The following is a 115,343-nucleotide window of genomic DNA, read 5'->3' as shown; positions in this document are numbered from 1 at the left end:
GTAGGCAATTAAATCTTCGATGGAAATTACTTTCAAATCGAACTTTTTTGCAATTTCGAAAAGCTCGGGAAGTCTTGCCATTGTTCCGTCTTCGTTCATTATTTCAACCAATGCGCCAGCGGGTTCAAATCCGGCTAACATGGCCAAATCAACAGTAGCTTCGGTGTGGCCAGCTCTGCGCAGTACCCCGCCGTTTTTGGCTTTCAAAGGGAAAATATGCCCGGGGCGCCCAAATTCAACCGGTTTGATATTGGGATTAATAAGTGCTTTAATGGTTTTAGAGCGATCGCTTGCGCTGATACCGGTGGTGCATCCGTACCCCAACAAATCGATAGAAACCGTAAAAGGAGTTTCGTGGCTAGATGTATTTCGACTTACCATCATTTCGAGTTCGAGTTCTTCGCAGCGCTTTTCAGTAAGCGGGGCGCAAATGAGTCCACGACCGTGGGTAGCCATAAAATTAACGACTTCGGGAGTTGCTTTTTCGGCGGCTACAACAAAATCGCCTTCATTTTCACGATCTTCATCATCCACCACGATTATAACTTTACCTGCTTTGAGGTCTGCCAGTGCTTCTTCGATGGTATTTAGGGTATTTGCCATGCTTTTTTGTTTGTGCAAAGTTAGTTCATTTAAAGAATAAATAAAAAGCTGTTTTTATTTGAATACTTAATTCTATATTTGCACCCGCAAAATTGGAAACAACTAAATCTCGATTTAGTTTGTTTTTAATTTAAAAAGATGGTTCTGTAGCTTAATTGGATAGAGCACCTGACTACGGATCAGGAGGTTGGGGGTTCGACTCCCTTCAGGACCACTCTAAGGGAAAGGTTGTTAGAAAACAAACCTTTCCCTTTTTTATTGTCTTTAAAATCCTTGATATTGCTGCAAAGCATGGCGACAACCCAATTCACTTTTGTTGTTCGATACTTTTGATTTTCAAAAATCAGCTTTTCAGGAAATATCGAACCAATTATACTCTGTTTTTTGGAAGTATCTCCTGAAACGTAGTATTGATGGAGGTTTACAAGTATCTCTAAGCATTGTTGAATCTTTGCTGTCTGATTTTCGCTTCCTACCCTGAGATTTGCTTCTTCTCTTGTTAAAGAATCAATCTTTTCTTCAATCTCCAATTTCATGTTCTTGTAATCAGTGGCAGAAAATTCACCATCTAACATCAACTCCTTCGCATTTTGTATTCTTACTTTCTGTTTCGCAATTTCTTTTCCTACTCTTTCCAATTCAGCCTTGCCATCGTTATTCTTTTTCTGCAATCTATCTTTTAAAACAGCTCCTTGTAATTTAATAGCAAGCTCATTCGATTTAAATTTAGAAAGTATGTTTTCAAATTCGTGATTAGCAATTTCAGCTACCTGCCTTTCTTTGCAGCCTTTGGAGCAATGGTAGTAGAAAAATTTATCTCCTTTGCGCCCGGTAGATGCTGAGCCAGTTAGCCTCTTTCCGCATTGTGGACATAAAAGAAAACCTCTTAATGGCAACTCATCTCTTTGTGTTCTAAACTTATTGGGGATATTCTTTTTCGCCTAGCGAGGATATCCTGAACTATATAAAATGTTTGTTCATCAATTAAGGGCTTATGTTTTCCTTGCACCCATTCTTCCTTTTCATTTTCATAGGCAGGAACTAAAACCTTCCCAATATATCCCTTATTGCGAAGCATCATCCAAAAGGAATTTCGATTTGCTTTAAAACCTTCTTTATTTAGCTTTCCACGCAACTGTTCAATGTTATATAAACCTGTAGCAAATTCGGCAAAGGCTTTCTTTACCAATTCTTCTTTTTGACCACCTTCAGGAATAATTATAGGTTTATTATTTTCATCCCTTGCGTTCTTATAGCCCTTGATACATGTACCTAGCCAACGCCCTTCTTTTTTACCTCTTCTAATGCCATGAAACACATTTAGAGCTCGGCGATCGTTATCCACTTCGGGAGCAGCAAGATAAATTGAGAGCATAATTTTACTTTCAGGGATTTTAAAATCAAGTGGCTGTTCAATAGCCCTAGGCTCAACACCAAGTTTTCTTAATTCCTTAATTTCAATAAAAGCTTCAGCAACATTGCGGGAGAACCTGTCCCATTTCAAAAAATAAATATAATCCACAAAACCCTTATTCATTTTAATGAACTTCATAATCTTAATCCACTCGGGGCGGTTGAATGTTTTAGCACTTTCATCGTCATGATAAAAGCCGACAACATCTAGGTCATTGTTTTCGCAATACCGATAGAGTTTATCTTTCTGGTCCGCTGGGCTGTAGCCATTGTTTTGCTCATCTGTCGATACCCTTGTATAGATTATTGCTCTTTTTTTCATGAGTAATTGTTTTTGAGGTTTTGTTTAGTGCTAGCTTCTCTTTGCTCCACAATCTCAATGGCATTATCAGCTGTATGGTAAAGCCAATCTCGAACAGCTGTTAACTCTTCATCGGTGATTGATATATTGTATTCTTCAATTATTTTTCTGCATTCATTTAATGAGAGCATGTTATCCAATAAACATGCTTGTCCTTTTGATTAAATCAATAAGTTAGCTTTACTATTATTTGTCCGGCACTGGCGGAACTTTTAACCCTTCTTTTTTTAAGTGCATTAGCAGGGATTGTTTTCACAGTTTTGTTTTTACAGTTTTAGTAGCGTAAGTAATGGTTCCTTCCTGTGTAACCAATTCAATTTTTCATAAGATCTCTTAGCAAGAATTTCAGATATTCTAGCTGTGTTAGGAATTTTAATCTTTCGTGTACCATCAATTCTTATAGGCTCGTTGTTCCTTAAATGAATAGTAATAGACTCAAAATCTCCCTTTCTAATATGCTTTAGAATTTCCATCTCTTTTGGACTTAATAGCATATATTTTTCTACATATTCCAATTTACTTGTATCCTCAATAAATTGAATTATTAAATTCAAGAGTGGAATTCGCAAGTGAGAATTGTTTTTTAGATAAGTAATTACTTGCTCCGAATTTTTGGCGGCATCCTCATGAACATACACTGCACCTCCCTCATTAAAAAAGACCCAATCAATATTTTCTTTTTTTGCTAGAAGAATCAATATTGTATTATCAAGGAGAGAACGCTTAACCGTTTTGTATTTTTGCCAAGAGCTAGGACTATTAAGAAATGCACTAACCGGAATATCCTTATTCGATGTTGCTTTTATCATCCCCCCTTAAAAACTCAATTAGGGCTTCGTCTGTATGTAACTTTAAAGATTCAGCAAGCGATTCTTTTTTAGTAAAATCTCTTTAGCCTTTTTAATACATTCTATTGGATAGCCAAATGCTCTTAATTCAACAATGATTTTTAGCCAGATGTATTCTGTGAAATTGAGTTTGTGATTCTCATCCACCGCTCTGTTTTCTTCGCAGAATCCCCATTAAAGACCAATACTTGAGAACTCTTGAGCTAATACCCAAGTCTTTTAATGTAAAGGCTTTTGTGAAAATCTCCTTGTTCAAATCGTAAAGATTGTTGGAGAGTTTTATATCATTGACATTGAATTTTGATTCATTCATTTCTAACTGTATTAGAGTAATAAAATATAGGCAAATATATGACATAATTGTAATATGTTTATATTTGTTTGAAATTAATTAATAAAATTTAAAATGGACATTAAAGAATTATGCTTCAAACTACGCATGGAAGGTAAAAGTTTTAAGCAAATAGCAACCCAACTTGGCATTGGAAAACCACAGTTTATAACCATGTTAAGGAGATGATGCTGAAAAAGGGTATGAGTTTTTCTGACCCCGTTCCGAACGGTTCCGAACTGGGTTTCACAGGGCGTTCGGAACGAAATCCGAACGCGCCAATTGAAGGCCAAAGCATGAGTGAACCCCAGCAAAAGAAGCAGGAAATAGAACAGGTGATTAAGCCCAAAGCAAGTAAAGTATTTACCGGTGATGAATTGGTAAAAAAGAAATTTCAATGCCTTGAATTTGAGGGTAAATTCCTTGAGCTTATCGGCAAGCCTGAAAAGTTCTTTTCTGCGGTAATTTGGGGATTACCCAAAGGAGGAAAAAGCAATTTAGCAATTCGTTTGGCTGATTACTTAGAAGAATATTTTGGCAGAGTCTTATACATTGCTGCGGAAGAAGGGGAGAGTGTAACCCTTCAACAAAAAATAAAAGATATCGGTGGAAGTAAAATGAAAATACTAGAAACAAGAGATAAGGATGAAATTAAAAGCTTTCTCTCGAAGAGTACATTTGATTTTGTATTTATTGATAGCATTAATGTTGCCGGAATTGAGAGCGAGTTTTTAGAACTATTAAAAAATGAAAACCCTAGTAAATCTTTTGTGGCCATTACACAGGCAACAAAATCAGGTAATTTTAAGGGTGACCAGTCTTTAACGCACAACTGCGATTTCATAATAAAGGTGGTGGATGGCATTGCGTATCAAGAAGGCCGATTTAGCCCGGCATCCGAAGTCAATATTTTTGAAAAACCGCTTTATGAGAAGAATAAGAAAATAATGGAGGAATTCAGGGACATAGATCGATTTAGAAAAAAGGAGGTTCCAAAGCAAATTAGATTGAAACCGTTTGCAGAAGCTTTTCCAGAAAAAGAACAACCAGATTTTTCAAAAATTAATAGAATCATGGAAAATAAATCCAATAAAGAATTTAATTATAAAGGCCTTTTATTGGGACAGGCGTATTTGTAGCAGGCACTTTGATTTATCAGTTTTTTAAATCAAATGAATAATTCAAAGATTCCGGAATCCAAAGTTGAACCAATCGGGATTTTTATTATTGAATTGGGCTAAAGTGGAGTGAATTGCAAACCAAGAGAAAATGCAATTCTCTACCCAGAACTAATAAAAGCCATATTAGCCTGCATTAATTAGATATTTTGGAAGATTTTTTTCATGGGGCCTACCATAACTGCTGTAGCATTTTCAGAAACTTGTGCAATTTAATATTGTAAATTAAAAATAAATGACTTAATTCGTGCTACGAACATTAAAATAGTAGCGACAAAAACTTTTTTGCTTCATCTTTTTTATTTTGTCCTTATTTAGCTTATTAATTCGTTTTTGAAAATTTATCTTTTCAATTTTAATCTTTAGTACAATGGTTAATTTCATCTTTTTTAATAAACCATCCTTGGTATACAATTGCTGTTAAATCCTTTTTGTTACGATGTATACAAAACGCCTTTTTGTTGTTTTCTTTCTTCTGTTTATTGGTTTAAAATGTTATTCCCAATACAATCCATTTTTTCAGTCCTATGGGGCTATCAATGATTTTACAATTTTATCATTAGATACCGTTCATGATGGTGGTTATATAACTTGTGGAATTGACCAAACATCAAATGGCGGTGATTTTTTAATAATCAAAACGGATATTGATGGTATTGAGGAGTGGCGCTATCATAACAATAAGTTTGATGGCTTAGACAGCACCAATACACTTTATTCAATTAAAGAAACGTTGGATAAAGGATTCATTGGCATTGGAAATATACAAAAGGATCCTATATCGAACTACTATGACAATTTAATAGTGAAACTAGACAGCTTAGGGAGTTTAGAATGGGAAAAGGAATACGATTTCGCTTTCTCTGACTGGCTTACTACTATATATGAAAAAGAGGATACTTCCTACATTATTTCCGGCACCGCTAATGATGATAATGTATTTTTAAAACTTAATTCGCAGGGAGATACTATTTGGACAAAAGTAATTCCTAAACTAAACAGTCAAACTGTTTTTAAAGTCAGTAAGATTTTCAAAATAGATACTTGCTATTACTATTTAGGTTACACTGATTCAATAATGCCCTCGCTATATTCTTTTGGGTTTACTACCATTATTAAAACGAATATTTCGGGCAATCTCATTTGGTCAAAAAATTTTCGGGACACTTCTAGCGTCTATGGAACAAGCTATTTTCAATTGGCTAACGATACTACTTTTTTAATTAATTGTGCAATGAAGACTTCAAATTCTTTGTATTATGTTCAACAAAAAAAAATTGATTTACAAGGCAACTGGATTAGTACAACTCCTTTGCCTTTTGGCGGAAAATTTGAAAGTGACAGTATTTTATATTATCCTCAATCAGGTTTTGTTAATAGCGATTCACTTTACCTGAAGAAGGGAAATTTTATAACTGGTGGAAATAGAAATATCTATGGTTTTTTTTGTCATGATTGCTTTTTTTTAGATTTTATAATTGACAGAAGGAAAAACATACTCATATGTGGCTCACAAAGCTCGTTAGGAGTAAATGGGATTTTAGTTAAAGGTATTGATACGTTAGTCGGTTTGGGAAATGAAGAATTATTGAGTTTAAATCATCCAGTAAAAGTTTATCCTAATCCAGCCAGTGAGTGGCTGAATTTTGAAGTAAATACATCTACTAACTATAACCTCCAATTGTATAATAGCTTGGGGAGTATAGTCAAAGAGTATTCAAACCTACACATCAACAATTTTTCGATTAATGTAAGTTCCTTGGAAAGAGGATTCTATTACTACATTCTTAATAACAGTAGGCAAAAAATTGCCGTTGGAAAAATAGTTTTAAAATAAACTAACAATACTAAAACCCCTCCCAATGAAAACTCTAAAACTATTTTGCCTTGCGTGTATCTTTTTTTCTGTAACTGACTGCTTCAGTTCTATAGTAGGTAACAACGATAAAAAAACGTTGTTTGTGGATTATTTTGGGCTCACTATTTATAACGTAGATGAGAATGCTGACACCGTTTTTGAGCGCGAAGAGGATCTTATAACGTATGCTCTAAATCATGGCTTTAAAACCCTGATTTTAAAAAGTCTCGACAGAATAACTTACGGGAGTGGGACATATCTCTTTATTAAAAATGACTCTATTTCGTGTGGTTTGGATTCTGCAAGCAGCAGCAGGGATCGAAAATATATGCATCTCGCTAGTTTTTTAAGTACGTGCAGGAATATGGGGATTCAACATATTGCTGCAGGAGATACACCGTTTGGTGATTCAACTAATAGTGCTGGCCAACCTGTATATACTGACAATCTTTTTTTTAAAAACATTCTTAAGTTTAATGAGTTTTATTCTGTTACATCCGGTTACAAGCCATTTGGATACTTTGATGTTATATTTGGGGAATCAGATTATTGGGCCGCTGGCAATCCCTCTCCCAATGCTTTTATAAACTGGAGGGATTTTTACCTGAAAGGGTTGAGATATATGAAGTCATTAAAAAATGACTATCGGAATACACGAATACAATATACTGCAACTTACATTGGAGATTTAACAAAAGTACCTGCTGCTATAGGTGGAGGTTCTGCAATACCAGAAGTTCAAGCAGACTCGATTGACCGAAATGTAGATTGGTTATATATTGAATATTATATCAATGGCAAAGACATTGTAAAAACAAGTCCGACAGCCACGAATGCATTCTTCTTGGTAGACAGGCAAAAGGGTGCGCGGTTATATTATTTTTCTCGTAACAGTAAGTCGACTGTGATTATACCTCTATTTGGAAGCCTTTCGGGAAACGCAGTCAGCCAACAAAATTATTTTGGTGACTATCTTGATTATGAGAGTGGATATCACTATGCCACAGATCTCACTCTATGGCATGGGCCTATAGATTCTGTTACGGCAAAGTTCGAATATTATTATACACATGTTACCAATCCATATAATCCAGTAGTGACAGATCCTCTTTATCCTGTCCTTCATACTGGATTAACAATGAAACAGTTAACAGAGGATTCCATAAGTGTTGATCCAATTTCTGGCGATACAGCGCACATTACAGGAAATATTCTCTATTCTGATACGCTACTTGGTGTCGCATGGTTTAAGTATAGCACCATGCCAGATGCAACTTATTATTTAAAAACGAACCTTGACAGGGATGCCTATTGGCTTTGTAAATCACCAACCTTTTCTCTTAACTTTCAGGATGAAGTTGATGAGGTAATCAACACAGGATTGCATACTTGCACCATTTCTCCTTGCAGAAATTTGTCCGGTATCACAGGATATAAATTTGATGTAGGAATAACTACAGTAAGTGATACAACATTCAAATGGTATAAAAATGGTCAGGTAATCATGGGTCAAACATCACGTTCGTTATTAAATTATCCCGCCTTAACACCACCTGATACTACAGTACCTTTCCTTACCACGATTACTGTTGAAGCGGAAATAACTTCATATAAAGCAAATGGCGTAACAGTAGAAAAAGGGATTTTTGACCATGTGAGACTACGGAAAGAATATTCTATATTTAATTTTTGCCAATCTAATACTCCTGTTGACCATTTCGAAGTTTTAGAACTTACAGAGCCAACCTGTCCTAACTTTAACAATGGCAGCGTGAATATTCAATACTATTCTAACTGGGTTACTTGTTCTGGTCATGAATATCATTACCACAATGATAGTACAAATATTGATTACATTGGAGACTCCGCGAATAATTATACTGTCTCGAATTTAACTGCCGGAAGTTATACTGTAAAACTTTGGTGTGATAGTGCACCAACTGGAGACTCAACAGTCTTCTCGTTATATGCAGTTAACACAATCTCAACTCCGACTATCTATTCACAAAACAATGAATTTGTAAATTGTTATGATAGTTTAAGTACAGATTCCTTTGCTTCTTATACTTGGATTAAGAATGGTGTTGATATCCCATTTTACAGTGCTCCAAGTTACCAAGCAATTGCCAATGGCTCATATTCGGTTAGGGTGACTGATTCAGCAGGCTGCGTTAGCACATCAGACCCAGTGGTAATAAACCTGCAACCGGAAAATCCAACTGTTTTAGGCTCTACACTTGTTTGTATTGATAGCAGTGCTTATACCGTAGTTTTAGACACGCTCAACAACCCTGTTTCCTACACCTGGGGATTAACAAGTGGTACATTTACACAGGACAATAATTCTATTTATGCTCATTTTGATACAATAACCACTGGTTGGATAAATGTGTATTGTGCAGCAACAAATGCATGTGGCGTAAGCAATTCCAATAGTCTTTTGGTGCATGTTAAGCCATCACCCCTTTGCCCTGCCGTTACTGCAAGCAATACAAGCTGCATAACTGCAACAGTGTTAAATTGGACAACTTCTACAGGTTGCGTGGCCGGGTATAAAATTTATCTTGGAACGTCTTATGCAGGAGGATCTTTGCCCTCCAATATTATTAACGGTCAAGATGTTGGAAATATAAGCACATTCTCATTGCCAATTCTTACAGCAAGCACAAAGTATTATTTTTCGGTGGCACCTTATGACTTTTTTGGTGTAGAAACTTTGGGCTGTAATATAGATTCCTTTACCTGTGGGGCTTCGCAGGCTGTTTCTCCGACACTCTCTACTACAATTAATTTAGGTCTGGAAGGGGCAAGTGTGCCGGCTGTACCGTGTGGTATAACTATAGAGAATTATGATGGTTTAGGAACAAGTAATTGGTACACAAGCACTGCTGTCCCAAGAAGTGGTAGCAACCATATGCGTATAGATAAAAACCCTGATAATACAACTGGCTTGTATGATTGGTTTTTTTCCCCGCCAATAAATGTAACGAAGGGTCACGCATATCGTGTAAGTTGGTATGATAGAATTGCAAGTGGCACAATTACTGAAACATATAAAGTTTATATTGGTACAAGTGCCGATGCTTCTACACTTTTGGGAGATGGACCTCTTTTTAATGGAATTAGCAGCAGCACAACTTACCACAAGGATTCCGCAATTGATTATCTCGCAACTAGTTCAGGACAGATTTATTTTGGCTTTTGGGCTACCAGCCCTGCAAATCAAGGAAGCATTTATATTGATGATATACAAATAAAGGAAATACAAGTGACAATAGTTGATACTACCTATTGCAATACGACCTTGAGCTCGGCTAATTTAATTTACGCGTATAGTGTTTCGGGTGTTAGCAATTATAAGTACAAGTTCGTAGGTACCGGTGCGCAAGCGGGTTATAGTTTTGAGCATGGAACTTCTAACTCAAACACCAGCTTTTATCCAATAACACAGGCTCCCGGTGTTATTTATGGTTATACTTACAATGTTTCTGTTTCGTATAAGAAGAATAATATCTGGAGTCCTTATGGTGCTTCTTGTCCTGTAACACTTTCTGCTTTTCCGCAAAACAAATTAGTTGATAATCCCTCAACACCTGGATTGTGCGATTATATTGTAACAGACCAGCATGAGTTAATTAATGTTACTCCCATTGCAGGAGCTACAAAGTATCAGTATAAAATTGTGGAGAACGACACCACTAATTCTTATGTGTATGATACTACTAGCACTACCTTTAATTCTGTTGATGAGTTGCGTCTTGATATGGCTGCAATAACTCCTAAGGTAAGGTATGGATATTATTACAACGTAAAAGTACGCGCCCTAGTTGGCAGTACTAACTCAACATACGGCAGCAGACCGGGTGAATGGGGAACATTTGGCCCAACTTGCGTGGTGAATGTTTCAGGACTTCCAACTACTTCCTTAACATCAACTTATTGCAATACAAATCAGACAACATTAAACGATATATTTTATGTAACGCCAATTAGTTCGGCATCACAATATCGCTATCACATTACTGCAAGCGGATATAACAATACTATAGAAACCTCCAATTCAAACAGCTTTTTCAGATTTACTTCTATTAATCCGGCAGTTTCTCCGGGAGGGGTAAAGTATGGAACAATCTATTCAATTGAAGCTGCTGCTTCTGTTGGAGGTGCATGGCTGCCTTATGGTAGTGCGTGCACCCTTACCACGCCAACCGCACCCCTAACTAAATTGCAGACTTCACAATGCGATACTTCAATCAGCTCAGGATCAACTTTTTTATATTGGGATGCAATTTATGGTGCTTCAAATTATCAGTATAAAGTTTCAGGAACTTTCAGTAACGGCTATCGCACTCGCGAGATATACAGGAATAACTCTAACAACTTCTTCATTCTTTCTTGGGCAAATCAAACGGGCAGTACAATTTTGGCTAACCAAACTTATTATGTGCAGGTTAGGTATTATGCAGGGCAATGGGAAGCTTATGGTGATTCATGTAGCATCACAACTAATTCCAACTACTCAAGGTATATTGATTCACTTGAAGCTGAAAGTCCAAGCCTTGCGATGTTATCTATGAATGTTTACCCGAACCCTAATCCTTACCATAGTGAATTTTCTGTTGAACTTAACGGAATAAAAGATAAAAATCAAAAGGTAGATTTATTTATTTTTAGTTCAGAAGGATCAAGTGTATATCGTGCAGCAATTGTTTCGAAAGAAGAAAACAGGATCGTCATCAAACCTCAAATTGATTTAGCACCCGGAGTTTATATTGTTTTAAGCGATGTAAATGGTGTGCGGCTTCAGAAGAAGTTTGTGGTGGAGTGATTTTAAGCTCTTTTAATAATTTACTCATTTTTGAATAATAGAAGAAGATTTTAAACCGAATAGGTTATCAATATCACGGTGGATTGGCATTTGTTCGATTGACTACACATTCGCCCTCCGAAGCTCTTGTTTAGGGCAAAGGAGGGCTTTTTATAATTCAAATACCGGGTTCAAGATAATATAAAAGATGCAGCCTATATCTCCCTTTCTTTTTTTCTCAATAAAATTTGCTGTGTTCATTGTATCTTAATTAAGTTTATAGTACTAAAAAATAGAATAAACCGTGTTTTAGTGGATTTTTGGGCATTAATTTGTAGGTTCGCAGTAAATTCTTAAAACATTGCCTGAATTGACAACATATTTGTTGACTGACTTTACCGAAGTGTATCGGCCAATAATGCAGTTTAATAAAAATAAGACTGCATTTATTCATCAATGGTATCCATTTGTTGAAGGTTACTCCAAAGAATTTATTACAACCATAATTGAGGAAATTGATTATGAACCTCAATTTGCATTGGATCCCTTTGCAGGTAGCGGAACGACACCAGTTGAACTTCAAGGAATGGGAATCAATTGTTATTCTTTTGAAGTTAGTCCTTTCATGCACTTGTTGGCAACTGTTAAATTAGAAAGGGGATACAACCTTCAGGATTTCATTGACCACCAGATTACTGTGGGACAATTTTTGAATGGACCTATACAACCAATTAGAAAATTTTTGTCTCCACCACTTGCTCAAACTTTTCAACCACGCAAAGGAAAAACAAAATGGGTATTTGATATTGGTGTAATGAATGGAATACTTGACATAAAATATGCTGTTAGTATGCTTACTGATGCGAAATACAGAAAGTTGTTTTCAATTGCACTTGCTTCAATTTTACTTGATGTCAGTAATGTTTACAGGAATGGAAAATGTTTGTCTTACAAGGAAGATTGGAAAGAAAGAAAAACGAAACGAAGGGAAGTTCATAAAAAGTTTTTAGACAAACTTTCAAATCTCATTCAACCCGATATTGAAAGATTAGAAACGATTGAAAGTACGGTTGAAAATTTACGATACTGTATTCACGGAGATGTGAGAAATTCTATTTCTCAAATTCCTAATGGAAGTATTGACTTGGTAATTACTTCACCTCCTTATCTCAACTCAAGAGATTACACGGATATTTACTTGGCAGAACTTTGGATACTTGACTTGGTAAAAAACTATGAAGAATTAAAACAACTTCGGCACAATACTTTTATTTCTCATGTGCAAGTGAAGCATGGCGAAATTGAAGCATTGGAAATTACAGAACTGAAAAGAGTTTTAAAAAAACTTAACTCTAAGAAAGTTGAAATGTGGAATGATGATTTGCCGACAATGATAAAGGGTTACTTCAAAGATATGGACACGCTATTTGCTCAATTAAGATTGAAGATGCAGCCAAACAAAAAAGTGTTTTTCAATGTTGCAAACTCTGCTTACTATGGAGTTGAAATAAAAGTTGATGAAATTGTCTCTGCAATAGCAGAAACTCACGGCTTTACTATAAATGAAATTCGTGAAGCAAGACAACTGAAACCAAGTAGTCAGCAAAAAGAAACTATCAAGTCATTACGGGAAAGCGTAATTGTTATGACTTCTTAATAAGCCGGGTGAATATTATCAACTTCCAAATTATCAACCTTATCAAATTTGTCATTGTGATACTTCCGTAAATTATCTGGAACGGAGTTAACATCGTCATAAACAATAGCTTGCCTATCATTCCTTGCATCAAATATTACCAAGTAACCACATTTTAAATCACGATTCATTTTTTCAATTACTTCTTCAATGTATTCCAATGTTTGAATTACACCCTCATTGGCACGCTTGTTCGCATGATTACCCACATAAGGAGTAGCCATTTCTTCATCTTTTTCAGCATGCTTGCTTGTTCCAAGCCATTTCACTTCAAAAAAGTATAGCTTCCCTTTCTTCTCAGTAAAAATATCAATTGGTTTTCTGCTTGAAAGAAGTTCCATTTCACTATTGAAACTTGCCTGAACATTTTCATTAAGGAAGTCAATCAAATCATCTCTAAATAAACTTTCGGGAGAATTTCTTAATAGGTTCTTATTGGCCTTAAAATTCGCAGTTTTTGCCTCACCAAAAATTGCAACTATTGCATTTTTACTTTCAAAAAATTTGACACGAACATTGTCTCTTGAAAGATGATGATTTTTATATTTCTCAAACGCTTTTTTTATCTCCTCTATTTTAAACTTCTTTGAATATTCAAGAAGGTCTTGTGTTGTTAAAAAAATGTTATCACCTGTTTCGTGACCATTGATGAAAGTATTTATTCCTTCTTCACCAAACAGAAAATAACAGATACCCGTTTTGGAAGATTCTACTAAGTGCTGTCTAAGTTCTTGTGTTTTATCGTGAGCAATGTTTTCAGAATTAAGAACTGAAAAATCAGAACTGAGATTAAGCAAGTTGGTTGACTTTAAAGCATTTGTAATATCTCCTTTTAAAGCATCTTCAACTTTGTCAAGCTGAATATTGAGAAGGTTTTCTCTGGAGATTTTGAAAATGAAAATGTCTTTTTGATTTGCTCTACTAATCCAAAAATTCTTGAGATAAAAGTCCTTTAGGATTGGAAAATTTTTATCGTTTAAGATTTTATTTTTTGACTGCTCAATAATTTCCCACTCTTTAGATTTTATCAAATGGGAAAATTCAGAGCCACTAAAATTAAAATTGCTCATGTTAGTTTTTCCCTTTTAGATATTTACTGAAGATAAATTCAAAATACATTTCAAGATAATCTTTGGGATTTAGGTCTTTTGCTTTGTCTCCCAATGCCTCAATAAATGCTTTTTGAAATTCGTGAAGTGTTTCTATTGTTTTATTTGATTCAGAAAGATTAATTGTTTTTGTTGATTGCCTGTCAACAGTATCGCGATATTCAGGATCTCTGAAAACAAAGTCATAAATATTATCCTCGCCATATATTCCAAGAATGTGAATTATTGCATCTATCCATTCGCGCTTTGTATTGAAATTAGGTATTTGCTCTATGAATGGAATATCTTTATTAGTCAAACTATATGCTTTTTGACTTTCACTTTGCTTTATCATCTCGTTTGAAAGTAACCACACAAGTGAATTGTTTATCACCTTGTCATTGTAAGGTCCTCTTGAATCAACAGTGAATTCATAATCTTCTTCAAAAGGATTGTTGTCGTTAGGATAACGGAAACGAAAGAGAATTGAAGTGAGATATAATATTCTCAATATGGAAAGTTCTCTTGTTTCTTTCCAACCAATTTTTGATGTGAGTTGTAATATTGAAACTACATCTCCATTTATTTTTTCGGTTTTAAATTTATCTTCTGTCATAAATTAATTTTTCTATTTTTTCATTTGTCTGAATTAATATTTTACTGTCAGACTGGATATTTGAAATTCTGCCAATCTTTAAAAGGTTGATGTGGTTTTTATCAGGTGCGTTTTTTAAAATGTAAGAAAGAAAATCACTGTTGTTTAAGTTAGAAGTTATCACAAGAGCATTTTTTTGTTTCAGGTATTCTAAAAATACTTCTGCCGCATTTCTTTCGTATGAAATATCTAAACTACTGTCGGGAGTTTCGCAGATAAAGAAAGCTGGCTCTTTATAGAAGTAATTTAGTAAACTCATACGAAAAGAAAGGTCAACAAAGAATCGTTGTGATTCTGAAAATGCTTCTTCCTCTTCTCTCGGCTGAATCTCTTTTCCAACTCTTGGTAAAAAGACTTTAATTCTCCTTCCTTTCTCAACTACTACATCTTCGTTTACCAAAACACATTCTATCCCCAAGAAATTGCTTGCAAACTTTGAAAATATTTTTGATAGCTCTGATACTATTTTCACTTGCATATCATTCATCTGCTTGTTGATTTTAGCAACTTCGTCTCCATAGTTTTTACTTTCTTCTTGATACTTCTTCTTCTTTTCTTCAAGCTCTTTTATTACTAATTGTAGTTTTCGTTTGAAATCATCAGGGCTTGGTTCTTTCCCTTTATTTTTTGATTGGTCTTGATTTATTTCAAAATCAAGTTTCCTTATCTCAGTTTTCAAATTGAAAACTGAAACATCAAGTTTATTATATGCAGAATCTAAATCGTCTAACTTTTTTTCAATTTCCGTAATTTTTCTTTCTGTATTTACTTGTTCATTCTGTTTCTTCTCAAGCTCCTGTGAAAGTTTCAAAAGTTTGGGACTCTTTGCAGTATTGCTTTTAAGAGGTTTGTGACAAACGAAACAATCCTCACCTGTTTCATAAACTTTGGAAAACTCTTTATCTGACAATGCTTGATTACATGCTGGACAGGCACGATTGTTTTTTAAATGTTTTTGATATACTTCGTATTTTGGATTTTTGTTCCGCCAAATTATATCATGAACTTTACCTTCTTCAATTTTGATGTCATTCTCAAGTTCATTTAGTTGTTGAGAGATTTTAATTCTCATTGAGTTCAAATATTTTCTCTGCTCGGTGCATTCAACTCTTTCCTTCTGTAAGGACAGAATTTTTGCTTCCTCTTTGTCCAGTTTAGTTTTGAGGTCATTGAGTGAAACATAAGCATCCTTGCCTGATAAATTTTTATCTGAACCCGCTTTTTCTGCCTGATTAATAGCATCGGTGATTGCTTTGATTTCTTCCGAAGTTTGCCGTGCCTGTGTATCAAAGTTTTTTTGTTTCAACTTAAGTTTAGAACGCTTCGTATCTAAAGCAGGGTCATTGAAATATTTGCTTGATAATTCTTCCTGAATGTTCCAGTCCCAAAGAATTAGATTTCGGTCTTCTCCGAAATATAAAATCTCGTTTACAAAAAATATCAAGCCGTCAAAACTTCCAAACTGTGCAGCTTCTGTTACCAACTCCTCATATTTGAATTGAAGATGTTTTTGCTTTTCCTTTTCAGAGAGTTTCTCATACTTCTCTTGAGAAATTACTACACCTTCTAATTTTATTGTTTTGCCAGATTTCTTGACTGTTGCTTTGGTAAGAGAAATGTCGTATAGATTTCTGGTAACTGAGAACTCTGAATTGTTTATATTAAAAGTGAGAGTAACTTCTGCCAAATTATTATTTGCGAAACCGTCATCCATTCTGTTGCGATAATAATTTTTAGGATACTCAGGTCGTTTTATTCTCTCAACTCCTTTGTAAATAGAAGTGTCTGTCTGTTCTCTGTAATGCCCGATTAAAGCAAACTTGATAAGTTTCGTCAGAGTTGTTTTACCGGTTCCATTACCACCAACAAATAGGTTCAATCCATTTTTAAAGTCGTAATGAAAGTCAAGCCCTCCATTGTTTGGATACAAAGAAAAGTTACGAATGTTTAAACTTAAAAGGGATGGTAAAAATATTTGATTCATCGTGTTTATCAACATTTTAGCCAGCTAATTTAGAAGTTTATATGTAAAAATGATATAGCAAGTAGGAAAAGTTAAATTTTAATATGACAATTATATTTATTATTGGCACTCAATTAGCTTAAATTACAGATAGTAAAACAATTCTTAACTATTCTAGTCCTGAAAAAATTGAACATAGAGAGGTGTTTAGAGGATACAAGCTACAGAATTAAAAAATGTTTAGTGAATAATTAAATCTTCTTCAAACTCAAAATAGTCTCTATTTCTAGACAATACTGGTTCGACATTCGGTCGATAGAATTCACGTAAAACATAGTAAATTAAATATTTGCAATGGTTGATTATTGTTGGAGATCAGATTCCTAAGAATTTGACATTGGCAAACCTTCCATCGCTGATCGATCATTTATTAATTTTTTTACTAAGGGAAATTATTCCTTAATCAATGATGTATGTTGATGAAGGTATTTATTTTCAAGTGCTCTTGAGCTAAGTTGAGTATTTGCTGAAATAAATTATAACAGCGCACAAGTCGGCAGACTTGCTCGAGAGAGGTGCCTCTAATCCAAAGATTCCGGAAATTCAAAGTGGAACCCACCGGGATTTTAATTCAAGAAATGAGCAAAAGATGGGGAAGTTGTACCCCTAAAGGAAAGATTATTCTCAATCCCGAACTATTAAAAGCCCCAACAGCGTGCATTGAATACGTTATTTTGCATGAACTCTGTCATTTGGTATACAATGAACACACACAGAAATTTATAGACCTACAAACGAAAGAAATGCCGGACTGGGTGAAGTGGAAGAATAAATTGGAGAATATGTTGGCTTAGTTAAATTTGGTTGATTGTTAAGCTGATTTGGTCTTGTTAAAAGATTGATTATGTTTGTAATACTAGCAATTTAATTAAAACCTCATGAAAGCAACAATCTTAATCCTTGTATTATTTTTTCCTGCATCAATGGCTCAGGCTACAGTCTTAACATTGAGTGATGCCGCAAACAGTCCAGGACAATATACAGACTTAAATAACGCGATAGCGGCAGCATCCAGTGGAGATACCTTATATATGCATGGTTCTCCAATTGACTATACAACTGTTGCAGTGACTTTAAATAAGCCATTAACCATAATTGGTGCTGGAGGCTTGCCGAATAAGAACTTTTCCTTTCCAACGAAGTTAAGCGCTTTAATCTTAGGCACAAGTGGGATTGGAGGAACTACGGCATCTGGAACTAAAATAATTGGTTGTGAAATAACGGCTTTAACTCTTAATGCCGGTAATTATTCCACAATTCCAGGTATTAGTGACGTAACTATCACAAGATGCAAGATTACCAATATTTACTTTAATCAGGGAGCGACAACGTCTGCACTTGCTCATAATAACATATTGTTTTACAACAATGTAATTTATAATATAACGGGTTCGGGAGGGAATGGTAAAATTAGAAATTGTGTTTTTAAAAACAATATACTTTGGTGGGTTACCGGATTGGGCGATGAGTTTTTGGGTTCATGGATATTATCTAATAATGTTATACTTTATGGGGTTACTAATAATAGAAGCGCAGTCATTTCAAATAATATTTTTTACAATACTCTTTCAACCTCCTGTCTTGCTTCTAATAATTACTGCAGCGTATCAAATAATAGTATTGTAAGTACTGCTCATGCTTATACCGCTGCCGATATTATTTATGGTACAAATACAGGTGGTAATAACCTATTAAATCAGGACCCATTATTTGTTAGTTATACAACAACAACTACAGTACTTTATAATTACTCTCAAACGCAACCCTCGGCAGCCCCTTTTACAAATTTTAATTTGCAGCCGAGTTCGCTATGTTTATTATTTGGTACAGACGGAACCGATATTGGTATATATGGGGGAAGTTCGCCTTTTGTTGAAGGTTATCCTGACAATACTCGCTATCGTTACTTTCCAATGCCAGCCATACCCCAAATGTTAGACATGAATATTATGAATGCCACTATAGTGCCGGCAGGGACTTTAAATGTAAATTTTAAGGCTCGTAAGCAAGACTAATTTTAACAAACTAAAATATTCATTATGAAAAAAATCATAATAGTGCTTTGTCTGTTATTATATGGGCTGGGTTTGCAGGCGCAAACGCTTACTAAAGGTGAATATTTTTTTGATACAGCACCTGCAATAGGTAGTGGTACTTCATTTAGTTTTACAGCAGCAGATACTGTAACACAGACAATAAATGTTTCCATATCTTCTTTATCTTTAGGTTTCCATACTATGTATGTTCGTGTAATGAACTCTGTTGGACTATGGAGTCATTTTGAAGGAAGATTGTTTTATATTATTCCACCGTTAACCGCATCCTCCTCGCAACCAGCAATTTCATCGTGTGAGTGGTTTGTGGATACCGACCCGGGATTTGGCAATGGAACATCCATTGCATTTTCGTCAAGTGACACAGTAAATCAGGCAGTAAATTTGAGTATGGGAAGTTTATCATCTGGCTTCCATTATATGTTTATTAGAGTAAAAAATGCGATTGGTATATGGAGCACTTTTGAAGGGAGGTTATTTTATGTAATACCTCCACTAAACTCACAATCACAACCGAAGCTTTCAAGTGGTGAGTGGTTTATTGATTCTGACCCAGGTATAGGAAATGCAACTACTTTTAGTTTTACACAGGCTGATACTGTAAATACAATTGTAAATTTAAATACAGATTCTTTGCCGCTTGGTACTCATCGTTTATACATTAGAGTAAAAAATACTGCAGGGCATTGGGGAGATTATTTAGACAGAACCTTTAATGTTTGCACAATAGCTGGTGCATTGGCTGATTTTAATTATGTTCAAGATAATCGAGATTTAAACTTTTCTAGCACCTCACAAAATGTAACACGGTATCATTGGAATTTTGGTAATGGAGATACAAGCAATATTGCGAATCCGTTTCATTCTTATGTTATAGCAGGTATTTTTAATACATGCTTAACTGTGTTTAATGTTTGCACTCCTTCAGGAAATACCTTATGTGAAACAATTGATATTACGGGATTAAACTCTATTTCACCTAACATCGGAGGGAATGCAGGAGCCGTTACAGTTGAAATAAAAGGAGGTGGTTTTTTTACTGGTACTAAATTTAAATTAAAAAAAATAGGTGAAGCAGATATTGAAGGGGATACTTTATTATTATTGAGTCATACTTTAATGCGAACCACACTCAATTTAACAGGTGTTGCAACAGGATATTGGGATGTTGAAGTAATTACGCCTACAGATACATTGATACTACCACAAGGATTTGAGGTTATTTCTTCACCCAATGATTCTGCTATGGCTATATCAATTGTGGGAAATACTAGGATTTTGCGTTTCGGTTTTAGTCAAAAATATACATTGATTTGCCAAAACAAAACATATAATGATTTTGCGGCTGTTCCTATTTTTATTACAGGTTTGCCACCCGGTTCAAAAATTAAATTTGTGAATCCCGAATATTCTCTTGATAATATTCCGGCAATTGATTCACTCAATATAATTTGGGATAGCATCCCTACTACATTTTTGGATTCAACAACGATGAGAAGCTTTACGGCAATCTTAATACCCCGGATAATAGCAAGAAGTTCGGAAACAATTCAATTTACTATTTTACCTCCTACCACCACACCGCTTGGTTCGCACTATACTATTGAAGTTTTTGCTGATAAGCCGTTGCTGGCATCTACATCTTTACTACATAGAACCACTTCAGGTAACAACCTTACAGATTGTTATGATGGTATAGTGGATTTTGTTTCTAATAGAGTTATAGATTTTTTAGATTTAGATGATTGGAATCAATGTGCTACAGGACTTTCTTCTATATTTCACCAATGGGTAGGTATAAGTTCTAAAGAGGCGACAGAAACAGCAGCAGGGCTGAAAGGAATAATTAATTTAACCGAAGAGGTACATAGCGGATTAGAGTTAATTCGTAGTTGTGCCTCAGCTTCATTTGGTACAATTGTGCCTGAAACAAAGCTACTTAAAATAACTAAATCAGTATTAACTTATTGGGAAGAATTTAGCAAAGTTTCTGAAGCAGTTAATATAGGCTTGCAATCAGCATCTACAATATCGAGTTGTATTAAAGCATTTAAGCAAAGATGCAAAAGTATTCAATCGTTTACTGTTGTAAATTCATTTGACCCAAATGAAAAATATGGTCCGGGTTCTGGTAGTAACAATCACTTTTTAAATTTGAATGAACCGTATTTTTATACCATCGGTTTTCAAAATGATACCACAGCTAATGCAGCAGCGCAAACAGTAACAGTAATTGATACGCTTGATAAAACAAAATTTGATGTTTCCACATTTGGTTTTACTTCTGTTACCATTGGAGATACAAGCATTGAGTTTGGGAGTTTACCCAAATCATTTATTCGAGATTTTGATTTCATTGGTACAATGGGAGTGAAGGCTAGAGTAACAGCGCATATTGACACAACTAAAGGAATAATTACTTGGGTATTTAATACCATTGACCCCACAACGAACCAAATTACTGAAAATGTGTTGGATGGTTTTCTACCTCCAGATACAGCCTCTCCCAAAGGACAAGGTTATGTGTCATACACCGTGAAGACAAAGGAGGGACTTCAAACTGGGGATATTATTCTCAATAGAGCAACCATTATTTTTGATTTTAATCCTCCGATTTATACTGGAGTTTGGCAAAACATAGTTGACATTAAAAAACCGCACAGCGAGGTGGGTTCCTTGCTTCCCGTTTCTTCTGTTGATTCGTTTCTTGTTTCCTGGAGCGGAAGTGACACCCTTTCCGGAGTTCGTGATTATTCGGTTTATGTTTCAACAAATGGAGGAATGTACTTGCCATGGTTAGTTGATAACTCTAATACTAGCTCATATTTTCACGGTGCATATGATAGTACCTATGCATTTTATAGTATTGCAGCTGACAGTGCTGGAAATATTGAGGACAAGCCCTTAGTTTATGATGCGATTACTCAAATTGTGTTGGGGTTAGATTATAATCCAACAGCTAAATTGGCAGCATCGCTATATCCCAATCCAAATAATGGTTCATTTAACTTAAAGCTATTTTCAAACAATAATTTGAACTCGATTTTAACTGTTACCAACATTTTGGGAGAAATCTTATTATCTCAAGAGTTTGAAATTAAACAGGGAATTAATAATAGGTCACTAAAATTGAGTGATTTACCTAGTGGGATATTCAACCTAAAAATTAAGAGCAGGGAAGGAGAGTTTAATACTAAGTTCGTGAAGGAGTAAAATATTGAACTACCATTGCAGTGAGTTAGTTAGACATCATAAATTTCTTTAAGAATGCGCTTTAATTTCTTTATGGTCTTCTTTATCTTCCTATTATCTTCTGTGTCAATGTCCGATATAGAATTTATTTTAATTTCTCTTGTGAGGCGGGTTAACTCTTTCTTTAATTCTTTCTTGGTTTTCATAATTTTATGCTCTCTATATTTTAATTTGACTGCCACTAATGAAGAAATTGTATTATTACATTAAATCTTTTCAGTTTTTCCTTTCCTGAATATTTAGTGAACATTCCCTGACCTCCAAATTTTTTCTCAAATTCTAAATAGTCAAAATATTCTTCTTTATCAGTATATCCAGGATTTAGCCAATAATAAATAATTTTAACTACTATGAATTCTTATTGAGTTCATTCTTTAGTTAACAAAACATCGATATGGAAAAGTATAACATTTCAGCAAAACAAATAATTCAGCGAACAATCTCAGGTAATGATGAGGCCAATCCATTTAGCGATAGTTTTAATTTAAAGAGGCTTAACGAACTCTTGACACTAGATTTAGAATATTATTCGAAGACTTATAATATAATCGAAAAAAAAAGTTGTACCGAAATTATTGAAATAATTATTCAGCTAAATAGTTTTTATGAAGAATTAATGTTTCAAATAGAAACTTTGATAATTGAAATAAACTTAGATGAAATTACTTTAATAGAGGAAATATTAGCTATATCTAATTTTGAATATCAAAACTTAGTATCTGAACAAAAGAAAGAAATTCTAGCGAATAATAGCACTCACTTTGACTTGTTCCGTGGTTCAAAGATTAAAAATGTTTTTGGTGAAAGTATAGGTATTCAAGATGCTCTGGATATTAATACCGATGTATGTAATGAACTTATTAATTTGATTTTAAGCATCAAGATAAAACCTGATATACAAGAGGGAAAAATACCAGAAGAAGAATTAATTTCTCTAGTTAGAAAGCTGATGATTACTACTAACTTACTTGTAAATATTAAAACAGCCGTTGAGTTTTACAGAAAGGAATTCGGTGATTTAGAAAAGAGCAATAACACAATAAAATTCAAGAATAATCCAGTTGCTTATAGTGCAATAAAGTCTGTCGGCAAACAACGTGGAGATAATTTAATCTATGAATCTAGCCTATATGCTTCTACAATACCAAAGAAGACTATCAAACTTCCACACACAACAATTGAAAAAGGTAAAATATATGTAACGCTTAATGACAATGGAAAAGAGCATAAACATTCCGATTTGCACCTTTCGGTGCTTTCTGCCTTTTACTTTCACCTCCACTTAAAGCCTTTAAAATTTGCAACTACAATTACTATTACGGAAGTTTTTGACTTTATCGTTGCTCTAAGGCATTTTTTTGTAAGTATTGAAGGGGAATCCATCATAGAAAATGCGGTTAGGACTCAAAATCGTGATGCTATTCCCATAAAAGTGGAAGTAATTGGATTAATCAAGTATTTAGTTTCAGCGACTTCTTTGAATAGAAAAACTATTGAAGTTCTTCTTAATACTGTGAGTCAGACATTGCACGATGAAATTCAATTTTGGAAAAAACCCCTTATAAGGATCAACGGATCATATTATTTTCTTTTTACACCCATTGCTCAAGGACATCTAACATATCAAGTAGATAATATTATTAACAATGTTATTTCGCTTGATAAACAATCCCGTTTTTTTTCGAAGCTTCTAGAAATGGAACTTAACCATGACATTTCAGAAAACTATAAGCTTAAGAAAGTTGATGCTACAATTATTAATAAATTGGGAGTGAAAAGCAATACAGTATTAGTTTATGAAACGATCTCCACATTAATTATCATTGAATCGTGCGTGTTTAATTATTGCATTGATTCAAATGACTATGCAACTGGTTTAAATGAACTTGGTAAAGCTGCAACTGAAGTAAATGAAGTTTGTAGGCTTATTAATGGCAATATTAATAAGTTAACAGATTTGAAAATTGAAAGTATAATTGGAATTGTTGCAACTAATCATACCTCACTAAGTGGTTTAAACATTGAAGGGGTGTTTGTTCTTGATTCTTATCTAATAAAGAACTATATGAAAGTTGGTAAGTTTAAAAAGGGTATGGTCATTTCGGAAGGAGGAAAAAATTCTTCTCAAGAGGTGTCGTATCTAAAATATTACAATTCTGAAAAGGAATTTGCTTCAAATTTTCGAAGTTTTTGCCTCGATCCTCTCCCTATTGTTGAAACTAGAAAATTGATGAAAGCGAAAGAATTTTCTATTGTTCATAATGAAATGGTTCCTCAAATCATGCGCGATGGATACGAATTTATTTCACTAGAGTCTTCAATTTGGTTTTTGGTTAATGAAGCTGAATATTACTTGAAACAACTTTTTTATTTTGAAGAATCGGCTAATGAAACTTTTGTAAAGAAGAAAATGCAGGAACAATTAAATTATATTTTACCTCAGATATTTAGTTTTATTGCAATTGATTCAAGTGATCGAAGTAATAGAATAGACGTTGTAAACATATTTAAAAGGACAGGTACGGTTGGCAGGTCACAGCTAATTTTTGCTTATAATAACTTGGTAAACGAATTAGTAAAGAAAAGGGTTGAAGATGATACAAAGACTGATAACATGTACAACGTTGATCATGAAGTTGCAAGAAAACATTTTTATCAGCTTTTAGATTCTAAGAAGTTTTCTAAATTAAGTTTGGCAAATCCTGAGTTCGCACATAATCTGACAATTGAAGAAATAGAGAATCTAATCGAATACCTGCTCGAATTGCTTTCGAATCTTGAGTTAAAGTATTGTTCAGAACAAGAGTTGGTAAATAATTATCTTTTTTTGTCAGTTTTTATAAACTTATCCAAAAGCAAGAAAAAGTATGAAAAGTATATCACGGCAGGCTGTTTAAATTTTGTTGACTTATTAAACTATAACTACAATTACCAGAAGGCTCGAGATGTTTGTGAAGAGATTTTAGACTTTTCATTTAAAAATGAAAGACCACCTCTACTAGGTTGGAACTGTTTATTTAGATGCTATATTAAGCAGAACAATATTTTTGATGCTTCTTATTATGGTTGCCTTTATATATCATCTCTATCGGCCTCTTCAAATCTTAGCAAATATCAAATTATTGACAGCTTATACAGCAGTATGCTATTCTTTCGAGATTTTGGATTTGTAGAAGTAGCAGAAAATATTTATGCCGCGCTCAAGCCATTGAAGCTTGAAGACTACGATCTCCATAAATTTACTTTGAGTCATTTTAATTCTAAATTAATGAACTCTATTAATGCTATTGATGATACGATAAATGAGGCCAAAAATTTCTTAAACAAAAATATTGATTCGATTATTAAATATGGGCAAAAGGGAGCGCTTCCTTGGTGGGTTTTTATATGCAATCTTAAGGCTCTTCAGTCAAAGCAAATAATTAAAGACATTTCTCAATTTGATGTTTTTTTTCAAAGACTCTCTAAGGAAATTGATAAGAAAACAATGGAGTCATTGGAAAGTATTTTTTTTCCTGTTGATGTTACAACTAAAGCCATATTTCATGACACTTTAGCTAAGGTTTTTGAAACAAGGTATATAGATGACTTTACTTCGGAACTTAATAAACTTGAATTATTAGCCAAAAGCGTAGCAAGTTTATCAATAAATCCATTAGATATTGACAATTTACTACTTGCTGGAATTGTACTAAATGATAATACTCTTACTTTTATTAGTAAGGAACCGAATCCAGAAGGGGCAGCATTTGTATCTGTAGAATACATTGAAAACTTGAGTAAACTAAGAACCTATTCGACAGAGATTATTTCAAAATTAAATTTGAAGCATGGCCAGTTATTTTGCTGGATATTTCAAGTTTTTAACAACGTTTATGCGCTAACAATCTCTGCTGAAAAAAAAATCCAAATTAATCGGTTAACCGGATGGAAAATGCAAGAAATGGATTCATGGTTAAACAACATTTCAAAATTCTATTTTGATGATAAAGGAGATTTCTCGATAAATATCCAAGAACAAGAATATTGCAAATTACTAAGTGAATTATCATTTGCCCGTTTGGATTTTAATGAACCTTTTGAAGAATTACTGATTTCTACAAGCCTATCCATTGCGTCATTTCCTCATAACCTGTTGCAGTGCTCAAATAATATCCAAAGGAATATTGGGTTTCACGAAGAATTAATAAAGGAACTTATTCAGAAAAGCGGTTACGATTTTCTTGCCTTTCACCTACCAATAGCAAATGTTGTATCTTTAGAATGGTATATAAAAAATGGTCTAGACTGTGAAATGAAGGTAAGTGAGCTTACTTTAGAGGCTTGGATACCTATAGTAGATGAAGACATTGTTATTGCAATGAGTCACGAAAGGCTAAAACCTGTAATTGAAAAGTATAATGGTAAAATTTATGAGAATGTGTTGCCCGATAAACCTTTGTCGTCAAACATTAATGTTTTTTTAGCTCACGGGGGAAAGGGTACTGAAGGTTTTAGGACAATTTATACCAAGCATTCCGAAGGTCACGCAATAATAAAAAAATGGTATTGAAAGACTTTTCGGTAAAGGAGAAATAGCAATACTTTTTGTCTGCAATTCGGCATCTATCTCACAAGAAATATATGCTCAAAAACTTATTGCTTTCACTCATGAGATTCTCTCATTAGGCTATCGGGCAGTAATAGCACCCGCTTGGAGTTTAAATCCTGTTATATCTGGAAATTGGTTAACAAAATTTATGGAGTCAATTTTTGAAGGTAATATTGTAAGTAAAGCGACACACTTGGCAAATTATTCAGTAGCATTAAAAGGCTATAATGAGCATCATGGGTTCTATGCACCATCTGGCTGGGCTGCAATGCACTTATATGGAAATCCGAACATTGTTTTCAAATAAAGGTCAAGTCTGGATTTTTTAATGAAAGGAGCATTTTACAGAAAGTTCTTTATACCTAGAAGAGCAGACATCTCTTGGCACATTTGGTTCGACATTCGGTCGGTAGACTCCACTAAACCGGACAACTCAAATATTTCAGAGAGTTGTTCGGTTTTTCTTTTCTTGGATGGCTTGTCATTATTGAGATATAGAAGTACGGCTTGATTTAATCTTGGAGTTCGACTTTTCTTTTCGCCAAATATGATTTTTTCAGGGAAAATCGAACTCACTATTTTCTGTTTTCCTTCTAAGTCTGCCTGTTCATATAGGTTGTCGAGGTTTGTAAGTATGGAATGACATTGTTTTATGCGCTCTTTTGTTTCTCTTGAAATTATGTCCAATTCTTTGCTTTCCTTTTCGAGTTGCTCCAATTCTGAAACGTATCTGTTTTTCATTTCAATGTATTCAGCAAATCCAATTTTTTTGTCAGCAAGCATGTCTTGCGTGTTTGCTAAACGGTTTCTAAGCTCTGAAATTCTATCCTTTTTATTTGCCTTATTTTCTTCAATTGGCTTAGAATTTTTCAATTTTTTATTGCATAAGGCAGCGTAGAGATCATCGAAATCTCCTTCAAATTTCATTAACCTTAAAATGTTTTGCACATGGTCGTTTGCTTTTTCGGATGGCATTCTTATGCTGTGACAATGATTGCAATGGTAATAGAAATGCCTTTTTCCTGTTTTACTTTTTGATGCACTACCTGTAATGTGTTCGCCACAGCGAGCACAAATTAATTGACCGCGCAAAGGAAGCTCCACCCTTTTTGAATTAAAATAGGGTTTGTTCTTGCTTTTGTTTTTGGTAATCAAAAAGGATTGAACCTTGCAAAATAAATCTTCCGAAACTATGGCCTCATGCAGCCCTTCAACTAAGGTGGTTTTTTCTTCTCCTTCTTCAGGCACCTCAATTTTACCCATGTATACAGGGTTTCGCAGTAAGCTTGAAAAAGTTGATTTATTAGTTTTTAACCCATTTAACTTAAGCTTTTGAATAACTTCTACATGTGAAATTCCGTTTAAAACGTCTTCATAAGCCATTCTAATTAAAGGAGCTTTTTCAGGTGATGGCACTATTAACGGCTTATTGTTCTTGTCACGTGTGTTTAGGTAACCAATTGGAGCAATTCTTGACCATCTTCCAGCTTTTAAAGCAGCTCTAACTCCGCCTTTAATTTTAATTGACCTTCTGTCATTGTCAATCTCTGGTAAGCATAAAAAAATTGCAAGCATTGCTTTATTCTCAGGAATAGACATGTCAATGGGTTGTTCAATTGCATGAGAGGTAATACCATAGCTTTCAAGTCTTCTAAGCATGATAAGCGAATCAGTGATATTTCTTGAGAAGCGATCCCATGTAGTAAACAAAAGAGTATCAACTTTACCTTTGTTCTTATTTAGGAAAGTTAAGAATTTCTTAAATTCAGGTCTGTTGAAATCCTTTGCAGAATGGTCTTCACGGAAAGTATAAACGATTTCAATATTATGGCGTTCACAATGTTTTCGCAAGGCTTCATCTTGAAGATCCAATGAATATCCTTTAACTTGTTCATCACTGCTCACCCTGCACATTAGTGCAGCCCGTTTTAGTTTTGTTACCATCATAATAATAGGTATTAATTGCAACCTCTGCAAGCGTGTCTAGCATCTTGCATAATTCCATTATTTCATCATCCTTAAGCTTCTGGTAATCTTCACTTAGTAGTTTTCTGCATTCATTGATTGATAGCATGCTGATTTTAAGACATGCTTGGCCTCTTGTTTATTCAATAAGGAAGCCCATAAAAAATTGTGTCCGACACTAACGATACACGTATTCATTTCCTGTCATTTATAGTGCTTAACAGTAGCGTATTCTATAATTTATGTTTTGTTGCCTTAGAAGAGTATACAATATTTCCCCCTTCCGTATCAATTTCAATTTTTTCATAACCCCCTTTAAATAAAATGTCGGAAATTCTTGCTTCCCCGCTTAATTTTACCCTACTCTTTGCTTCGAGAACAAAGGGTTTATTATTCTTAAAATGGATAGTTATTTTATCGTATTTCCCTTTTCGTAAATGTTCTAAAACAGTTGTTTCTACCGAATTTAAAATCGCATATTTCTTAACAAATTCAAACTTTGTGCTATCGCCTAGAAATTTAATAATAAGTTTTAGCAATGGTAATCTGATGTGTGTATTCTCTTTTATGTAATTTAATTCTTCTGGCTTATTCCAATCTGCAAGTTCAGAGACCAACTTGGTTTCGCCATTCGCAAAAAGTACTAAATCAATACCTGACCTGTTTATTAACATTAAGTGAATAGCGAATTCTAAATAGGATATTCTTGTATCATGAATAAACTTTAAAATTTCAGGTGTTGGTTTTATTATACCAACTGGAATTTCGCTTTTAGCAGCTTTTGATAACGTTATTCTGATGAATTCTATTATTTCTTCGGTCGTGTTTACATTAAAAATTTTAGGTAACGGCATTTTTGTTAGCAGAATTTCTTTTGCTTTTTTGATTTTAGGAATAGCATAACCTAGGGTTCGTAATTCCAAAATAATTTTAATCCACACATATTCTATAAAGTTTAATTTATGGTTTTCATCTTCCTTTCTTTCTTCGTCTGTTGTAATACCTTTCACCGACCAATATTGAAGTACCCTAGCAGAAACTCCTAAATCCTTTAGTGTAAATTCTTTCGAAAATATTTTTTGGTTTAAATTGTGAAAAACTCTTTCCTTAATATCATCGAGTTTAAATTTTGATTCATCCATGTTGACTGTATGTGAGTAATAAGTTAGTGCAAATATATAACATTAAAGTAATAAAACGTATATTTGAATAATTATTTTAATGAAAATCAAAATGGAAATACAAGAACAAGCCTATGCTTTGCACCTTCAAGGACTAAGTTATGGAGAAATTGCAACTCGATTAGGAATAGGAAAAACAACTGGATATACATATGTGAAGGAGCAAAAGCTTTTAAAAGGAATAGCAGCTAATAGCACCGTTCCGAACAGTTCGGAACAGACATTCAGCAAGCGTTCGGAACGATTGGCGAACGATGAGAATGAAGCAAATAAGAGCAATCCAATTTCTAGGGCGAAACCGGAGATACCTTCTGACAATATGAAAAAAGTCAGTAAGGAATTTAGCGGGGATGACTTGGTAAAAAAAAAATTTGATAGCCTTAAATTTGAAGGTAAGTTTTTAGAATTGATAGGTAAACCCGAAAAGCATTTTTCTGCAATCATCTGGGGCTTACCCAAAGGTGGAAAAAGCAATTTTGCTATCCGTTTTGCTGATTACCTTGAAGAATATTTTGGCAGAGTTGTCTACATCGCAGCGGAGGAAGGGGAGAGCGTTACACTTCAACAAAAAATTAAAGATATAGGTGGAAGTAAAATGACTATACTAGAAACTAGAGATAAGGATGAAATAAAAATCTATTTAAAGACGAAACAAGTTGATTTTGTGTTTATTGACAGCATTAATGTAGCTGGAATTGAGAGCGAGTTTTTAGAACTATTAAAAAATGAAAACCCAAGCAAATCTTTCGTGGCCATAACACAAGCAACAAAATCAGGTAATTTTAAAGGTGACCAGTCTTTAACTCACAATTGCGATTTTATTATTAAGGTTATTGAAGGGGTAGCCTATCATGAAGGCAGATTTGGTGCAGCTTCAGAAGTCAAAATTTTTGAAGAACCTCTTTATCAAAAAAACACAAATAAGGTTGAGGAATTTAAGTTTGAATTCGCTGGATTTAAAAAAATTACAGCTGCCCCAAAGGTTATATTGAAACCACTGGAAGAAATGTTTCCGACAAAGCCCAAATCTATAAATTCTATTCCTAAAAAAGCTATAGTCAATCAACCGCAAATTAATATAAATGCGAAGGGGTTAGTTGTTGGTACTGGAATATTATTGGCTGGTGCTTTGATTTATGATTGGCTAAATGACAAAAAGTAAATCAAGGAATTCACTATTATCATTGTGCTTTATCTAAGATTAAGCATCTTTTATAATTAGTATAGGCAGGCTTTTAGATTTAATTCTAATCAACAATATTCCATATCTACATTATTAATTAAAGCAAATTGGGTATTAGAAATCTTCACGAACAGCAACCCATAAATCAAAAGTCGCAAAATCTTCAATATTTGTTGTTTCTAATATTTTTTTTAGCACATCCCTTGTCAATTCATACTTCTTGCCTGGTGAAATTCCTCTTGGAATTGTGAGTCCAAATTTTTTTATCACATCAACAAATTTATCATTGTGAACATAGTACTTTTTAGGATTATGTAAGGTTAATAGCTTTGAAATAAATCCAATTTTTATTCCTGGCATTGAGTATTTTCCAATAAGTGCTTCGTTTATTCTTTGGTCAATTGGTATGTTATCATCACAAATATACTTTAGAAGACTTGTGAATTTTAGCTTGTTTTTAAGTATTTGTCTCTTCATCACAATTGCCTGTAAACTTCCGAGAGCTCCCCTGCAAAATCCCTTCTTTGTGAAAAATGTATCAAAATCAAATCTTGTAAACCTGCTATAGTCAATGTCAACTTTTAAACCCTTAATATCATTTTTTCGATATTCTTTGTGTTCTAAATACTTTTTAGATTTACGATAAATTTTCAATTTTGAGATTAAGGATTTCGCATTTTTCATTTCAGCCTGTTGGCCTTCCTTAACCTTTTGCTTTATTTTAAGTAAATCACTTTCATCTTGCCTTTGCCTTAGCATTCGCTTATCGTATTTAGGCTTGTATACTTTAATAAATTCTAGTGTGATATTCTCTGAATTTGGAATTAGCTCTTTTTCAAACCACTTGATAAGCTCAATGCAAATCTTTCTGTCATTTGTTTGAATCGACATTTCTCTGTTTTCAACATAGCCGCCATTTGTAGCATTGGCAGATCCAACAAAAGCTGTTAACCTACCTTTTCGTTCAATAACGTACACTTTTGGATGAAAAAATTTATCAGTTGATATTTTAGCCTCACCTCTAGATTCAATGCAATGCTTTAAAAGTTTCAAGAGTGCTTTAGGATCCGAAGGCAAATTGATACCAACAATAAAGTTAATTCGGCAATTAGCAGGAATGGATTTTAAGATTAAATCAAGGCCTGCTTTATTTAACAAACCGACTGCAACCCAAATTTTTTCTGCATTTTGAAGCTCAGTTTTGAGACCTGTAATTAGCTTTTCGGTTAATTGCATCATTGGCTTTCTTGTTAATCTTTCAACATTTAATTTTCCAATTCATTAATTGAAAATCTTAATATGGTTAATAATACGCTTTAATATAACCATAAGCTCTATCAAAAAGAACCTGGTCTTTATGTAATTGATATTTCAATAGTGCTTGCCTTAGTGATTTTTGTACTTCTCTTTCGCCAGATGTTGTTTTTTGCCAACCCGGAAAACTTACTATTCTAACAATTGCATCGATGTCGGATACAATGCGTTCAACAACTGATGGTGTTTGTTCGGTTTTTAATTCTAAGAATAATTCCGTTAATGCTGCTTTTGGTGATTTTCCTTGCTGCTCAGTTTGCAAGTCTTTTTCTGCTTGAACTGTATCTTTAGCTATTTTACAAAGCTCTTTAACAAATTCAATTGATGTTATTAATCCTTTCTCCGCCTTATCACGCAATTCTTCCAACAGTTCACTTAGCTTTTTGAATGTAGGGTTATCTCCAAATTTCTTAAACCGATTAATCAGAATTTTTGTTAGTTTCTTTGCGTTTTTCGAATCTGGATTATTGAAAATATCCTCAATCACATCTGCATCTAAAATAAACTCATCAAGGTTGTGTAATTCACCTACATGAATATTATCATGAATCAATTTTGTAGTTTGTGCGCCCAGCGTCATCCACAATAATTTTCCAATATTATCTATTGGGGGTCTTACAGACTCATATACTTGCGATAACCATTTGTAATCCGTTTGGTATAAATTCAAAATGTTATCAGGTGATAAAGACTCCCATAGCTTACTTAAAAATTTGAAATCCTTAGCGAAGGCATCTTTTTGTTCATCTGTTTTGATGGCATTTTGTGCTGCTTCTAACCCTTCAAACCCTATTAAACTTCTATCTACTCCTTCAAAATGAAATAAACTATCCTTAATTGCTTGCGGCAGTTGACCACGTAGTTCAGATAAGTTTGTAATAATTTCTTTTACTGATTTTTCATCAAATTCTAATGCTTTCGCAGCGTCATCAAATACACCAAAATAATCTACAATACGACCGAATGTTTTACTTGGGAATAAACGATTGGTGCGGCAAATGGCTTGCAATAAAGTATGATCCTTTATGGATTTATCTAAATACATGGTTTGCAAAATAGGAGAATCAAAACCAGTAAGTAATTTTGCTGTGACTATAAGAAATTGCAAATCAGAAATTGGGTCATTAAACTCATCAACAATTCGTTCTTGTTGTGATTTGTCAATACCCCATTTTTGCTTGAATTCAAGCTTATCATTTGCAGTTGTAGAAATTACTACTTTACTTGCTTCAACACTAAAATATTTATCTAACTCTTCTTTGTATTGAACACAAGCATAACGATCTGGAGTTACAATCATGGCTTTAAAGCCTTGCGGACTTACCTTTTCCTTGAAATGAGTAGCAATATCACTTACTATTTTTGCAACTCTTTCAGGAGATTTTAAAAAGGCGGCCATTTTTGCAGACTTCTTATTTAAGGCATCGGCCTCCTCATCAGACAAAGCAGCATCTTCTTTAAATTCAGCGAAGAGTTTATCTATAGTATCTTTATCAACATGAACGTCCAACAAGCGTGGTTCGAAATGCAATGGCAAAGTAGCTCCATCTCGAATGGAATCTTGAAAGGTATAACGAGACAAATAACCGCCTTCATCTTCTTCAGAACCGAAAGCCCAAAAAGTATTTTTATCAGCTTTATTTACAGGAGTGCCGGTTAATCCAAATAAAAATGCATTTGGCAAGGCTGCTCGCATTTGTCTTCCCAAATCACCTTCCTGCGTTCGGTGAGCTTCATCAACCAATACAATAATATTTACACGCATATTCATGTTGGGTTTTGCATCACGAAATTTATGGATCATCGAAATGATAATTTTACGTGTATCCAGTTCCAACATTTTTTGTAAATCCTTAATGCTTTCGGTTGCTTCTACATTTGGAATATCAGAAGCATTAAAGGTGCCTGAGATTTGTGTATCTAAATCTGTGCGATCTACCAATACAATAACGGTTGGACTTTTTAATTCTGGTGCTCGCCTTAATTTTTGCGCTGCAAAAACCATAAGTAAAGATTTACCCGAACCTTGAAAATGCCAAATCAAACCTTTTTTAATACGGCCCTCTTTAACTCTTTCAACGATGCGATTTGCACCTTCATATTGCTGAAAACGAGGTATAACTTTACTGCGTTGCTTTTTATTGTTGGTTGTAAATAATGAAAAGTTTTGAAGTATATCAAGCAATCGAGCTGGGCTTAATAGATCACCCATTTCCTTGCCAATTTCACCTAAGCCTAACCTTTGTGCAAGGCTTTCATCATCATCTTCTAATCGCCAAGGAGCCCAAAAATCCAATGGGCAGCGAATACTTCCAAAATACAAAGACTTGCCTTCGGTTGCAAAGGATAAAATATTTGGAACGAATAATTGAGGAATAGTATTTTCATAAACTTCGTGAACCTCATGTGCCCCGTCTAACCAGCTAATACTTGGCCGAATTGGTGTTTTTGCTTCTCCAACCACCACGGGAATGCCATTGATGAATAAAACAATATCAGGTATTTTGGTTTCACGGTGATGAACACGAAATTGATTTGTAATGATGTATCTATTCTGTGAAAGGCTTTCAAAATCAAAAACCCTAATTGGTACATGCCGATTATTTTCACCGAATGGCATTGTTTTGTCTCCACTCAGCCACTTAAAAAATTCCTCGTTGGCTTTGACTAGCCCAATTTGATTTACCGATATTAAAATTGCACGCAGTTTATAAATTACTTCATCAGCCAATTCAGGTTTCGTAGTTATTTCCGGGTTTAAACGAATTAAAGCATCTTTTAATTCTTGCTCGATGAGCACCTCGTTCACCGAACGATTTAAATCAGGAGCTGATTTATATTGCCATTGTGTACCATATTCTACTTTAGCTTCTTTTGCCACATTACTATTCAAATTCACACCACATAGTTGGTGAATGATATAATGTTCAACGCTATTAAGTTCGTTAAATCCCATTTTATAAGCTTAATATTTGACTGATTTTTTCCTTCACAATTGGCGCCCTATCTGCAATAATTAAGGGATGAATATGGGCTGATAAAATTTCTTCGTAATTAGTGTTTTCCTCCAATTTTCGTAATTGAGATTGCAGATAACTTTTAATTTCAGGAATCGTATTTTTTACTTCTACTACAATACTGGTTCTATTGTCTATTATGTAAATAATATCTTCAAAATCATGACTTGTTCTGAAATCTGTTCCTCTGTTATTAAATGCTTCAAATTTTGTGGCTAAATAGCAGGGTGCAGATAATATTTTAATTTCTTCTTCTTTGGCTTTTACTGACCATAAATTATTAAACCCTAACTTATACCATTTGTTGGCTGGTCCTAATGGCCCATCTTCTGCAGGCATAATGTCTACCGGAATATTTTTGAACTTATAACTGCAAATGGCATGACCAAATGGATCGGGATGAAAGCCAAGTAAGGATAATTTTTCTTGTAAGACTGACCAATTACTTAAATTAACCACATTCAATGTCATATCAATATCGGCTGTAGGTCTAATTTCATCAGCTGCCGGATCATCGGTATATAAACTTACTACAGCACCGCCAACAAATACCATTTGTTCTTTTAAATCCTTTAAAGCTTGAGCCACTTCGGCCACTACACCTATATTGATGGTTCTATTTTCCATTTTTACAATTAGTATATTTCATGATTTGAATTAGTGGATTCAGGATTTCCTAAAATTCTTGATTTCAGTTCTTTGATGGCTATTTCCTTTTCTCTTGCTCTTCCAACGCGTATGGCATCTACAAGTGCCAATAGCTCATATAGTTTACCATCTTTTTTAACAGCATCTATTACCGATGGGTACAAGGGTAAAATACTTTGACCTCTTACATCACCTTTGGCCGATGGCCATACATAAGGTTCTTCACTTTTTATATTGGCGTTAAGTGGTGGCGCTGCATGTGCGGTAGCGATACCTCGAACAATGGCACCAGGTTGCTGCGGAAAAATGTAGCGGATACCATATTGTAGTAACTCCATTAAGGCTAGCCTGCTTACTTTTTTAGCTGATGCATCTAAAAGCCCGGCATATTTGGAACGCATTAATGATTTGCTGACTTCTGATTGACTGATGTGTAATGATTCAGCCACGTTACTTTGCAACCATGGGCTATCTCCTAAAGCAATTATCTTTATTAGGATAACTATATCCAGCGGGCTTAAGGTTTGTTGTTGTTCTTTCATTTGCATATTCCATATTCGAATATGCAATAATAATACTTTATTAGTTAATATACAATATTTTAATATTTAATATTCCATATCGGAATATGGAATATTAAATATTATTGCAACCTGAAAATTTGTTTTCAATTGTTACATTAGTAAGTTCGTTGAATCCAATTGTTCTATAAATTATCCAAAATTTGTTGAGCCACGTCTGATATTGACTTTCCAAAAACCTCTTCACAAGTTTTCGGTTTTTGATTCTTTATTTCGCTGTAAAAATGTATTTCGCTTTGGTATTTTGGCCAATATCCCTTTGCTTTTAACTTGAAAACAATTTCAGCCTCAATGTTTTCGAACAGATACTTCATTTCTTTGGTAACCGATGTATTAATATCTTCAAAAACACAAACATAATAATTTACTTCATCCAGAACTCTCCATTTATAACCTGCATATCCATTAATTGATTTACTATTTTTCTCTTCGTTCCACTGCCCGGGTGATAGTCCGATTCTTAATCTGTTTGTAATGGAGTCTTGAGTATATCCAACATAAATTATCGCTGACCCCGATTTAACAATATATATTTTAGGGTGATTGCTAGTGACTGGAAAAGTGAATTTTTTATATACAACATTATTTATCGATTTTTCTTTAATAGTGCGTTGGTTATTACTTGTCTCGAGTTTTAGATGATAATGGATGGACTTAGGTATTTTGCATTTTTTCTTACTAATAAATCCCATATTTAAAATATTTGGTTGATGAGGCTTTTTAGTAAGGACTGAGAAGATGAGATTTTAGATTTAACCTCCAAAATACAATTACCTAGTATTTCCAATTTTTCAACAATTTCTAATTGGGTCTTTAAAATAGGTTTTGGGACTGCTATTTCTTCTAAACTTTTTCGAGCAATCCTTTGTCTTGTAGTCCCTGATGCTAAAAGATTTGCTTTATGTAAAAACTCGAAAGAATTCAATAAATACAATAAATATTTCTTAGAAGAATCATTTGAATTGACTCTTGCAATGCAACAATCAACAGCTGTAATCATTTTTGACCCAATGTCCTCTACAATACAAGCTCTACCTATTGGATCAGGCATCCTCGCAATCAAAACATCCCCTGGTAAAACTTCAAAGCATCTTAATCGTTTAAATGTTTCATGGCTGATATACCTTCTTGATTTATTAATAAATTCGCCAATGCCAATATCTGCTAACTGTAACAATCTGATACCCTCTTCAGATTGATCCTTTGATTCTATCCAATCACCATCTACAAATTTACCAATTGATTTTTCTGCAAATGAAATTAAAGACTTCATTTCATGTTTAGAATTCCAAATGATGTCGGAAGATTTTGCAGATAGGCCTATTTGTAGCTTATCCAACACCCTCTTCTCCTTCTCAATCACTTCATCCATTGCCCAGAGTAATTCAGCCAAACGGGCTTGCTCGGCTTTGGATGGGAGTAGGAATTCGTAATTCGCAAGATCTTTAAATTTTACTCGTGGAGAAAGGCCACCAGCAGAATGTTTAACTGCGTAATCAAAAAACTTATCATTGTTCACGATAAAGGGAAGCAAGACGGATGACAATTCTTTTTTAACTCTGAGCACCGTAATATCACCTGAACAAATTCCATCAAAATCAGCTTGGGCTGCCTTTTTTAAATAAGCCCTTCTCCTTCCAAACAATACATCTCCTTTTCTAAATTTCTTTGAGAATGTAGTACTTTCTTCAATAGTTGCCGATTTTCTTAAATGCAAATCACCTGTATCAATATGCTCCAAACCTACAACATGCTCAATGCCTTCTGCAACAATATCCTTACAAATTTCTTTTGGTTCTGCAACGATATCCCCAAACTTTACAGGTTTCCAGTTAGTTTTATCTATTTTTAAAATTGTATGATTCATTACTGCTTCTATTATTTTCCTATGATTTGAAATAATTCATTCATACTATTTCTAAGTTCTTTTCCACTTGAATTCCAATTCTCATAAGCATCTTCAAATGATAAAGCAAAGTTTGCTTCTGTATTATCAGGTCGCACATAAAGGCTAATTGACATGTTTCCATTGTTAATAAATGCGTCATCCAAAGAGGCAACAGCAGCAAAATTTTCAATGGCCTTAAAGTTTTGGTAAGCATTAAAAATTTTGTCAATATGCTTATCTTCTAAAAAGCCAATTGTTTTTTCTTGTTTCACTTCATGGACAGCATTAATGAAAAGTATTTTACCTTTCCTATTATTGGCTTTATTTGTTTTAGTAATCAATAAACAAGCTTCCATAGGAGAGTTGTAAAATAAATTTGGTCCTAAGCCAATTACACATTCTACCAAATCTTGTTCAATCATTTTCATTCTGATATCCGATTCTGAATCTCTGAACAAAACACCATGAGGCCAAAGCGTAATGGAACGCCCATTTTTATCGTTCAGACTTTTTTGTATGTGTTGTTGAAAAGCATAATCGGCACAGCCTTGTGAAGGCGTTCCCCAAAGGTTTCTTCCGTAAGGATCATTTTCAAAACCTTTACGATCCCAGGCTTTAATGGAGTATGGCGGGTTAGCTAAGATGACATTAAACTTTTTAAGGGTATCATTTTCTAAAAAGGCAGGTTGTGCAAGCGTATCTCCACGCACAATGCTAAATTCCTCAATGCCGTGCATAAACATATTCATGCGCGCAATGGCCGAGGTAATGAGGTTAATTTCTTGTCCGTATAATTTGAGCGTTCGGTATTCTTTACCTTCATCACGCAAATGCAAAGCGCAGTTCAACAACAGTCCACCTGAGCCACAAGTTGGATCATACACACTCTCGCCCGGTTGCGGGTCCATAATCATGGTCATGAGTTTTACTACAGTGCGGTTGGTATAAAACTCTGCAGCAGTATGTCCGCTATCGTCTGCAAATTCTTTAATTAAGTATTCATAAGCATTGCCCAATTTATCATCAGCCACAGTGCTCAAATTGAGTTTGTGCTGAGAGAAATGTTCAATCAAATTGATTAGAGTAGCATCCGAAAGTCGGTCTTTGTTAGTCCAACTGGCATCACCAAATATACCGTATAAGGTATCAGGGTTGGCCTTTTCAATTTCACGCATGGCATTTTGAATAGCCATTCCAACATTTGTGGTAGTTTCACGAACTTTATTCCAATGTGCATTTTGAGGAACAATAAAATGATGATGTTCTGCAAAGGAGGCATATTCCAAATCTCCATCACTTTCTTTCAACGCTTTTTCAAATTCTTCGTCATACACATCGCATATTCTTTTGAAGAATAATAATGGGAAGATGTATTGTTTGTAATCTCCGGCATCAATGGTGCCACGTAGCACTTTGGCTGCACCCCATAGATAAGTTTCTAATTCTTTTTGGTTCATTCTGACTCTTCTTCAAGGTTAATTAATGCGACATCCTCAACTGTAGCAGTTGATCTTGGCGATGCATTAAGTCTTATCATTAATTCTTTTTTTATTAATTCCCTTCTTAGATTAAAAAATTCTGCAAAATTCTTTAACTCTAAGTTTATGCTTTCAGGAATAAAATGAAGCATTTTATAGCTATTCTGTTTTTCTAGAGAAGGATGGGTTAGAATAAGCCATTCATTAAATGGCTTTGCACTTTTTTGGATATTTGAAACGGCCTCAATTAGTTGAAGGTTCGGAAGTGAGTTGAAATTATTAATAAACTCTTTATAGTCTTCTCCTTTAACACCTATGCTCTCAAGGTTCTTTTTATTAAAAAGTGATTTTGGATGAATATGGTCTTGGTGGAAAACATAATTATGATTTAGAGGGTAAAGCAAGCTTAACACCATAAAAGCAAATGAACTTCCATATTGAGTAGTTAGTAGATGTTCGATATTGTCTTCATGAAAGTCGAGCGATTTATTCGATCCTTTATATTTATCAATAAGTTTTTGAAGAGGAAATGTTCCAATATTTTCTGAAATAATTGCCCGATAGGTAGGATATAAATTATCGGGAGTGCCGCCAAATATCTTTTTAAGTAATGCACGCATCAACCATTCTTTAATAAGGTCCCTATTCTTTTGATGTTCTGAATGTGTTAATATTTTTTCTCCGATATTATTCTTTTTCAAGAAATAGGCAATAGGTATGATAGCGTTAGTTGCAGTTAAGGTTTGTCCTGAAAATCCAAATTGATTAATTAGCCTAACTGTGGTTGATATGGCCAAATCAATATCGTCCCATTCATTTTCAATTATTGACATGTTTTCAGAGGTGAAATTATCAACTCTAAATCGAATATCTTTTAAATCAGTAAGGACAAGACACGCTTTAAGAACAAGATCCTTATTGAAGTTAAATTTATTACCAATGTTGTTAATTTGATCGACAAACTTGTGTAATATTTCGCGAGCTTCTCTTTTTTTCCATTGAGCAGTTGCTATAGAAAGCAAAAGGTCAGAATAGCTCAATTTGGTGCCTCCGCTATTTATTCGGATAAATATGTGTAGCACTTTGTCAAGGCTGTCACTTTTTTCAAGAAAAAAATTAATCGATTCTTGCTCATTAATTACTTGAAAAAGTTTTGATAAGGTTTTTGAAGCAAAACTGGTTTGTTCACTTGTTCTAAAGGAAGTATCCATTAACCGGTGAAGGGTGAAGTAATTCATTATTTCCATAACACTTTTCATGTCAAGAATATCACCAACCTTGAACCAGTGAAATTCAGTACCATGTTTTTCATGAAATAATTGAACCTCTAATTCAGTTAAAAATCGAAAATCAAATTCCTTATCAGAACTTTCAGAACCTTTGAGTAAATTAACATATAGCCTTTTTAAAGGAAAAGCATGATCGCTTTTCCAATTGTACTTAGCGATTTTTCTTGAATCAGAACCCTTCAAGCCTATATAGAGTGAAGTAAGTCGTTGCTGTCCATCAAGTACTGCTTTTCGGTCTTTTGTTCCAATTAATTCGGCAGGATCATTATGCTTTTTATCCCTCTCATGATAGTTGGACAAGAATCGGTAAAATTTAAATTTGGAAATATTTTCAGCCTTTACATTCCAAAATAAAAAAGTACTAATTGGATAATCCCTCATTATTGAATCAAACAATAATTCTATTTGATTAGGGGTCCAAACAAACTCTCGTTGAATAGATGGTAAAATGTATTCTTGTTTCTGAATTCAGCAGAGGCTAAACGATGACGTAAAATAGCTCAACTTTTTGCGTTTGTATCTTACATCCTCATTGTTAAAAATTACATAATTCACATATAAAGTGCAAATACTGCAAAGTAGGAAATGAAGGCAAGTAACTTTTTTATTGACTTAGTTAATTGATGCAAAAAATATTTTGAAGTGTTGATGTTAAATCTTAAATGTAATTGTGTAAGGAATTGGAGCACTTCCTACAATAGGCTCCAATAGTGTGTTTAGGCTAATCCTTGCAATGATAATTATTGTTCCTATTGCGAAAAAGGGAATCTAGTTTAATTCGTGTTTATAAAATTAAGTGTAATGGTGACCATCATTCATCTGATTGTTTCTTTTAAGATATAGCATTATTCAGTATACTTGTTGTTTAAAATTATAAATTACAATTAGCAATTTTTAAAATAATAGAGCACACCATTTCAAACTATAATTCATCAATAAATATGGAAAATAATACAGCAGCAGGAAAATGCCCTTTTCACGGAGGTGCACTCAAACAAAGTGCCGGCGCAGGTCCACGAAATCGTGATTGGTGGCCTAATCAATTAAAGTTAAGTATACTTCGACAACATTCGAGTCTGTCGAATCCAACGGATCCTAAATTTAATTATGCCGAAGAGTTTAAGAAACTAGATTTAAGTGAAGTTAAAAAGGATTTGTTTGAACTCATGACCAATTCTCAAGAGTGGTGGCCGGCCGATTATGGTCATTATGGGCCATTTTTTATACGAATGGCTTGGCACAGTGCCGGTACATATCGCATTTCGGATGGTAGAGGTGGAGCCGGTTCCGGAACACAACGTTTTGCTCCGCTGAACAGTTGGCCGGATAATGCAAACTTAGATAAAGCACGACTTTTACTTTGGCCAATCAAAAAAAAATATGGAAAAAAAATTTCCTGGGCCGATCTAATGATTCTTGCAGGTAACTGCGCTTTGGAGTCTATGGGTTTTAGAACATTTGGTTTCGGCGGTGGTCGTGAAGATGTTTGGGAACCAGAAGAAGAAATCTATTGGGGGCCGGAAGGCAAATGGTTGGAAGATAAACGTTATTCAGGCGACCGAGAACTTGAGAATCCACTTGCTGCGGTTCAAATGGGATTAATTTATGTAAATCCCGAAGGGCCCAACGGTGTTCCAGATCCAATAGCAGCCGCACGCGACATTCGCGAAACTTTTGGTCGCATGGCAATGGATGATGAAGAAACAGTTGCCTTAATTGCCGGGGGGCATACATTTGGGAAAACGCATGGTGCTGCCAACCCTGGTATATATGTTGGCCCTGAGCCGGCTGCTGCGAGTATTGAGATGCAAAGCCAAGGTTGGAAAAATTCTTTTGGTAGTGGCAATGGTGTCAATACAATTACAAGCGGTTTGGAAGGAGCATGGACAACTACTCCTACCAAATGGAGCAATAATTTTTTCGAGAACCTTTTTGGCTTTGATTGGGAGCTTACAAAAAGCCCGGCCGGTGCGCAACAGTGGAAACCAAAGGGAGGTGCCGGCGCTAACACAGTACCCGATGCACACGATGCAACAAAGCAGCATGCACCAACAATGCTCACCACTGATCTTGCTTTAAAAGTGGATCCGTTGTATGAGAAAATTTCTCGACGCTTTTTTGAAAATCCAAACGAGTTTGCAGATGCATTTGCAAGAGCTTGGTTCAAACTTACGCACAGAGATATGGGGCCAATTCATCGTTACCTTGGTGTTGAAGTTCCAAAGGAAGAATTAATATGGCAAGACCCAATTCCTGCTGCTACCTATAAGAAAATTGATGCGAAGGATATTGCGGAATTGAAACAAAGAATTGTTGGAACTGGATTAAGTGTTTCAGAATTGGTTTCTACGGCCTGGGCTTCCGCATCCACTTTTCGCAATTCCGATAAGCGCGGTGGAGCCAACGGTGCACGTGTTCGCCTAGCGCCACAGCTAAACTGGAAAGTGAATCAACCAAGTCAATTAAAAAAAGTACTTGATGCGCTGGAAGAAATACAAAAAGCATTTAATTCTGCTTCTGCTGAAAAGAAAGTTTCTTTAGCCGATTTAATTGTTTTAGGTGGTGGTGTAGGTGTGGAACTTGCTGCTAAAAATGCAGGTCAATCTATTGAGGTTCCATTTACTCCGGGAAGAACAGATGCATCTCAAGAACAGACTGATATCGATTCTTTTGCTGTATTGGAACCTGCTGCTGATGGATTTAGAAATTATTTGAAGGATAACAATAATGTATCAGCCGAAGAAATGCTCCTCGACAAAGCACAATTATTGACTTTAACCGCACCTGAAATGACAGTGTTAATAGGAGGGATGCGCGTATTGAATACTAATTTTGATAAGTCAGATTTGGGCGTGTTTACGAACAAACCCGAGACACTATCAAATGATTTTTTTGTGAATCTTCTTGATTTGAATACAACTTGGAATGCAACAACGGAATCACAAAATGTATTCGAAGGTCGCAATCGTGTTAACGGAAAATTACTTTGGAAAGCTACGAGAGCAGATCTTATTTTTGGTTCAAACTCAGAGTTAAGAGCACTTGCAGAATTCTATGGATGCGAAGATTCCCGGCAACAATTTCTACATGATTTTGTAAAAGCATGGAATAAAGTAATGAATCTGGATCGCTTTGATAGCTAATTTTGTTTTTAAGAATAATGAGGGAAAGTCATTTAAATGGCTTTCCCTTTTTTTATTCGAAACATAATTTAGGTGTTACTATTTTGTCTCTGCGGTAAACGTGATAATCTGGGAAATTCCTCCGGACGCCTTGGCACTAAAGTTTTACGGCTAAAAGAAGTGGCGGCTTAGATACACTAAACTGTCTTAACGCACAATGTTTATTAATTGCAAAACTGTTTATACTTGCACTTAAGCCGCCATTTTTTTTTGGTGCTGTTGGCGGCTGCTCTTCTGTCCTCTTATGAGTTATGTCGTCCTTTTTTACAGCGTTAACTATTTCATTTTCTTTACTTCCTTTGGTCCTAAAGCACCTTTTGCAGTCAGCAATGCTGCTGTGTCAGGATGCTTGTTGTCATTTGCCAGAGATAAAGCTGTGTTATACTCCCATGAATTTTCAATTGTGGTCGTAGTGGTTGAAGAATTGCTACCATAAACTGTCGATTGAGTAACAGTCCCTTTATGTTGAACCCCAAGAAAGTTCACATCTGCACCTAACGCAAGTAGTGCTTCTACCACTGCATTGTCGCCCTTTGCTGATGCAATCATAAGTGGGGTTACTTCATACGTGTTTTGTTTGCCTACTGCACCACCCATTATATATCCTTTAGCCTCAATGTCGGCTTTGGCGTTTATCAGTGCCAAAGCAACACCTGTTTTCCCAAATTCTATTGATTGAAATAGAATATTGCGCCATGTTCCTTCCACTTGCTGATTAGGGTCTAAACCCTTACTTAGTAAATAGGCTGCAATGTCTTGAAGCGGAGTGAAATCGCTTTCTTTTGTATTTACCAAACGCTCAGGATAAGTAAGTCCATATTTTTCTAAGCCTGGTCGGTTAGCTGCAAGATTTGCAACTTTTTCTTTTGGTGAATAGGTTACAATAACAGCATTCATATGTGTAAGACCTTTGCTGCTTGCTATGTCAAATTTTTCAAGTGGGTCTGCACCTGCATCTACTATCATTTTTACTATTTCTAATTTTACACTGCTAATAGCTACCCACATAAGTGTCTGTCCGATTTTAGCCTTAGGTTTAACATTAGCCCCTGCTGCTAAAAGTAACTTTACCGCATCCGTATTACCCCAGTTTGCTGCATTAAACAAAGGTGTAAAACCGTTTGATGGTTGCGCATAATTTATATCAGCTTTCGCATCTATCAGAGCTTTCACTACATCACCGCCTGAAAAACATGCCGCAAGACTTAAAGGTGTTGATGCCGAAGCGTCAACATTATTTACGTCAGCACCCACAGCTATTGCAGCTAATGCGTCTTTGTCGTTTGCCGCTTTTAGGGCTTTCCATATATCTTCTGTTGCACCTGCAAAAGAAAGTTGGTTGACAAAAAGCATAAGTGCAATTGTTATAACTGTTTTGATTTGTTTTGTCATGTTATTTGATTTTGATTGTTTGTTTTGAAGTTGTAATTGTAGTTGGTCAAATTTAAATATTTATTGTTTAGCCTGTCGATGCATTTTGCCTTATTACCAATAACGGTTTGCAGCTACCCGAAGGGCGGGACTTTTCCCACAAAACTTGATTTGAAAAACTAATGTTTCATAAACACAAAACTGTCTATGGAACACGAAACCCCGCCTTCTGGGTAGGTGCTGTTATGCGTTCGTTTATTTCTCATAATATTCAATTTTCATTTCGGATATTTTATCTTTTATATCGGCATATCCCAATTGATTTTCTTTAACCACATTTCCATTTTGATCAAACTCAATAATCCTAATAATATGATCAAGCTCAATCATCCTACTTGTCATAAAACCGTATTGAATTTCTTTATTAAGTTTCCCTTTTTCATCATATTCCCATTTGCTGATAAAGCTGATTACGGCAGTACCTCCATTAGGTTTATAACCATAAGCATCGTATTCAATTTTTTGTCCCTTATCATTATACTTCCATTTGTTAATAGCTGGTAATCCGACCCCCCAATACTTAGGATAAAAAGCTTCAATTGAAAAATTAGTGTCAACTGCTGATTTCATAATGGTATCCATATAGTTATCTTTCATGTTGTGAACTTCAATATTAAGGTGGTCATAACGTTTTGTTTCAATCATATTGTTATTTTCATCATAGATATAAACAATCCTGAGGTTATCAAAAGGATCAGAATTAAAGTACGAAATTTCTTTTAAATTTCCCTGAGCACTGTATTTAAAGAAGGCCAAAATACTTGGTTTAATGGTATAAGAGTAGGTAGGCTCAAGATGTCCATCTGAGTTCCATGCCCTTGTTTCAGTATATGTGAATGCTTTTTGATGAATCATAATTTTACCACTGCTATCAAATAAATTTTTCTCAAAGGAATTTTTTCCTCCTCTTTCCACTAGTTGCATTTTGTCATTGTAAATACAAGAAGTGTCTTTACTTTCTTTTGTAGAATGCGGCTTCTCCAAGTCGCCTTTTAGCTTAATCAAGGTAAAATCTGGAGGTATAAATGTTTGACGGGTTCCAGAATAAGTGTCTGTGATTAAATTTCCACTTTTGTCAAAAGTCATGGTTCGAGACTGTCCGTTTGATTGGGTCATTGTCCAGGTTTTAACATTCCCCTTCAATTTCATACTAAAATCAGTGAAAGGCACATCATATTGTGAGTTATGCCACATTCCAGAAATTTGAGCATAAGTAATTTGAGCGAAAAACAAAAGAATTATTGTTGAAATTGTTCTAGACATATCTAACTTATATTTTCTTGGGTTTTTACTAAATTACCGGTAACGATTTGCCTTTAGTTTGTATTTCAAATATATATACAATAAATTAACTGAAAAGGAAACGGGTGAACTAAAACGTTTTGTAGGTTCGAAGATCTAATAGCCGCATTAGTCCCGTTTCCTTTCATCAGACTTGTCAGAGCCATTGGAATGATAGGCTTCAAGGCCTGCTAAAGGCAATCGCACAATAAGTTTTTTATTCATGTTAAAAACGAAATTATGGAAAAAATTAAAGAAGTAAAACGGTTTGTAGAAAGTGTTGGTATTGATGTTTCAAAACTAACGCTAGATGTATTTCTTTACAACAAAAAGAATCATCGTCAATTTTCAAATACGGCCAAGGGCTTTTTAGAGATGCAAAAATGGGTTAAGTCGGAACAGCATAGTTTAACTGATTTAATTTATTGCTTTGAGCATACCGGCTGGTATTGTCTTTTACTCAGTCAATATTTACATGATCATGGGATGTATTACTGCTGTATTAATCCGATAGAAATAAAACGGTCTATGGGATTTAAAAGGGGCAAGACAGACAAAACAGATTCCTATGAGATTGCAAGATTTGCCTGGTTAAGAAGGGAGGAGTTAAAGGCATCAGTTCCACTTCCTATAAGTTTACTGGAACTGCAAAGACTTATGAGTGTGCGGGAGCAATTTGTGAAACAAAGCACTTCACTTAAAAATTTAGAAAAGGGCTTATTGGTAACTCTTGAAAAAATCACTGGAGATATCGGTTTGAAGGCTGTTAGGCAATCTATAAAACAACTTGAACAGCAAATACAGAAAATAGAAAAAGCGATGGAGGAATTGATAGCAAGCGAACCCAAAATGAAAAGCAATTACAAACTGACCAAGAGCGTAAAAGGAGTGGGTCGAATCCTGGCAATACAAATGCTTTTGCATACGCATAACTATACAAGGTTTGAAGAATGGCGACAGTTTTCGGCCTACTGTGGATTGGTTCCATATCCCTTCCAATCCGGAACAAGTATACATGGAAGAAAACGCATTCATGCAATTAGCGATATAAAGATGAAAAGTTTATTATCTATGTCAGCAATAAGTGCAATACAACATGATTCAGAACTTAAGATTTATTATCAAAAAAGAGTGGAAGAAGGAAAGCCAAAGATGGTAGTACTAAATATTATCAGGAACAAAATTGTATCCAGAGTATTTGCAACAGTTAAACGGGGAACACCCTATGTGGAGATAAATAAATTCGCTGCTTAAAAATAATTGCGAAAAAACTTGTTTTTGATCTTGGAATGCGGCTACCAGATGGATTTTGTTTTGGGCTTTCGAAGCACTGTCTGTCCGCTAAAAATATTGCAATAAAGATAAAAAAATTACTTACCGAAAAATATATTGCAATATTTTTTTGCACGAACTTCAATCGAGCTTCACAGTTATTAAACCTTCAGTCCGCCCAAAAAAAATATATCTGGTAGCCGCTGTTAGCAGCTGAGGGTTCACGCCACGCATACAGCGCTTTTGCAGTCCAACTTTCAACAGTAATCGTCAAGTTATGGTTGTCACACAAAGTTTTAGAACTTCTACACGTCAAGTACAACGCTAAGTTTAGCCTAGTAATACTTTCAAAGTCAAACGTCAACTGTGGGAGTCACGCAACTAAACCAAGCAAACACAAACAAGAAAAAGTTTTCGAGTCCAACGTCAAGTGTGGGTCTACGCAAATTCGTACAAGTTCTAAAAGTCAAATAGTGCTTGTCAAGTTCTAATCGTCACGCAATGCTTGGAGAAACAAAAACAAAAACTGCAAAAGCAAAGGGATTATGAAAATAACTGAAAAATCGTCAACCGGAAAATATTTCTAAAAACGTTAGAACCCTTTGCTGCTAACGTTTTGCGGCTTAACGCAGTGTTTTATTTGGGGCTTTCGACGCACTGTCCGTCAGCCAAAAATATTGCAACAAATAAACAAAATTTTACCGAAAAATATGTTGCAATATTTTGTAGCAGGAACTTCAATCGAGCTTCACTGTTAATAAACCTTCTGTCCGCCCCAAATAAGACATTGCGCTAAGCCGCTGTTATGTGTAGTTTTATAACGTCACTCTTGAGAAAGGTCAGGATATGGAATAAACTCGGGAGAGGGAATTGTAATTATTAATTCTTTCCAAATCGCTTTCAAGTTACCAATAATGTAAAAGAAGAGTTTGGGTGTAGAAGGAAACGGATCGAGCCATACGACTGTTTTTTCGTTTTTAAAAACAAAATGTGCATCTCCATATTTGAATTCATAATCGTTTCCATAATAAATATAATTCGTATGCATAGTGTTCCTAAACTTGCCTAGAAATTTCAGAAACTCTTTATCATTTTTTTCATTTCGACTGTAACCCTTAGATTTCTTAAACAGCAAGTCTGTCTTACGAGTTATAGGCACATGTGTCAAGTGTTCTTTAACTAAAAGTTTTTTAATATCTGAATTTTCACTATCGGTTAATTTAGTGGATTTTATTTTCTTTAATATGTCATTATATTGATGATTTAATAGCTTCTCAGTCTCTTCAGGGCTTGCAAGCGCTGCACTTAGGCTTGTAACACAAAGTTCAAAAACAGACCAACTGTCAATAGTGAAGCGTCTATTTAGAGAATTAATGTGGCTAGCTGTTAATATTGGGTGCTTTACGATTTCCGCAATTCTGTCTACGTGACTTTTATAATCAAATATTTTTTTATCAAATGAAATAAGCCCTTTGTTAATGAAGTGTGAAAAATCATATAAAATCAATCCTTTGTAAAAATTTAATGCAACGTCATATGTGAGTCCGAAATAGTCACTGCGTAAATCATCCTCCTTGAAAGTTAACAGATTCCTTTCAGCTTTCAAGTCTTCTGTCCATTTTAATATGAAATCTGAATTTTCCATAAAATTACACATAACGTCCCGCCGCTTGGCGAGGTTGCGAACTTCGTAACCGTTTATTTTCCACTAAGATAATATTTCTTGCGGAACGCAAACGTGAATTTACCACAAAATTCGCAATCTTGCCAAACGGCTGTTGTGCGTTCGTGCTTTAGGTTTAATGTTTGTTGGAATTTCAATTTAAGTGATATTCCGTTTCTATGAGTTTTATAAGATTCGTAGCTCTTCTATTTATTCTATTCAATGAACCAACCCTGTAAGTAGTCATCCGTTGGTAAAACTCAAGTCTGTTATAATATTCGAATAATTCACTTTCTTTTTGAGCAGAAATAATAAAAGCATTTGGATTATTTTTAAATAAGGAGTCAGCCTTCTTTGGATTATTTACAGCAATATTGGAATATTTTGAATTTAAAATCTTGTCCTGTAAGTAGTTCAAGTTGCGATAAATATCATTTGACTGAGACTCCTGATCTCTAAGTATACTTTTAATCGAAGCATCATAGTCTATAATCGAATCAGCAACTATGGACTTTCTTATTAGTCTGAAATTACCTCCATTTTTAAGTTGTTCAATCGTACGGTCGTGATATTCAAAGTTTGAATATGTTCTCATGTATGACATACTTTTATACAAACTCAAGTTATTTCTATTACCGTAAGGCTTTTCAATTTCTGCTCTTACAGTATCTATATGATTTAATAAGTCTTTCCAGTACGGAATTTCCCTACTGAGATATGCAGTATCTTTCTTTATATCTTCTAAAAATGAAGCTGCATATTTTTCTTCCCGCTGATTTTCAATTACATGTTCCAATTTATACTCAGCAAGAAACCCGCAGAACACAGCAAGAAACAGCATTAAAAATTCCCAGAAATAAGATTTCCAGTTTTTCTTTCCGTGTGATGAATGAGAGTGATGATGAACTTCCATATTAGTATTTTCTTGTAAAGGTTTATTATTTTCTATATTTTGTTTAGTAATAATTTCTTCCGAATGGTTTTCTGTTTGGGATTCCATTGAATTGTCTAAAGCTTCATCGTCTATTTTTTCTTCCATTTTTTATTAGTTTCTCAATTTTACTCAATTTTTCTGCATCTGCAAGCATGACGCACAACGTTTTGCGGCTTAACGCAGTGTTTTATTTGGGGCTTTCGGCGCACTGTCTGTCAGCCAAAAATATTGCAACAAATAAACAAAATTTTACCGAAAAATATGTTGCAATATTTTACTGCACGAACTTTGAGCGAGGTAATCTGTTATTAAACCTGCTGTCCGCCCCAAATAAGACATTGCGCTAAGCCGCTGTTATAAGCTGCCAATTAATCGATCTTTAAGTGTGGTTTGCAAAATCGGTTCAATGCTAAAACTGACCATTTGAAACTACTATCCATTTCTTCCAGTCATTTTTTTCTCTTTTGTAAAAGCTCATTTCACTTCTTCCACAAGAATTTCCACATAATGCAATGAATGTGATTAAACAAATCGACTTGTCTCTTAAATATATTGGTCTAAGGAAAGTAAACACAAAGGGGTTGTGTTTTTTTAATTCAATAATTCTTAAAGTGTCTTTAAGTAGTATTGCCTGGTTAACCGCTGAAATGTGATTTGTACTCATTTGACTTGAGTAAGTCCAGACACTATCTGCGTCAATAAGTTTGCTGTTCAAGAATAGATTGTCGGCCCAAGTTATCTGTTGCTTAAGTTGACCAAGCAAATATTTTTGTTCTTCAGATGTCAGAGTTATTGATTTGGATTTTGGGTCCTTCGAGTTTTCGGTGATAATTCCTTTTTCAATTCTCCCTTTCAGCATGTCCGCGAAATAACTTTCAGGAGTAAATTTATTCGTATAAACTATTTGGTCTCTTAGGGTAACTTGTCTGAATGCTTTCAACAAAATGGTTGAGTCGTCTTCGCTTATTTGTCCATACGTTACCAAAATGGTCACAAGTTGTATTATCGAGCAAATTAATAGTTTCAAAATGAATAAACGAATTTTTGACATTGGTTGCTTATAACGTTTTGCGGCTTAACGCAGTGTTTTATTTTGGGCTTTCGTAGCAGTTTCTTGTCGTTAAAAATATTGCAACAAAATAAACAAAATTTTACCGAAAAATATGTTGCAATATTTTGTAGCAGGAACTTGGAGCGAGGTAATCAGTTATTAAACCTTCTGTCTGCCCAAAATAAGACATTGCGTTAAGCTGCTGTTATAAGTAGGCGGATCTATGTCCACTGCTGTTTAATCTTATACTTTTTAAGTCCTTTGTCTTTCGATATAAGTGTTAAGTTTTCAGCAATCGCTTGAGAAACTATTAACCTGTCAAATGGATCATTGTGATGTCCTGGTAATTTTTCAAGGGTTAAAAAGTGATCATAGGTAATTTGAATTATCTCAATTTGATTTCTTTCTGCATACTCAAATAATTCTTCGAGTGAAATGTCAAGTGTCAACTTACCAATTTGTTTTTTGATAGTAATTTCCCACAAACTTGCTACACTCAAAAAACATGGTTCATTAATGTCCATGATTTTAGCTTTGACAGTCTCAGGAAGCTGTTTGTCGCCAGAAACAAACCAAAGAAAAGCGTGAGTGTCGAGCAAGAAAGCCATTATACGTAATCTTTAAACAAGTCTAATGGCTCATCAAAGTCTTTAGAAAGCTGAATTTTTCCTTTTGCAAAACCAAATTCTCGCTGTTTGACTGATGATTTTGCTTTACTCTTGTTTTTGAGAAACGCAACAAAATCAGCCACTTCGTCCCGAAGCGACTTTGGAAGTGAGTTGATTTCTATTTTTAAGGATGTGTTTGTCATGCTGTAAATTTATAAAAATGTCACGACACTGCAAACAGTACTATATAATTTTGGAACGAAAATGCCGCTTACTTATAACGTTTTGCTTGCAGGCGTGGTGTTTTATTTTGGGCCTTCGAAGCACTGTCGTTTCGTTAAAAATATTGCAATAAAATTAAAAAAATTATTTACCGAAAATCATATTGCAATATTTTTCTTGCAAGAACTTCAATCGAGCTTCAAAGTTAATAAACCTTCTGTCCGCCCAAAATAAGACATCACGCTTGCAAGCTGTTATATGAGGTTTTTGTTTCGGAGGGAAAGGTTAAAGTATAATGGAGGCTTTAAGTGTCCTTCAAAATTTAGTTAGGCACTTCTAAAATGAACCTTTGTTAATTTTCCATTATAAGTAACCTCTAACCAGAGTTCTGTTTTGGTTAGTTTCATAATTCTATATTCAATTCTCTCATTAACCCATAAAGGTCCAATAAAATCGCTTTTCGTAAAAAAGGGTCTTGAATAAGATGTAACTTGAACTGCCAATTTCCTTTTCTATCAGCAAAGCCCCAAGTAAAATAAATGGCTGATTGATGAGAAGGTGATTTGTAATTAATGGCAGATATTCCTTTATCCGGTTCAAAAAACTTCATGCTTTCAAAAACATAACCACTATCAGATGCTGCCAGAAAATCAGAGGTAGAATCAATTCCTCCAATTTCTAGGTAATCTAATACCCAATAAGCTTTCTCTAATCTATTATACTTTGAAGTAAAATTAAAAAATGGTCCATCAGGATATTTTTTACAGCTAACTGTGAAAAACATAATAAATAGACTAAGGGTCAAAAATATAATAATGGAACTACCTCTTATTTTCATTATGTAATTTTTAAACTCCATTTTCCAACATTTCGTATTCAGTTGGTAAGAAAGTAAAAGTCAATCGCAGCAGACCGTTCAGCAAAAATCTCATATAACGTTTTGCGGCTTTGCGGAGTGTTTTATTTGGGGTTCGTGGCACAGTCTTGTCGTAAAAATACTGCAACAAATTAAACAAATTTCTACCGATAATCAGATTGCAGTATTTTTAACTTGCAGGAAGCAGGAGCGAGGTAATTGGTTAATTAACCTTCTGTCCGCCCCAAATAAGACATTGCGCTAAGCCGCTGTTATGTGTAGTGGGGGCACGTTCTGCCGTCACCTGCTATTCCTGGAGTGCATTAAAGTATCTAAAACAGAAGATTTAATCATTTGTGTAAGGAGAGTATTTCTCCTTTCTTGTTTATCCAATAGGATTTGTCGTTCAAACGAACTGTAGCCGAATCAGATAAAAAATTTCCTCCTCCATCAAACTTAAAAGGAATTAATATGTTTCCATTTCTGTCAACATAACCAACCTTATTGTTTTTCTGCGCATACAAAAGGCCATTATAGTTATGGCCAAGATAATCATATCTACCAAATGGAATGAGAATTTTACCTGTTGAATCAATTACACCGTGTGCTCTGTCTCGCCTAACAACTCGAACTCCGTTAAATTGATTACTTATATAATCAAAACGGGTGTCAACAATAGCGATGTTTTCTTCATTATTTATTGCGATAGAAAATTTCAAAATGGAATCTTTAAATGAAATAAACTTTATTTTATCAGGAATCTCCCAGCCATATATTCCTCCCTGATTTATGTTTCTTTTGATATAAGTTGCATTTTCTATAGTTATTTTTGTTGAACATAACTGACCATCATTATGAATAAAAAAAGTAAGGTAGAAGTTTTCATAGATTCTCTCCTTAAATAGGATTTCGCTTCTAAATTCTCTATTGATCATTACTAAAATAAATCCCAATGCAAGTGCACCCAAACCTGTAATAGTTGAAAGGATTTTTATCGTAGGTTTTATTTTTTTGGAAAATGAAAGTAAAATAGAACTTATCAGTAGTAGTAAGCAACCAAGCAGAGATATTGATAAATAATGATTTTGATGCAACAGTTCAATGTGAAGGAGAAAAGCCACAACGAAGGCAAAGGCAGGAAATAAAAAGCAGAAGGAGCATAGTATTGCAAGGTTCCTGTTTTTATTTTTTGCAACATTAATAAGTGTAAATATCGTCAGGAGGAATTGAAGAAAGAGAAGGAGGTATATAATTACTGACATTTTTTGTTTTTAAAGATTAACAAACTCACTGGTCGTCACAGCTAACAAATTACTATTGAAATGTCTCTTATAGTAGGTTAGATTTTTTTTTCAAGGGTTAATAGAACTTTTGATTTTCATAACGAAATTATAAAGAAAATTCCGAGCCCCCATTACACATAACGTTTTGCAGCTACCCGAAGGGCGGAACTTTTACCACAAAACTTGATTTGGAAAACTAATGTTTGATTAACCACTAAACTGTCTTTGGAACACGAAACCCCGCCTTTTGGGTAGGTGCTGTTAAGGGCTGGCTTTGCTTCACTTCTATTCTTGGCTATTTGTCATTGTTTAATAAATACTCCATGGTATAATTTGCCATCATCGGTTTGACATTTTATTAGATAGAATCCTGGGCCAAGTGACGAAACATTTATCCAATACTCAGTGGTGCCATTTTGTTTGTTGTCTAGATGGTATTCTTTACCCAGAACATCATAAACACTGAATTGATTTATCTTTCCAATATTTTCTTTTAGTTTAATTGTAAGATGTTCAGAGGTTGGGTTTGGATAAATATGAAATACCGAGGGCTTTAATTCATCAATTCCAAGTGTTGAAACAAAATGAGCTTTGAAGTTGATAGCAGCTATTGTCAAAGTGTCAAGAAAAACAGCATTTAATGTATCAGTAATTAGACCATTAGATTCCCAATGCGAAAATTGATAACCAGGCATTGCAAGAGCTTCAATTTGAATTGGTACACCATCAAAATAAATTCCATTCCAGGGATAGCTGTCAGGTGAAATGGTGCTGATATTTATTTTCCCTCCATTGGAAGGAAATACATCTAATTCAACTTGTACCTGTTGGGGTAGGTTGAAATTACTTTGTATCTGATTTCTCATATTGTCAGGTCGACAAGCCAACTCATCAGAAAACAACTGATGATATTGCAAATAGCCATTCATATGAGCAGAGACATTATTAGGATCACCCCAACGAGCAAAATGAGCAGGCATCTCGGGTAGTGTCTGGTTATACATTGAATTTTCAATTGCCAAAAGTCGAGATGGCAAATACACTGTATTCATTTGATCGGCAAAGCGATTTATGAAGTAATTGCGGAAGCGATCGTTTTGAAGTCCTCTCCAAAAGACATTGAAATGGGGATTTCCCGGGTCTACAGTTTGATGATTGATTATCCCTCCAAGTAGGTCAGTAGTGCAGTTATAGTTATTTGCACCATTGAGCCATCCATGATTGGGTAGCAGGCCATATTCAAGATCAAACAAACAATAACGCCACCTATAATTTGTAGCGTTGGAGCGATAAATTTTTATGTTGTTATAGTTTGCCCCCCAATCAACGTTATTCATCCATAGTTCAGCAATGATGTAATCATTATAATAGATCATATCCACATACTGATCAGCTTGTGTCCAGAAATTGCTATCCAAAGGATTTATTTGAGAAATCGAATCGTTGGCTTCAAAAAAAGGTTCAACATTTCCCTCAATGGCTCTTAACTGAAAGCCGTAATTAGCGCTTGAACCTAATATATCGATGGTATTCTCGATAGCTCCATCGTATATCTCAAACATTTCTGTATTGAATTTCTCTTTCATGTCATATAATCCCCAATATTCTCCATTTATGTAAACACTTACTGGCCTGCTGGCAGCATAATAGGAATTTGTACCCTCTCCCATCATTTTTACTTGGACGGCATCTTTAAAGGGTAAGACCATATAATTTCCGCCACCATTGAAAAGGTAAAAATCACTGTATTGGTTGCGATTAGGACGGTCAGAGAGAAAAGTTCCTATAGCTGGTCCCTGACCTAAAACGCCATCGTCAAGTTTGATTCTGAATGGTCGTTGCGGATTGCCTCTTGATCCCCAGCCACCATCCATAATGATACCTGCTCTCCTTGAAAAAAGCAGGTTGTGATTGGCTGTAGAATCAAAGTAGTCAATGGAAGAGGCTTTCAGTAAGTCCAGCGTTGGATTGTCGAACATACCTGTTGGTCCAAATAAGTTAAGCGAATCGCTTATTACTGATATGATTGGCGTTGTATGATTTAAATTGAATAAATAACTGGCAGATGTAATTGTGCTTGGAATATATCCATTTAGAAAGGATCTTGCCCTAAGTATAGTTGTTTGAGAAACTGATATTGGAATGCCGTTCCATAAAATAGAGTTAGTGTCGGGGTCGCACCCATTGAGTGTGTAGTATATAGAAGCAGCAGGGGTGTTGGGGTCTGAAATGTTTACTGAAAAAGCACTTGTATAAATCCCACTGCTTACTGATAAAACAGGTGCCATGGCATAGTTGACGGCAGGTATTGATCCGTTGTTTGAGGCTCCGGGAGTTGGCTCACTAAATTTCTTAATTGTAACTGTTGCATCAGGAAAGCTTCCGGCACTGACATCGTAACCGGGCCCGCAATTTACATTAAGTGAACTTATCTGTATGTTCGAAGGGTTGTATAGTTTGATGGTTTCGCCATTGGAGCTGATTTTAAAATTGGTATGATTGAAATTCCCATTGGCAGTAATAAAGTTCGATGGTAATGAATTAATTCCGGTATTTGCTAGACTAATGTCAAACAACTGGAAATTTGTTGGACATGTTGCGATTACATCAAATGCCATAGAATCGATGTTTCCAGCTGAAAGGCCAGCTGATACCAATTCACTTGCTGTATACAAGTATTGTTGGCGAGCACCTTCGTACCAGTTGCTGTAAGCCGATGGATAGTCATAATAACCATTTTGAATGATGCCAGTTCCAACAATAGAGGAGTTAAAGCGTATATTGGGGCGTTGCTGGGCGTTACTTCCTCCGCTGAAGCCGCACGCGGAATTTGGGTAATTCAATGCAATTGTAGCCGAATTATAGGTTGTGGCACTTTGGGAATGAATAGTATTGCATTGGTAAAACGGGTTATAAGTGCAAAGATTTAAAATAATGTTAGATACGCCATCCCAATAGAAGGGTGTTGAAAAATGATGGGTGTTCCAACCTGCCTGTGGTGTAAATGTGCTATCTGTTAAAACATTTGTAAATGGAGATGATGAAAATCTGTCCTTCTCGCTACAAAAAACTATAATGAATTGATTTGGCTGAATAATCTGATGCGGAAATACCCATTCACCGGGATTCGAATTATCGCTTAGACTGTAATTGAATAGGTCAATAGCGGTTGCACCAGAATTGTATATTTCTATCCAATCCTCAAAATCACCATCTTCGTCACTGATGGTTGAGTAGTTTTTATTACTACCTTCATTGATTACTAATTGTCCGAAAGTTTCGTTTACAATAAGCGCCAATAGAGCGATTAAGACTATTTTAATGTTGATCATTTGAATGTGTTCTTTTACAAATTTTACGTTTCGCTGTCATTTTATTTCTTGAACTTTTTTAAGCTTGCCCTTAACGTTTTGCTTGCAGGCGTGGTGTTTTATTTTGGGCCTTCGAAGTACTGTTGTTTCGTTAAAAATATTGCAATAAAATTAAACAAATTTCTACCGAAAACTATATTGCAATATTTTGTAGCACAAATTTCAATCGAGCTTCAAACTTAATAAACCTTCTGTCCGCCCAAAATAAGACATCACGCTTGCAAGCTGTTATAACTAGTAGGGCGTGCCGTGGTTGTCAATTCTTGAATAGAATTAAGCGGTAACTTTTTTCTTCCCCGTCAAAATTTTGACTTTGGGTTTAGCATTCTTAGCTTTAATTTGATTCATTAATTTTCTGAAATCGCGAAGCTCAATTTCTGACCAAGGTTTTGATTGGACAGTAAAATCAACATTTTTCGGTTCTCTAATTAGTCCCATTTTGTTTACGATTTAAAATATTGTGAAATTAGTCTTAATGCAGCTTTAGTTTCAATGAACATTCTTAGTCCACGAAAATGAGTTGCATAAAGTGATTCTTGATAATGTTTGATTAATGCCGTCTTAGCGTCAAAGGCAAGAAATCCCTGATAACCTTTGTCTACAGAAACCTTGCATGCATAAGCAACAAGATTTCCCGGAACTCCTAAATAAACTTTGTCTCTATTCTTGTTAAATTTTGCACTTTCAATAAGATGCATAAAAATGTGGTCTTGCTTGTCTTCAATACTAACAAGTCCCTGAATAATTGTTGGGTTATTATATGTTGTAAGTTTATAAACCTCTTTAGTTTTGTCTTTGATTTCCTTAGCCCAGTCAAAATTCCAATCTGGCTTCTTAATTTCATTCAAATTTTTAAGAGTCATTCTCACAACCGCTGTGTCAAAAACCTCACCTGTCGATGTGTTTTCGATTGAGTTAGTTAGCTTGTCAATGATGAATTCTAAAGGCTTATGTCTAGTTTTACTCATAGTTCAAATTTAAGAAAATTAAGCGAAAGTCAGTCAAAATAATTGAAGCAAAATTGACTAGATAATTCACGAAAGTTTTGAGTTCTGAGTTTTTTCGCCCTATTAGTTATAACGTTTTGCGTGCATGCGAGGTGTTTTATTTCGGCTTCGTAGCACAGTCTTGTCGTTAAAAAATATTGCAATAAAAATAGACAAATTATTTACCGAAAAGCATATTGCAATATTTTTTTTGAACGAACTAGGAGCGAGGTAATCCGTTAATTAACCTACAGTCCGCCAAAATAAGACATCTTGCATGCACGCTGTTAGCAGCTGAGGGTTCACGCCACGCATACAGCGCTTTTGCAGTCCAACTTTCAACAGTAATCGTCACACCTTGCTTGTCACATAAAGTTTTAGAACTCCTAAACGTCAAGTGCCACGCTAAGTTTAGACTAAGTATCAAGTTCAAAGTCCAACGTTAAGTGTGGAAGTCACGCAAACAAACCAAGCAAACACTTACAAACAAAAGTTTTCGAGTCCAACGTCAAGTGTGGGTTTACGCAAATTCGTCCAAGTTCTAAAAGTCAAATAGTGCTTGTCAAGTTCTAATCGTAACGCAATGCATTGAGAAGCAAAAACAAAAACTGCAAAAGCAAAGGGATTATGAAAATAACTGAAAAATCGTCAACCGAAAATATTTCTAAAAACGTTAGAACCCTTTGCTGCTAACGTTTTGCGTGCATGCGAGGTGTTTTATTTTGGCTTCGTAGCACAGTCTTTTCGTTAAAAAATATTGCAATAAAAATAAACAAATTATTTACCGAAAAGGATATTGCAATATTTTTTTTGCACGAACTAGGAGCGAGGTAATCCGTTATTAAACCTACCGTCCGCCAAAATAAGACATCTTGCATGCACGCTGTTAGCAGCTGAGGGTTCACGCCACGCATACAGCGCTTTTGCAGTCCAACTTTCAACAGTTATTGTCACACTTTGCTTGTCACACAAAGTTTTAGAACTTCTACACGTCAAGTACAACGCTAAGTTTAGCCTAATTAAAGAATTCAGAGTCAAACGTCAACTGTGGGAGTCACGCAAACAAACCAAGTAAACACTTACAAACAAAAAATTTTCAATCCAACGTCAAGTGTGGGTTTACGCAAATTCGTCCAAGTTCAAAAAGTCAAATAGTGCTTGTCAAGTTCTAATCGTCACGAAATGCTTGGAGAAACAAAAACAAAAACTGCAAAAGCACTGGGTTTATGAAACCAACTGAAAAATCGTCAACCGGAAATATTTCTAAAAACGTTAGAACCCTTTGCTGCTAACGTTTTGCGGCTACCAGATGGATTTTATTTTGGGCTTTCGTGGCACTGTCGCTTCGTCAAAAATATTGCAATAAAGATAAAAAAATTACTTACCGAAATTTATATTGCAATATTTTGTAGCACAAACTTTTTACGAGCTTCCAAGTTAATTAACCTTCTGTCCGCCCAAAATAAAATTTATCTGGTAGCCGCTGTTATATGCTGCTCTTTGTGCCTAGGGTTAGCAGTGTCATTCGTCTTTTGCAGATTCGTTTTAAGTTTGCAATTATATTTCAGCTGAGTTTTTTTGAAGTGTCACAGTATCAATTATTGTTTTTACAATGACTATTGTCAAAAGAAACGCAATGTTACTTTTTATGAACTTACTTGTCAAAGTACCAACAATTGCAACAAAAACTAAAATACCAAACTTTATAACAACGTTTCGTTTTAATTGATATTCCTCTGTGTCGTAAAACTTATCAGCGTTTAAAAAAAAGTCAGCAGTGTAAAAGGAAAATAGGATTGCAACATAATTCCAAAAGGCAATTCTGTTCTCTATTTCTTCGTCCTTGTTCCATTCGGGAATAAAATAAACAGGTAACGAAATTAGGACAATACAAAGTAATAAAAGGATGAACTTTACTGTTGTCGGGGAAAAGTCAATTACTTTTATGTAAAGAATATTCATAAAGCAATAAGCAACAGCTTCAATAATAAAATAATTGATTAGGTCTTTAGCAGGGAATGATAAGAATAAATGTAAAAATATCGGGATTAGATTTACAATTAGAAAGGAATATCTGAACTGTCCTTTTGTAAAGTTTACTGATAGAAAAATTGCAGTCTGTTTAAGAAGATTAAGCATGTGAATTTAATAATCGAAAATTTGAAGTTTCTACTGGTGTCAAAGAGTTGCATATAACGTTTTGCGGCTTAACGCAGTGTTTTATTTGGGGCTTTCGGCGCTCTGTCTGTCAGCCAAAAATATTGCAACAAATAAACAAAATTTTACCGAAAAATATGTTGCAATATTTTGATGCTCGAACTTAGTGCGAGGTAATCTGTTAATAAACCTTCTGTCCGCCCCAAATAAGACATTGCGTTAAGGCGCTGTTATATGTAGTGCCCTAAACGTCAATTTCCAAGCAGCCGATGTCTTTGTAACTTGGGTCTGTAATAAAGGCTTTTATAATTTCAAAATGTGTTTCAAAAGATTTAACAAGATTTTCATTTGATGTATTCCCAATTCTTAACCAGATGACTTTCGGAGGATGTCCATATAAAGTAACAAGGTCATAAAAGTCAGCGTCAAATGTTACGATTGAGTATTGTGATTCCTTAGCATAATTCCAAATTTGTCTGTCGGTTACATTTTCAAGTTGCAATTCACGGACTTGTTTGGAAAGCGGAAATTGTCTGCTGATTTGTCTAACAGCACGAAATGAGATATTTTGGTCAAAAAGAAGTTTCACGAAGCAATTCGTATTTTGTGTTCTCTGTCAGCAGCATAAGAAAGCGCAGCTTTAATGTCTTCTTCTGTCAGCTCAGGATAGTCTTCAATAATTTCCTTAGAGGTCATTCCCGAAGCAAACCAGCCCAAAATATCGTATACGCTAATTCTCATTCCCCTGATAGTGGGCTTTCCAAATCGAACTTGAGCGTCAATTGTAATAATTTCAGAATAATGTTTCATGGTTCTAAATTACAAAAATTATTGTTGAGCCAAAAGGACTAGAATTTTTTTTGGGCATTACATATAACGTTTTGCGGCTTAACGCAGTGTTTTATTTGGGGCTCTCGTAGCACTGTCCGTCAGCCAAAAATATTGCAACAAATAAACAAATTATTTCCGAAAAGTATGTTGCAATATTTTCAGCAGGAAGTTAGTGCGAGGTAGTCCGTTAATTAAACTTCTGTCCGCCCCAAATAAGACATTGTGCTAAGCCGCTGTTATTAGTAGTTGCCGCTACCGTGGTTTGCCTCGCTTTCATGAGTCTACTATTTAATTAATATGGAATACGATGTTAAATTGAAAATTGAGTATAATGATTACTGAGTGTCAAAAAAGTGGTTACTTCGTAGAGTAATTTTTATTCTGTGATAAAAGGAGCATTTTTTTTCTTACTACTTCCTCTCTTGAGTTGCTTTGCACAAACTCCGGTTTTTAATTGGGGTTCGTCTGCGGGTGGTAGTGATGATGATATAATATACGACATTGCTATTCCTGACTCTTTGATTTTTCAATGTACAATTGGTTGTCCACTAACATTGGTTGGCACCACAAAATCAGACGATGGTAACCTTACCAACTGCAACAGCCTGATAGCCGGTAACAATCAAGCGTTGGTCTTAAAGTTCACGACTTTTGGAACTTTAAGTGATTGCTTCTCTTATGGTGGCAGTGGCAATGACCAGTTTAATAAAGCCAAGTATCAGAAAACCGGCAATGGGTTTCATAAAGTTTATTTAGGTAGAACATCCTCGAACGATGGTGATGTTAGTGGAAACCACGGAATTGGAGATGCGTGGTTAGTACGGACGAAAGATGACACCATTATAAATCAGGTATGCATTGGCGGACAGGGCGATGAATCAGGACTAGATTTTATTGAAATGCCCGACCACGGCTTTATAATTTGCGGTTATACCAATTCAATTATCATAAGTGGTATGCCGATGACTCAACATGGACAGTATGATGCATGGATAGCTCGAGTAGACTCATTAGGGAGTGTAATTTGGACTAGGCGGTATGGGGGTAACCTTGGAGACAGGTTTACATCTATAACCAGAACCACAGATGGTAATTTTGTTTGTGTTGGGTATTCAAATTCAACAGACAGTGCATTTTCTGTTAATCATGGAGCAAACGATTACTGGATAATTAAAATTGATACGAGTGGCAATTTGTTATGGCAAAAAATTTATGGAGGTTCAGGCTCAGATATTACTTATAAAGTAAGTGGTATAAATAACAATATATTGGTTTCTGGCTACTCATCTTCATTTAATGGTGATGTAATAGGTAATCATAGTCTGCCTGGTAATGAGGATGTATGGATTCTAAAGTTGGATTCTTCCGGGAATATAATTTGGAAAAAATGTTTTGGAGGTGCAGGTTTCGAGATTAATTATACTTTTCTAAATATTAAGGGTAATAATACGATAGTAACGGCTTCAGGAAATAGCTTAGATGGCGATTTAACTGGAATTACTGGTTATAGAGGGACATGGGTTTTTAAAATTGATTCGATGGGCAATATCATTTGGTCAAAGCAATTTGGAAGCAATAATGCTGAGGGCAGTCAGACAAGTATTGTTACCTATGATTCGAGAACATTTTATTTTATTAGTCATCCAGGTTCAGTTGGTGGAAATGTTACTGTCTTTTATGGCGGTTTTAATGATATTTGGATCGCTTCCGTAACAGATACAAGTTCTTCTGTCGGAATTAGTGAACAAAGTTTTGAAAATGAATTAATTGATATTTCACCAAACCCTACTTCAGGAATAGTTAACATAACAAAAAAGTTCTCTTCTGAATCTAATGCAGAGTTATATAATTACCAAGGAGGTTTGTTAAAAAGATTTGATTCTCCCAAATCAAAAGAGTTTTTTTTCGACATGTCAAGCTATAATTCAGGAATCTATTTTCTTAAAATTAAATCGAATAATAAGGTCGTCACAAAAAAAATAATTAAAACTGAATAAATTATTTTCAATTTCAATTTGTGTGATAGAATTTGATGTGAAATTCTGCAGTGCGGCAATTACTAATAACGTTTTGCTTGCAAGCGTAGTGTTTTATTTTGGGCTTTCAAAGCGCTGTCGTTTCGTTAAAAATATTGCAATAAAATTAAACAAATTTCTACCGTAAACTATATTGCAATATTTTTCTTGTAAGAACTTCAATCGAGCTTCAAACTTAATAAACCTTCTGTCCGCCCAAAATAAGACATTACGCTTGCAAGCTGTTATAAGTTGGCCACCTACTCTGGGTGAGAAGCGCTTTCAAAGTATATAACAAATGTTAAGTGATCATTTAAATTCAAACCATTCTGCTTTTTGTCTCTGATAAATTCAAAATTTTCTAGTGCTTCACTTTCAAAGTCTTTAGTTTTGATTAGCAAGTTAAATTTTTCAATAGTTTCTTTGGCTGTTCTTTCACAATATCCTCTTCTGTCTTCATTAGCTTTTTGAGCTTCTGAGTCGTAAGTTAACCAGTATAATTCGCAGGTCCCGTCTGTAAAAACATATTGTACTTGTCCACCTATTATTGCTAATCCATTCGCTCGAGCTTTTTCAACGGTTTGTATAAAGTCGGATTGTCTGCACCCAAATTCGTTGTCAGATTTTACATTCAGCTCTAAAATTTCTGTAGGTAATGAATTACTATTTGGCATTAAAGTTCAATTTTAATTCTGCTGTGGTGGCTTACTTATAACGTTTTGCTTGCAGGCGTGGTGTTTTATTTTGGGCTTTCGAAGCACTGTCGTTTCGTTAAAAATATTGCAATAAAATTAAACAAATTATTTACCGAAAATCATATTGCAATATTTTTCTTGCATGAATTATGAGCGAGCATCAAACTTAATAAACCTTCTGTCGGCCCAAAATAAGACATCACGCTTGCAAGCTGTTAGTAGCTGTGGGTTCACGTCCTGCCGTCAGGAAATCACTTGCAAAGTTTTGAAGAAGTTGGTTAATAGTTTATATTAATTGTCAGGGTATCAAACGGGATTGGTGTAAAAGAAAAAAAATTTCCTACCTCAATTCCATTTTTAGTGACTAATCCAGCGCCTTGATATGGGTAACTTCCATACCATGAACAACCGCACACATCACACCATAGAAAAGTTGTATCAATATTTGAACCTTGAAATTGATAATGTCCAGAAAGACAAGCAGAACTAAATTGTATTAAATCATATTGATTATAAGGATTTGCGTTTTTGATATGTATTTTTACATATGAATTAGCATATTTATAGATTGTTGTTTTAAAATGCCGTTTTCCACGCTCAAGAATCACTTGATCTCCATCATTAAAATAATTGTCAGCTTTGGCAAAAGCGTAATAGTCAAAGTCCTTGTCAACTGAAGTTTTATAACTTGCAATTCCTTCAGTATTTGTATAAATAGTTTCAACTAGCTCGGTACCGAATCCAGTTCCTGGTTTTCCTCTAAATATTTGCACTTCAGAATTCACAATAGGTTCCTCAGTTTTATATTGCTTGACATAAATTTTAGCATCAATTTTACTATTACTTATTTTTTTACATGAAGCAATTGCAAGCAGAATAAATATCAAAACTATTTTTCCTTTCATAATTAATTTTAACTAGACTTTAAAAATAGCAATAATCATAAACGAAAATATGAATGAATTTTCTAGAACCCATTGCTACTAACGTTTTGCGTGCATGCGAGGTGTTTTATTTTGGCTTCGTAGCACAGTCTTTTCGTTAAAAAATATTGCAATAAAAATAAACAAATTATTTACCGAAAAGGATATTGCAATATTTTTTTTGCACGAACTAGGAGCGAGGTAATCCGTTATTAAACCTACCGTCCGCCAAAATAAGACATCTTGCATGCACGCTGTTAGCAGCTGAGGGTTCACGCCACGCATACAGCGCTTTTGCAGTCCAACTTTCAACAGTTATTGTCACACTTTGCTTGTCACACAAAGTTTTAGAACTTCTACACGTCAAGTACAACGCTAAGTTTAGCCTAATTAAAGAATTCAGAGTCAAACGTCAACTGTGGGAGTCACGCAAACAAACCAAGTAAACACTTACAAACAAAAATTTTCAATCCAACGTCAAGTGTGGGTTTACGCAAATTCGTCCAAGTTCAAAAAGTCAAATAGTGCTTGTCAAGTTCTAATCGTCACGAAATGCTTGGAGAAACAAAAACAAAACTGCAAAAGCACTGGGTTTATGAAACCAACTGAAAAATCGTCAACCGGAAATATTTCTAAAAACGTTAGAACCCTTTGCTGATAACGTTTTGCGGCTACCAGATGGATTTTATTTTGGGCTTTCGTGGCACTGTCGCTTCGTAAAAATATTGCAATAAAGATAAAAAAATTACTTACCGAAATTTATATTGCAATATTTTCTTGCACACACTTAATACGAGCTTCAAAGTTATTTAACCTTCCGTCCGCCCAAAATAAAATTTATCTGGTAGCTGCTGTTAGCTGATGCCCTTCTACTCTGGTTGTCCGGTACTATCGTTCTTTGCAAAACTTTTCGAAATGGGTCTAGCGTAAATAATTGCAATGAGTCCAACTATTAATTTAATTGCGGAAGTAATAATAAAGTTTGTGTCATTTTCCTTTGTCTGCAAATTGTTTTGTACAAGTTGAATGTGTCCTTTTAATTTAATTGCAAAGTCTGGGAGTGTCCAAACTATTGTGAGAAGCCCAACAATAACTAGTGCAATTTCATAAATTACTTTTCTGTCTGCGAAAAGTCTTGCAGTTTCGTTGTAGTCTGTTGGGTTGCAAATAAGTTTGGCAAGTGTCTTAGTTTTAAAAGTTAGGATTGATGCAAAAACTATCTGCAACGCAAAATTCGCAAGTGTCAGAATAAAAAAAGGTTTCTGGTCAAAATTGCCAAATGAGTCAGGTGTCTGATTCGATTTTAACATTACAGTATAAGTTGTCAAAGTTTCACGAAGTAGTCCGATGGAAATAAAAAACAAATACAGTCCAAGAATTTTAATTGCAATTTCGTAAATGTCCGATTTTCTCATTTTGTGATTTCTGAGTTTTTTTGAAGGGTTTCAGCTAACGTTTTGCTGCTTACCGTTGGGCGGGAATTAGAAGCACCAAAGTGTCAGCCTACTACAAACTTACAAATGAAAAGCAAAGAAACAAATATGCAGTTGCCCCGCCTAATGGCAAGCAGCTGTTAGCAGCTGGGCGGTCTACGATGGGTTACAACGCTTTTGCAGTCCAACTTCAAAAGTATTTGTCAAGCTAAATTCGTCACGCAAAGCTTTGGTACTTGCAAACGTCAAGCTTAACGTCAAGTATTGGATTCCGGAAGCTTGTCCAAAGTTCAACTTATAAAAATCGTTTGCAAAGTTCTAAGAGTAACGCAAAGTGTGGGAAAATAAAAAATACGTTTCATTCGTCAAGCTTTGGAAGTAGCCAACAAAAGTCCCGCAAACCAAAGAATTTCAACACACCAAACTAAACGTCAAGTGTGGATTACCGAAAGTTCGTCCCAATTTCTGCGTGTCAAAATGCGCTATTCAAGTTCTAAAAGTCACGCAAAGCATAACAAAGAAAAAAACAAAAAACTGCAAAAGCGTTGGGCTTAAAAAATGAGAAAAAAATCGTCAAAGTGAATTTCATGAAAACCGCGCTGACCGCATTGCTGCTAACGTTTTGCGTGCATGCGAGGTGTTTTATTTTGGCTTCGTAGCACAGTCTTTTCGTTAAAAAATATTGCAATAAAAATAAACAAATTATTTACCGAAAAGGATATTGCAATATTTTTTTTGCACGAACTAGGAGCTAGGTAATCCGTTATTAAACCTACCGTCCGCCAAAATAAGACATCTTGCATGCACGCTGTTAGCAGCTGAGGGTTCACGCCACGCATACAGCGCTTTTGCAGTCCAACTTTCAACAGTTATTGTCACACTTTGCTTGTCACACAAAGTTTTAGAACTTCTACACGTCAAGTACAACGCTAAGTTTAGCCTAATTAAAGAATTCAGAGTCAAACGTCAACTGTGGGAGTCACGCAAACAAACCAAGTAAACACTTACAAACAAAAATTTTCAATCCAACGTCAAGTGTGGGTTTACGCAAATTCGTCCAAGTTCAAAAAGTCAAATAGTGCTTGTCAAGTTCTAATCGTCACGAAATGCTTGGAGAAACAAAAACAAAAACTGCAAAAGCACTGGGTTTATGAAACCAACTGAAAAATCGTCAACCGGAAATATTTCTAAAAACGTTAGAACCCTTTGCTGCTAACGTTTTGCTTGCAGGCGTGGTGTTTTATTTTGGGCCTTCGAAGCACTGTCGGTTCGTTAAAAATATTGCAATAAAATTAAACAAATTATTTACCGAATAGGATATTGCAATATTTTTTTTGCAAGAAGTAGGAGCGAGGTAAACAGTTAATTAACCTTCTGTCTGCCCAAAATAAGACATCTCGCTTGCAAGCTGTTATTGGCTGGGCGGCCACACTCCGTATTACAGATTGCTCAATTAAGAACTATTTAGTCCAATCTTCCAGATTGATTCCTTTGATTCGCTTAAACTCATTAGTATTGTTTGTAACCATAACTAAGTTGTGCGTTATTGAAGTTACACCAATTAAAATGTCAAAGTCGTCAATGGGAGTTCCAGCTTTTCTTAAACGAGCTTTTTCCTTAGCGTATAAGTCGAGTGAGTGAAAAATGGGAACAATCTTCACTCCTGATAGGAAGTTGTCAAGTGTTGTCTGGTTTTTCTCTTTTCTGTCACTGTTTTCAACTCCAAACTTAAGTTCAGCCAGAGTTATTTCAGATATGAAACAGTTGTCAGGATTAACTTTCTCAAATTTTTTCTTGAGATCGAATTTTCCTTTGATAAAATAAATACAAGTATTGGTGTCAATAAGATATTTTTTCAAAACTTCTCTATTTGACGGTTAGATGTCCTGCTATTTCGAATATTAGCAATTATTTCGTCTGCGGATTGCTTAGATTCCCAAGCTCCGAATGATTTATAAAAGGAGTTCTTTCGTTCACCTATGTCAGTTTTCACCGATTGAGTGAGCTTAGAAATAAGGTCTAGTTTATTATTTGGGCTAAGATTGTTAAGCAGTTGCAGATAGCCGTCAATAAGGGTTGTATTTATGTCAATTGCTTTCATTGTTGTCTATAATTATTACAATACAAATATAACAAAAATGGAGTTTATTTTCAGGTTAAATATTAGGGTTTAGTTATTCTAAGGTCAAATGAGATTATCTGGAAAATTTCTCCGGACGCCTTGCCAATAACGTTTTGCTTGCAGGCGTGGTGTTTTATTTTGGGCCTTCGAAGCACTGTCGTTTCGTTAAAAATATTGCAATAAAATTAAAAAAATTATTTACCGAAAATCATATTGCAATATTTTTCTTGCAAGAACTTCAATCGAGCTTCAAAGTTAATAAACCTTCTGTCCGCCCAAAATAAGACATCACGCTTGCAAGCTGTTATATGAGGTTTTTGTTTCGGAGGGAAAGGTTAAAGTATAATGGAGGCTTTAAGTGTCCTTCAAAATTTAGTTAGGCACTTCTAAAATGAACCTTTGTTAATTTTCCATTATAAGTAACCTCTAACCAGAGTTCTGTTTTGGTTAGTTTCATAATTCTATATTCAATTCTCTCATTAACCCATAAAGGTCCAATAAAATCGCTTTTCGTAAAAAAGGGTCTTGAATAAGATGTAACTTGAACTGCCAATTTCCTTTTTCTATCAGCAAAGCCCCAAGTAAAATAAATGGCTGATTGATGAGAAGGTGATTTGTAATTAATGGCAGATATTCCTTTATCCGGTTCAAAAACTTCATGCTTTCAAAAACATAACCACTATCAGATGCTGCCAGAAAATCAGAGGTAGAATCAATTCCTCCAATTTCTAGGTAATCTAATACCCAATAAGCTTTCTCTAATCTATTATACTTTGAAGTAAAATTAAAAAATGGTCCATCAGGATATTTTTTACAGCTAACTGTGAAAAACATAATAAATAGACTAAGGGTCAAAAATATAATAATGGAACTACCTCTTATTTTCATTATGTAATTTTTAAACTCCATTTTCCAACATTTCGTATTCAGTTGGTAAGAAAGTAAAAGTCAATCGCAGCAGACCGTTCAGCAAAAATCTCATATAACGTTTTGCGGCTTAACGCAGTGTTTTATTTGGGGCTTTCGTAGCAGTTTCTTGTCGTTAAAAATATTGCAACAAAATAAACAAAATTTTACCGAAAAATATGTTGCAATATTTTGTAGCAGGAACTTGGAGCGAGGTAATCAGTTATTAAACCTTCTGTCTGCCCAAAATAAGACATTGCGTTAAGCTGCTGTTAGTGGTTGTGGCAAAACTACAGGCTTTTGGAAATACTGCCAATCTCCTCCGCTAATTTATCAATGTCCTTCTCAATAATTGTCCAAACAATTTTGTAGTCAACACCCATATAGTCATGAACAATGCGATTTCTAAAACCAATAATTCTGAACCAGTCAACTGACTCGTATTTCTCCTTAAACTCATCAGGAAGTCTATTTGCCGCTTCTCCAATAATTTCAAAATTGCGAATGACAGCGTCTAACGTTTTGGAGTCAAAGATGAATGTGTCGTAGGTAAGACCGAATGTATATCTCTTAATTTTAATAACTGCGTCTAGGATATCAGAAAGGAGGAGTTTGGAGTCACGCTTAGACATAGTTCAAGTCTGGTTCGATTTGTTTTAAATACTGGGGTCTAACGCCATTTTTTGAGACAAGGTCAACTCTAGTTTTAAGGAGTTTTTCTAGTTCGTTAGCTAAGTCAATAAATTCAACACCTATTGGTTTTTGAAAGTCAACTAAAATGTCAATATCGCTGGTTTCAGTTTGCTGTCCTCGTCCATAAGAACCAAAAATAGCTAATAAGCTTAGGCCATACTTTTCGGTCAGTCTCAGCTTGTTGCTTTTTAATGTTTCCTTAATTTCTGTCAAACTTCTCATAACACAAATGTATTTAAAGATAGCTGGAATTCAAAATTGCCATTACCACTAACGTTTTGCGTGCATGCGAGGTGTTTTATTTTGGCTTCGTAGCACAGTCTTTTCGTTAAAAAATATTGCAATAAAAATAAACAAATTATTTACCGAATAGGATATTGCAATATTTTTTTTGCACGAACTAGGAGCGAGGTAATATGTTAATTAACCTACCGTCCGCCAAAATAAGACATCTTGCATGCACGCTGTTAGCAGCTGAGGGTTCACGCCACGCATACAGCGCTTTTGCAGTCCAACTTTCAACAGTAGTCGTCAAGTTATGGTTGTCACACAAAGTTTTAAAACTCCTACACGTCAAGTACAACGCTAAGTTTAGCATAAGTAAAAAGTTCAGAGTCAAACGTCAACGGTGGGAGTCACGCAAACAAACCAAGCAAACACTTACAAGCAAAAGTTTTCGAGTCCAGCGTCAAGTGTGGGTTTACGCAAATTTGTCCAAGTTCTAAAAGTAGAATAGTGCTTGTCAAGTTCTAATCGTCACGCAATGCATGGAGAAAACAAAACAAAAACTGCAAAAGCAATGGGTTTATGAAACTAACTTAAAAATCGTCAACCGAAAATATTTCTAAAAACGTTAGAACCCTTTGCTGCTAACGTTTTGCGGCTACCAGATGGATTTTGTTTTGGGCTTTCGAAGCACTGTCAGTCCGCTAAAAATATTGCAATAAAGATAAAAAAATTACTTACCGAAATTTATATTGCAATATTTTACTTGCAGGAATTTTATGCGAGCTTCAATGTTAATTAACCTTCTGTCCGCCCAAAAAAAAATTTATCTGGTAGCTGCTGTTAGTAGTTGTGCCCGTCCTGCGAAGTTCAAAATTACTGCAAACTCCTTCAATCACTCCAATGAAATCCATGTTTCCATCCAGTCCAAACTAAGTATGGGCGAATTTTCTTTTTCTTTTCAGAAGGCAACCGAGTTTTTGACATTTCTAACAGACTATTCAAGCTTTGTAAATAATTAATTGTTGAACTGTCGGAAGCAGCATTAATTGTCTTTCTTGAAATTTTTTGTTCAATGCCCATTGAATGGATTTCAAATTTTCTATTTCGAACATATCTTTTTAATTCAGTGTCCAGTTTTTTAATGCGTTTACTTGTCAATTTCTCTGTCTCGATACTGTCACGCCAAATAACTAGACTATTAATATTACTCTTAAAATTGAGTGCTATGTATTCAAAGCATTTGTCTACCAAGTAAGGCATTGATGCATAGTCTGTGGAATTTAGTTTAAAATAAATGCTCGGAAAAGTCATTTTAAGTCCAGCGTCTGCAAGCTTTTCTATCTCTGAATTTTGGCCAAAAAGCGCTGGTGAGATAAAGAGAAAAATAATTGTTAGTCTCGTGAATGTCTTAATAAGCTTGGTCAACTGATTTTTTTTAGGGCATTACTACTAACGTTTTGCGGCTTTGCGCAGTGTTTTGTTTGGGGCTTTCGGAGCACTGTCTGTCAGCCAAAAATATTGCAACAAATAAACAAATTATTACCGAAAGTATGTTGCAATATTTTGTAGCAGGAACTTAGAGCGAGGTAATCAGTTAATAAACCTTCTGTCCGCCCCAAATAAGACATTGCGCTAAGCCGCTGTTAGCCGTTGTGCCTAAACTGTCGATGATGATTGTTTTGAAATTACTATTCTGCTATTGGTATTGCTGTGAGTGAATCAAGGAAGTTTTTAAAAGCTGAATTGTGTTGAGCTGCAAAATAAATATCTTCTTTTTTTTTCCAATATTTTAAAGCGGCTTCATAAGATCTAATTCCATTAGGTTCATTTTTGTTTGCGGCTGTTATGATATTAATATCTTTTTTGCGAAGAGCAATATTTAGTGGTGCAAGACAATTTAAAGTATTTGTTTTATGGCTAGTCGTATAAAAGATTGGGAGTAGCCAACATTCTATAGTATGAACACATATTGCGAAGAATATTTTATCTCCATTTTTGCTTTTAGTATTCTTGCTAATTAGTCCATGCAATTTTTGTTTAACATCATTTGAAAGTTCTTCAATAGATTTTGTGGAATTATCCTTATGAGCATGAGTAATATTAAAGGGTAAAGTCTGAGATTGATCTGTATCTATCTGGATTATAAGATAGTCATTCTCAATCAGGATGTCATTTAACTCTTTTCTTTCGCAATATTTTAATACTTCATTCCAACCACCAGGAGTTTTGCTGTCTTGTTTACCATCAACAATTTTGGGTTGAATTTGATTTATTTCTGGGTCAAAACCCTTAAAGTATTTGGACAAGATATGTTTGATTATTTTATGCTCTGACGGGCCTTCGGTTATTAATGCAAATTTCATATTAATAATATTAAGGAAAATTGTAAATCAAAAATTTTCTGGTAAGCCACCAATAAAGCCATTTGTCCATAATTCAGATAGTTTCATTTTTCTTTCTGGCTTGTATTCGATACGTTTTGCTCTTGTGTGCCCCTCATCATTCCTTCTCACTACAAACAAGCGCTGGCTGTCATCTTTTAAATTCAAACCATCGAGTATCGCAGGGTTATGAGTTGTAACTATCACCTGCTTTTTATGTTTCTTAGCTAACGCTGCGAGGTTTCTAGTTATTTGGATACATAATTTTGGATTGAAAGATGAGTCAAGATTGTCTATTGCGAAGAAAGTTGGAGTCGTCTTTGAAATAAATAAAGTTGAATAAAATAGCAAAAATAAAAATCCTTCATTGGTACTTCGTTGGTCAAAATATTGAAGTTTTTCAAAAAGATATTTGTCCTTAATTCTCAATGCATATTCATTTTGCATCAGATTGTCCGGCAATTCAAAATCTTCATACCAGTCAAGCAAATTAAGGTTACGCTTTATTGCTAAAAGTGTATTTTGAGTTTTTTTATTTAATGCCAATTCCTTCAAGAACTGAAAAAGTCCTTCTCCTTTTATTCCAAGTGGGTAGATTTGAGTTGTTTCCTCAAATTTTCTTAAACTAGTTTGTTCTGGAGAATAGATAATATAATCTGAGATTTTTTGATTAGTGTACCGGTCATTTAAAAAACGGTTGAAAATGAATTTAAAAATAGCCATACTTTCATTTTCTTTTCCCTCTTCCTTTGAAATTTTTTTTATTTTTTCGGCCAATGATTCATACATCTCAATATGCTTTTCATTTCCCAAAAATTTCTTTAATTCCCTTTTCCTTTCCACATTATTTTTTTCGAAGAGAATAGTTGCAAGTTTGTCCCCGGTAGATTTATCTATTATTTCTTTTAATTCATTTGTCCACTTTTTTTGATTATTATTCTGGTTAGTGAGAGAATAATTAATATTGTTAAAAAGTGTGTCATCTGTTTTAAATATTAGATCAATTTTTCTATTTGTTATATTTTTGAAAGCGGAATACATAAATTCAGGGTTAGTAACTCTAACACCTCGACTTCCTAAAAATTCAAAATCGAGTTTATCAGCACTTGCAGCACTCCCAAAAGCAATTGCTTCTAGAATATTAGATTTTCCACATCCATTTTCTCCGATAAGAACATTGAAACTACCTAAGTCAAGAGAAAGATCTACTACGGATTTGAAATTCTTTATTTGAATTGATTTTATCATTTCTATAATTTAGGTCGCAAATTTAGTATTATTTCGATTCTCTTCTCTTTGGTTAATGAGATTTTATTTCAGATTTTAGGGCATTAATGTCGTATTTGTTATGGATTTGAGTTTTTTTTTGGCATTACGGCTAACGTTTTGCAGCTACAAGAAGTTGGCGATTTCGAAGCACTAAACTGTCTGCCACCACTGAACCTGATACGAAGCACAAAGCTTCATTTAACCACTGAACCGCCAATTTCTTGTAGGTGCTGTTACCTGCTGGTGTTTCTGTCATACTGTTTGTTTCAGCTTGTGTTCTGCACAGTCAATTCGTAATTCTGTGTCAGCAAGTTTTGTATTTAAGAGGCCGCAAAAATGTTCTTGTCCGTTTTTGTTTGCTTTGTAAAAATGGCAAGTAAAACACATTCTTTGTATGGTTATAATTCCCGCTTTGTTCAAATGATTAATAATGTCCAACAAACTTAATAGTAAATTCTCTTGGTCGGTTGAATGTAGTTTGCCAATAGGAACTTGTATTTGTTTTGCAAATAAAGATGTCTGTTCGGCAATGTTTTTTCCTTTTTTAGTTAGGTTAATAACATAGCTTCTTGTGTCGTGTTGCTCGTATTCTTTTTTGATAAGCTGTTTTTGTTCAAGCGTTTTAATAGTGTCGCTGATGGTTGCCTTTGTCATATTAAACTCGTCAGCCAAATAACTTACTTTTCTTTTTTCGTCAGAGTGATGCAACAAGAAGATAAGCACTTGAACTTGAATTGGACTTAATGAAAATTCTTTGCTTTCATTCCAAAGTAAAACCCTAAAAGCTTGTGACACTCTTTCCAAAGAAGCAACAATTTTGCTTTCAATACTTGAATTCTGATGTGCTAAATCAAACGCTGATTTTTCCATATTAAAATTTACTTGCAATTTTCCATTTCGATTATAAAATAACCTTGTTTCTTAATGTCGGATTCCCAATTAGGTCTTAAAGTCTCAACGTGACAAAACCTGCATTCTTTTGATGTCAAAGGTTGGCCTTCTTGTCCTATTGTTTTTAGATACGCTTTGCCATAATCATAAATTACAACTGTATCTTTAATCTCTTCAGGTGCAAGAATGTCAAAGTGCATTATTGATCCGTCTTTTTTAGTTACATAGGTGTCCCAAACTGCTACTTTCATTTTACTTGTTGTGTTATTTTGTGTTTGGCTGCAACCTGGTATAAAGGTTAGAAGCAAAACAATGTTTAATAGTAATTTCATTTCTTTTGATTTAAAATAAAATGCCTCACAAAGGTAGTTGTCCTAACTTTGTGAGGCAAATTTTTCAACCTTTTACGTCAGCCATGGAAGCACCAAAGTTGATGTGCAAAACATTTCCGTTTGGGGTAACCAAGGCTGGAACAGATTTTACACCTGCTTTCTCTGCTTCGTCAATTCTTGACTTGTCGTTTCCAAAGTGAACTACTTCAACTTTGTCTGCACCCAAAAGGTTAATGATGTCGTGCTCTGCACTAACGCAAACAGGGCAACCTGCGTGATAGAAAACTGATTTACTCATTTGATTATGAATTAAAATTGTTATGACATTATTGTCGGTGCAAATATAGTTAGGATAACTAACAAAGTAAAATAAAAGTTCTCAACAGTCAAAATTTCTGTCAAAGTAGTCGTCTATTTATGTTGGCTGTGTCGTCTGCTACACTTGCAGGTAACGGTTGCGAGCATGAGCAGTGCGGCTTCGGAGCCAACCAACTTTCACTCACTACAAATTTAGTAGGAACGACACACTTTCACAACCAAAAAACCAGCATTGCTTATGCTTGCTGTTACAGGTAGTTGTGTTCTGTCACCGGTATTTCCTCTTTGTGATATTTTCCTCAATTTCCTTAATGGTTTTATATTCTTTTTTAATTAAGTCATATTTAAGAAGTCTTTTATTGCTTTCAACCCAAGAATGGGCTAAACCAGAAGTAATCATTTCTATTCTTTTGTTATTGTCAAACTGTTTGGTTATTAAATTGAATTCAAAAACCAAAGGGTCTGCAATACTGTCAATACCTACGACATTTGGTTTAACTCTAAGTTCATAGGATTGATGGCAACATTGCAAATGTCCTCGGTATATCTTTAAATACAATAGTGTTAAATATTTTTCTTGATTATGTCGGTCTAACCGTATGGCCTTAAATGCTTTCACAACGCTATCAGGAAAGTTGTTCATTTTTTTCATTCCGCCTTGCATTGTGGTATCAGGCAAAAAATCTACGGCAAATTGTCTAGCAATTTCTAAGTTGTCCTGATGTGAAATATTTTCTTTAATAACAATTGAACTGTCAGATGTTACCAAGTTCACCTTTTTAGCTTTCTTGTCAGAAGAAATCTCTCTGCAATCTGTAAAGAAGATGAAAATTAACGCAATTTTTAAAATCTGCTGTACTAAATTTTTAAACATACTAGGTGGTGTCATACAATTACCTGTAACGTTTTGCGTGCATGCGAGGTGTTTTATTTTGGCTTCGTAGCACAGTCTTTTCGTTAAAAAATATTGCAATAAAAATAAACAAATTATTTACCGAAAAGGATATTGCAATATTTTTTTTGCACGAACTAGGAGCGAGGTAATCCGTTATTAAACCTACCGTCCGCCAAAATAAGACATCTTGCATGCACGCTGTTAGCAGCTGAGGGTTCACGCCACGCATACAGCGCTTTTGCAGTCCAACTTTCAACAGTTATTGTCACACTTTGCTTGTCACACAAAGTTTTAGAACTTCTAAACGTCAAGTGCAACGCTAAGTTTAGCCTAATTAAAGAATTCAGAGTCAAACGTCAACTGTGGAAGTCACGCAAACAAACCAAGTAAACACTTACAAACAAAAATTTTCAATCCAACGTCAAGTGTGGGTTTACGCAAATTCGTCCAAGTTCAAAAAGTCAAATAGAGATTGTCAAGTTCTAATCGTCACGCAATGCTTGGAGAAACAAAAACAAAAACTGCAAAAGCAATGGGTTTATGAAACCAACTGAAAAATCGTCAACCGGAAATATTTCTAAAAACGTTAGAACCCTTTGCTGCTAACGTTTTGCGTGCATGCGAGGTGTTTTATTTTGGCTTCGTAGCACAGTCTTGTCGTTAAAAAATATTGCAATAAAAATAAACAAATTATTTACCGAAAAGGATATTGCAATATTTTTTTTGCACGAACTAGGAGCGAGGTAATCAGCTAATAAACCTACCGTCCGCCAAAATAAGACATCTTGCATGCACGCTGTTAGCAGCTGAGGGTTCACGCCACGCATACAGCGCTTTTGCAGTCCAACTTTCAACAGTAATCGTCACACGTTGCTTGTCACATAAAGTTTTAGAACTCCTAAACGTCAAGTGCCACGCTAAGTTTAGACTAAGTATCAAGTTCAAAGTCCAACGTTAAGTGTGGAAGTCACGCAAACAAACCAAGCAAACACTTACAAGCAAAAGTTTTCGAGTCCAACGTCAAGTGTGGGTTTACGCAAATTCGTCCAAGTTCTAAAAGTCAAATAGTGCTTGTCAAGTTCTAATCGTCACGCAATGCATGGAGAAAACAAAACAAAAACTGCAAAAGCAAAGGGATTATGAAAATAACTGAAAAATCTTCAACCGGAAATATTTCTAAAAACGTTAGAACCCTTTGCTGCTAACGTTTTGCGGCTACCAGATGGATTTTGTTTTGGGCTTTCGAAGCACTGTCAGTCCGCTAAAAATATTGCAATAAAGATAAAAAAATTACTTACCGAAAAATATATTGCAATATTTTTTTGCAGGAACTTCAATCGAGCTTCACAGTTATTAAACCTTCTGTCCGCCCAAAAAAAATTTATCTGGTAGCCGCTGTTAGCTGCTGGTTTTCTAGCACTGCCGTTTGGATTAAGCTATATACTTGAGTTTAGACGAGTGGATCCTTTTATAATTTCCGAGAACTAAAATTAAAGAACTTGCAACCCACAAATAAAACCCCAACCCGTAACCGGTTACTGTCTGATAGCGATAAAGTGGATCATCATTTTGATCACCAGTAATAATTAAATTAAATTCCTTTACCCTGTCAAAGAATAGAAAAGACAAGGAAAGAAGAGTTGAAACTATGCTGGCAATAAATGATGGTTTTGTTTCATTTATAGTAATCCATGAGAAAAAAAGAATTGGATTTGCAAACCAAGTTATTGAAGCACCACCTCCTGTTAAAATAGCATTAATTCCACCAAACAGAAGAAGAAAGATACCAGGACCTTCTGACTTCTCATGGTGATGGTAAAAACCATCTTGAGTGAGCGAAATAGTATATAATAGGATGCTGAAAAGTAAAATTGAAATTTTAAATTTTTTGTTGTCTATGGAAGTTAAATTGAGATTTTCACTTGAAATACTGCGGTCTTTATTAGCTTGTAATTCATCAACTATTTTATTTTGTAATTCGTAGCCGCAACTTGAACAATATTTTGCATTGTTCATATTAGTTGATTGACAATTCTTACAAATTACATTTTCAATCATTTAAAGGAGTCTTTCAAAAGAGTGTGAGTCATGGTAGCATTGATTTTTCGTGAAAACTTGCAGCTAACGTTTTCCGGCTAAGCGAGGTATTTCATTTGGGCTTCGAAGCACAGTCGGTCAGTTAAAAATATTGCAATAAAAATAAACAAATTATTTACCTAAAAGGATATTGCAATATTTTTCTTGCAGTAACTTCAATCGAGCTTCACAGCTAATAAACCTACAGTCCTGCCCAAATGGAATATCTTGCTTAACCGGTGTTAGCTGCTGTAATCTCACGCCCCTGCCGTCGGATGTGGTTTCACGTCAAGGGTCAAAACAGCGTTCTACGAGCGAATTTTGTCCCACAGTTCCAAAAAATCATCTCTTTATGCGATGCTAGAAAATTGAAAGAGAGGAAAAATTCCTGACTTCGATGTGTCATTTTTTTGATCGTCTTTAAATCGGAAGGGATTTAACGCCAATAAAAAAAAATGACACACTTCCCGTTTAATTTTCCTCTTTTTCAGTTTTTTAGTGTTGTCAAAAGTCCGCGTTTGGGAAGCGTAAGTCAAAAAATACTTGATGGCTGAAACCTAATTATGCCAAGCCTTACAGAGATTATTGCAGCTAACGTTTTGCTTGCAGGCGTGGTGTTTTATTTTGGGCCTTCGAAGCACTGTCGTTTCGTTAAAAATATTGCAATAAAATTAAAAAAATTATTTACCGAAAATCATATTGCAATATTTTTCTTGCAAGAACTTCAATCGAGCTTCAAAGTTAATAAACCTTCTGTCCGCCCAAAATAAGACATCACGCTTGCAAGCTGTTATATGAGGTTTTTGTTTCGGAGGGAAAGGTTAAAGTATAATGGAGGCTTTAAGTGTCCGTCAAAATTTAGTTAGGCACTTCTAAAATGAACCTTTGTTAATTTTCCATTATACGTAACCTCTAACCAGAGTTCTGTTTTGGTTAGTTTCATAATTCTATATTCAATTCTCTCATTAACCCATAAAGGTCCAATAAAATCGCTTTTCGTAAAAAAGGGTCTTGAATAAGATGTAACTTGAACTGCCAATTTCCTTTTTCTATCAGCAAAGCCCCAAGTAAAATAAATGGCTGATTGATGAGAAGGTGATTTGTAATTAATGGCAGATATTCCTTTATCCGGTTCAAAAACTCCATGCTTTCAAAAACATAACCACTATCAGTTGCTGCCAGAAAATCAGAGGTAGAATCAATTCCTCCAATTTCTAGGTAATCTAATACCCAATAAGCTTTCTCTAATCTATTATACTTTGAAGTAAAATTAAAAATTGGTCCATCAGGATATTTTTTACAGCTAACTGTGAAAAACATAATAAATAGACTAAGGGTCAAAAATATAATAATGGAACTACCTCTTATTTTCATTATGTAATTTTTAAACTCCATTTTCCAACATTTCGTATTCAGTTGGTAAGAAAGTAAAAGTCAATCGCAGCAGACCGTTCAGCAAAAATCTCATATAACGTTTTGCAGCTACCCGAAGGGCGGGACTTTTGCCACAAAACTTGATTTGAAAAACTAATGTTTGATTAAATACTAAACTGTCTTTGGAACACGAAACCTCGCCTTTTGGGCAGGTGCTGTTATAGCCAGTGGTTCTTGTACACCGTCCTAGCAAACCTTTGTCAGTATTGAGTTTCTGTGTCATTGTCGTTTCGGCTGTGCGTTGCGTTATTTTTAAAGCGTTGAAATTTTATATAACAATCCTTTAGTGATACAGTCTTCAAGGGTGGTTTTTGATTGAACTAGCAAGTTTCGAGGATCCTTACATTCTACATTATACTACTATATAGGCATATGATTGAAGAGCCCTTGCTCTATCCATTTCTATAAGTCCTGCTCCCCGTAAAATTTCAACTATTTCATTCTCCAAAAATATGATAATTATCAGGTTTTAAATTATTTCGGATATTTTTATCCGAATTAAGGAATTAATTGCAAACTTTGCACCGTAATAGTATAAATATGTTTAGCAAAGCTTGCGAATACGCCATAAAGGCAATGATTTTTATAGAATTAAAAAGCAGTGCTTCCAGAAAAATCAGCTTGAATGAAATAGCTGAAGCAATCGATTCACCTGTTGCCTTTACTGCAAAAATTTTACAGAAACTTAGAAAAAGCGGGCTGATTATTTCAACGATTGGAGCAAGAGGTGGATTTCAAATTGAAGAAAATAAATCAATCACCATTAAGGAAATAGTAATTGCAATTGATGGCGATGGCTTTTTCAATAAATGCATTTTAGGCCTAAACGTTTGCTCGTCTGCCAATCCTTGCCCTGCACATGCAACCTACTCACGAATCAGAGAAATCCTATTAACGGATTTGTTGAATTTAAGCATAAACCAATTTTCAAAATTACTTAAGAAAAAATATATATCACTTAAATGAAAACTAAGCACTCATGATTAACATCGACTATGCGTACCAATAATCATTTATAAACAATTAAATTAATTCAATATGCTATCAAAATCACAAGCCCGAGCTTTTTTCCTGGGAGGCACCATTGTTACATTTGGTATCTTTTTAGGATTGTCATGGAACTCATTAAGCAATGAAGTTCCCAAACGTACTCATGAAGAAAATCTTTCGCCTCAAGTTATTCACGGTAAAGAAATATGGGAGTCAAACAACTGTATGGGGTGTCATACTATTTTAGGAGAAGGCGCTTATTATGCACCTGAACTTACTAAGGTTTATGACCGCAGGGGAGAAGGCTATATTAAAGCTGCCTTGATGTCAAAAACACCATGGTCTCCGCGTGGCCGTCAAATGGTTGCCTATGCTATGACTGAGCAGGATGCCAATGATGTAGTTGCTTTTTTAAAATGGATTGGCGAAGTTGACTTAAATGGATTTCCACCTAAACCACAATACAAGAAATAATTTAACTACTAAACATTTATAATATGAAATATAAATCACAAAAAGTAGCGTATTGGTTTTTTGCACTTTCCATGCTGCTGTTATCATTACAAATAGTGTATGGTTTTATAATGGCATTTGCCCACATGGGTTATGATGTATTGCACCCGGTTATTGCGTTTAATACTGCAAGAGCGGTACATACTAATTTATTAGTTGTTTGGTTGCTTAGTGGTTTTATGGGAGCTGCTTATTACATTATTCCCGAAGAAGCTGAACATGAATTGGTAAATGTAAAGCTAGCCTATATTCAGTTAATTACATTAGCGTTGGTTGGTGTGGTTGCAATAATTGGCTATCACTTTAATTATTGGGAAGGCAGAAAGTTTTTAGAAATTCCTCGTCCGTTAGATTGGCTGGTTGTCGTAAATGTCTTAACTTTTTTAGGGTTGATCTTAGTTACTTTATTCAAAGGTAAAAAGCGAACAACCACTGCATTGGTTTTATCAATGGGATTATTTTTTGCGGCCTTATTGTACCTGCCCGGTATGATATGGTTTGACAATCAAACCATGGATTCGTTTTTCAGATGGTGGGTTGTTCACTTATGGGTTGAAGGTGTTTGGGAATTAATCATGGGTGGTATTTTAGCATTCTTATTGATTAAAATAACAGGTGTTGACCGCGAAGTAATTGAGAAGTGGCTATACGTAATTGTGGGTTTAACTTTCATTTCCGGTATTTTAGGAACAGGTCACCACTACTACTATATAGGCGTTGGAAAAGTTTGGTTAATAGTAGGTGGAATATTCTCAGCAATGGAGCCACTGGCTTTTTTAGGAATGGCATTATTTGCCATTTCAATGTACCGCAAAGGCGAGAAAAAACATCCTAATAAAATTGCTTTAAACTGGACATTAGGTACTGCAATTGTATCTTTTGTGGGTGCCGGTTTATTAGGATTAGCACACACTTTACCACAGGTTAACATGTACACACATGGTACATTAGTTACAGCTATGCATGGTCACCTTGCTTTTTGGGGAGCCTATGCAATGATAGTCTTAGCCATTATCAGCTATGCATTACCAAATTTAACCGGTCGCAAATTATTTGATACCACAACAGGTTTACTTGCATTTTGGCTGTCGAATATTGGCATGATAGGTATGACAGTAGCTTTTGGTGTTGCAGGTGTTGCACAGGTTTACCTTGAGCGAATAGTAGGTTTAGAGTTTGGCGATGTGCAGAAAGAAATACAAGTGCATTTCTTCATTCTTGTTTGTTGTGCAACCATGTTTACAGTAGGCATAATTTGTTACATCATCGAGTTTGTGCGATACGGTCAACCAACTGACGAAGCATTGGAAGCATTATTAATTAAAAAATAAAACTATTTCCCTAAACAATAAAACCTAAGATTATGAATAAGAAAATATATTTATCAGTGCTGAAAATGACTTTTATTATTAGCCTCAGCAGTTTAGTTATTACAAGTTGCAACTCATCAAATGAGCCGGCTAAAAATGTAGACCCAACTCAAATAAAAGTAACGGGCACTATGGTTGCGGAACTAACATCACCGCCATTAGTACCTAAACCTGTGGGTAACAGAGAGGCGACAAAACTTACTGTTAATTTAGAAATTGTAGAAAAAGAAGGTGTGATGGCCGATGGTGTAAAATATATTTATTGGACATTTGGTGGCTCGGTACCCGGAAGTTTTATCAGAACACGAATTGGCGATGAAGTTGAATTCCATTTGAAGAATCATCCCGATAATAAGTTGCCTCACAACATCGATTTACATGCTGTAACCGGACCTGGAGGTGGCGCTGCTTCATCATTTGTTGCACCCGGTCACGAAGTTGTTTTTTCATTCAAGGTAATTAATCAAGGTCTCTATGTATATCATTGTGCTACAGCACCTGTTGGAATGCACATTGCCAATGGTATGTACGGTTTAATTTTAGTTGAACCTGAAGGTGGATTGCCTCCAGTAGATAAAGAGTACTACATTATGCAAGGCGATTTTTATACCAAAGGTGCTAATGGTGAAAAAGGTTTGCAACCTTTTGATATGACTAAAGCTGTTAATGAAGAACCGGATTATGTTGTATTTAATGGTCATGTTGGTTCCTTAACAGGTGACAATGCCATCACTGCCAAAGTAGGCGAAACGGTTCGTTTATTTGTTGGTAATGGAGGCCCTAATTTGGTTTCATCTTTCCATGTAATTGGTGAAATTTTTGACAATGTAAATATAGAAGGTGGTACATTACTTAACCATGATGTGCAAACAACTTTAATTCCTGCAGGCGGTTCTTCAATAGTTGAATTTAAAGTGGAAGTTCCCGGTACATTTATCATTGTTGATCATTCAATTTTCAGAACATTTAACAAGGGTAGTTTAGGTATGTTAAAAGTTACCGGTGATGAAAACAAATTAATTTATTCTGGTAAACAAACTGATGAAGTTTATCACGCTGAAGGTGGAACCATTCAGAATATGCCGGAAGATGCGAATGCTGTAAAATTACCAAAACCAACATCTTTAGCTGAACGAATTGAAGATGGAAAATCAATTTATAACAGAACTTGTTTTGCATGCCATCAGCCAAATGGTGAAGGTTTGCCAAATACCTTCCCTCCGTTAGCTAAGTCTGATTATTTAAATGCTAATCCTACAAGTGCAATTGAATTTATCATTAAAGGTAAAACCGGTGAAATAGTAGTTAATGGTAAAAAATACAACAGTGTAATGACTGCTCAAGTTTTAACCGATGATGAAATAGCCAATGTGTTAACATTTGTTTACAACAGTTGGGGTAATAGTAAAAAGGAAATTACACCGGCAATGGTTGCTGCTGTACGTAAAACGGTTAAATAGATTTTGAAAAAGATATTGCCTGCCTTTTGTTTTTTCATTTTTATAATTTCTTGTTCAAACAAGAAAATGAATTTGGAAATGATTGAAAACAATAAAGAAATAGCAGTGGTTACTCCAAATGATACCACATTTGGAGTAACTGCAACTATGGCAAAGATTAAAGGTGGCAATTATGTGCCATTATATGGAAGAGACTCACAATTAATTGTTATCAATGATTTTTTGGTGGATGTATTACCGGTTACTAATGCTGATTTTGCAGCTTTTGCAAAAACTAATAAACGCTGGAGAAAATCAAATGTGAAAAAGATTTTTGCTGATGACAATTACTTATTTCGTTGGAAAAACGATACCACTATTGGCGATGAAATGAAGCCCAGCAGTCCTATTACAAATGTATCATGGTATGCTGCAAAATCTTATTGTGAATGTCAAGGCAAACGATTGCCAACAGTGGATGAATGGGAATATGTAGCAATGGCAAATAAAGATAAGAAAGATGCTCGTCAAGTGAAGTCATACAATCAATATATTTTAGATTGGTATGAAAAGCCAAAAACAAGTTTAAATCCTATTGGTCAAACTTTTAAAAACTATTGGGGTGTTTACGATTTACACGGTTTGGTTTGGGAATGGACAAGCGATTTTAGTTCAATTCTTTTAACAGGAGAATCCAGGAATGATGTAAAAACAGATCAAAATTTGTTTTGTGGAACCGGCTCAATAAACGCCACTGATTTAATGAATTATGCAGCCTTTATGCGCTATGCCTTCAGAGGAAGTTTAAAAGCAAATTTCTCAATCCAGAACTTAGGTTTTAGATGTGTTAAAGATTCAATTATCAGCAACTAGAATGGCAAGAAAAACGATACAATTAATGCTCTTTATAGCTTTCTTTTTAAGCATTAATGCATGCAGTACTAATTCCAAAACAGATGCTGATCTTGAAAAGAAAACAGCCACTGCTGATACTTTTTCTGGCGAGTCCATTTTCAATTTAACAGGTAACTGGCATACTCAAAATAACGATACCATTACCTTAAGCGAACTTAAAGGAAAAGTACTGGTAATGGTGATGATTTATACCAGTTGCAAAGTGGCTTGCCCACGTTTAGTGGCCGACATGAGAAATATTGAGAGTCAAATGCCAAAAGATAAATTGAACAAGTTAAACTTTGCTTTGGTAAGTATTGATCCCGAAGTTGATGATCCGAAAAGGCTAAAAGCATTTGCAATTGCAAATGAAATGGATGCTCCGCATTGGACATTTTTACAAGGAACAAAAACCAGTGTGCAAGAATTTGCAAATGTGCTGGCAGTAAAATACAAACAAATAGCACCTATGGATTTTTCGCACTCAAATATCATAAGTGTTTTTAATACCGAAGGTGAATTAATTCATCAACAAGAAGGTTTAGGTGTAAACAATAAAGAAACTGTAGAAATAATTATCAATGAAATTAACAAATGAAAATAACATCACTAAAATTTATTGCAATACTGTTTATGGGATTGGTGTTTAAAAACAGTGCTACAGCTCAATTTGAATTCAATGGGCAATTAGTTCAACGTGTTGAATACAGACATGGATATGGCAAATTAATTCCGGATACTGTTGATCCATCAGCTTTTATTAGCCAGCGATTACGATTTCAATTTACTTACAACACCAAATACGTTAAGCTTTTTGCTAGTATTCAAGATGTAAGAACCTGGGGAAGTACTTCGCAACTTAACGCTACCGACAATTTATTGTCGATGCATGAAGGTTGGGCTGAAATTCCTATTGATACCATGTGGAGTGTAAAAATAGGAAGACAAGAGTTAGTTTATGATAACTCTCGTTTTTTAGGCAATGTTGATTGGTCTATGCAAGCTCGTTCCCATGATTTTGCCTTATTGAAATTCTCTAAAAACGATCATAAACTTCATATAGGTGGAGGATATAATCAAGATGCTGAAACTATTTATGGCGGTGATTATTATAAAACTGCAAATCAATATAAAACTGCCCAAATGCTTTGGTATAATTATAAACACAATGATCTAGAATTGTCGATTTTGTTTTGGAACAATGGAAAACAAGATACCACAACCGGTCATAGAGCAGTTAGGTATTCACAAACTATTGGTTTACCAACTATCAAATATAGTTTTATGAAAAATAATTTGGTGTCGGCTTTTGCCTATTACCAAACAGGAAAAGATGTAAACAATAGAGATTTAAGCTGTTATGATATCAGCATTCAGGGAGCACAAACATTTGATATAAATGCTGAGAAAATATCTACTTTTAAGGTTACCCTTGGAGTTGAAATGTTAAGCGGAACCAACACTAATAACACAGCTAACACTAATAATTCTTATAATCCAATGTATGGAACTAATCACATGTACAATGGTTATATGGATTATTTTTACGTGAGCGGACGATTTGAAAACTCAGTGGGTCTTAACGATTTGTATTTGAAATTTCGTTATGACATGAATAAGAAATGGTTTGCTCAAACAGATTTGCATTATTTTTTAACCAATGCTAATGTGTATAACGCAAATGATGTATTGAGCCAACAGCTTGGAGCTGAGTTAGACCTAACAGGTGGCTATGTGTTTAATGAAAACATTTCATTACAGGCCGGTTATAGTCAACTATTTGCATCAAGCACTATCAAATATTTAGAATCGTCAAGTGCATCTAAGACACAGAACTGGGCTTACTTAATGCTTATCGTAAGACCAAAAAGTGATAAGAAATTTATAGGAATATATAACTAATAAAAAATATAAATCATGAATTTATCTGAACAAAAAGTAGCCGATGTAGTGGCATCAAATATTAAAACTGCACATGTTTTTAAAAAACATGGAATTGATTTTTGTTGTGGTGGAGGGGTGTCAATTGAAAAAGCTTGCAAAAAAAAGAATGTTGATTTAAACACACTTTTGCAAGACCTAAATAACATCGACAGTAAAGTATTGCCATCACAAAATTTCAATAACTGGGAACTGGATTTCCTGATTGACTATATCGTTAATACGCATCACGTTTATGTTGTAGAGGCAATTGATCTTATTGATCAGTATGCAACTAAGGTTGCTAATGTGCATGGTGCTGCTGAGCCTGCAGTGGTTAAAATATATGAGATTTTTAAAACGGTGGCCGAAGAGCTGACTTCCCATATGCATAAAGAAGAAAATATTCTTTTCCCTTATATTAAATATTTGGTTACATCTCAAAAACAAAAAACAGTTTGGTCTGCACCACATTTTGTTACGGTTGTTAATCCTATCAATATGATGGAACATGAGCATGAAACCGTTGGCGATTTATTGAAACAGATAGCATTGATAAGTAATAAATATACTCCACCCGAATGGGCTTGTAACACGTTTAAAGCGTTGTATGCAAAGCTGGATGAGTTTGAACAAGACTTACATATTCATGTGCATCTTGAAAACAATATCCTTTTTCCAAAAGCTATTGAAATTGAAAAATCGTTGTTAAACTAAACGAGTATGAATGCTGTAACAGATTTAATTGAAGCTATGGTAACTGTTCCTTATTACAAATCAACAGGCAAAGAAATTGAGGTATTTAAACATGCTTATCAAAATCAGTTGCCCATATTAATTAAAGGTCCAACCGGAACGGGTAAATCACGTTTTGTAGAGTTCATGGCTCATACGTTGGGTAAAAATATAATTACCATCAGTTGCCATGAAGAAACATCTTCAACAGATTTAATTGGGCGCTACTTAATTAAAGGTGCCGAAACCATTTGGGTTGATGGGCCACTCACGCTAGCTGTAAAAGAGGGTGCAATTATTTATTTAGATGAAATAGCAGAAGCCCGTCCTGATGTGATTGTGGCCATACATTCGCTTACCGATCACAGGCGCGAATTATATATTGACAAATTAGGAATTACCCATAAAGCACATCATGATTTTATGTTGGTGGCTTCATTTAATCCGGGCTATCAACGCGGCTTTAAAGAGTTAAAACCATCAACGCGTCAGCGTTTCATTGCATTGTCTTTTAATTATCCAGAAGCAGCTATTGAAACAGAGATTATCATTAATGAAACCAATGTTGATGCTGATGATGCAAAAAAACTGGTAACCATTGCAAACAAAATCAGAAACTTAACAGAGCTTAGTTTAACTGAAACGGTTTCTACAAGGCTCTTAGTTGATGCAGGTAAACTTATTTATACAGGCTTGCCAAAAAGACTTGCAGCACGCGTTGCCATTGTTGAACCGCTCACCGATGAGTTGCAAATTATTGAAGCTTTGGCTGATTTGTGTAACCTAATTATATAACGATGCCATTAGATGAATACTTGTATGGTAAGGTTTCGGGTTACTTAAAAAAGAACAAGAAACAACCTGCCGAAGTATTGGAAAGAACCGTCTTTTTGGATGATATCAAAGAGAAGTTAACCATACTTTCGAGAGCACTTACCGGGCATTCTATTGAAATTTTTCAGGCAGAAAGAGAAGGCGGATATAAGAACAACTCCTTTTTTTTACCTGCTTCATTTTCTGTTTGTAAATCAAAAATCCAGAACAATAATTTTTATTTTTTTCGTATTCTTTATTTATCCGTACAAAGTAAATTAAACCTGAACTGGCTACCGGGCGAACAATCAAACCTTGAATTATCGCAACAAAAAGCACTGGATAATTCCGCTGTTATTCTTGATGAATTGTTTAAGGAATATCCGGTTACGCAAGAATGGCATCAATCTTTTTTAAATGAATTTCAACTTTTAAAGACGGAAAAACAACCTGTTGACACCACCTGGCTTTATGGAAAATGGATGTTGAATGCTGCTAAGGATAACAACGCCAAACCATTAGAGAATTTTTCGGAGGCTACTAAAAAAGCAACTATTGAAAAAGCGCTTACAACCATAAAAGCAAAAGCTGTTGAAGAAGTAGTTAGTCTTACGATAGATAAAAAGCAGCAGGAAGATTATGTGCTTACCCATAATTTTGAAAAGGTGGATACTGCCGAAGAGTTTGATGGAGTGTGGCGTGACTTTGATGGCGAGGATGATTTGAAAGATCATGAAGAGGCTCTGGACAAGTTAAATATGAAGTTTACAGTTCGTGTTGACGATACTGCTCACTCCGTTTATCAAGCCGATTTTATTGAAAATACCACCATCTCTGAAAGTTCAGAAGTTGATGAAAAAGGGTATCATTTAAAATATAATGAATGGGATTTTTCGAAGAATGCTTACAAGGAAAAATTTTGTAAAGTGTATCCTACTACGTTACTTAAAAGCGATAGTAACTATTATAAAAACACTGTAACCAAAAATACAACTACATTAATTGGCTTGCGCAAAATGCTAACAAATGTAAATAACAAAATGCAACAGCAACGTAGGCAAACGCAAGGTGATGAATTTGATATGGATGCCATTACTGACTTGTTTGTTGATGTGCATACACGGCATACGCCTTCGGAAAATATTTACATTTCAAATCGAAAAAAAGAAAAAGATTTATCCATTCTTATTTTGTTGGATGTAAGTTTATCAAGTGACGGATATGCTGATGGCAGCCGGATTATTGATGTAGAAAAAGAGGTTTCTATCTTGTTTGGAGAAATACTAAATGAGTTCAATGTTGATTTTTCTGTAAATAGTTTCTATTCAAAAACAAGAAACTATGCTACCTATCAAACGCTTAAGGATTTTGATACAGAATGGAACATTGCCAAGAATGTAATTGGTGCTGTTGAGCCTGATGGTTATACAAGAATTGGAGCAGCGTTACGGCATTCAGGAGTATTACTCAGTAAACGACAGACTAAGAATAAATGGGTTGTTCTGTTGTCTGATGGCAAGCCAAATGACTTTGATAAGTACGAGGGCAAGTATGGTATTAACGATGTTAAGCAGGCTTTGCGCGAGTTAAAAGAAGACAACATTAATGCTTATGCTCTGGCTATTGAAGCGCAGGCAAAGTATTATTTACCTCAAATGTTTGGTCAAAATCATTATCAGATATTAACTTCTCCGGTCGAACTTTTGAAATCTATGGTGAAGCTATATGAAAAGATAAAAAATCAGAGTTGATAGCATTCTGTTTATTAGAAATTTAAAATGGATTCTTAATTTTTAAAGAGTTCGATATTGATAAACATAAGGTTGTGAATGAATATTAGTCGAAGAACAGTGCCAATGATTATGTTCGGTTATTCCTGCCATTGGCTATAACGTTTTGCGGCTACCAGATGGATTTTGTTTTGGGCTTTCGAAGCACTGTCTGTCCGCTAAAAATATTGCAATAAAGATAAAAAAATTACTTACCGAAAAATATATTGCAATATTTTTTTGCACGAACTTCAATCGAGCTTCACAGTTATTAAACCTTCAGTCCGCCCAAAAAAAATATATCTGGTAGCCGCTGTTAGCAGCTGAGGGTTCACGCCCCGCATACAGCGCTTTTGCAGTCCAACTTTCAAAAGTAGTCGTCAAGTTATGGTTGTCACACAAAGTTTTAAAACTCCTACACGTCAAGTGCAACGCTAAGTTTAGCATAAGTAAAAAGTTCAGAGTCAAACGTCAACAGTGGGAGTCACGCAAACAAACCAAGCAAACACACACAAGTAGAAATTTTCGAGTCCAACGTCAAGTGTGGGTTTACGCAAATTCGTCCAAGTTCTAAAAGTCAAATAGTGCTTTTCAAGTTCTAATTGTCACGCAATGCATGGAGAAAACAAAACAAAAACTGCAAAAGCAATGGGTTTATGAAAATAACTTAAAAATCGTCAACCGAAAATATTTCTAAAAACGTTAGAACCCTTTGCTAACGTTTTGCGTGCAAGCGAGGTGTTTTATTTTGGGCTTTCGTGGCACTGTCGGTTCGTCAAAAATATTGCAATAAAGATAAAAAAATTACTTACCGAAATTTATATTGCAATATTTTTCTTGCAGGAAGTAGGAGCGAGGTAATCCGTTATTAAACCTTCTGTCCGCCCAAAATAAGACATCTTGCTTGCACGCTGTTATATGCTGGCGCATCTACAGTGGTTGTCACTAGTTAGCATTCACAGTAGTCAATAATTCGCTGTCAAAAATTGCTGCTGGTGAAATAACAATTTCGTCTGTTGGGATTTTTTCACCATAACGTTCTTGCATTTTCTTTTGAACTGCTGGATTGGATAAGTCAAAATCACTAAGTTTTTCAAGTTTCCCAATCTCGAGTCCAGTCGCACGTTGATATATTTTCCATATAAGTTCAGAGCAATAAATTTTATCATCTGACCATTCAAAGATAAGGTCGTAATTTTTACCAATAAATTTGTCACCAACTTGTCGCATTTTTTGAAGTGTCGCGGAAGTAAGAACTTGCTCAGCATTTTTAAGTCGCTTAATTACAAATTTTCCGTCTTGTCCTCGCGCAATCCATTTGTCTAAAGGAGTTAGTTTAACTGGTTGAACGGCTTCAAAAACAAAAAACCTGTTGTTGTCTTTGTAAATCAGTCCGCAGTGAGAATATTGTGATTTTGTAGCAAGTTGTATGGCTTTACTTTGTCCTGAGAGTGAAGTTTGAAAAATTAAGTCACCATTTTTAATTTCGTCTTTGTCGGCCAGATTCTTTACTTCAATTTTTGCATTATCAAGTTTATGTCTTGAGTCATAAAATTTTCGCTTCGTATAAAAGCCAATGAAAATTGTCAGTCCAAAAATTCCGATTATAAATATTACTTTTTTCAATGTTGATTCGTTAGGTTTTCGGCATTCCGATGCGCTTGCATATAACGTTTTGCTTGCAGGCGAGGTGTTTTATTTTGGGCCTTCAAAGCACTGTCGTTTCGTTAAAAATATTGCAATAAAATTAAACAAATTATTTACCTAAAATTATATTGCAATATTTTTCTTGCAGGAACTATATTCAAGCTTCAAACTTAATAAACCTGCTGTCCGCCCAAATAAGACATCTCGCTTGCAAGCTGTTATTGGCTGGTTGATATCGCAATTTTAATCATAGAATTCAAGCCAAGACTATCTCAGTTTATAAAGTTCTTCTGTGGAAATGAAATTGGTAAAGCCTTTTTAGCAAGTCCTCGAATAAGTTCTTTGTCTCCACTCCAGATTTTACATCTAAAATGTTTTGAATATGCAATATAGTGAGTGTCGTTTGGGTCAATGTCTGCAACAAGTTTTTCTGCCACTAACCAATGTGAATTTTTTATTTGTTCTGCTGAAATAAAGTTAATGTCCTTACAAATAAGAAATTCAGCTTCTCGCACTTGTTCAAGTGTCATTTTTGAAATTTTACAAAGCTTTGAATGGTGTTTATAAATTTCGGTGCGTAAAAAATCTGGCGCAATAAAGTCTAACTTTTTTTTAGAATTAATTAATAGGTCTCCAATTTTTCCATTTGAGTTCAGAATACCACTGAATACAATATTTGCATCAACGATTAGCTTCACTTGATGAACCTTTTGCGGTTTTTAGTCCACCAAGAAGCATTAACTTCGTCTGCAAGCTTGTCAATGTCAGATTGTTTCGCTTTGCTTTTGGAAGTTGCTTCTAGATATTTCACATAATCGATTACTCTTTGTAGTCCAAAGCTGTCCACTGAAGAAGAGACAGTAATTGTTATTTGATTATTGGTTGTTCTTTCAACTAGCATTGTCATTTATTTTAATATTCCAAAGGTAACGAAAATTTCCAAATCAACTTGCCAATAACGTTTTGCGGCTTAACGCAGTGTTTTATTTGGGGCTTTCGGAGCACTGTCGGTCTGCCAAAAATATTGCAACAAATAAACAAAATTTTACCGAAAAATATGTTGCAATATTTTGTAGCAGGAACTTAGAGCGAGGTAATCCGTTATTAAACCTTCTGTCCGCCCCAAATAAGACATTGCGCTAAGCCGTTGTTAGCAGCTGGCTCAATTCCGAAGTTTATTGATTGCTGTATTTACAGTTTGTCCGTATTTATATATTTCACTTGAAATACCTTCGTGTCGATGCAGGTCAATTAAAAACCTTTTGGGCTTACTTTCAATTAGTGATCTTCGAAATTCAATATAAATTCCGCAACCATCAGTGCAGTCAGGACAGCCGTATGTACTGTCGGTAGAAGTATATTCTACAAACTCTTTGGGTAAGTTCCACATTAAGTTGTAGGCAATACTAATGTTATCGGCACTTGAGGCATTTGTAGAATATTTTAAATTACTTCCCTTCCTAAAGTAATCATTAGTTAGATCAACCCATAAAGTCGAAGCATTACCAATAGTTGACAATTTGTATATGGGTGCGCATATTCCAGAACATTCTCCGCAAAATTTACCGAATATGAATTGGTCAAATCGAATGGAATCTTTCTGTTTGACAAGATTTTCGGCAAGGTCATTTTTTAGTTTGGTTCGGGGAATATTTGTTTGGGTGTTCTCTGAAGAACACCCAATTAAGCTTAACAAAAATATTCCTAGGAGTTGTTTCATTCTAAGAGCTTGCTGCTAACGTTTTGCGGCTACCAGATGGATTTTGTTTTGGGCTTTCGAAGCACTGTCAGTCCGCTAAAAATATTGCAATAAAGATAAAAAAATTACTTACCGAAAAATATATTGCAATATTTTTTTGCACGAACTTCAATCGAGCTTCACAGTTATTAAACCTTCAGTCCGCCCAAAAAAAATATATCTGGTAGCCGCTGTTAGCAGCTGAGGGTTCACGCCACGCATACAGCGCTTTTGCAGTCCAACTTTCAACAGTAATCGTCACGCCATAATTGTCTCACAAAGTTTTAGAACTTCTACACGTCAAGTACAACGCTAAGTTTAGCCTAAGTAATACTTTCAAAGTCAAACGTCAACTGTGGGAGTCACGCAAACAAACCAAGCAAACAAACACAAGCAAAATTTACGAGTCAAACGTCAAGTTTGGGTTTACGCAAATTCGTCCAAGTTCTAAAAGTCAAATAGTGCTTGTCAAGTTCTAATCGTCACGCAATGCTTGGAGAAACAAAAACAAAAACTGCAAAAGCAAAGGGATTATGAAACCAACTGATAAATCGTCAACCGGAAATATTTCTAAAAACGTTAGAACCCTTTGCTGCTAACGTTTTGCGGCTTAACGCAGTGTTTTATTTGGGGCTTTCGGAGTGCTGTTCGTCAGCCAAAAATATTGCAACAAATAAACAAAATTTTACCGAAAAATATGTTGCAATATTTTCATGCACGAACTTGGAGCGAGGTAAACAGTTATTAAAGCTTCTGTCCGCCCCAAATAAGACATTGCGCTAAGCCGCTGTTATGTGCAGTAAGCGCTACGTAGGTTTACAATGGTTATTTATCAATACAAGAACTAATTCCAAGTTTCGCGCATTTTTTTCCATTCAGCCCAAAATTTAATATATGCGTCTCTGTCATATTTAATGTTTGGTAAATTTTTCGGCTTACTTCTTTTATAAAACGCTTCAACTTTGTCAACAAATGATAATATCTGTTGCTTGTAAACTTCAAATGGAACTGTTATAGAATTACCGCTTGCTGTATCAAGATGAACTTCCTTGTCTGAATGCGTCACCCACCAATTTACACCTTTGACAATGGGATATACTGTTTCTATATGAACTATAGGACTGTCTTCCTGATGATCAATATGGTGGCCTTCACCCGGAATTAAGCAAGGGGCAACAGGAGAGGTTTTTGTATGATTTCTTTCCAATGTTCGGAGAAGATGTAATGATGCCGCACTTAGTGTCCACCAATCATTTGGTTCGTCTGAATTGTCAGCCACTACTTCATTGTCAATTATTACTAGAATTTTGCCGTGAGCACATCTGTCGTCTGGGTCGTCAAAATTGTCTAACCATTGAATGCTAAGGAGATTAATATTGAATTTTTGGTTGCTCACATTTAATATGATATTATTTTAATTTTCAGTCACCTGCGCTTATTGCACATAACGTTTTGCGGCTTAACGCAGTGTTTTATTTGGGGCTTTCGGAGCACTATCGGACAGCCAAAAATATTGCAACAAATAAACAAAATTTTACCGAAAAATATGTTGCAATATTTTCATGCACGAACTAGGAGCGAGGTAATCAGCTAATAAACCTTCTGTCCGCCCCAAATAAGACATTGCGTTAAGCTGCTGTTAGCAGTTGGATTTTTTCAAACGTGCTTTTCAATGTGAGCAGAAATCCAACTTCTAATTTCCTCAAAATTTTGCTTTCCCTCTGCAACTTCAATAACAAGTTCATATTTTTCTTGGTGAGTTGCTGAAATGTCAAATCCCTGATTCATAAGAATGAGTCGCATTAATACATAACCAATTCTTTTATTTCCGTCTATAAATGGGTGGTTTATTAAAGTGCTTTCTAGGATTGCGGCTGCTTTATCAACAACATTTGGGTATAATTCCTTTCCGTCAAAAGTAGCGAGTGGTCTGTTAATAATAGCGTCTAAGGCGTTGCTGTCTCTTAAACCTTGGGTACCTCCAAATTTGTCAATTAGCACTTCGTGAATGGCTATCACTTCATTCAGTGTAATCATTCAGCCAATTTTTGAAGAAGTTCTTTGTCTTCAGTAAGAATTTGTCTAAGATTATTAGCCATTTTAACGCTGTCTGTCTCAGTATGAATAATACTCTTAAGATAATCTAAAACAGATTGTAACACACTTTCAGGAACATTGTCCAGTACCTTTTGAATTTCAGTTTTTATTTCGGTTGTGCTCATCGCTTTTTCTTCGTTTACCCAAAGTTACAAAAAATCCAAATTAAGCACATAAAAAAAAATTACTGCTAACGTTTTGCGGCTTAACGCAGTGTTTTATTTGGGGCTTTCGGAGCAGTGTCCGTCAGCCAAAAATATTGCAACAAATAAACAAATTATTACCGAAAGTATGTTGCAATATTTTGTAGCAGGAACTCAGAGGAAGGTAATCCGTTAATAAACCTTCTGTCCGCCCCAAATAAAACATTGCGCTAAGCCGCTGTTATAAGCTGAGCGGTCACGCCCTGCTTGTCACTTCCCGGTATTTGGTTTCATTCGCCCTTGTAATTTTTTAACTTAAAAAAATAGTAAGTCACGTGCTTGTCAATTCTGTCACTAAGTGATTTGAAAAATTTATTAGCCTTAATAACATCATTTAAATTAGGATTAAAATGTTTGGCACCATGTCCAATTGTGTTTCTGTTTCCTCTTATGACGTGAAAAGTATTAGATTCATCATCTGTCATTTTAAACATTAATGTTTTTTCTAAAAAGACAGGAATTTCATTCGCCTTTAAGTTTTCTATTTTATTGTTGTAAATGTCAAGTAGAGAAGCAAAAATAAGTTCTTCTGAGTCTCTATATCCTTGTGTTTGGAGTTTTGTAGAGAACTTTTTATATCTATTAATTTTTCTTGGGTCAAACTCCTTGTCTAGTTTAACCATATCGGAAATTATATCCTGATTTTGCAGAAATTCATTTACATATTTTTCTCTGTCAAATGGTCTAATACTCTTTGTCATTTCAATGGCGATGTCCATTATAAATGCTTCAAAGTAAGAGAATGTTGAAAAATAGAGATAAGACGCTAATTTGGCTTGATAGTTAGTTGTGCAGTTCGTTATATTTTCTGCATAGTTCTTTGATTGTCGCTTAATTTCATTTCTGTTTGCTTTATAGTCGGTTTCGCCAATTGCATCAATTACTTTGATTTTAAATTCCGAACTATTTAATGGAAGGTCAATTAAACTTTTTAATTTCTCAGCTTTTTCTAGTTCTAAACCTTTTTCAATTAGAGTATCAATTGTGTCTTGGCTAATTTCGTAGACTACTGAAGGCTCAAAATAATCAGGGTCAGGCAGTCTTTTTATTTTTTTGTCGCTGAATAATTTGATGTTTTGTTTTAGGACCGGAACACTTAAAGTTACAAGGACTGCAAAATTGAAAATTTCCTGTGTACGTTCCTTGAAATCTTTGTACGCCTTTGATTGTTTCATTTTCTATTTGTGGAGAATGCAGGATTCGAACCTACATCCTGGGCAATGTCATTGAGGTGGTCAATTATAATTCGGTGCCCTGGCTTTACCAATTAAGCTAATTCCCCATTCGTCAAATTTAGGAATTTATTTGTTATTCAAATGTCCAATTTATTTCATTGTTCAAGTAAGGTTTTTGACTGAACGAAAGTATGAAATGAATTTCGGACCGCTTTGCTTATAACGTTTTGCAGATTTGCGATGGGCGGGATTTTTACCACTGAACTTTATACGGAGCACAAAACTTTCGGCTACCACTAAACTGTCTGCGGAGAACGGAACCCCGCCTATTGCAAATGTGCTGTTATCAGCTGCCCTTCTGTCTGTCCGAAGTGGTGTTGGTTGGGTTTTGTCGGGTATGAATGCACTGTCCCCGTGCGGTTGCTTGCACTCTCTTTTGCTTTTGCTGCGTTTGCCTGTGTGGGGTGGCAAACGCAAATGTGAGTGCAAAGGCGTGGGCTTTAGATGCACTGTCTGTTTAATTTGCAGTATGCTGTTTCCTTTTGTAATTATGTTGTTTTCTTTTTGCAGTTGCATTTTTCTACTTTGCAGTTTTGTTTTTCTAAAGTAAAGTTGCTCGTTTTCAGTTGTCAGTAAGCAATAAACTTGTTGCAGTTTAACTTTTATAAAGTTAAGTAGTTGTTTTCTCAAATAAAAACAGGTTTCTCCAAAAATAGGGAGGGAGAAACCTGTTTAATATTAGTCGTGTGCTATTTGTTATGGCTTTACTTTGGTAAATTTTAGTCCGCTTACTTGTTTGTATTGTGGACTTGTAGCACCGAATACGGATTTTACATAGCTTTTTACATCGCCTGCTAAGTCAACCAGTCCTGTGCTTTCTGCATATAATATAGTGTTACGATTTATTCTTGCATTGCTTACTGGTGTGTATGCGTTTACGGCTGTTGTGTTTGTTGTCCGCATTGTGTTTAGGGTTGCTGTAAGTCCTGCAACGGCTAATTCGGGTTCGTTTGGAATGTATGCAGGTTGTGCCGCCAAAAGTTGTATGAGTTTGTCTAAGTTTTCTATTCGTTGGTCAAAACTCATTTGTGATGCTGAAATGTTTTTGGTGGTTTCTTCTGCTGGTGCTAATGGATTTGGTGCAGGTGCATCATTTTTAGGCGTTGCTCTTTTTCCTTGTAATTTCCGTGCAATGGTTTTTACATCTGCTTTTACTTGTTTGCTCACATCGCTTGCATCGGCTGCATTTACTACTCTTGTAATAAGTTTGCTCAATGGTGAAAATGCTGCTTCCCTTGCGTTGATGGCATTGGTGTAGGCAGGAAGTAGTGTGTTAATGTTTGCCAAAGCTGCTAAAGCGTTGGTGTGAATGGTTGATAAAGCCGCTATTGCTATGGCTGCTTTGCTTGGGTTGTAGCTTGCACCATATCCAGTGCAGAATGAGATTAGGTCTTCAAAGTTGGCTACATTCTTTGCGTGACCAGTTTCAGTTGTTGATGCCATAATTAAATTATTTTTGGGTTAGTAAATATTGATTTGATTTTGTGAAGCAAATTTAAAGGAAATTCTTTTTTACAGAAAATTTTTATCGTATCAATTGCTTGCAATTGTATTTTCAAATTTCATCAAATTTAAACTTGTCAAAATTACAATTAGTGTTACTCCTACATCTGCTGCTATGGCAAAAACTAAATTGCTGTAACCTATAAATGCAAGTGTAATGAATATAAGTTTTACCGCTATTGCTCCGATGGTGTTGAATTTTATTCTGCGTAATGTTTTTTGACTTAACCGAATTAAAAAAGGGATGAGTGAAAGTTTATCATTCATCAATGCAATGTTTGCGGTTTCAATTGCTGTGTCGCTTCCTGCTGCTCCCATTGCTATGCCTATGGTGCTTTGTGCCAATGCTGGTGCATCGTTTATGCCATCGCCTACCATTGCTACAAATTTATATTGTTGCAAAAGTTCTTTAATTTTTTCAGCTTTGTTTTCGGGTAAAAGATTTCCGAATATTTTTTTGATGCCTACTTGTTGGGCTACATAGTTTGCTGCTTTTTCGTGGTCGCCTGTAAGCATAATAGGTTCTATGTTCATTGCTTCTATTTCTTTTAATGCTGCTGCACTGTCGGGTTTTATTTCGTCCATTAAACCAATAACACCTGCCACACCTTCGCCAAAACTTACTACTACGCTTGTTTTGCCTTGTGCTGAAAGTTCTGCTACAATTTTCTCGGCTTCTTTGTCAACGGGTTGATGTTCTTTTATGAAATCTAACTTGCCTACATAAATTGTTTCGTCTTCACACACCAAACATTTTGCGGTTGCTCCTTTGCCCATAATGCTTTTGAAACCTTCGGTTTTGTGTGGTTCAAATCCTTCTTTTTTGCTTGCATCTACTATCGCTTGTGCCAATGGGTGTTCGCTAAATATTTCTGCTCCTGCGGTGCAAGCCAACAATTCTTCTCGGCTTGTTCCGTTTAACGGAAACACATCTGAAACAATAGGATTTCCAAAAGTGATGGTTCGGGTTTTGTCTAATGCAATTGCTTTGATGCTTGCTAATGCTTCAATATATTTTCCGCCTTTTACCAATGCTCCTTTTGCTGATGCGTTTCCGATGGCTGCGTAAATTGCCACTGGTGTGGATATAACCAATGCACAAGGACAAGCGATTACTAAAAGTGTAATGGCTTGTTGCAACCAATGGTTAAAATCTAATTGCATTGCAAATACAGGAATGACAAAAACTAAAATTGCCATTGCAATAATTGACGGTGTGTAATACTTTGAAAATTGTTGAATGAATTTTTGTGTTTCACTTTTGTTGCCCTGTGCTTCAAAAGTTAGTCGAATGATTTTTGAGAAAGTGGTATCAACAGAAAGTTTGGTTGTTTTCATTTCTATAAAACCATTTTTGTTTAGCGTTCCTGCAAACAAATTGTCGCCTGTGCGTTTGTCTTTTGCAATGGGTTCGCCCGTTATGGCGGCTTCATCAACCATTGTTTCGCCAGAAATAATTTTGCCGTCAAGCGGTATCATTTCACCTGCTTTTACCTGAATGATTGTGCCGACTGCAATTTTATCAATAGCAACATTTGCGTTTTCTGTTTTTACAAATGCTGTTTTGGGTGCTTTGCTTACCAATTCATCTAATGCCGATTTTGAATTTTCAATGCCAATATCTTCTAAGCGTTCGCCTAAAACATATAGCACTATTACTACTGCTGCTTCTGGGTATTCGCCCAAATAAAATGCACCTATTACGGCAATTGTCATTAATAAATTAATGCTGCTGAATTTGAGTTTGAAGATTGCTTTTACTCCGTTCCATAAAACATTGTAGCCAATGCCTAAAATGAAAATGGCGAAAACAAAAGGTGCATAAGGCATTGGTATATGTATGCCGATGATGGATAAAACTTCTAAGGCAACCACAATTGTGATTGCCGAAAGAAGAAAGAGAAATTTTTTGTCGTTGATTGGAAGTTTCATTTTTGAAAATATTTTAGGTGATTAATGTGAATGTGCTTCGCCTTTATTATTCATTTTAGCTAAAATAAAAAATGCTCCGTTTACAACTACTTTGCTTTTTGCAGGAATTTCTTTAAGTAAAGTAATTTCGCTGTAACCAACATCAGTAGTCCCTTTGCGAATAGGGATTTTTTCAAATGTTGTTCCTTCTTCCTTGTGTTCGGGTTCTTCTTTTTCGCTATGCTGATGTCCGCTTTCATCGTGCTTGTGTTCGGCAGTTTCTTTTTCTGAATGATGTTCCTCTTCTTTGTGGGCATCGGTTACGATAAAAATATAGTCTTGCCCTTCGTGGTTTACAATGGCGTTGGTAGGCACGGCATCAACGGTAGCATTTTCTAAACTAACCAAAGCGGTAATACTCATTCCGTCAATTAAGCCTTGCTTGTCGCCTTTTACCATTGCGTGAACCGAAATGGCTTTGGTGTTTTGCTCAAAGGTGTTGCTAATGGCGTAAACATCTGCATCGTATTCTTTACCCGGATTGTTGGTGAGTGTAAAATGGATGGTTTGCCCAACTTTTAGTTTTTGCAAATCTTTTTCATACACATACAAGTCAAGGTGCAGTTGGCTATTGTCCACTATTTCGGCAATGGGGTTGTTGGCATCTACATAACTGCCAATGTTTACCATTACAATGCTAATTGTGCCGTTTATTGGGCTTGAAATATTTACAACGGACTGGATATTTTCGCTTGTGAGTGAAGCGGTGTTGATACCGATTAACTCTAATTGTTTTTGCAGACTTGCTTTTCGGGCTTTAAGTGTTTTAAGTTCTGCATCGGCTGACTGCAAATTTTTCAATGCTCCTGCATTGCCTTGTTGCAATTCCTTTTGACGGGCAAATTCTAATTGTGCCAATTCCGCTTTTGAAGAAATGCTTAAAAATTCTTCTTGCATTGTGATAAAAGAATTGTTTGAAATGGTAGCAATGGTTTGTCCTTTGCCTACCGAATTGCCTGTTTGCACCAAAATAGATTTGACAACTCCACCCAATGAAGCTGTGGCATTGGCACGATTTTGATTAGGCACTTTTAAAATTCCGTTGGCTTTTAACGAAGCGGTTAATTGCTTTTTCTCAATACTACCTAATTCTATTTTTATAGATTTCATTTGCTCGGTTGTAAGCATTGCCGTGTTGGAGTTTTCGTGTTCATCGTGGTGTTCGGTTTCTTCTCCGTGCGTTTCGGTTTTATTGCTGTTGCAGGATGCAAATATTATGGATGTTGCAATGGCTGCTATAAATATTATATTTTTCATTGTTCTGAAATTTTATTTGTTAGTTAAGAAATTAATATTGACAATACTCTGATTGAGTGCGTTTACCGATTGCAGATAATTTAACTGCACATCAGTAGCGGTTTGCAATGCTTGCAAGTATTCAATGTAGCCAATGTCGCCACTTTTGAAACCAACTTTTGCCGTGCTAATAATTATTTCGGCATTGGGCAAAGCGATTGATTTGTAATAATTGTATTGCGACAAATTCTGATTGTATTGCTGAAAAGCATTTTGCAGTTGATTTTGTAAAACCAGTTTTCCGTTGTCGGCTTCTTTTTGCAATGCTTGCTGTTTGTAGTCAAGTGATTTTACTTTTGATGCATTGCTGAAAAAAGTAATCGGAATACTTATGCCAACATTAAAACCTTGAAAGCGTTTGCTACCGTCAAAATTCACATCTGCTCCGTTAATCGTTTGCACACCAATTAAGGACTGGTTGAAATAACCGACATTGAAATCGGGTAGCGTAGATGCGGTTTCAACTTTTTTGTTTTGCTCGGCAATAACGGCTTGCTGATACAACACTTTCAGCGATGGATTATTTGCAATAAGCGTGGTGTCAAGCGAACTGCTTAATACAAGCGGTTGAAAGTTTCCGTTGTTGTCAATCGTAAAATCCTCGCTTGTGTTCATTAGCATTTTTAAAGAATTGTAAGCCGTGGCAAAGTCCGTTTCATTTTGTTTGAGCAAAAGCGAAAGCTGTCCACGTTTGGTTTCGGCTGTGGTTTTTTCCAACAAATTTGTTTCGCCTGTTTTGTATCGCAAGGCTGCTGCACTCACAAAATCGTTATACAAGCTGTCTAAAGATTGCAGTTGCTTTTTAGTGGTTTGCAAATACTGCAACTGATAAAACCAGTATTGAACCTGTGCTTTTATTTCGCTTGCTGTGGCTTGCTGTTGCAATTGGCTACTTTGCAATTCGGCTTTATACAAACCTGATTTTGCAGTGAAATAGGTAGGAAACGGAATACTTTGCGAAACCTGAAAAGCCTTGTCCTGATTGATGCTGTTGTATTGCCCAAACTGAAAATTGACATTTGTTTTGGGTAATTCAAACACCGATTTTTTCAAAGTGGTGGAAGATTGCACATTGAATTGTTGTGATTGAATTTCTAAATTATTTTTCAATGCGGTGCTTATTGCATCTTCAACCGAAATGGTTTTAGATGTTGGCGTTTGAGCATTGGCAACATTGAATGAAAGCAATACAAAAACTAAAATTACTGTTGTTGAAACTTTGCTTTTTGCTTTTTTAGTTTTAGAAAATATAAGATACAGCAAAGGCAAAACAAACAGGGTTAAGAAAGTTGCGGTGAGCAAACCTCCTATCACAACCGTTGCCAAAGGTTTTTGCACTTCTGCCCCCGCACCGTGTGAAAGTGCCATTGGTAAAAATCCTAATGATGCAACGGTGGCAGTCATTAACACAGGTCGCAAGCGGATTTTAGTTCCTTCTTTTATTCGTTCTAATATGTCCGTAATTCCGTCTTTTTCTAATTGGTTAAAAGTTCCGATTAGCACAATGCCATTTAAAACTGCTACACCAAACAAGGCAATAAAACCAATACCTGCCGAAATGCTGAAAGGCATATCACGAAGAAGTAAAGCGAATACACCGCCTATTGCACTCATTGGAATTGCGGTATAAATTAGCGTTGCTTGTTTTACTGAACCAAAGGTGAAATAGAGTAACATAAAAATGAGTGCCAATGCCACAGGCAAAGCAATCATTAGGCGTTTACTTGCCGCTTGCAGATTTTCAAAAGTTCCTCCATAAGTGTAATAATATCCTTCGGGAAGTTTTACCTTTTCATTCAGTTCTTTTTGAATATCGGTAACAACACTTTCCACATCTCTGCCCTTGATGTTGAAGCCCACAACAATTCTGCGTTTACCATCTTCACGGCTTATTTGTGCAGGGCCTAATTCCATTTTTATTTCCGCAACTTGCGATAATGGAATTTGTGTTCCGTTGGCAGTTGGGATATATAAATGACTTACATCGTCAATGTTGTTTCGGTGTGTGCTGTCAAGCCTAACCACTAAATCAAATTTGCGTTCGTTTTCATACACAACTCCTGCACTTCCACCAGCAAATGATGTAGAAACAATGTGGTTGATGTCCTCAATGTTTAAACCGTAATTGGCAATTTGCGAACGGTTATATTTAATTACGATTTGCGGAAGTCCTGCAACCCTTTCAACGCTTGGTTCAGTTGCACCGTCCACACTTTGAACAACTGAATTTACCTTATTAGCATAGCTTAAAAGTGTGTCCATATTTTCACCAAATATTTTAACAGCAACATCTTGGCGAATACCAGTCATAAGTTCATTAAACCGCATTTGTATGGGTTGGTTTTTTTCAAAGAAAACCCCAGGAATGGTATTTAATTTTTGTTCAAATTCTTCTGCCAATTCATCATATGAAATATCACGTTTCCATTCATCAGGGCTTTTTAGAATTATCATCATATCGGTGGCTTCGGGTGGCATTGGGTCGGTTGGCACTTCGGCTGCTCCTGTTTTTCCGACTACCATCTTTACTTCGTCAAATTCTTTAATTAGCCGTGATGCTTGCATACTGGTTTCTAAACTTTGAGAAAGTGAAGTTCCTTGTGGCAAAATGCAATGAAATGCAAAGTCGCCTTCTTGCAAGGTTGGAATAAACTCACCACCCATTCTTGAAAATAGAAATACGGAAACTGCAAATACCGCAACGGTTGCGACTACAATTACTTTTTTAAAACGAATTGCTTTTTCTAATAACGGTGCATAAAGTCGTTGGAAAAAATTCATCATTCTATCGCTCAATGTTTGTTTGTGCGAAATGTTTTTAGAAAGGAAAGCTGCACACATCATTGGAATGTAGGTAAGCGATAAAATCAACGCTCCAACAATGGCGAAAGAAACTGTTTGAGCCATCGGGCTAAACATTTTGCCCTCGATACCTACCAAGGTAAGAATTGGAATATAAACAATAAGGATAATTATTTCGCCAAAAGCGGCACTGCTTCGGATTTTAGATGCGGAAACAAACACTTCATTATCCATTTCTGATTGTGAAAGTTTGCCAATTGTTTTCCGCATTCCTAAATGGTGCAAGGTGGCTTCTACAATAATTACTGCTCCGTCCACAATCAAACCAAAGTCAATTGCTCCTAAACTCATTAGATTGGCACTTACGCCAAATACATTCATTAAGCCCAAAGCAAACAACATTGATAAAGGAATGGCAGAAGCCACAATTAAACCTGCACGAAGGTTTCCAAGAAATAAAACCAAAACGAAGATTACTATTAAAGCTCCTTCAATCAGATTTTTTTCTACTGTTGAAATGGCACGGTTTACCAAATCGGTTCTATCTAAATAGGGTTCAATTACTACATCTTTTGGTAATGATTTTTGAATAGTTGCCATTTTATCTTTAATACGGCTTACCACATCGGCACTATTTGCACCTTTTAACATCATTACTACACCGCCAACGGCATCTACCTCACCGTTGTAAGTCATTGCACCATATCGCACGGCACTACCTAAATGCACTTCGGCAACATCTTTTATCAAAATAGGGATGCCGTTTGGATTGGTTTTTACGACTATATTCTTGATGTCGTCAAACGAACCAATCAAACCCACACCACGAATGAAATAGGCATTTGGCTTTTTGTCAATGTATGCCCCGCCTGTGTTTTCGTTGTTTTTTTCTAAAGCGGTAAAAATTTCGGGAATGGTTATTCCCATTGCAATCAATCTGTCAGGATTTACAGCAACTTCATATTGTTTCATTTGCCCGCCAAAGCTGTTTACTTCTGCAATTCCTGCTGTTCCGTAAAGCTGTCGGGCAACAATCCAGTCTTGCATTGTTCGCAAGTCCATAGCCGTGTATTTGCTTTCGCTACCTTTTTTGGGGTGAATAATGTATTGATACACTTCGCCCAAACCTGTGCTAACAGGTGCTAATTCGGGTGTGCCAACACCTTTGGGGATTTTAGTTTCCGCTTCCTTTAGCCTTTCATTAATGAGTTGTCGGGCAAAGTAGATGTCCACTTTGTCGTCAAACACAACTGTAATTACCGAAAGTCCGAAACGGGAAATGCTCCGCAACTCTTCCAAATCGGGAAGGTTCGCAATGCTTTGTTCGATGGGGTAAGTAACCAACTGTTCCACCTCTTGTCCTGCAAGGGTGGGGCAAACCGTAATGATTTGCACTTGGTTGTTGGTGATGTCGGGAACTGCATCTATGGGCAGTTTTGTTGCACTCCACACTCCCCAAACAATGAGTGCAAGTGTCATCAATGCGATGATGAATTTGTTCTTTATGCTGAACGCAATTATTTTGTCTAACATTATTTTAATCAGTTTAATGAATGAATACACGATTACTTGCGGTGCGTTAGCACCGTAAGTAGTTTTGTTTTGTTCCGCATTAGCGGAACATCAGAAATTCATTAACTGAGTTTTGGCGGTTGCCAAATAGACAAATACACCTCCGAAGCAAATGAGGCGTTGTAAAGTGGGAATTTTTCTACTGAAACTGGAACGTGAAGGGCTAAACTGTAATTAGTAAAAGAACTACTAAAAGTTTGTCCGCAACAAGCACACATACAAAAAGGTGAGCAATTTTCGGTGTCGCTGTCGTGGTCGGAATGGTCTGTGGTGGTGTATGTGGATTGGTCGGCACTCATATATTTACAGTCGTCCTTGTCGCTGCACGGCATAACAGCCAATGCCAACAAGTAAAAACTAAATAAGAGTGTCAAAACTTTTTTCACGATGCAAATGTAGGGAAAAAATTTGTCGGTTTAGCACAATTCTGTCGGGTGGCACTGGTGCGGTTGGGCAAAATAAAATGTGCTGCAAAAGTGGGTCGGCTTGTGGGTGGCTTTGCAGCTCTTTTTATTTTGCGAAGGGATAGCCAAACGGCTTTGCCGAAAATTGCATTGTCTGTCGGGTTATGTCTGTCGGTTAATGGTCGCACTGTCGGGTTTTAGGGTTGCTGATAACGTTTTGCGTGCATGCGAGGTGTTTTATTTTGGCTTCGTAGCACAGTCTTGTCGTTAAAAAATATTGCAATAAAAATAAACAAATTATTTACCGAATAGGATATTGCAATATTTTTTTTGCACTAACTAGGAGCGAGGTAATCAGCTAATAGACCTACCGTCCGCCAAAATAAGACATCTTGCATGCACGCTGTTAGCAGCTGAGGGTTCACGCCACGCATACAGCGCTTTTGCAGTCCAACTTTCAACAGTAATCGTCACACTTTGCTTGTCACACAAAGTTTTAGAACTCCTACACGTCAAGTACAACGCTAAGTTTAGCATAAGTAATACTTTCAAAGTCAAACGTCAACTGTGGGAGTCACGAAAACAAACCAAGCAAACAAACACAAGCATAGGTTTTTGAGTCAAACGTCAAGTGTTGGTTTCTGAAAGTTCGTCCAAGTTCAAAAAGTCAAATAGTGCTTGTCAAATTCTATTCTTCACGCAATGCATGGAGAAAACAAAACAAAAACTGCAAAAGCAATGGGTTTATGAAAACAACTGAAAAATTGTCAACCGGAAATATTTCTAAAAACGTTAGAACCCTTTGCTGCTAACGGTTTGCTGCTTAGCGCGGTGTTTTATTTGGGGCTTTCGTAGCAGTGTCTTGTCGTTAAAAATATTGCAACAAATAAACAAATTATTTACAGAAATTTATGTTGCAATATTTTGTAGCAGGAACTTAGAGCGAGGTAATCAGTTAATTAACCTTCTGTCCGCCCCAAATAAAGCATTGCGCTAAGCAGCTGTTATGCCCAGTTTTTTTTAACGAGAAGATCATTTCTTAACGATTCTAGTCTGAGCATTAAACTTTTGCTGGTCGGTTTGTGGTTATTGAGATATGATATAATTAAGTCACTAATCTTGTCACCCTTTGTACTCAGCAACTTTGGGTTGGAAAATTCAATAACATCGGTTTGAGCTAAATCAAAATCAATCCAAACAGTCTTGAAATGGTCTGAATTCTTCAAATCAGGTTTGTCATCAAACATTCTTAACGAAAACGCTTCTTGCAGCTTAGGTCTTTGCGCATTGCTGTTTGAGAGCTTAAGAATATATTCATTACTATCGAGAAGTGTTGAAGTTTCTAAGATGCAAATTCGTCCGCTCTGAGAATCATTATTGTGTGAGGCAAAAAATGCTGCGATATTAATATTTTGAGTAAAGTCTAGAAACATGACAGGAAAACCGTAATGCTGGAGATATGTGCCAAGTTCGTTAATTGTTGGCCAGTAATTGGAATTCGATCTGCTAATGTTAGGATATAAATATTGCAGTAAATAAGTGCTTAGTGATAGGCTGAAATTAGTTAACTCAGAAACTAATTTTGGCTCATTATCTATTAGCCTATGATAGCTTGATTTTGTTGAAGGATATTTCTGTTCACCTCTAAATAAATACTTAGGATTGGGTTTTAGATAGAATTGGTCTTGGTGATAATCAAATTGTCTTAGTAGAACTTCTTCCTGAATGTATCGAGCTTTAATGTAAGTAACAACCTCTTTAAGATTCATTAATTATTATTTTCTTGATTTTCTGTTTCTTCTTGTTCTTCTAAATTTTTCTGATTTTCTGCGTCTTCTTGGTCTAACTCATCATTGTATTGATTTATCAGGTCATTTTCTGTTGTGACATTATTAGAGATATCACAGTCGTCCTCCTTACCGGTAACCTCCACAGTATATTCAACTCCAGCATCACTGGTGAATTCTGCGGTGCCGTCATCAATTTCCGGTTGAGTGTAATGGGAGTCGTCAAGCCAGCCACCATTTGGCCAAAGTATTTTAACAAGATAATTGTCCGCTATTTCAATTTTTAAAGTATACTTTGAACGTGTACCAGTTTTAGAATAATAATATTCTACTTCTGCGCAATAAGTCCCGTCTTCGTAGCCATAGGTTTTAGTATCTTTTTTTTCTTCTGTTTCTTCTTCACTCTCTTGCACTGAATCTTCATTCTCATAACAACCTTCCAGAAAAAGCAAGAGTGTCAGCGCTATAAATAGATTTTTCATTTTTCAAAAAAATTGGGCATAACGTTTTGCGGCTACCAGATGGATTTTATTTTGGGCTTTCGTGGCAGTGTCGTCTCGTCAAAAATATTGCAATAAAGATAGAAAAATTACTTACCGAAATTTATATTGCAATATTTTCCTTGCAGAAAGTAGGAGCGAGGTAATCAGTTTGATAACCTTCTGTCCGCCCAAAATAAAATTTATCTGGTAGCCGCTGTTATATGTAGTTGCCGCCACTTCGGTTTGTTTAGCATCAATCAAAAATAAGTGCTATATGATGTTCGCCAAATTGTCTTGAAAAATCCGCAAGAAGAGTAGGATTAAGATATATTGTGTCTTTCGTGTCAAGTCTTATTATTGTCATTTCAATTACGTTTGTAAAAACTCTGTGCCTTTCTTCTGCCCATGAGAATTTAAAGAATGGCATATTATAGCCACCACACAGCGCAGTATTTGGCATAATTATTACAGAATATAACTCCTTTCCATTAACTATTTTTTTTGAAAAATCTTGTTCAAAATTGTCTCCAATAATGTGGTCATCATTTATGTCCTTGTCTGCTTTTAGTTTATTAAATTCTAATGTGTCTTTAAGAGCATAATCATAATCCTTTTCTGCTGTTGGTTTCAAGGAGTAGGTAATAATAATTTTGTCTGAAGTCTTATTGATTATAAAAAAAGATGACAACCAAGAACAACTACTTAAAGTCATTGTCAGAATTAATAATACTATTAATTTGAGTTGTTTCATATGCTTGCTGATAACCTTTTGTTATTTAAAATTAATAGATTCTTGCTCTTCATGAATTGTCTCTAATATTTTTTAATCCTTGTCTTGAGAAACGCTCATTCCATTGATTTCACTGCTCTGCGGCAATTACATATAACGTTTTGCTTGCAGGCGAGGTGTTTTATTTTGGGCTTTCGTAGCACTGTCGCTTAGTCAAAAATATTGCAATAAAGATAAAAAAATTACTTACCGAAATTTATATTGCAATATTTTTCTTGCAGGAAGAAGGAGCGAGGTATCAAGTTAATAAACCTTCTGTCCGCCCAAAATAAGACATCTCGCTTGCAAGCTGTTATAGGTTGTTGCCGCTACAATGGTTTTGAAGCACATTAATCAACCAAATTAATATACCTTTGATTGTCTGGTTATAATTAAAATCAAATGAGAACGCGTCTGATTCTATTATTTCTTCTGGTTGGATTAAATTTCAAATTGTCTGCACAAATTGATTCTAGTGCAAAATTTAAAAAATATTTTTGGGGACAAGCAGGAGTGAGTTACTCTTTATCAAATAATGGCAGTGATGTTTGGGGAGTTAATGGAGGTCTTGCTTCAAATTTCGCAAAAAATAGTTTCCTCTACTTCACTGCAAATTATCAAGTAAGGCTTCGCAATAGTATTCATTTTATGGATTATGACATGTCACCAAATTGTGTGACGTCGCGCAATAATTTTTCACTTTGTTATGGAAGAGGAGTTAAAATATCGACTAAATCATTCCTAATTATTCAAACAGGGATTTTAGTTGGTTCTGAATCTTATAGAGGTAAATTAGAAGGAGTGAATGATAAAGGATGGTTTATGCAAGAGCCAATTTTCGAACATAAAAAAGTTTCTTATGTTGGAATTCCGTTAAAACTATCATTTCATTTTGCAATTCTCCACTCTTTTGGTGTAACAATAAACCTTTACGATAATCTTCTTAGTCCATATGGTGATTACGGTATTTCGATAAATACATGTTTCGGAAAATTGCGAAAAAAGCAACCTCGTAATAATAGTTTGTATAGATAATTTCTAGTTTTCAATTCTCTTTTTCAAGATTAAAAAAACGTGATTTATATCGGTTTTACTGCTCTGCGGCAATTACCTATAACGTTTTGCGGCTTAACGCAGTGTTTTATTTGGGGCTTTCGGCGCACTGTCCGTCATCCAAAAATATTGCAACAAATAAACAAAATTTTACCGAAAAATATGTTGCAATATTTTCATGCACGAACTAGGAGCGAGGTAATCCGTTAATAAACCTTCTGTCCGCCCCAAATAAGACATTGCGTTAAGCTGCTGTTAGCAGTAGGGCATTCACGTTCGTCTTTTGAATCTAAATGAGGAAATAGATTTCTCAAATAAGTTTAACGTCTCCTTTGGGACATTAACATAACAAATCTTTGTTCTATAATAACATTTTTCTTTCCAAAAGCGCCCATTACTAAGCTGTCCAAAATAAATTGTGGTGTCTGCGATAATTGTTTTTTTGGAGCTACTATCTATTTTAAAGCAATTGAGTTTTCTTTCTCTAATTACCAATTCTGTTGGGCTAAATATTCTGTTCAATGTGTCAAAACCTGGAGGGTCAACAATTGCATAAATTACCGCACTGTCTCGATATATAATGTCCATGCTTTTAGATGTGCCATTCGAAAATATCCAACTAACTTTATGAATTGGAATGTCAATGAAGTATGTAATATTCCATTCCTTTATTTTCCATTTATGTAATGTGAATTCCTCACTCACAAAAGAGGTAAGTATAGAAAATGAAATTATTAAAATAATGGATGACAGTATTTTCATTGGAGTTCTGCTGTTGATTTGCCTTACTGCTAACGTTTCGCGGCTACCAGATGGATTTTATTTTGGGCTTTCGTGGCACTGTCGTCTCGTCAAAAATATTGCAATAAAGATAAATAAATTACTTACCGAAATTTATTTTGCAATATTTTTTTGCAGGTAGTTAGAGCGAGCTTCAAATTTAATTAACCTACTGTCCGCCCAAAATAAAATTTATCTGGTAGCCGCTGTTATGTGCAGTTTTGTTTTCAATCGAAGATGTCACGTTCAGTGTTGCACTACAAATCTTTTTGTGGATAGATTTTGTCCATCGGAATATTTCAGTAGGTAAATTCCGTTTTTGAAATTACGAATGTCTATGGTTTCTTCATCGAAATTAGAATAGTTAGTAATAACTTGTCCGATGGAATTCAATATTTGCATTGATTTATTATTAGAGACAATCGAGGAGTGAATTCTAAGTTCATCTTTAGTTGGATTAGGTGAAATAGAAATCAAGTTATTGTTTTGTATTTCAGAGATTCCTTCAAAGTAGTCAAGAAAGCGAAAGTCGTCAAACATGAGCCCGTCTTTATTTGTTTGAATGCTATCACTAATGAATGTGAATCGAAATAATACGGTATCATTCATTTGAATATTAAAAAACATTCCAAGTTGAGCTAAGTTGACTTGAAAAACTGCCATCCATTTGAGTTTCCTGATAATGTTAACCAACCCTGCGGAACAAATATTTGGTTTGTTATTGTAGTATCATTAACAATGTCATACCATGAAATTCCATTGTTAGGTGAAAATTCAATCATCCCATAATCTGATAGTGTATCCGAATTTACGAAATAATATCCTTCTATACTAGCGGTGTGATTTAATATCCAGCCGTAACCAGTAACAACATTTTCAATAATGAAACTAGATGTATCATTAATGGGATATGGATTAACTGTATCAGTCACTATAACATTCGGAATCGAATATGAATTTGTGAAATTTGTTTTTTGTGGCGAACCCACTTGCCACAAATTATTAATATTGGTTAGGGTGTCGATTTTCAGATGGTGAAGTGTTGAAGTGTCTTCAAAATTTAAGATGTAGTCTTCGTCACCGAGCCATTGTCCATAAGATGTAACTGCAACCAATACCAGCGAAATTAGGATTATATATTTTCTCATTTCTTAAGATTTAAGATGAATATTATTTTTTTCGGAGCGTCAAAATTGCACATAACGTTTTGCGTGCATGCGAGGTGTTTTATTTTGGCTTCGTAGCACAGTCTAGTCGTTAAAAAATATTGCAATAAAAATAAACAAATTATTTACCGAATAGGATATTGCAATATTTTTTTGCACGAACTAGGAGCGAGGTAATCAGTTAATTAACCTACCGTCCGCCAAAATAAGACATCTTGCATGCACGCTGTTAGCAGCTGAGGGTTCACGTCACGCATACAGCGCTTTTGCAGTCCAGCTTTCAACAGTAATCGACAAGTTATGGTTTTCACACAAAGCATTAGAATTCCAACACTTCAAGCGAAACTTTAAGTATTGGTTTCCGAAAATTCCTCCGACTTCTGCCGTGCGAAAAGTGTTACAAGTTCTAGTCGACACGCAAAGTGTTACAAAGTAAAAGTTACGCTTCAACCGTGAACTGTGGGAGTCATGCAAATAATTCAAGTAAACTCCAACATGCAAAGGTTTTCAAGTTCTGCGCTAAACGTTGGTTTCCGAAAGCTCGTCCAAGTTCTAAAAGTCAAAAAGTAATTGTCAAATTCCAATCGTCACGCAATGCATGGAGAAACAAAAACAAAAACTGCAAAAGCACTGGGTTTATGAAAATAACTGAAAAATCTTCGACCGAGAATATTTCTAAAAACGTTAAAACCCTTTGCTGCTAACGTTTTGCGGCTACCAGATGGATTTTATTTTGGGCTTTCGTGGCACTGTCGCTTCGTCAAAAATATTGCAATAAAGATAAAAAAATTACTTACCGAAATTTATATTGCAATATTTTCTTGCACACCTTACGAGCTTCAAAGTTATTTAACCTTCCGTCCGCCCAAAATAAAATTTATCTGGTAGCTGCTGTTAGCTGATGCCCTTCTACTCTGGTTGTCCGGTACTATCGTTCTTTGCAAAACTTTTCGAAATGGGTCTAGCGTAAATAATTGCAATGAGTCCAACTATTAATTTAATTGCGGAAGTAATAATAAAGTTTGTGTCATTTTCCTTTGTCTGCAAATTGTTTTGTACAAGTTGAATGTGTCCTTTTAATTTAATTGCAAAGTCTGGAGTGTCCAAACTATTGTGAGAAGCCCAACAATAACTAGTGCAATTTCATAAATTACTTTTCTGTCTGCGAAAAGTCTTGCAGTTTCGTTGTAGTCTGTTGGGTTGCAAATAAGTTTGGCAAGTGTCTTAGTTTTAAAAGTTAGGATTGATGCAAAAACTATCTGCAACGCAAAATTCGCAAGTGTCAGAATAAAAAAAGGTTTCTGGTCAAAATTGCCAAATGAGTCAGGTGTCTGATTCGATTTTAACATTACAG

At 35.2% G+C, this 115,343-nt stretch carries 99 protein-coding genes and 2 tRNA genes (1 of these 101 running past the window's edge); 25 read left to right on the top strand and 76 right to left on the bottom strand.

Going from position 1 to position 115,343, the window contains the following annotated elements; all coding sequences use genetic code 11:
• Positions 1–603, bottom strand: the start of a protein-coding gene (locus IPP32_14640) for a bifunctional 3,4-dihydroxy-2-butanone-4-phosphate synthase/GTP cyclohydrolase II (protein ID MBL0049320.1). It extends 612 nt beyond the left edge of the window; the window shows 603 of its 1,215 coding nt (coding positions 1–603); its start codon is at positions 601–603; its stop codon lies off the left edge, out of view.
• Positions 604–743: 140 nt separating this feature from the next.
• Here IPP32_14640 and IPP32_14635 point away from each other — a divergent pair.
• Positions 744–817: transfer RNA gene (locus tag IPP32_14635), tRNA-Arg, on the top strand.
• Here the strand turns inward: IPP32_14635 and IPP32_14630 are convergent.
• The 5 genes from IPP32_14630 to IPP32_14610 all read right to left on the bottom strand — a co-directional run bounded on the left by IPP32_14630 (position 783) and on the right by IPP32_14610 (position 3,538).
• A complete protein-coding gene (locus tag IPP32_14630; GenBank protein ID MBL0049319.1) occupies positions 783–1,499 on the bottom strand; it encodes a recombinase zinc beta ribbon domain-containing protein in 717 nt (238 codons plus the stop codon). The genes IPP32_14635 and IPP32_14630 overlap by 35 nt on opposite strands.
• Positions 1,490–2,338 carry a recombinase family protein gene (locus IPP32_14625; protein MBL0049318.1) on the bottom strand — a complete coding sequence of 283 codons (849 nt, stop codon included), beginning with the start codon at positions 2,336–2,338 and terminating at the stop codon, positions 1,490–1,492. The genes IPP32_14630 and IPP32_14625 overlap by 10 nt, the downstream gene beginning before the upstream one ends.
• On the bottom strand, positions 2,335–2,508 hold the full coding sequence (locus IPP32_14620) for a hypothetical protein (protein ID MBL0049317.1): 174 nt from the start codon (positions 2,506–2,508) through the stop codon (positions 2,335–2,337). The genes IPP32_14625 and IPP32_14620 overlap by 4 nt, the downstream gene beginning before the upstream one ends.
• A gap of 135 nt (positions 2,509–2,643) precedes the next feature.
• A complete protein-coding gene (locus tag IPP32_14615; protein MBL0049316.1) occupies positions 2,644–3,186 on the bottom strand; it encodes a hypothetical protein in 543 nt (180 codons plus the stop codon).
• A gap of 178 nt (positions 3,187–3,364) precedes the next feature.
• Entirely contained in the window at positions 3,365–3,538 is a 174-nt protein-coding gene (locus IPP32_14610) for a hypothetical protein (protein MBL0049315.1), read from the bottom strand.
• A gap of 221 nt (positions 3,539–3,759) precedes the next feature.
• On the opposite strand from IPP32_14610, the gene IPP32_14605 reads away from it, so the two are divergent.
• From IPP32_14605 to IPP32_14590, 4 genes are all read left to right on the top strand, one after another.
• On the top strand, positions 3,760–4,695 hold the full coding sequence (locus tag IPP32_14605) for a hypothetical protein (protein MBL0049314.1): 936 nt from the start codon (positions 3,760–3,762) through the stop codon (positions 4,693–4,695).
• Positions 4,696–5,173: 478 nt separating this feature from the next.
• Entirely contained in the window at positions 5,174–6,571 is a 1,398-nt protein-coding gene (locus IPP32_14600; protein ID MBL0049313.1) for a T9SS type A sorting domain-containing protein, read from the top strand.
• A gap of 25 nt (positions 6,572–6,596) precedes the next feature.
• Positions 6,597–11,420 carry a hypothetical protein gene (locus tag IPP32_14595; GenBank protein ID MBL0049312.1) on the top strand — a complete coding sequence of 1,608 codons (4,824 nt, stop codon included), beginning with the start codon at positions 6,597–6,599 and terminating at the stop codon, positions 11,418–11,420.
• Positions 11,421–11,817: 397 nt separating this feature from the next.
• Complete coding sequence (locus tag IPP32_14590) at positions 11,818–13,056, top strand: site-specific DNA-methyltransferase (protein ID MBL0049311.1); 1,239 nt, start codon at positions 11,818–11,820, stop codon at positions 13,054–13,056.
• Here IPP32_14590 and IPP32_14585 read toward each other — a convergent pair.
• Genes IPP32_14585 through IPP32_14575 form a run of 3 tightly spaced genes read right to left on the bottom strand, consistent with a single transcriptional unit; the run spans position 13,053 to position 16,822 of the window.
• Positions 13,053–14,165: a hypothetical protein gene (locus tag IPP32_14585; protein ID MBL0049310.1), complete on the bottom strand. Its 1,113-nt coding sequence runs from the start codon at positions 14,163–14,165 to the stop codon at positions 13,053–13,055. The genes IPP32_14590 and IPP32_14585 overlap by 4 nt on opposite strands.
• A 1-nt stretch (position 14,166) precedes the next feature.
• Complete coding sequence (locus tag IPP32_14580) at positions 14,167–14,799, bottom strand: hypothetical protein (GenBank protein ID MBL0049309.1); 633 nt, start codon at positions 14,797–14,799, stop codon at positions 14,167–14,169.
• Positions 14,786–16,822 (bottom strand): AAA family ATPase, encoded by a 2,037-nt coding sequence (locus IPP32_14575; GenBank protein ID MBL0049308.1) that lies wholly within the window; start codon positions 16,820–16,822, stop codon positions 14,786–14,788. Before IPP32_14575 ends, IPP32_14580 begins: the two co-directional genes overlap by 14 nt.
• A 617-nt stretch (positions 16,823–17,439) precedes the next feature.
• Here IPP32_14575 and IPP32_14570 point away from each other — a divergent pair.
• The 5 genes from IPP32_14570 (at position 17,440) to IPP32_14550 (ending at position 27,065) form a co-directional block, all read left to right on the top strand.
• On the top strand, positions 17,440–17,655 hold the full coding sequence (locus IPP32_14570; protein MBL0049307.1) for a M48 family metallopeptidase: 216 nt from the start codon (positions 17,440–17,442) through the stop codon (positions 17,653–17,655).
• A gap of 84 nt (positions 17,656–17,739) precedes the next feature.
• Positions 17,740–18,876 (top strand): right-handed parallel beta-helix repeat-containing protein, encoded by a 1,137-nt coding sequence (locus IPP32_14565; protein ID MBL0049306.1) that lies wholly within the window; start codon positions 17,740–17,742, stop codon positions 18,874–18,876.
• 24 nt (positions 18,877–18,900) lie between these two features.
• The gene (locus IPP32_14560; protein ID MBL0049305.1) at positions 18,901–22,128 is read left to right on the top strand and encodes a T9SS type A sorting domain-containing protein; all 3,228 of its coding nucleotides are present in this window, start codon (positions 18,901–18,903) and stop codon (positions 22,126–22,128) included.
• Positions 22,129–22,561: 433 nt separating this feature from the next.
• The gene (locus IPP32_14555) at positions 22,562–26,719 is read left to right on the top strand and encodes a hypothetical protein (protein ID MBL0049304.1); all 4,158 of its coding nucleotides are present in this window, start codon (positions 22,562–22,564) and stop codon (positions 26,717–26,719) included.
• Positions 26,715–27,065, top strand: coding sequence for a CHAT domain-containing protein (locus IPP32_14550; GenBank protein MBL0049303.1), 351 nt, complete (start codon positions 26,715–26,717; stop codon positions 27,063–27,065). The genes IPP32_14555 and IPP32_14550 overlap by 5 nt, the downstream gene beginning before the upstream one ends.
• Positions 27,066–27,100: 35 nt before the next feature.
• Here the strand turns inward: IPP32_14550 and IPP32_14545 are convergent, their stop codons facing one another.
• Together IPP32_14545 and IPP32_14540 are read right to left on the bottom strand one after the other, a co-directional pair.
• A complete protein-coding gene (locus tag IPP32_14545; protein ID MBL0049302.1) occupies positions 27,101–28,705 on the bottom strand; it encodes a recombinase family protein in 1,605 nt (534 codons plus the stop codon).
• A 251-nt stretch (positions 28,706–28,956) separates the two neighbouring features.
• Entirely contained in the window at positions 28,957–29,865 is a 909-nt protein-coding gene (locus IPP32_14540; GenBank protein MBL0049301.1) for a hypothetical protein, read from the bottom strand.
• Between the two features lie 91 nt (positions 29,866–29,956).
• On the opposite strand from IPP32_14540, the gene IPP32_14535 reads away from it, so the two are divergent.
• Positions 29,957–31,066 carry a hypothetical protein gene (locus IPP32_14535; GenBank protein MBL0049300.1) on the top strand — a complete coding sequence of 370 codons (1,110 nt, stop codon included), beginning with the start codon at positions 29,957–29,959 and terminating at the stop codon, positions 31,064–31,066.
• Positions 31,067–31,201: 135 nt separating this feature from the next.
• On the opposite strand, the gene IPP32_14530 is transcribed toward IPP32_14535, so the two are convergent.
• From IPP32_14530 to IPP32_14495, 8 genes are all read right to left on the bottom strand, one after another.
• Positions 31,202–32,326 (bottom strand): hypothetical protein, encoded by a 1,125-nt coding sequence (locus tag IPP32_14530; GenBank protein ID MBL0049299.1) that lies wholly within the window; start codon positions 32,324–32,326, stop codon positions 31,202–31,204.
• Between the two features lie 64 nt (positions 32,327–32,390).
• Positions 32,391–35,357 carry an HsdR family type I site-specific deoxyribonuclease gene (locus IPP32_14525; protein MBL0049298.1) on the bottom strand — a complete coding sequence of 989 codons (2,967 nt, stop codon included), beginning with the start codon at positions 35,355–35,357 and terminating at the stop codon, positions 32,391–32,393.
• Position 35,358: 1 nt separating this feature from the next.
• Positions 35,359–36,045, bottom strand: a complete 687-nt coding sequence (locus IPP32_14520) for a hypothetical protein (GenBank protein ID MBL0049297.1) — start codon at positions 36,043–36,045, stop codon at positions 35,359–35,361.
• Positions 36,046–36,053: 8 nt separating this feature from the next.
• Positions 36,054–36,608 carry a hypothetical protein gene (locus tag IPP32_14515; GenBank protein ID MBL0049296.1) on the bottom strand — a complete coding sequence of 185 codons (555 nt, stop codon included), beginning with the start codon at positions 36,606–36,608 and terminating at the stop codon, positions 36,054–36,056.
• Positions 36,609–36,772: 164 nt separating this feature from the next.
• Positions 36,773–37,339, bottom strand: a complete 567-nt coding sequence (locus tag IPP32_14510) for a hypothetical protein (protein MBL0049295.1) — start codon at positions 37,337–37,339, stop codon at positions 36,773–36,775.
• Positions 37,340–37,341: 2 nt separating this feature from the next.
• A complete protein-coding gene (locus IPP32_14505; GenBank protein MBL0049294.1) occupies positions 37,342–38,514 on the bottom strand; it encodes a restriction endonuclease subunit S in 1,173 nt (390 codons plus the stop codon).
• Positions 38,515–38,525: 11 nt separating this feature from the next.
• Positions 38,526–39,992, bottom strand: coding sequence for an SAM-dependent DNA methyltransferase (locus IPP32_14500; GenBank protein MBL0049293.1), 1,467 nt, complete (start codon positions 39,990–39,992; stop codon positions 38,526–38,528).
• Complete coding sequence (locus tag IPP32_14495) at positions 39,989–41,770, bottom strand: DUF262 domain-containing protein (protein MBL0049292.1); 1,782 nt, start codon at positions 41,768–41,770, stop codon at positions 39,989–39,991. Before IPP32_14495 ends, IPP32_14500 begins: the two co-directional genes overlap by 4 nt.
• Before the next feature lie 473 nt (positions 41,771–42,243).
• Here IPP32_14495 and katG point away from each other — a divergent pair, with 473 nt between their 5' ends.
• Positions 42,244–44,445, top strand: a complete 2,202-nt coding sequence (katG, locus tag IPP32_14490; GenBank protein ID MBL0049291.1) for a catalase/peroxidase HPI — start codon at positions 42,244–42,246, stop codon at positions 44,443–44,445.
• A gap of 315 nt (positions 44,446–44,760) precedes the next feature.
• On the opposite strand, the gene IPP32_14485 is transcribed toward katG, so the two are convergent.
• Together IPP32_14485 and IPP32_14480 are read right to left on the bottom strand one after the other, a co-directional pair.
• On the bottom strand, positions 44,761–45,876 hold the full coding sequence (locus tag IPP32_14485) for an ankyrin repeat domain-containing protein (protein MBL0049290.1): 1,116 nt from the start codon (positions 45,874–45,876) through the stop codon (positions 44,761–44,763).
• 234 nt (positions 45,877–46,110) lie between these two features.
• Positions 46,111–47,178 carry a hypothetical protein gene (locus tag IPP32_14480; protein MBL0049289.1) on the bottom strand — a complete coding sequence of 356 codons (1,068 nt, stop codon included), beginning with the start codon at positions 47,176–47,178 and terminating at the stop codon, positions 46,111–46,113.
• Between the two features lie 258 nt (positions 47,179–47,436).
• On the opposite strand from IPP32_14480, the gene IPP32_14475 reads away from it, so the two are divergent.
• Positions 47,437–48,450 (top strand): IS110 family transposase, encoded by a 1,014-nt coding sequence (locus IPP32_14475; GenBank protein ID MBL0049288.1) that lies wholly within the window; start codon positions 47,437–47,439, stop codon positions 48,448–48,450.
• An 841-nt stretch (positions 48,451–49,291) separates the two neighbouring features.
• On the opposite strand, the gene IPP32_14470 is transcribed toward IPP32_14475, so the two are convergent.
• From IPP32_14470 to IPP32_14410, 13 genes are all read right to left on the bottom strand, one after another.
• On the bottom strand, positions 49,292–50,113 hold the full coding sequence (locus tag IPP32_14470; GenBank protein MBL0049287.1) for a hypothetical protein: 822 nt from the start codon (positions 50,111–50,113) through the stop codon (positions 49,292–49,294).
• 172 nt (positions 50,114–50,285) lie between these two features.
• Entirely contained in the window at positions 50,286–51,170 is an 885-nt protein-coding gene (locus IPP32_14465; GenBank protein MBL0049286.1) for a hypothetical protein, read from the bottom strand.
• A gap of 304 nt (positions 51,171–51,474) precedes the next feature.
• Positions 51,475–52,116: a hypothetical protein gene (locus IPP32_14460; GenBank protein ID MBL0049285.1), complete on the bottom strand. Its 642-nt coding sequence runs from the start codon at positions 52,114–52,116 to the stop codon at positions 51,475–51,477.
• Between the two features lie 221 nt (positions 52,117–52,337).
• The gene (locus tag IPP32_14455) at positions 52,338–52,724 is read right to left on the bottom strand and encodes a type II toxin-antitoxin system VapC family toxin (GenBank protein MBL0049284.1); all 387 of its coding nucleotides are present in this window, start codon (positions 52,722–52,724) and stop codon (positions 52,338–52,340) included.
• Positions 52,724–52,927, bottom strand: a complete 204-nt coding sequence (locus IPP32_14450) for a DUF2281 domain-containing protein (protein MBL0049283.1) — start codon at positions 52,925–52,927, stop codon at positions 52,724–52,726. The genes IPP32_14455 and IPP32_14450 overlap by 1 nt, the downstream gene beginning before the upstream one ends.
• 422 nt (positions 52,928–53,349) lie before the next feature.
• Entirely contained in the window at positions 53,350–53,784 is a 435-nt protein-coding gene (locus tag IPP32_14445) for a hypothetical protein (GenBank protein ID MBL0049282.1), read from the bottom strand.
• Between the two features lie 368 nt (positions 53,785–54,152).
• Positions 54,153–55,064, bottom strand: coding sequence for a WG repeat-containing protein (locus IPP32_14440; protein MBL0049281.1), 912 nt, complete (start codon positions 55,062–55,064; stop codon positions 54,153–54,155).
• A 323-nt stretch (positions 55,065–55,387) separates the two neighbouring features.
• Positions 55,388–58,417: a CotH kinase family protein gene (locus IPP32_14435; GenBank protein ID MBL0049280.1), complete on the bottom strand. Its 3,030-nt coding sequence runs from the start codon at positions 58,415–58,417 to the stop codon at positions 55,388–55,390.
• A 312-nt stretch (positions 58,418–58,729) separates the two neighbouring features.
• Complete coding sequence (locus IPP32_14430; GenBank protein MBL0049279.1) at positions 58,730–58,894, bottom strand: hypothetical protein; 165 nt, start codon at positions 58,892–58,894, stop codon at positions 58,730–58,732.
• A 5-nt stretch (positions 58,895–58,899) separates the two neighbouring features.
• Positions 58,900–59,424 (bottom strand): hypothetical protein, encoded by a 525-nt coding sequence (locus IPP32_14425; protein MBL0049278.1) that lies wholly within the window; start codon positions 59,422–59,424, stop codon positions 58,900–58,902.
• A gap of 1,575 nt (positions 59,425–60,999) precedes the next feature.
• On the bottom strand, positions 61,000–61,404 hold the full coding sequence (locus IPP32_14420; protein MBL0049277.1) for a hypothetical protein: 405 nt from the start codon (positions 61,402–61,404) through the stop codon (positions 61,000–61,002).
• Between the two features lie 439 nt (positions 61,405–61,843).
• Positions 61,844–62,188, bottom strand: a complete 345-nt coding sequence (locus IPP32_14415; GenBank protein MBL0049276.1) for a DUF5615 family PIN-like protein — start codon at positions 62,186–62,188, stop codon at positions 61,844–61,846.
• Positions 62,185–62,409 (bottom strand): DUF433 domain-containing protein, encoded by a 225-nt coding sequence (locus tag IPP32_14410; GenBank protein MBL0049275.1) that lies wholly within the window; start codon positions 62,407–62,409, stop codon positions 62,185–62,187. The genes IPP32_14415 and IPP32_14410 overlap by 4 nt, the downstream gene beginning before the upstream one ends.
• A 404-nt stretch (positions 62,410–62,813) precedes the next feature.
• On the opposite strand from IPP32_14410, the gene IPP32_14405 reads away from it, so the two are divergent.
• Positions 62,814–64,427 (top strand): T9SS type A sorting domain-containing protein, encoded by a 1,614-nt coding sequence (locus IPP32_14405; protein MBL0049274.1) that lies wholly within the window; start codon positions 62,814–62,816, stop codon positions 64,425–64,427.
• Between the two features lie 278 nt (positions 64,428–64,705).
• On the opposite strand, the gene IPP32_14400 is transcribed toward IPP32_14405, so the two are convergent.
• The 19 genes from IPP32_14400 to IPP32_14310 all read right to left on the bottom strand — a co-directional run bounded on the left by IPP32_14400 (position 64,706) and on the right by IPP32_14310 (position 81,264).
• A complete protein-coding gene (locus tag IPP32_14400; protein MBL0049273.1) occupies positions 64,706–65,119 on the bottom strand; it encodes a hypothetical protein in 414 nt (137 codons plus the stop codon).
• A gap of 299 nt (positions 65,120–65,418) precedes the next feature.
• Positions 65,419–66,045, bottom strand: coding sequence for a hypothetical protein (locus IPP32_14395; GenBank protein MBL0049272.1), 627 nt, complete (start codon positions 66,043–66,045; stop codon positions 65,419–65,421).
• Between the two features lie 887 nt (positions 66,046–66,932).
• Positions 66,933–67,478 (bottom strand): hypothetical protein, encoded by a 546-nt coding sequence (locus IPP32_14390; protein MBL0049271.1) that lies wholly within the window; start codon positions 67,476–67,478, stop codon positions 66,933–66,935.
• 1,478 nt (positions 67,479–68,956) lie between these two features.
• Complete coding sequence (locus tag IPP32_14385) at positions 68,957–69,355, bottom strand: type II toxin-antitoxin system VapC family toxin (protein ID MBL0049270.1); 399 nt, start codon at positions 69,353–69,355, stop codon at positions 68,957–68,959.
• Positions 69,352–69,597, bottom strand: a complete 246-nt coding sequence (locus IPP32_14380; protein ID MBL0049269.1) for a hypothetical protein — start codon at positions 69,595–69,597, stop codon at positions 69,352–69,354. The genes IPP32_14385 and IPP32_14380 overlap by 4 nt, the downstream gene beginning before the upstream one ends.
• 474 nt (positions 69,598–70,071) lie before the next feature.
• Positions 70,072–70,506, bottom strand: a complete 435-nt coding sequence (locus IPP32_14375) for a hypothetical protein (protein ID MBL0049268.1) — start codon at positions 70,504–70,506, stop codon at positions 70,072–70,074.
• 308 nt (positions 70,507–70,814) lie between these two features.
• Complete coding sequence (locus tag IPP32_14370; GenBank protein ID MBL0049267.1) at positions 70,815–71,156, bottom strand: DUF86 domain-containing protein; 342 nt, start codon at positions 71,154–71,156, stop codon at positions 70,815–70,817.
• On the bottom strand, positions 71,149–71,439 hold the full coding sequence (locus IPP32_14365) for a nucleotidyltransferase family protein (GenBank protein MBL0049266.1): 291 nt from the start codon (positions 71,437–71,439) through the stop codon (positions 71,149–71,151). The genes IPP32_14370 and IPP32_14365 overlap by 8 nt, the downstream gene beginning before the upstream one ends.
• An 894-nt stretch (positions 71,440–72,333) precedes the next feature.
• Positions 72,334–72,870, bottom strand: a complete 537-nt coding sequence (locus IPP32_14360) for a hypothetical protein (protein ID MBL0049265.1) — start codon at positions 72,868–72,870, stop codon at positions 72,334–72,336.
• A gap of 263 nt (positions 72,871–73,133) precedes the next feature.
• Positions 73,134–73,808, bottom strand: a complete 675-nt coding sequence (locus IPP32_14355; protein ID MBL0049264.1) for a hypothetical protein — start codon at positions 73,806–73,808, stop codon at positions 73,134–73,136.
• A gap of 27 nt (positions 73,809–73,835) precedes the next feature.
• On the bottom strand, positions 73,836–75,074 hold the full coding sequence (locus IPP32_14350; protein MBL0049263.1) for an AAA family ATPase: 1,239 nt from the start codon (positions 75,072–75,074) through the stop codon (positions 73,836–73,838).
• A gap of 130 nt (positions 75,075–75,204) precedes the next feature.
• Positions 75,205–75,351, bottom strand: a complete 147-nt coding sequence (locus tag IPP32_14345; GenBank protein MBL0049262.1) for a hypothetical protein — start codon at positions 75,349–75,351, stop codon at positions 75,205–75,207.
• Positions 75,348–75,965: a winged helix-turn-helix transcriptional regulator gene (locus IPP32_14340; protein MBL0049261.1), complete on the bottom strand. Its 618-nt coding sequence runs from the start codon at positions 75,963–75,965 to the stop codon at positions 75,348–75,350. The genes IPP32_14345 and IPP32_14340 overlap by 4 nt, the downstream gene beginning before the upstream one ends.
• An 8-nt stretch (positions 75,966–75,973) precedes the next feature.
• Positions 75,974–76,237 carry a DUF2024 family protein gene (locus IPP32_14335; protein MBL0049260.1) on the bottom strand — a complete coding sequence of 88 codons (264 nt, stop codon included), beginning with the start codon at positions 76,235–76,237 and terminating at the stop codon, positions 75,974–75,976.
• A gap of 145 nt (positions 76,238–76,382) precedes the next feature.
• On the bottom strand, positions 76,383–76,616 hold the full coding sequence (locus tag IPP32_14330) for a thioredoxin family protein (protein ID MBL0049259.1): 234 nt from the start codon (positions 76,614–76,616) through the stop codon (positions 76,383–76,385).
• 288 nt (positions 76,617–76,904) lie between these two features.
• Complete coding sequence (locus IPP32_14325) at positions 76,905–77,525, bottom strand: hypothetical protein (protein ID MBL0049258.1); 621 nt, start codon at positions 77,523–77,525, stop codon at positions 76,905–76,907.
• A 1,437-nt stretch (positions 77,526–78,962) separates the two neighbouring features.
• Complete coding sequence (locus IPP32_14320; protein MBL0049257.1) at positions 78,963–79,547, bottom strand: hypothetical protein; 585 nt, start codon at positions 79,545–79,547, stop codon at positions 78,963–78,965.
• A 999-nt stretch (positions 79,548–80,546) separates the two neighbouring features.
• Positions 80,547–80,981 (bottom strand): hypothetical protein, encoded by a 435-nt coding sequence (locus tag IPP32_14315; GenBank protein MBL0049256.1) that lies wholly within the window; start codon positions 80,979–80,981, stop codon positions 80,547–80,549.
• A gap of 10 nt (positions 80,982–80,991) precedes the next feature.
• A complete protein-coding gene (locus IPP32_14310) occupies positions 80,992–81,264 on the bottom strand; it encodes a hypothetical protein (GenBank protein MBL0049255.1) in 273 nt (90 codons plus the stop codon).
• 317 nt (positions 81,265–81,581) lie between these two features.
• Between IPP32_14310 and IPP32_14305 the strand changes: the two genes are divergently transcribed.
• From IPP32_14305 to IPP32_14260, 10 genes are all read left to right on the top strand, one after another.
• The gene (locus tag IPP32_14305) at positions 81,582–82,007 is read left to right on the top strand and encodes an Rrf2 family transcriptional regulator (GenBank protein ID MBL0049254.1); all 426 of its coding nucleotides are present in this window, start codon (positions 81,582–81,584) and stop codon (positions 82,005–82,007) included.
• A gap of 72 nt (positions 82,008–82,079) precedes the next feature.
• The gene (locus tag IPP32_14300) at positions 82,080–82,505 is read left to right on the top strand and encodes a cytochrome c (GenBank protein MBL0049253.1); all 426 of its coding nucleotides are present in this window, start codon (positions 82,080–82,082) and stop codon (positions 82,503–82,505) included.
• A 23-nt stretch (positions 82,506–82,528) separates the two neighbouring features.
• Entirely contained in the window at positions 82,529–83,875 is a 1,347-nt protein-coding gene (locus tag IPP32_14295) for a cbb3-type cytochrome c oxidase subunit I (GenBank protein ID MBL0049252.1), read from the top strand.
• Positions 83,876–83,907: 32 nt separating this feature from the next.
• The gene (nirK, locus tag IPP32_14290; protein MBL0049251.1) at positions 83,908–85,374 is read left to right on the top strand and encodes a nitrite reductase, copper-containing; all 1,467 of its coding nucleotides are present in this window, start codon (positions 83,908–83,910) and stop codon (positions 85,372–85,374) included.
• 78 nt (positions 85,375–85,452) lie between these two features.
• The gene (locus tag IPP32_14285) at positions 85,453–86,226 is read left to right on the top strand and encodes a formylglycine-generating enzyme family protein (GenBank protein MBL0049250.1); all 774 of its coding nucleotides are present in this window, start codon (positions 85,453–85,455) and stop codon (positions 86,224–86,226) included.
• A 25-nt stretch (positions 86,227–86,251) separates the two neighbouring features.
• Positions 86,252–86,845, top strand: a complete 594-nt coding sequence (locus tag IPP32_14280) for an SCO family protein (GenBank protein MBL0049249.1) — start codon at positions 86,252–86,254, stop codon at positions 86,843–86,845.
• A complete protein-coding gene (locus IPP32_14275) occupies positions 86,842–88,149 on the top strand; it encodes an alginate export family protein (GenBank protein MBL0049248.1) in 1,308 nt (435 codons plus the stop codon). Before IPP32_14280 ends, IPP32_14275 begins: the two co-directional genes overlap by 4 nt.
• Positions 88,150–88,164: 15 nt before the next feature.
• Positions 88,165–88,884: an iron-sulfur cluster repair di-iron protein gene (ric, locus tag IPP32_14270; GenBank protein ID MBL0049247.1), complete on the top strand. Its 720-nt coding sequence runs from the start codon at positions 88,165–88,167 to the stop codon at positions 88,882–88,884.
• Between the two features lie 36 nt (positions 88,885–88,920).
• A complete protein-coding gene (locus IPP32_14265; protein ID MBL0049246.1) occupies positions 88,921–89,697 on the top strand; it encodes a CbbQ/NirQ/NorQ/GpvN family protein in 777 nt (258 codons plus the stop codon).
• Positions 89,694–91,466, top strand: coding sequence for a VWA domain-containing protein (locus IPP32_14260; GenBank protein MBL0049245.1), 1,773 nt, complete (start codon positions 89,694–89,696; stop codon positions 91,464–91,466). The genes IPP32_14265 and IPP32_14260 overlap by 4 nt, the downstream gene beginning before the upstream one ends.
• 963 nt (positions 91,467–92,429) lie before the next feature.
• On the opposite strand, the gene IPP32_14255 is transcribed toward IPP32_14260, so the two are convergent.
• The 19 genes from IPP32_14255 to IPP32_14165 all read right to left on the bottom strand — a co-directional run bounded on the left by IPP32_14255 (position 92,430) and on the right by IPP32_14165 (position 110,852).
• Positions 92,430–93,110: a YiiX family permuted papain-like enzyme gene (locus IPP32_14255; GenBank protein ID MBL0049244.1), complete on the bottom strand. Its 681-nt coding sequence runs from the start codon at positions 93,108–93,110 to the stop codon at positions 92,430–92,432.
• Between the two features lie 293 nt (positions 93,111–93,403).
• Positions 93,404–93,829 carry a hypothetical protein gene (locus IPP32_14250; GenBank protein MBL0049243.1) on the bottom strand — a complete coding sequence of 142 codons (426 nt, stop codon included), beginning with the start codon at positions 93,827–93,829 and terminating at the stop codon, positions 93,404–93,406.
• Positions 93,826–94,032 carry a hypothetical protein gene (locus tag IPP32_14245; protein MBL0049242.1) on the bottom strand — a complete coding sequence of 69 codons (207 nt, stop codon included), beginning with the start codon at positions 94,030–94,032 and terminating at the stop codon, positions 93,826–93,828. The genes IPP32_14250 and IPP32_14245 overlap by 4 nt, the downstream gene beginning before the upstream one ends.
• Before the next feature lie 261 nt (positions 94,033–94,293).
• Positions 94,294–94,851 (bottom strand): hypothetical protein, encoded by a 558-nt coding sequence (locus tag IPP32_14240; protein ID MBL0049241.1) that lies wholly within the window; start codon positions 94,849–94,851, stop codon positions 94,294–94,296.
• An 862-nt stretch (positions 94,852–95,713) separates the two neighbouring features.
• Entirely contained in the window at positions 95,714–96,265 is a 552-nt protein-coding gene (locus IPP32_14235; GenBank protein MBL0049240.1) for a hypothetical protein, read from the bottom strand.
• A 260-nt stretch (positions 96,266–96,525) separates the two neighbouring features.
• A complete protein-coding gene (locus tag IPP32_14230; protein ID MBL0049239.1) occupies positions 96,526–96,906 on the bottom strand; it encodes a type II toxin-antitoxin system death-on-curing family toxin in 381 nt (126 codons plus the stop codon).
• On the bottom strand, positions 96,903–97,091 hold the full coding sequence (locus IPP32_14225; protein MBL0049238.1) for a hypothetical protein: 189 nt from the start codon (positions 97,089–97,091) through the stop codon (positions 96,903–96,905). The genes IPP32_14230 and IPP32_14225 overlap by 4 nt, the downstream gene beginning before the upstream one ends.
• 308 nt (positions 97,092–97,399) lie before the next feature.
• Positions 97,400–98,344 carry a hypothetical protein gene (locus IPP32_14220; protein MBL0049237.1) on the bottom strand — a complete coding sequence of 315 codons (945 nt, stop codon included), beginning with the start codon at positions 98,342–98,344 and terminating at the stop codon, positions 97,400–97,402.
• 10 nt (positions 98,345–98,354) lie between these two features.
• Positions 98,355–98,451 (bottom strand) — tRNA-OTHER (locus tag IPP32_14215).
• A 55-nt stretch (positions 98,452–98,506) separates the two neighbouring features.
• Positions 98,507–98,743 carry a hypothetical protein gene (locus tag IPP32_14210; GenBank protein MBL0049236.1) on the bottom strand — a complete coding sequence of 79 codons (237 nt, stop codon included), beginning with the start codon at positions 98,741–98,743 and terminating at the stop codon, positions 98,507–98,509.
• A 357-nt stretch (positions 98,744–99,100) separates the two neighbouring features.
• The gene (locus IPP32_14205) at positions 99,101–99,847 is read right to left on the bottom strand and encodes a hypothetical protein (GenBank protein MBL0049235.1); all 747 of its coding nucleotides are present in this window, start codon (positions 99,845–99,847) and stop codon (positions 99,101–99,103) included.
• 90 nt (positions 99,848–99,937) lie between these two features.
• On the bottom strand, positions 99,938–101,839 hold the full coding sequence (locus IPP32_14200; GenBank protein ID MBL0049234.1) for a cation-translocating P-type ATPase: 1,902 nt from the start codon (positions 101,837–101,839) through the stop codon (positions 99,938–99,940).
• Between the two features lie 21 nt (positions 101,840–101,860).
• Complete coding sequence (locus tag IPP32_14195) at positions 101,861–103,135, bottom strand: efflux RND transporter periplasmic adaptor subunit (protein MBL0049233.1); 1,275 nt, start codon at positions 103,133–103,135, stop codon at positions 101,861–101,863.
• Between the two features lie 12 nt (positions 103,136–103,147).
• Positions 103,148–107,509 (bottom strand): CusA/CzcA family heavy metal efflux RND transporter, encoded by a 4,362-nt coding sequence (locus IPP32_14190; protein MBL0049232.1) that lies wholly within the window; start codon positions 107,507–107,509, stop codon positions 103,148–103,150.
• Positions 107,510–107,610: 101 nt separating this feature from the next.
• Entirely contained in the window at positions 107,611–107,934 is a 324-nt protein-coding gene (locus IPP32_14185) for a hypothetical protein (protein ID MBL0049231.1), read from the bottom strand.
• Positions 107,931–108,140, bottom strand: a complete 210-nt coding sequence (locus tag IPP32_14180) for a hypothetical protein (protein MBL0049230.1) — start codon at positions 108,138–108,140, stop codon at positions 107,931–107,933. The genes IPP32_14185 and IPP32_14180 overlap by 4 nt, the downstream gene beginning before the upstream one ends.
• 816 nt (positions 108,141–108,956) lie before the next feature.
• Positions 108,957–109,721, bottom strand: coding sequence for an FRG domain-containing protein (locus IPP32_14175; GenBank protein MBL0049229.1), 765 nt, complete (start codon positions 109,719–109,721; stop codon positions 108,957–108,959).
• Positions 109,721–110,221, bottom strand: coding sequence for a hypothetical protein (locus IPP32_14170; GenBank protein MBL0049228.1), 501 nt, complete (start codon positions 110,219–110,221; stop codon positions 109,721–109,723). The genes IPP32_14175 and IPP32_14170 overlap by 1 nt, the downstream gene beginning before the upstream one ends.
• Positions 110,222–110,474: 253 nt before the next feature.
• The gene (locus IPP32_14165; protein ID MBL0049227.1) at positions 110,475–110,852 is read right to left on the bottom strand and encodes a hypothetical protein; all 378 of its coding nucleotides are present in this window, start codon (positions 110,850–110,852) and stop codon (positions 110,475–110,477) included.
• A gap of 591 nt (positions 110,853–111,443) precedes the next feature.
• Between IPP32_14165 and IPP32_14160 the strand changes: the two genes are divergently transcribed.
• On the top strand, positions 111,444–112,025 hold the full coding sequence (locus tag IPP32_14160; protein MBL0049226.1) for a hypothetical protein: 582 nt from the start codon (positions 111,444–111,446) through the stop codon (positions 112,023–112,025).
• Between the two features lie 288 nt (positions 112,026–112,313).
• Here IPP32_14160 and IPP32_14155 read toward each other — a convergent pair whose 3' ends face one another.
• From IPP32_14155 to IPP32_14140, 4 genes are all read right to left on the bottom strand, one after another.
• Complete coding sequence (locus IPP32_14155; protein ID MBL0049225.1) at positions 112,314–112,805, bottom strand: hypothetical protein; 492 nt, start codon at positions 112,803–112,805, stop codon at positions 112,314–112,316.
• A gap of 264 nt (positions 112,806–113,069) precedes the next feature.
• Positions 113,070–113,486, bottom strand: coding sequence for a T9SS type A sorting domain-containing protein (locus IPP32_14150; protein ID MBL0049224.1), 417 nt, complete (start codon positions 113,484–113,486; stop codon positions 113,070–113,072).
• Positions 113,462–113,971, bottom strand: coding sequence for a hypothetical protein (locus IPP32_14145; protein ID MBL0049223.1), 510 nt, complete (start codon positions 113,969–113,971; stop codon positions 113,462–113,464). The genes IPP32_14150 and IPP32_14145 overlap by 25 nt, the downstream gene beginning before the upstream one ends.
• A gap of 927 nt (positions 113,972–114,898) precedes the next feature.
• The gene (locus IPP32_14140; GenBank protein ID MBL0049222.1) at positions 114,899–115,036 is read right to left on the bottom strand and encodes a hypothetical protein; all 138 of its coding nucleotides are present in this window, start codon (positions 115,034–115,036) and stop codon (positions 114,899–114,901) included.
• Between the last annotated feature and the right edge of the window lie 307 nt (positions 115,037–115,343).

The organism is Bacteroidota bacterium, from assembly GCA_016721765.1.
Lineage (GTDB): Bacteria > Bacteroidota > Bacteroidia > UBA4408 > UBA4408 > UBA4408.
The sequence above is the reverse complement of the archived record's forward strand: the minus strand, read 5'-3'. Positions and strand labels throughout refer to the sequence as shown.

Bases quoted from the DNA above. Each gene is read 5' to 3' on its own strand.
- IPP32_14530 (MBL0049299.1), bottom strand. From the start codon at position 32,326: ATGATGCAATTAACCGAAAAGCTAATTACAGGTCTCAAAACTGAGCTT.
- nirK (MBL0049251.1), top strand. From the start codon at position 83,908: ATGAATAAGAAAATATATTTATCAGTGCTGAAAATGACTTTTATTATT.
- IPP32_14390 (MBL0049271.1), bottom strand. From the start codon at position 67,478: ATGAGAAAATCGGACATTTACGAAATTGCAATTAAAATTCTTGGACTG.
- IPP32_14600 (MBL0049313.1), top strand. From the start codon at position 5,174: ATGTATACAAAACGCCTTTTTGTTGTTTTCTTTCTTCTGTTTATTGGT.
- IPP32_14505 (MBL0049294.1), bottom strand. From the start codon at position 38,514: ATGAATCATACAATTTTAAAAATAGATAAAACTAACTGGAAACCTGTA.
- IPP32_14435 (MBL0049280.1), bottom strand. From the start codon at position 58,417: ATGATCAACATTAAAATAGTCTTAATCGCTCTATTGGCGCTTATTGTA.
- IPP32_14610 (MBL0049315.1), bottom strand. From the start codon at position 3,538: ATGAATGAATCAAAATTCAATGTCAATGATATAAAACTCTCCAACAAT.
- IPP32_14200 (MBL0049234.1), bottom strand. From the start codon at position 101,839: ATGAAACTTCCAATCAACGACAAAAAATTTCTCTTTCTTCTTTCGGCA.
- IPP32_14540 (MBL0049301.1), bottom strand. From the start codon at position 29,865: ATGGATGAATCAAAATTTAAACTCGATGATATTAAGGAAAGAGTTTTT.
- IPP32_14400 (MBL0049273.1), bottom strand. From the start codon at position 65,119: ATGCCAAATAGTAATTCATTACCTACAGAAATTTTAGAGCTGAATGTA.
- IPP32_14475 (MBL0049288.1), top strand. From the start codon at position 47,437: ATGGAAAAAATTAAAGAAGTAAAACGGTTTGTAGAAAGTGTTGGTATT.
- IPP32_14515 (MBL0049296.1), bottom strand. From the start codon at position 36,608: ATGAAAGAACAACAACAAACCTTAAGCCCGCTGGATATAGTTATCCTA.
- IPP32_14480 (MBL0049289.1), bottom strand. From the start codon at position 47,178: ATGTCTAGAACAATTTCAACAATAATTCTTTTGTTTTTCGCTCAAATT.
- IPP32_14175 (MBL0049229.1), bottom strand. From the start codon at position 109,721: ATGAATCTTAAAGAGGTTGTTACTTACATTAAAGCTCGATACATTCAG.
- IPP32_14145 (MBL0049223.1), bottom strand. From the start codon at position 113,971: ATGAGAAAATATATAATCCTAATTTCGCTGGTATTGGTTGCAGTTACA.
- IPP32_14590 (MBL0049311.1), top strand. From the start codon at position 11,818: ATGCAGTTTAATAAAAATAAGACTGCATTTATTCATCAATGGTATCCA.
- IPP32_14285 (MBL0049250.1), top strand. From the start codon at position 85,453: ATGATTGAAAACAATAAAGAAATAGCAGTGGTTACTCCAAATGATACC.
- IPP32_14230 (MBL0049239.1), bottom strand. From the start codon at position 96,906: ATGATTACACTGAATGAAGTGATAGCCATTCACGAAGTGCTAATTGAC.
- IPP32_14605 (MBL0049314.1), top strand. From the start codon at position 3,760: ATGAGTTTTTCTGACCCCGTTCCGAACGGTTCCGAACTGGGTTTCACA.
- IPP32_14485 (MBL0049290.1), bottom strand. From the start codon at position 45,876: ATGACAAAACAAATCAAAACAGTTATAACAATTGCACTTATGCTTTTT.
- IPP32_14450 (MBL0049283.1), bottom strand. From the start codon at position 52,927: ATGACAAACACATCCTTAAAAATAGAAATCAACTCACTTCCAAAGTCG.
- IPP32_14500 (MBL0049293.1), bottom strand. From the start codon at position 39,992: ATGAACCAAAAAGAATTAGAAACTTATCTATGGGGTGCAGCCAAAGTG.
- IPP32_14470 (MBL0049287.1), bottom strand. From the start codon at position 50,113: ATGGAAAATTCAGATTTCATATTAAAATGGACAGAAGACTTGAAAGCT.
- IPP32_14535 (MBL0049300.1), top strand. From the start codon at position 29,957: ATGGAAATACAAGAACAAGCCTATGCTTTGCACCTTCAAGGACTAAGT.
- IPP32_14225 (MBL0049238.1), bottom strand. From the start codon at position 97,091: ATGAGCACAACCGAAATAAAAACTGAAATTCAAAAGGTACTGGACAAT.
- ric (MBL0049247.1), top strand. From the start codon at position 88,165: ATGAATTTATCTGAACAAAAAGTAGCCGATGTAGTGGCATCAAATATT.
- IPP32_14395 (MBL0049272.1), bottom strand. From the start codon at position 66,045: ATGAAAGGAAAAATAGTTTTGATATTTATTCTGCTTGCAATTGCTTCA.
- IPP32_14350 (MBL0049263.1), bottom strand. From the start codon at position 75,074: ATGATAAAATCAATTCAAATAAAGAATTTCAAATCCGTAGTAGATCTT.
- IPP32_14220 (MBL0049237.1), bottom strand. From the start codon at position 98,344: ATGAAACAATCAAAGGCGTACAAAGATTTCAAGGAACGTACACAGGAA.
- IPP32_14510 (MBL0049295.1), bottom strand. From the start codon at position 37,339: ATGGGATTTATTAGTAAGAAAAAATGCAAAATACCTAAGTCCATCCAT.
- IPP32_14170 (MBL0049228.1), bottom strand. From the start codon at position 110,221: ATGAAAAATCTATTTATAGCGCTGACACTCTTGCTTTTTCTGGAAGGT.
- IPP32_14455 (MBL0049284.1), bottom strand. From the start codon at position 52,724: ATGGCTTTCTTGCTCGACACTCACGCTTTTCTTTGGTTTGTTTCTGGC.
- IPP32_14375 (MBL0049268.1), bottom strand. From the start codon at position 70,506: ATGAAAATAAGAGGTAGTTCCATTATTATATTTTTGACCCTTAGTCTA.
- IPP32_14370 (MBL0049267.1), bottom strand. From the start codon at position 71,156: ATGTCTAAGCGTGACTCCAAACTCCTCCTTTCTGATATCCTAGACGCA.
- IPP32_14615 (MBL0049316.1), bottom strand. From the start codon at position 3,186: ATGATAAAAGCAACATCGAATAAGGATATTCCGGTTAGTGCATTTCTT.
- IPP32_14620 (MBL0049317.1), bottom strand. From the start codon at position 2,508: ATGCTCTCATTAAATGAATGCAGAAAAATAATTGAAGAATACAATATA.
- IPP32_14240 (MBL0049241.1), bottom strand. From the start codon at position 94,851: ATGAAACAACTCCTAGGAATATTTTTGTTAAGCTTAATTGGGTGTTCT.
- IPP32_14265 (MBL0049246.1), top strand. From the start codon at position 88,921: ATGGTAACTGTTCCTTATTACAAATCAACAGGCAAAGAAATTGAGGTA.
- IPP32_14310 (MBL0049255.1), bottom strand. From the start codon at position 81,264: ATGACACAGAAACTCAATACTGACAAAGGTTTGCTAGGACGGTGTACA.
- IPP32_14580 (MBL0049309.1), bottom strand. From the start codon at position 14,799: ATGACAGAAGATAAATTTAAAACCGAAAAAATAAATGGAGATGTAGTT.
- IPP32_14565 (MBL0049306.1), top strand. From the start codon at position 17,740: ATGAAAGCAACAATCTTAATCCTTGTATTATTTTTTCCTGCATCAATG.
- IPP32_14355 (MBL0049264.1), bottom strand. From the start codon at position 73,808: ATGAAATTTGCATTAATAACCGAAGGCCCGTCAGAGCATAAAATAATC.
- IPP32_14205 (MBL0049235.1), bottom strand. From the start codon at position 99,847: ATGGCATCAACAACTGAAACTGGTCACGCAAAGAATGTAGCCAACTTT.
- IPP32_14315 (MBL0049256.1), bottom strand. From the start codon at position 80,981: ATGAAAATAAGAGGTAGTTCCATTATTATATTTTTGACCCTTAGTCTA.
- IPP32_14380 (MBL0049269.1), bottom strand. From the start codon at position 69,597: ATGAAAGCAATTGACATAAATACAACCCTTATTGACGGCTATCTGCAA.
- IPP32_14335 (MBL0049260.1), bottom strand. From the start codon at position 76,237: ATGAAAGTAGCAGTTTGGGACACCTATGTAACTAAAAAAGACGGATCA.
- IPP32_14245 (MBL0049242.1), bottom strand. From the start codon at position 94,032: ATGCTAGTTGAAAGAACAACCAATAATCAAATAACAATTACTGTCTCT.
- IPP32_14570 (MBL0049307.1), top strand. From the start codon at position 17,440: ATGAGCAAAAGATGGGGAAGTTGTACCCCTAAAGGAAAGATTATTCTC.
- IPP32_14460 (MBL0049285.1), bottom strand. From the start codon at position 52,116: ATGTCAAAAATTCGTTTATTCATTTTGAAACTATTAATTTGCTCGATA.
- IPP32_14445 (MBL0049282.1), bottom strand. From the start codon at position 53,784: ATGAAAATAAGAGGTAGTTCCATTATTATATTTTTGACCCTTAGTCTA.
- IPP32_14340 (MBL0049261.1), bottom strand. From the start codon at position 75,965: ATGGAAAAATCAGCGTTTGATTTAGCACATCAGAATTCAAGTATTGAA.
- IPP32_14440 (MBL0049281.1), bottom strand. From the start codon at position 55,064: ATGTCAGTAATTATATACCTCCTTCTCTTTCTTCAATTCCTCCTGACG.
- IPP32_14410 (MBL0049275.1), bottom strand. From the start codon at position 62,409: ATGAAACATTATTCTGAAATTATTACAATTGACGCTCAAGTTCGATTT.
- IPP32_14365 (MBL0049266.1), bottom strand. From the start codon at position 71,439: ATGAGAAGTTTGACAGAAATTAAGGAAACATTAAAAAGCAACAAGCTG.
- IPP32_14345 (MBL0049262.1), bottom strand. From the start codon at position 75,351: ATGACAGAAACACCAGCAGGTAACAGCACCTACAAGAAATTGGCGGTT.
- IPP32_14425 (MBL0049278.1), bottom strand. From the start codon at position 59,424: ATGAGTAAAACTAGACATAAGCCTTTAGAATTCATCATTGACAAGCTA.
- IPP32_14430 (MBL0049279.1), bottom strand. From the start codon at position 58,894: ATGGGACTAATTAGAGAACCGAAAAATGTTGATTTTACTGTCCAATCA.
- IPP32_14305 (MBL0049254.1), top strand. From the start codon at position 81,582: ATGTTTAGCAAAGCTTGCGAATACGCCATAAAGGCAATGATTTTTATA.
- IPP32_14625 (MBL0049318.1), bottom strand. From the start codon at position 2,338: ATGAAAAAAAGAGCAATAATCTATACAAGGGTATCGACAGATGAGCAA.
- IPP32_14585 (MBL0049310.1), bottom strand. From the start codon at position 14,165: ATGAGCAATTTTAATTTTAGTGGCTCTGAATTTTCCCATTTGATAAAA.
- IPP32_14545 (MBL0049302.1), bottom strand. From the start codon at position 28,705: ATGATGGTAACAAAACTAAAACGGGCTGCACTAATGTGCAGGGTGAGC.
- IPP32_14320 (MBL0049257.1), bottom strand. From the start codon at position 79,547: ATGAACAATGCAAAATATTGTTCAAGTTGCGGCTACGAATTACAAAAT.
- IPP32_14195 (MBL0049233.1), bottom strand. From the start codon at position 103,135: ATGAAAAATATAATATTTATAGCAGCCATTGCAACATCCATAATATTT.
- IPP32_14525 (MBL0049298.1), bottom strand. From the start codon at position 35,357: ATGGGATTTAACGAACTTAATAGCGTTGAACATTATATCATTCACCAA.
- IPP32_14295 (MBL0049252.1), top strand. From the start codon at position 82,529: ATGAAATATAAATCACAAAAAGTAGCGTATTGGTTTTTTGCACTTTCC.
- IPP32_14520 (MBL0049297.1), bottom strand. From the start codon at position 36,045: ATGGAAAATAGAACCATCAATATAGGTGTAGTGGCCGAAGTGGCTCAA.
- IPP32_14555 (MBL0049304.1), top strand. From the start codon at position 22,562: ATGGAAAAGTATAACATTTCAGCAAAACAAATAATTCAGCGAACAATC.
- IPP32_14330 (MBL0049259.1), bottom strand. From the start codon at position 76,616: ATGAGTAAATCAGTTTTCTATCACGCAGGTTGCCCTGTTTGCGTTAGT.
- IPP32_14575 (MBL0049308.1), bottom strand. From the start codon at position 16,822: ATGAATCAAATATTTTTACCATCCCTTTTAAGTTTAAACATTCGTAAC.
- IPP32_14275 (MBL0049248.1), top strand. From the start codon at position 86,842: ATGAAAATAACATCACTAAAATTTATTGCAATACTGTTTATGGGATTG.
- IPP32_14420 (MBL0049277.1), bottom strand. From the start codon at position 61,404: ATGAATATTCTTTACATAAAAGTAATTGACTTTTCCCCGACAACAGTA.
- IPP32_14280 (MBL0049249.1), top strand. From the start codon at position 86,252: ATGCTCTTTATAGCTTTCTTTTTAAGCATTAATGCATGCAGTACTAAT.
- IPP32_14560 (MBL0049305.1), top strand. From the start codon at position 18,901: ATGAAAAAAATCATAATAGTGCTTTGTCTGTTATTATATGGGCTGGGT.
- IPP32_14190 (MBL0049232.1), bottom strand. From the start codon at position 107,509: ATGTTAGACAAAATAATTGCGTTCAGCATAAAGAACAAATTCATCATC.
- IPP32_14300 (MBL0049253.1), top strand. From the start codon at position 82,080: ATGCTATCAAAATCACAAGCCCGAGCTTTTTTCCTGGGAGGCACCATT.
- IPP32_14465 (MBL0049286.1), bottom strand. From the start codon at position 51,170: ATGGAAGAAAAAATAGACGATGAAGCTTTAGACAATTCAATGGAATCC.
- IPP32_14150 (MBL0049224.1), bottom strand. From the start codon at position 113,486: ATGGCAGTTTTTCAAGTCAACTTAGCTCAACTTGGAATGTTTTTTAAT.
- katG (MBL0049291.1), top strand. From the start codon at position 42,244: ATGGAAAATAATACAGCAGCAGGAAAATGCCCTTTTCACGGAGGTGCA.
- IPP32_14155 (MBL0049225.1), bottom strand. From the start codon at position 112,805: ATGAAAATACTGTCATCCATTATTTTAATAATTTCATTTTCTATACTT.
- IPP32_14325 (MBL0049258.1), bottom strand. From the start codon at position 77,525: ATGACACCACCTAGTATGTTTAAAAATTTAGTACAGCAGATTTTAAAA.
- IPP32_14595 (MBL0049312.1), top strand. From the start codon at position 6,597: ATGAAAACTCTAAAACTATTTTGCCTTGCGTGTATCTTTTTTTCTGTA.